Here is a 115,343-nt window from a genome sequence, read left to right as displayed (position 1 = left end):
CGGGCTGAGCGCTCATCCCATTCGCCAGTGCTTCCGTCAGCTGCCCCATGCGAGCTGCCTTCCACGACGTCGGGTGGCCGACGACCAGCGCCTGGGCGTCGCTATTGGTTGAGCAGCTGATCGCGTGAATTTCGGTGCCGAGAGCGCTTGCAATCTGACGGCTTGCATGGGTTTTTCCTGTCCCCGGCGGACCGTGCAGCATCAGCGGAGGCACGGCGATCGGCGTGCCCGTGCGCATCGATAGGACCGCCGAGCGGATGATCAGGTCGACTACGGGCTCGAATCCGGGGCACCGCGTCCTCACCAGGCCCAGGGCGGTGACGTGCTCTTGGGCTGCGATTAGGAGCGGACGCTGCCCGGCGCTGGCGTCATGGTACAGCGCGAGGAGGCGGTCATAGCGGCTCTGGTCCGCCTCGTTGAACGCCGTCGGGGAGCCGTGGAATTCCTCGAGATGTCCATAGTAAGGCCGGCCGAGGAGCATCTCCATTTCGCGGAGTACCGCGTCGCGGTCATAGACCGCTCTCGTCGGCGGCAGCGGAACGTCGCCAGGCGTTTCGTCCTGGGTCATGGGCGTACCCGAGCCTGTCTTCTTCCCTCCCCTTGTCTTAGGGGCAGCGGCGGCCGGCTCGGAGGAGGCGGGGCGACGACGCGCAGTCTTCATGGGTTGATCCGATTATTCGAGGCCGCGGAGCGGACCTCGTCCCGCGGGGTGGCCTTGATGACCTCCACAAGCCCGGCTCGAACGGAAACAGGCGACGCCTCGCGGGCGCCGCCTGATCCAGATTGACGTTCTGAACTTCAAGCTCCGACCAGAACGGTGTTCTGATTTGTGAGCGGCCTTGGCGGCTTGATAAGCTGCCTCAACCTGTGCCTTGGCCAGAACGCTGTTCGCCGGGCTAGAACACCGTTCTGATTGCCGAAATCTGCGTAGAACAACGTTTTTGGAGAGCCTGATCGATTTTCCAGAACACCGTTCTGACTCGACGACCCGGCCCGGACGACGTTGAACCCGCGCGTTGTAGGGGCGATCCGCGGGCTCGGTCAGCGACTTGGCGCTTTGCCAGGTCAGAACGCTGTTCGACCGGCGAGAACGATGTTCTGATCGCCTAATCGGGTCAGAACATCGTTCTGAGATTTGCCTGAGCGACCATTTACAGAACAACGTTCTGACTCGAAGCCCAGTTCGAAGACGCTGACAGGATGGTGGGTAGCCCAGGTCCAGAGATTACCAATCCGACGGCACGGCCGACTGAGTCCGATCCGGACCAGAGGGCCGTGTTAGGGCCGTGGGAAGGCCCTGTTGGCAGACTGCCAACCGGACAGGACGGCCCTCTAAGCGCGCTCTGGACCCAAATCCCGTCGTGGCGCCGTGGGAAGCCGGTGTTGACCGATCGCAAACAGGACAGGAAGGCCCTCTAAGCGCGCTCTGGACCAGAGGGCCGTGTTGAGGCCGTAGGAAGGCCATGTTGTCGGATTCTCTTCGTGTCTGCCTGAGATCCCGGGGGTGTGATCCCCTTCGTCTCATTGACCGGTCTTTTCCTCGTGCATGGCCCTCGTCGTCCGCTCGCCACGAAAAAGGACGCGGACCTCACGGCCAGCGCCCTTCCCTCGATAGGTACGCCGCTCGTTTGGCCGGCCGGAAGCCGGCATCGATCTCGCCACCCTAGCCCGATGATGGTTGGGCCGGGCGGACCATCTCAGCAAGGCGGCCCTCCAGCCATCGACAGATCACGTCGATCCGGGCAAGGCGCTCCGGGTCGACTGTTTCGCGCCGCAACTCGGCGCAACGGGCGATTGCGGCCGGCAGGGTAAGCCACGGCACCGGATCGGTCGTCGTCAGCCGGTTTTGCAGCCACTCGCGCCCCTCTCGCCACTGCTCCGGTGTCATCGTCTCCGGCGCATGCTCGAACACGAGCCGTCGCGAGAAGGCCCGGAGGCGATCGTCCTGAAAGTGCCGTTCGCCAAAGGCGTATCGAGCGGACCAGTCCAGTTCGTGCCACCGGGCGGCACGTCCAACGTCTTCCTTGGAGGGGAAGCCATCGTAGAGCCTCTGCTCCGGGTATGGGCTAGGCTGGCGATCGGCAAAGCGGTTGGCCAGGGCGGCGGTCAGGTTGCGCCAAAACCCATCGTCGGCGTGGATCTGGCGGAGGCGGTTGTTGTAGACCGCCTCGTCCTCTGGTCGGCAGGTCGCCGCCATGCTGACCTCGGGCGTCCACGGCAGGAGCATGGGCTGCGAATTTGCTTTCACCGTCCGGATTGGCCGCTCGCCCTTGGCGCCCATCAGACCAATCAGGTCGGGTGCCGATAAGCCCAGATAGGTGGAAGGATCGATCGACAGATCCGCCACCGCCCAGCTCGCCCCATTGTTTGGGGCCGGCATGAGAGCGGTCACCGGAACGATCCTGCCGAAATCGGCGTGCCCGACAATGCCGCCCGCCGAGAGCCGCCGGATGGCCCCGGACTTGTGCGCGTTCTCCATCATGCTCGCGATGAGGTCGGGAGCGCGCTCGCGCATCAGCCTGAACAGCGCGATAGTCGCGCGCACGTCGTTGAGGGCGTCATGCTGGTCGTGCTCGGCGAGCCCGATGCCGTTGAACCTGCAGACATCGCCGAGGCGATAGACCGGCTTGCCGTCCACCTTTGGGATAGAGATCACCGATGGCCGGATTTGTGCCAGCGTCCTCAGCATCGGCAGGACGTCCGCGCGGCGGAAGCCTTTGCCAGACGTTAGGTAGGGAGGGAGGAGCGTCTGATGGAAGAAATTTCGAAGGAGCTCCTCGTCATACCTCAGGGAATTGAAGCCCACGACGGTAGCCGGCGCCCATGACGCCAGCAGTCGCGCGATGGATGTTGCCAGTTCGAGATGGCTGAGCCGGGGCGCTTCGAGTTGTTCCGGCGTGAGCGACGTGACCAGCATCGCGTCGGGCGCGGGCACGATGTGCTGGGGCACCCGGCCAAAGAGTACTACCTCGTCCTGGACGACGAGATCATCGTCCGTCAGGATCAAAGCGGCCTGGGTGGGCAGATTGACGGCCGTGTCGAGTCCGGTCGACTCAAAATCTATAAAAATCAATGACATAGATGTCAATGCCCCCGGCCACGGGGATGCGCCAAAGGCAGGAATCCGACGCCCAGGCGCTCGGCATCGGCCTTGATTGCCGCCCCGATCATGTGGACGGCATTCGAGGCCGTCGTCTCGCTTTCGAGAACGGACATGGCCTCATGGAGGTGAATGCGAAGCGCCAGGACCTCACGAAGGCCAGTAGGCATTTCTGACAGCAGCAGCGCCATGCGGCGCGCGGCAATGAGGGCGCCCTGGCTCAGTTGATGCCCTGTCAGACGGTGCTCGGGATAGGACCGGTCCGGGTCTCGGCCAATGAGCAGGGAATGAGCGAGGTAGGTTTCCGCCCGCAAGAACAGCTCGTCGGCGGTCATCGCTCCGGACCAGGCCCGGGCATAGAGCCGGAGGTCCGCATCCTGCGGCGCGTCGTCGCCGCTACCAAAACTCTCATTCTTCATATCAACGTCCACGGAGCGCGGGGCCAGAGGACCCGCTCCGGCAGGCCTTTTTCTCTGGGGTGACCCATTTCCGGGCCTCCGCGGAAGACTCGCTGAATCTGAAGGGGCCGATCGGGCCAAATCTCCTACGAGGTACCTCGCTCGCGGGACGTTTTGGTGGTCGTCTACCGCTCGCGGCCACGTCCGATCATAATCACGCGCCGCCTCTCCTTCTTGCGTTCCCTATCCTTGCGCTTGGCCTTCGCCGGCTCGTTGGTAGCCTCGTCCGAGGGCGGTGGGTTTGGCGGGACGTGCTTAGCCTCGTCCGCCGGCGCAGTCGATCTCAACGGCGTAGCGAGCGGCGTAATCGGCTCGAGCGGGGTCAGGTCGTAAGGGAAGGGCTGTACCTCGCCGGGCGCCGCGCCGGGCATCCTGGCGCGCTGCTTGAACACCGGCGGCGCGTCCTCGATCGGCCCTTGCGCCCCCGTTGGGCGGGTGGGGCCGTCGGAGAAGGCGCCGGGCTGGGGCACTTGGCGTCCGTTCTGGTACGACATGATCAGCTCCTCGGCCTTGGCCGGGTGCTGCTTGACGGCCTCGATCAGCTTCGCCGCGAGCTCGAGCGGCGTGCGTCCGGGGACGTCGTTGTCGGCGTTCTCCAGGATGAAGTTGGTGTAGCGCTTGTTGACGCCCCACATGTACTTCTGGAAGCCCGTCTTGAAGACGTCGTCGACGATGTCGTCGTAGGAGGCCCACATGGGGTGTTCCTTGGGCTTGGGCATCGCCGGCGCCTCGGTGGTGCGCGCCGCCGCGTTGACGGCGATTCCGCCCGTCCGGATCGCCGTCTGCGGGGCCGTCGGCGTCAGGTCCGGCTTGGCGCCCAGCGCGGCGGCGCGCCAGTCGCGCATCGCCTGGCGCACGCGCGCCATCCTCGAGGCGCCGGCGCGCTCGTTGCGGGCCTTGAGGATCTCCACCTCCGACTTGGCGACGCCGTGCAGGAGCGCAGCGAGCGCGGTCTTCGGCACGACCGCCATCTCCTTCTTGAGCCGGGCGACCTCCTTCTTGTTGCCCTTGGCGCGGGCATCGAGCAGGCTGCGCGCGAGCCTGGCCCGCAACAGGGCGATGACCTCAGGCTTGGTTGCCTCGACGACGCGCTCGACCGAGCGGATCTCCTGCGCGGCCTCGATCGAGCGCTCGACGTGCAACGCCCGCGTGCGGGCGTAGTCGAGCGCCTTGCTCTTGACGTAGGTCTTCACCCCGTGCGCCCCGCGCCGCAGTATCGGCTTCTTCTTGAGGAAGGACCCCTCCTTCTCCAGTTGGCGCAGCTGCCTGTGGCCCGTCCTGACGGCGGCGCGGATCCTCGAGACCTCGGCGTACTCGGGCGCGCGCTCCTGGGCGAGGCGCCGGACCTCGGCCTCGATGTCGCGCTTGGTGCGGCCCTCGTCGAGGATGACGCGCTTGGAGTCCTTGGCCTTGTCGGCGACGATCCGCGAGATCGAGCGCATGGCCTCGACCTCGATGCCCATCGCCTTGTAGCTGCGCGGGTCGTAGCGCACGGGGTTGCCGGCCTCGGCCATGACGGCGTTGACGATCTCGGCGAGGCGCTTGCGCTCGTTGGGGATGAACTTCTTCGATCGGGTCTCGGGATCGACCGTTTGGCGGTGGAAGTACCGCGTGCGCGTGACCCTGAACTCGTCTTTGATCTTCGTGACGGCCGCGAAGTCCCAGACCTTCGCCTTCGGCTTGTCCGTGCCGTCGTCGAGGCCGTCGAACGCGAAGTCGACCTTCTCGGCCGGCCTCGCCATGTAGATGATGTGGGCGTGGTAGTTGCGCGGGTCGTTCTTGTCGGTCGGCGCGTGCAGGGCGCCGTGGTAGCGCAGTCCGCGCTCCTCGAGGCCCTTGACGTACTCCTTGACGATCTTCACGCGCTGCGCCGGCGTGGACTCGACCGGCAGCTCGAGGATGACGCGGCTCTGGAGCCGCGCGTTGCCGCGCTCGGGATGGTCCTCGACGAGCTGCCAGAAGGCGCGGCGCTCCTCCTTGGTGTCGCCGATGTTGCCGAAGGTGAAGGCGAGCGGCTGGGGCGCCTGGCCCGCTTGCGCCGCCTTGGCGGCCTCGACCTTCTCGGCGTCCTCGATGTAGCCCTGCATTCGCTCGGCCGGATCGCGGCCGAAGGCCTCTTCGTAGATCTCGCGCGACGAGAGCGACAGGTCGACGCCCTCCTCCAGCATGGCCTGCTCGACGGCGGACTCGCGGTCGATGTAGCTCATGTGGGCGGCCGTCGTGCCGGGCCTGTAGGTCTTGGACGCGCCGCTTGCGTTGACGGTCGTGTGCGAGAAGTGGAAGGGCCTCCCGCCGGTGTCGGGGGCCGTCATCTTGATGGACGGGCGCGGACCGGAGTTGTTGGCGTGGAAGTTCAGCGCGCCCTTGAGGGCGTTGGTCAGGGCCTTCTCGATCCCGCCCATGCGGGCGTTGGCGTTCCGCGAGAAGGGGTTGCGGCCTGCGCTCTTCCACTTGCGCTTGGCTTGTTTGGCGGCCTGGTCGGCGGACTTCTTGAGCAGGCGCTCGACCTGCTTCTGGTTGCCGGCGTTGAGGACCGACTTGCCCTCAGCGGGCTCTATTCCCCTGTCCGCTGCTTTGGCCAAACCGCATCCATCCTGCAACGGGCGCAACTCGGCCCTTTTTTGGAGTATGGATGCGATCGGTGAACCGTCAATTGCCACTGCCGTCGCTCAAAACTGGGTTCATGGTATGGATTGCCGCTGGAGTTGGGCTTACTCTCGTTTTTTGATGCCTTGCGTCGACAAGATTGCCTCGACCACGGGTGCGAGGCCGGCCGAGGCGGCGGTAGCGATGAGGCATAGCAGCTCACTAGCGGTGATCTGCGCGTCGGGATGGCTGACTGCGACGTCGCGGCCCTTGCCGGTCGGCCCCATTGTGGCGACCGGGCCAGCGATCGCCCGAGGAGGCCCTTCTGCCGCCTCCGAGGGAGTGATTCATGGGACGGGCGCGATTGAGTGCCCTGCCATGTAGACGGGTTTCCCGTCGCCGTCGATGTGGGAGACGACGCGCGCCAGGTTGATCCGGACCGGAGGGAGCCAGTGGTAGGGCGAGACCGGGCGGCCGTTCTCGTCGTGGGTTCTATGGACGTAGCCATGGGCGTCGATGACGTAGCCGACGCGCGCCTGCTCCATGGCGATCGCGTTCGACTTCTGGATGGGATCGCTGCAGAGGTCCGACAGCGCGCGCTCGAAGTAGGCCCTGAAGATCGCGGCCACGCGCGTCCTCACGGCCTTCGGTGCCCCGCGCGCCTCCAGCAGGCCAAGCAGTGCGCCGGCCTGTGGCGCGTTCAGGAGGTGGTCTGGCGCGGCGCCCCGCTTGCGGCCCGCCCCCCATTTCGACGTGATCCAGACCTTTCCGTGCTTCTCGAAGAGGGGGAGGTTGGACCTGACGATGTCTCCGACGATCAGGGCCTCCTCTGGCCCCGCCAGCTTGCCGATGTCCGAAGCGGTCATGCACGGCGTCGTCCCGACCACGTGCAGCGTGACGCCGTCGTCGGTCGTCGCGGCGCGCGGGACGTCGATGTTTTGGATCTTCTGCTTGTCCTTGACCGAGAAGGACCACGCCCAGGCGTTCACCTCGGGCACGGGTGCCAGTCCCTTCGACAGGTCGAAGGGCAGGGCCGGTCCTGTTGGGCCGGCGAGTGCCACGTGGCCATTCTGGTCGCGGTCGGAGGCGATCGATAGATCGTCTCGGTAGACGAGGCGTCCTTCACGCAGCGCCGTCACCAGTTTGACGATCGTCTTGCGGAACGCGACGCCCTTGGGCGTCCGGGACTGCATCGCCAGAATCATCATCTGGTCGGCGTTGAGCCAGTGGGCCTTCGTCGGCATTCTGACGCCGTTCCCGCCGATCGCGAACGCATCAAGTACTACTTGAAGTGTTCCGTACGCCTCGAGCTCAGCCCGATTTTCCTCGATCGTCAGGGAGATCATGTTCTCCTGGCGCCCGATCTTTCGGGCGTACGACCGGTCGAGGAAATGCTCGACGCCGTCGATCTTGGTCGCGATCATGCCGAGGCGTTCGAAGGTCTCATGGCCTTCGATGATGATGGTCGGCTGCGCATTCTTGGCCGACCTCTTCGTCGGCAGGTTCGTCTTGGCCTTGGTCACGACGCAACTCCTATGGGCCCGAATCAGACCATTTCACGGGCTGATCCTGCCCGTTTCCGGAGAACATCGCCAGAACGAGAGGGATGGCGTGGTTACCGGGAACGGTCGAGGATGGCGGTTTCCGACCGCCTCCGAGACGCTCTTCGAACGACCCGCAGCCGCCCGAGAGGGCGGCGCGATCCATGTCAATGGAGCGCGCGGGACGAGGCCGACCAGGCCGGATTCGAAGAGCCAACGCAGGCCGCCGAGAGGCGTGCCGGAGCCCGTCGGGAGACCCCTCGGAGAGCACGGAGTCGAGCGGAAGCGAGGCTCAGCGAAGATGCCTGCTGGACCCGAGAGGGGGCTGCAGCAACTTTGCGGTATCGTGCCCTCCTTCTCCCTCTTTCTGGGCCTGTAGCGTTGTAGCACTTCCCCTTGTCAGGCCCATTTAGTTAACCCATTGAAATGCATGTCGTAATGCCTCTGCGCAGCCTAATTCGAATGGGTGAGAGGAACCTGCCCACGGCTCGTCGTAGAGCCGCCTTTGGCCGTCGTAGGCCCGTATGGCGAAGCCTAAGAAGCGCCCTTTTTCGAGAATCTTCGCATGTCCGACATGCCTTTTGAAGAATCACCGAGAAAACGCGCAAATCCCGGTAATTTTAGTGGCTCAGGCCATTAACGAGCATGTCTCGAGCGAAAGATTCCCTACAATCATACCGATTCCCGAGAATCCGCTCGATTCCGGGGAATCTGGGCGATTCTCGGGAATCTCGTCCCGGCGGGGGAATCTTTCAGCGCGGCGTTCCGCGTCGCTTTAGAACCGGCTGTGACGTCCGGCTGCCGTCGCGCAGGAGCTCCGTAGCGCCGTGACCTCCGGGTGGTGCGCGTCGGCCTCAGGGTGTCGTGGATAGAGATCCAGCAGCAGGATGGTATCGTCGCGCGACCAGTGCCCGTTGCGTTCCGTGGCGGGCGCCAACGTCCCGTCAGCCTTCGGCCACGATGGCGGCGACGACGCCCTCAATGAAGGCCTCGCTGGCGAATGGCGCCTGCGAGTACACAAGAGCGCTTTCGCCCTCCAGGCGCGCGAGCAAGTGCCCTCGACCCAGCAGTCTCTCGGCGCCCTTCTCGCCGAGCGAGATCTCGGACGTGCCTTCTGAATCGACTTTGAGGATGAGCCGGTTGCCAAGCTGGGACCTCAGCTGGACCGGCACGACGTTGGCGTCGGGCCGCTGCGCCGCGAACAGCAGGTATATGCCGGCTGCCCGCGCCTTCACACCGAGCCGTCCGACCGTTGAGGTGACGGCGGACTTATACTCATCCGTAAGCATCCACTCCGCAAACTCGTCGTGGATTACCCAGTAGGTGGGAAGCCTCTCGGCGGCGGTTGCCGCTTTCGAGTTGTATGCTGCCAGGTTTGCGACGCGCGCAACCTCTCGCGATCATCGAGAGCGCGCTCCTGAACGTGAGAACGTATCAGGAATATCGGAGCGACGGAGGAGTCAAGGTTGGATCTGTGACGGGGAGTGGCAAAGGGCTTCCCAAGGCGCTGCGCGGCGTCGAAACAGGGCTTCAATGACAAGGATTGGGTGCCCGTGACATCGGCAGCAGGCCAGACCCGCAAGCTCGCTCCCAAGCCAACCTCGGCGTCGTCAATCTCAAGTGGCTCTACGGTTTATCCATGTGGATAAGCAGCGCACGCAAGGCCGTCATGATCAGTGTCATGCGCCGAATCGAGCCCAAGCGCCTAAATGGTTGCGCCGCTCGCACAACCTTTAGGAGGAGCGGTTGGCCCACGGATTTTTCGAAGTTTCTTTCCCTCGTGACCTTAGCAAGCCCGATGATTTCGCGTTCAAATGGCATGGTCATTCAGTGGAGCGAGGCCGCGGCGGTGCTTATGGCTTGCGAGCTGCGACCGCTGCCTGGCATTCGATGTCCGCTGCGGCTGGAATGCTGAACGCCCCCGTACCGAAATTTATTTCGGCAAAGCATCGGGTAATTCGGCCAGGAAACTCGATGCTAGGTTCCTACTGGCTGATTGATTTAGACCAATTTTCTCCCGATTGGCATAATAACCTCACATCTGGATGCCCCTCATCAGATAATTCTAGATTTTATGATTTTTTGTTGCGTAATCTTGACTGTTCATGCGACAATCTAATTCCCGCTACGATGGAAACACAATGGAATGTTATTGTATCTGACGATTTTGAAGGAAAAAATTTAATAAAACTAAATCATAACATATACACGCATACTTATATTCGCTGTACGTATCGGAATAATTTTATTAAAAATGCCATGTCCGCACTGATGATAGAGGAGTTTTTTGGTAGAATGAACTTAGAGGTTAGATGCATTCGGTCGTATTCATTTTCTGACACTACTCATTCTGCGACTTTGAAAGCAGCAATGCTGGGCCGCCGCAGGCAGGTAGGCTCGCAGCTGGCGATGCACTTTCGATCCCGAGGAAATGAGAAGTATGCTGGACTGCTGGAACGGGCGGCAGCCAGGTCCGCATGATTTCGGTTCTGGTCAGCGTTGGATTTTGGGAGAGTTCCATTGGACTATCGATCGATGGTAGTCATTGCGATTACGGCTCCCGCCCATCGGTGATTCCTCCAGCCGCGCCGTGTATCGCGGCGACCGAGTCTTGCGGTGAGCTAGGACTTCTTCTGCGAGACAAACTCTTTTCAAAGGCAAGACAGTCTGACAGAGCTGGATTGGTCCACTGCGCCTTCCTGGAATGCAGCTGAAGCCCAGCCTTCGCGAACTGGTGATTTATACTCAGTATCGCCCACCTATTAAATGGAACGCTTCCAAACCATGACGCAGGCTCGGGCCGATGAGCCAAGCATGGCCGTAGAGGATGAACCAGACGTAGATGGCGGCAGACGCGGCCGCGGCGACGGCCAGAACGCGGCCGGCACCGGGTACGGTCGGGCCGGTCAGCATGGCGGCGAAGGGCAGGACCGAGGTCTTGCCTGCGGCCTCTGACCAGCGCTCCGGCCCCATTCTGAGCCTCGCCTTGGCGTCGAGCCGGTGGAAGCCCATGGCGGCGAGCGCCGCCATCGCACCGAAGAGCAGGACCGGGATCAGCCGGCCATTCGGCGGCAGATGCGCGAGAGCCCACAGCAACAGCCCCCACAGCACCGGATGGCGCGTGACGGCTGCGATAGCGGGAATGTCGGCGCCGCTCCGCAGGCTCAGTGAGAGCGGATTGGGCTGAATAAGTCCAGCGATGATGAGGAAGAGCGCGAAGGGCATCACGACGAAGGGCGTCAGGTAATGCCAGCGTCCGGTATCCCACAGGATGACGTCGTCAGCTTGGCGCGCCGCCACAACGACCCAGGCCAGCAGAACGAGCGAGAGGATGGAATAGGTCGTGAGGTAGCCGCTGCGGCCCATCTTCGCGACGAGTCGACCGCGGATCGCCGGGGCGGCCGGCAAGAGATGGAACAGCAGGAAGGCCGAGAGCGCGGTCAGAAACGAAGGCATGGCAACCCGCCCCTTGTGGCGTCGGCCACGCGCTGCCGGCGACCTGGACGGGCTCACCCTAGGCGATCCGGACGACAGGTCCTTGTCCCGGCGCAAAGACGCGCCTCGCCCAAGGCCTTAGTTGGAAGCGAGGAGGCTTTCTCCCCATGGCGACCATCCAGCCCCACTGTCCGGTCGACGACGTCATGCGGACGTGGCCCGAGACGATCCGCATCTTCCTCGAGCACGGCTTTCTCTGCGTGGGATGTCCGGTCGGCGCTTTCCATTCGGTCGAGGACGCCTGCCGGGAGCACAGCCACGACCTGGCGTCGTTCATGACATGCCTCGAAAAGGCGGCGGTCGGACAAGCGGATGCCGATCGAGAGATGAGATGAGCGACTACGCCTTGGGGGTTTCGGCAATGGCGAAGAGCCCGTGCGGATCGCGCACCACGATGCGCTGGCGTCCACCTTCGACAAGACCCCGGGCTTCCCAGGCGCTCAGGATCCTGCTGACCGTGTGCAACGTCGTGCCGGTCATCTGTGCGACGTCCTCTCGCGTGATCGGGAATGCCACTTCGATGCCGTCATCGACCTTTCGGCCCGCCTGCTTGAGAAGCCGCAAGAGGGCGTGCGCCACGCGGCGTTCGACCTCTTCGGTGGCCAACTCGACCACCCGGACATGGGCCTCGTCCAATCGCGTGCCAACTATGTGCAACGCGCTCTCCGCCAGGGCAGGGTAGCGGGCGACGAGGGTCGGCCAGGCCGAGGACGGCCAGACGAGCGCGAGGCTGTCCATTATCGCTTGGGCCGTGGCCGGATAGCTCCGACGTCCCATCTGGACGGCGATGCCGAACATCTCCCCTGGCACGACATAGCGGATAACGACCTGCTGGCCGGCAGGGGTGAGCTTCACGACCTGGAGATGGCCGTGCAACAGCACGAAGAAGCTGTCCGCCGCTCCCCCCTGCTCGAACACCGTGCTGCCTTTTGGATACCGCAGCGACCTCGCATGCGCGAGCACGAGGTCGATCTCCTCGCCCGTCAGCGCCGCGAAGGCGGGGACCGCGTCGAGGATGGACCGATCAAGCGCGTTCATGGATGCCTTTCGCCGGCAGGCCGCTTAAAGGCCTCGCCGTTACGCGGTGCTAACGCAATCCCGCCGAACCCGCCATCGGGAAGCCGTGCGCTCCCTGTTTGCGATCCGACAAACAGCCCCCTCCCAGAGGGAGCTATGACGAGTCTGCGACCCCGAGGGCCGCGACAGGGAGGCTCGCGTGATCCGGTTCGATATCGCCGCAGGCTGCCGCCGTTTCGTGGACAATCTCTCGGGGGAATTGGGTCAAGCAGCCGCTGGCGAGGCGCGCAGCACCCGTGTCGGAGGCGGACGAGCGGATCGACGCCCTGTTGAGGATTTCCCATGGCTCCGATAGCCCGGCTGCGCGACGCGAGCGGACACCCCTTCTGGTCTTATGGCTTTCGCCCATTCTTCCTGCTCGGCTCGCTGTTTGCGACCGCAGCCATGCTCGTCTGGCTCCCTGCATATTATGGCGAGATCACGATCCCGACGGCGATGGCGCCGCGGGACTGGCATGCCCATGAGATGATCTTCGGCTTCCTGCCGGCTGTGGTGACCGGGTTCCTACTGACCGCCATCCCCAACTGGACCGGCCGATTGCCGCTGCAGGGGAGGCCCCTCATCGGCCTCGTGCTCGTCTGGCTCGCCGGGCGTTTGGCGATCTCAACTTCGGCGGCGACCTCCCTGACATTTGCGGCGGTCGTCGACCTCGCCTTCCTGGCGCTGGTCGCTGCCGTGACAATCCGTGAGGTGGTCGCCGGCAAGAACTGGCGCAATCTGAGGATCATCGCCGTCGCCGGGCTGCTGCTGGCGGGGAATGTCGTCTTTCACGCTGAGGTTCTTCACAGCGGCGCCGCGGACATCGGGAGCCGCCTCGGAATCGCCGCCACGATCTTCCTGATCGCCCTCGTCGGCGGGCGCGTGGTCCCGAGCTTCACACGTAACTGGCTGGCCCGGGAGAATCCGGGGCGCCTGCCCTCGCCTTTCGACAGGTTTGACATCGCGACCCTCGTCGTCAGCGCATGCGCCCTGCTGCTGTGGACGGCCATCCCGGAAGGTGCCGCCACGGGCCTGCTCCTGACCCTGGCCGGAGGCCTTCAGACAGTCCGGCTGCTCCGCTGGGCAGGTTACAGGACATGGCGTGACCGTCTCGTGCTGGTTCTGCACATCGCCTACGCTTTCATCCCACTGGGCTTCTTCCTCGCGGCCGCCGCCGCTTTCGGCTGGCTCGCGGCTTCGACCGGCAACCACGCCTGGGCCGCCGGCGCGGCTGGTCTCATGGTCCTCGCCATCATGTCGCGTGCGAGCCTCGGGCATACGGGTCGGCCCCTGGTCGCTTCGCGTTGGGTCCAGTCCGTCTACGGGATGCTGATCGGAGCTGCGATCCTGCGCATATGCGCAGCTCTCGACCCCAGCCTCACGGCTCTTCTTCCGCTGGCGTGGCTCGGCTGGATTGGGGCCTTCGCCCTGTTCGCAGCCTCGTATTGGCGCGTCCTGACTGGACCTCGGCAGCAGGCGTAGACGAGTGTCCCAACCTCAGACGCGCGAGTTGGCCCCATGCCAGTGTCAACGGTGCATTCAGCCAGCACGGCCAGCAAAATCGCACCTCGACTTCACGGGATAGGGCGGCAAAGCAGTTCATGGTCTGCGAAATTGACCTTGAACAACGGCAGCTCCACGAGTCGCAGCTCAGATCTCAACGGATTTGGAAATGACCGCTTTGGACGCACCGAAGTGACCGACAGGGCGCTGGGCCAGTGGCCTAACGATGTGTCATTCCAGACGACGCGCGGCCGCGAGGATAACGGCCAGCGCATCAATGGTGCCGTCTGCCTCGCCCTTCTCGAAATCGCCCTCCTGGCCCATCTGGTTGGTGACGTGGGCGAAGCAGACGACGCGCTTGCCGCACGCCTGCGCGAAGGCATAGAGCGCGGCGGCTTCCATCTCGACGGCGAGCAGGCCGCGTGCGGTCATGGCGGCAATGGCGCGCTCCGTCTCCCGGAAAGGCGCGTCGGTCGTCCAAGTCGCGCCGCGCAGCACCGGCTCGCGCAATTCATCGAAGGCGCCCTCCAGCGCCGCTATTACACCGGTGTCGGCCTGGGCGAAGTCCGATGGCGAAAGGTAGTGGTAGCTCGTGCCCTCGTCGCGCAGGGCCTGTTCGATCAGGATGAAATAAGGAGGCTGCCGCACCGGCTGCAGTTGCCCGGACGAGGTCATGCTGATCAGGAGCCTGCAGCCGGCGGCGAAGAGCTGTTCCGCCACCAGCACGGCATAGGAGGCGCCAACGACGCAGCCGACGATTCCAAAATCGACGTCGCCTTCGACGAAGCGATCGAGCTCGCTGTGATAGCAGGCCCAGTCTCGATCAGCCGTTGCGCGTCCGTCCCGGCGCAAGCGTCGGACGAGATCGCCGTCGGGGTCGAGCACGCAGATCGCCGGAACGTCGCTCGCGGCCAGCCCTTTCTGGCGACGCGCTTCGCGCAGCAGGTTTCCCGGCTGGAAGGCGGATTCTTCGGCGTAGTGCTTGTTGGCCAGAATGGGCGCCGAGCGGTCGCGGGGTTCGGTCATGGTTCCGCTGCCGCCGACGTCGGCGTCTTTCTGAACAGACACCAGATGAAGTTCTGATGGTTCCCGGTTGGCGTCACATGAGTCTGCACCTGCTGATCGATCAGGTGATAAGCCGGTCCAAGCTCCGCCTGAAGCATGTCCGCCGAGTAGCGCCTGACGGGGAGCCCGCTGCATCGTTCGGGGCCGCTGAGTGCGAAGGGCGCGAGGATGACGTAGCCGCCGACGCTGACGCCTCGATCAAGCGCGCGAACATAGGCCACCCGGTCGGCCTCCTCGACGAGGAAGTGGAACACGGCGCGATCATGCCAGATCGAGAAGGCGTCCTTCGGAGGCTGCCAGGCGGTGACGTCCTGCGCGATCCAACTCACAAGCGCGGCGCGCTCGCCCAGGCGTTTACGTGCGACGGCGAGGCCGGCGTCGGCGATGTCGAGCACGGTCACGGCCGAATGGCCGCGATCCAGCAACCGGTCGATCAGCACCGAGGCGCCGCCACCTATGTCGACGATGGGGTCGTCCGTGCTCAGACCGGTCTGCGCGATCATGTCGAGTGACGGCGTCGGGTCGTCTTGGAACCAACTGACCGTGTCGGCCGGCTTGGTCGTGTAGACGTCGTCCCAGTGGCTTCGTCGTGGGCTGGTCATCGCCGGCTCCCTGTCTTGCGGAGACCATAGGGTGGCCCGCCGGATTAATCGATCCGGCTGGCCGCTTCGTGAGACGCCGTCAGCCGCGCGGGCGATCCACGCACAGAGCCCGAGGGCGTTGATAGAACCGATCGGCCGCGCGGCAATGCTGGCGCTCACTATGCGCGACCACCCGATATCGCATCCATTAGGAGCGGTGCGAGCGACGTCATCACGCTCGCGATGAAACCACCTCGACGATCCGGCCATCGCGCAGATGGACCATGCGGTCGAGGCGCGAGAAGATTTTCTCGTCATGCGTCACGACGATGACCGCAGCGTTACGCTCGATCGCGACCTGCTTCATCAGATCGATGACGATGGCCGCCCTTTCTGAGTCGAGCGCTGCGGTCGGCTCATCAGCGAGGATGATGCGGGGCTCGTTGGCGAGCGCGCGTGCGATGGCCACGCGCTGGGCTTCGCCGCCCGACAGCTTGGAGGGAAGCGCATCGGCGCGGTGGTCGACCTGCAGATAGCCGAGCAGTTCCATGGCGCGCGCCTTGGCCCGCTCGGGGCTCTCGCCCATCAGGGTGCGAACGATCGCCACGTTCTCCCAGGCCGAGAGGAACGGCAGCAGGTTGTGGAACTGGAAGATGAAACCGATCGTCTCCAGCCTCAGCCGCCTGAGATCGCCGATCAGCCATTTGCCGTCGAAGATCGCGCGACCATCGAGACGGATGGCGCCGGAATCGGGCTCCGTGATGCAGCCGATGCAGTTGAGCAGCGTGCTCTTGCCGGACCCGGAGGGGCCTATCAGGCCCACCACCTCGCCGGTCCCGATCGTCAGATCGATGTCGATCAGTGCTGGCACCTTCGTCGCCCCAGTGCCGAAGGTCTTCGAGAGGCGGGCGATTTCGACGACAGGTCTCGGCGCGACGGCGGGTGTTGGCGCGGTGGTCATATCAGCCTCCGAGCGCCGAGGCTGGATCGATCTTCAGCGCCGAGCGCACCCCGAAGATGCTGGCGATGAGACAAACCATGATGATGATGCCGAGCAGGATCGCCGTGTCGGAGGTCTCCAGCACCACGCGTCGCGGGAAGTAGTCCTTGGCCAGGCGGATCAGGGTCGCGCCGATGGCGAAGCCCACCAGCCCCATCGCCAGCGCCTGCTGCAGGATCAGCGAGACGATGACGCGATCGGGCGCACCGATGAGCTTGAGCGTCGCGATCGCCTTCTTCTTGTCCATGGTCATCGTGTAGACGATCAGTCCGATCACCACCGTCGAGACGATCAGCAGGATCACTGCGAACAGGCCGAGTTGCCGCCTTGCGCGCTCGATCACCGAGCGCGTCAGAATCTCCTCCTGCTGGGCGGCCGTCATCGCGGTCAGATGTTTCCAGCGGGCGATCGAGCCGATGACGCCGTCCGACGAGGCATCGGGGCGCATGCGCACGATGATGGCGCTGACCAGGTCGCTCGAACCACCGGCCGGCGCGTCGCGGGCCGTCTCCCGCCTGACCGCCGAGGGATCGAACTGCCACTGGACGATCTGGGCGTCGCGCAGGGTCATCATCAGCACCGGATCGCCTCCCGAACTGGTGGCGTTCGCGGTCAGGCCGACGACGGTGAAATCGTCGCGGCCGATGCGGATGCGTTCGCCGAGTGCGAGGCCGGTCTTGCGATCGGCCACCACTTCGGAGCGCGACTTCAGGATGGCGCGGCCTTCCTCGATTGCGACCTCGCTGCCGGGCCGCCCGATCTGGGCGCCGACGATGAAGACGCGCAGGTTCGTGCCGCGATAGGGAAACTCGACGGTCTGGTAGACGACCGCGCCAGCCGCCGCCACGCCGGCATGGACGGCGATGGCATCGCGCGTGTCGCGCGGCAGGCGCGAACTCTCGGCGAAAGGGCCCCGCTTGCCCGCTTCGACGACCCAGGCATCGGCCCCGGCACTCCGGACCAGGCCGAGCGCCTCGGCAACCAGCCCGCGATAGATGCCGACCATGCCCATGACGACGCCCAGCAACAGGCTGAGGCCGACGCAGGTGAGGATGAACCGTCCAAGACCATGCTGGACATCGCGCCAGGCGAGGTTCATCGGGGGCTCTCGGTGGCCACCGCCCTGCGCCCGACCGTGAATCCGTCCGCCGGCACAGAGACCACCGCGCGCGCGCCGGTGGGAAGGCCCCCGGCGATCAGCACGCGGCCGTCGAGCAGCCGGTCTCCGAGAGCGACGAGACGCCGATGGAGCTTGCCATCCTCGACCGTCCAGATCATGCCCGCACGACCATCGAAGCCGCTTACGGCACGTAAGGGAACGAACAGACCCTCCGGGACGACCCGCTTGATGATCTCGATCTCGGCCTGCTCGCCGAGATAGCGGCCCTGATGTTCCGGCTCGCAGGTCAGGCAGCGCACATAGACCCGGCGCTCCTCGGTGACGCGGTCGTTCTCCTGGTCGATCCGGACGATCTGCGCCTCGACGACGGTGTTCATCTCGGAGCGCAGCCGGACCAGCGCCTTTTGCCCGATCGCGAGTCCGCCGGATACGGCCTCGTCGATGAAGGCACGGACCCAGACCGAATGGGGTTCGATGATCGTGAAGACGACCTCCCCGACACCGGCGACAGCGCCGGCCTCCTTCAGGCGGGACAGAATGCGCGCGCGATAAGGCGCGACGAGCCGGTGCTGGTCGAGCAGCACCTGTTCGATCGTCAGCGCCGCGGCGACGTCATCACGGGCCGCTTCGGCCACGCGGACCTCCGCCTTGGCGACGGCGAGATCGGCCTGGGCGAGCGTCTCGTTGGTCTGGGCTTCGTCGGCCTGCTCGCGCGAGACGCTGCCGCGATCGACGAGCGACTGGCGGCGCTGGTTCACCAGCACCCGCTGCTGAAGATTGGCCTCCGACCGCTGCAGCAGTGCCTGCGCCTTGGCGAGAGCCGCCTGCGCCTGGAGCTTCGCCACCTCCGCCTTGGCGACACGGGCGCGCTGGGAACTGTCCTCGAGAGTCGCCAGCACCGTGCCCGCCGGAACGATCTCGCCCTGGTCGGCCGAGAGCTGCACGATCCTGCCCCCGACCTGGAAGCCGATCCGGGACAGCACCTGCGCTTCGACGCTGCCCAGTCCGAAGACCCGGATTTCGACATCACGCTCGACCCGCGCGACGTCGACGGTGACGGGGCTCAACGTGCGGACATAGAGAATGCCGGCCATCGCCATCGCGACGAGGATCAGAACGGCCGGCAGCGCGATGCGCTTGGACATGGACAGATCCGATCTCGGAAGGGCGCGACGATCCGCAAGGCCTCGTTCAGCCAGCATCCATCACTGCAGCCTCACCTGCATTGCGCAGCGTCAATGACCGGACAGACAGAAGCACTTTGGTCTCGATTGTCAGTGACGCGTCGAGATCGCCAGAAGCGGCTGGATCGCAGGCTCCCGCGTCTCGTCAGAGCGTAGGTCAAGGCCTAGCGCGTCGGACAAGCTGGCCCCATCGACCGTGAGTTGATCCAAGTCGATCTCTCGCGCCATCGTGCCGCAGAAGAGGCGCCAACTCTCGATGTTGCGCCAGGGTACAGCGATCAGAAGCGGCAGGCCGGCCTCGATCGCCTCGGCGATCAGGGGGCGGAACCCCGCGCCCTCCGCTTCGGTCTTGCCGAACTTGTTCAGGATGACAACGTCCGGCCCCGTGTCTAGCGCCGCCCGCACGATCTGCATCGCACCCAGCAGTTGACCGACGTCCAAAGCGCAGCCGCGAGCCAGCGGGCCGCGATCCTGCGAAATCCCGATCAGCTCGCCGCTCGCGAGCTCCTCCAGGATCATATCGCAGCGCGATCGTCCCGGGCGCGCCGTGTTGTGCTGGACCAGTCCGGCAAGCCTGAAGCCTCGCTCCATCAGCGTCATGGCGACTTCGCGCAGGGCGCGGTCCGCCGCATCGCTGTCGGTATAGATCAGGGCGGTGATGGTGATGACATCTGACATCGGGGTCGCTCTTGTCTCTGGTTCAGCCATGACCGGGAGGGTGGAGACCGGTCGCCCTGCAGCAGGGCGCATCCGCGTGCTCGACCGCGGCGAGGTTTGCGAAGGCGTCGAAGGCCTGGCGCCTCAGCGCGCTCACGGCCTCGACGGGATGAAGGACGCGATGGTCGATCGACGGCAGCGCATCGCGTTGCTCGATCGATGACAAATGCGGGCCGAGGTCGCGCAGCAAGCCGTCCTTGATCGCGTAAATCCAGCCATGGAGGTTCAGCTCCTGGCCGCGCGCCCATGCATTCTCGACGATCGGTGTCTGTGCGAGCCGGCGGACCTGCATCTCGACGTTGATCTCGCACATCCGGTCAAGGCGGCATGCGTCATCCGGGATGAGCGCGAAGGTCTGACGGTGCTTGCGGTGGAGCATCGAGATCGGCTGGAGCCAGTGGTCCAGCATGGAGCCGCGTTCCGTCACCAGCGCCCGCTGAACGCCGCCGCAGCCATAGTGGCCGCAGACGATGATGTGCTCGACCCTCAATTGCTCGACGGCATATTCGATCACCGAGAGGATGTTCATGTCGCTGGTGTGGACGACATTGGCGATGTTGCGATGGACGAAGACCTCGCCGGGATCGAGGCCGAGGACGTCGTTGGCCGTGATGCGGCTGTCCGAGCAGCCGATCCAGAGATAGCGCGGCGTCTGCTGCTCGGCCATGCGGCGGAAGAAATGTGGATCGGCCCGGGTCTTGGACTGAGCCCAGGTGACGTTGCGATCGAAGAGATGATCGAGCGTGCGCGACATCAGGCGGCCGCCCCATGCCGGTCCTTCATGGTCGCGCTCATCGCCGAGAGGTCGCCCCGCGTGAGCCGAACGCGCGCGATCGCCAACACGATCCCGTTCTCGGCGGCCAGGTGATGATGTTCGCTGGCCGCATAGGCGAGCAGGAGCTTGCGTGCCGCTGCTCCAAGCCTGATGGGCCCCGGGCCCGCCCGCTTGGTCAAAATTGTGTTGATCGCCTCGATCATCGTCCGTGACTGGCGATGATCCGCGACGAGCCGCGCCAGCGTCGCTGCCAGATCGTCTTCCAGCGGAGCGCGGCGAAGCAGGGAGGGAAACAGGTCTTCCTCCTCGTCACGGTGATGCAGATCGACATCGTGACGAAGGTATCTCACGACCGCGTCGGCCTCTTCGCGATCGACATAACCCTGTTGGGTGAAGCGGCGAAACGCGGCGCAGAGGCTGCGCTGGCGAACGTGATCGACGAGGATGTACTCCAGCGGCACATTCAGCAGCGCCGACGGGATCGCTTCGGCAAAGGTCTTGCCCGTGCCCGCATCGCCAGGGAAAGCGATGTCATCGGTGGTCATCGCAGCCCCCGGAGCCGCATGAGCAGCCACCAGCGACAATCTGGCCCTGAGCCTGGGGAGGAGCCGCATCGCGCTCCAGCGCCCAGCGCAGCATCTTGCCGAGGACGACCCGAGCGGGATCGTCGGCGCGCTCGATGGCGGTCATCAGCGCCAACCAGTCCTCGTCGCCGGCCTGCGCCGCGTAGCGGCGCGAGGCGTTGGCGACGTATTCGCCCGGCGTCTCGTAATGCTGCTCGCCCATCTCCTGGATCTGCGCGAGCAGCACGACATCGCCTAGGGCATCGAGCGCCGCGGCCGCATCGCTTTCGTCCGACAGCCGCGTCAGAAGGGCTCCGAGCTGCATGGCAAGCTCCTATTGAACGAGGGGGGATGGGCTCGCCGCGATCTCGACGCCGGTGATCTCGGCGCGTCCGGCAAGGATCGTGATGTATTGCTGGATCGCCATGCGGCGGACCTTTTCGTCGAGCCAGGCGGCGATCCGCGGCCGAACGGCTTCGAAGGGCAGCGGCTGGCCGGGAATGCGGCGCTCGACTGAGACGATGTGGAAGCCGTAGCGGGTCTCGACGGGATCCTCACCGACTGAGCCGATCGGAAGCCGGCCCAGCGCGGTTTCGAACTCCGGCACCGTTTGCCCTGGGCCGATCTGGCCGAGATGGCCGCCGGTCTGGCCCGAGGGACAGGCGGAAACGGCCGCCGCCAGCGCGGCGAAGCAGCCGGGATCCTGCTGGATCTGCAGGATCAGCAGCGAGGCCTGGCGGCTCGCCTCCATCCGGGCCGGCGCGTCGCCCGGCGCCGCCGGCAGCAGGATGTGGCGCGCCTCGATGATCGCAGGCGACTGGAAGCGGATGCGGTTGGCATCGAAATAGCGCCGGCAGCTGGCCTCGTCGGCCTGTGGCGTCACCACCTCGTCTTCAACGAGCTGGCGGATCAGCGCCTCCTCCTCGGTCTCTCGCCTGCCCTCCCCGTCCTGCGCCGGCGCGGGAGACAATCCGATCCGGCGCGCCTCCTGCAGCAGCAGTTCACGCACGACCAGGGCATGGGCGGCAGCCTGCCAGGCCTCGATCGGCTTTGCGGCCGGATGGTTTTGCGTCTCCTGCGCGATGGCGGCGCGGGCGATGGCGACGCCATTGACGCTGACGGTCTTCGGCTTGTGCGAGACGGCCGGCTTGACGGCGCAGGCGGAGGCTGTGGCGTCGGTCATGATCTCACTCCGCCGGCTGGTTGGGGGAGCGGGCCGACGGTCCAGCCGTCAGCACGCGGCGGGTCCGGACGACTTGGTAGCCCTTGCGACCGAGATACCAGACCGGGGCGGACCAGATGTGGACCAGCCGCGAGAATGGGAAGATCAGGAAGATCGTCATGCCGAGGACGAGATGGACCAGATAGGGCCAGTTCAGGCCCTGAAGGGTCTGCGCATCAACCGGCTGGACCGTCAGGATGCCCTGCGCCCAATGCGACAGCACCAGCATGACCGAGGCATCGTGATGGCTGAAGGAATAGGGCAGCGTCACCAGACCGAGCACGAGCTGGACCCAGAGGATCCCCAAAACGCCGAGGTCCATATAGGTCGAGGTCTGGCGGATGCGCGCGTCGAACAGCCGCCGGTGCAGGAGCAGCGACAGGCCGACGAAGCAGATCACCCCCGCCACGCCACCGGCCACGATCGCGATGAACTGCTTCTGCTCGGGCGTGATCACCAGCGTGTAGAGCGCGGTGGGCGTCAGAAGCCCGACCGTGTGACCCATCAGCAGGAAGAGAATGCCGATGTGGAAGAGGTTGGAGCCCAGCGAGAGCTGCTTCTTGCGCAGCATCTGGCTGGACGACGCCTTCCACGTGTACTGCTCGCGGTCGAACCGGATGATCGAGCCGAAGATGAAGGCCGACAGGCAGACGTAAGGGTACCAGACGAAGAGGATGTGAAAGATCGTGTCGCGCATGGTCTTCAGGCTCCCGTGCGGGTCGTGATGCCGGAATGGGTGACGGTCATACGGGGGCCGGCTCCGGGAACGGGCTCAAGCCCGGGCGCGGGCCGGCGCGCCTGGCGCAGCTTCGCCGACAGCGTGTCCTTTCCGCAGTCCTCGGCGGCGGCGCCTGGGCCGAACAGAACCTCCTCCTCGGCCCAGGCCGCATCCAGCGCTTCGAGATCGTCGGGCTCCGGATCGGGCTCGGCCAGCAGCCGTTCGATCATCGCCGCGTCGGGCCGGGCCTGGCTCAGCCGGGCGAGCGCGGAGAAGACCGCCTCATAGGGCGAGCTGCGCTTGCGCAGGCGCTCGCGCAGCGCCGCAAAGACATGCCCCGGCTGGCCGATCAGTTCGATCGCCTCGGCGGCCGTCCGTGTCGCAGCGAATTCGAGGAAGAGCGGCAGGAAGTCCGGGAGTTCCGTCACCGTCGGCGTGTAGCCGCCGTCCTCGTAGACCTTGATCAGATCGACCATGGCCTGACCGCGGTCGCGGCTTTCGCCATGGACATGCTCGAACAGATGCAGCGAGAGCGCCCGCGTCCGATCAAACAGCAGGATATAGCGTTCCTGCATGTCCATCAGGTCGCCAGCGGCGATGTCGTCGATCAGGAGCGCCAAGGCACGGCGCTCCGCACGCGGCAGCACGGCCTCGCGCTCGAGCACGCCGATCAGCTCGTCGCGGGCGGCAAGGAGCTCCTCGGTCGGGTAGGACAGGAGGGCGGAGAGGACCTTCAGCGTCTTCATCTCAGAGCGCTCCCATCTTGGGCTTGTCGTTCTTGAGCTTGATGCCGCCGAACAGGTTGACCTTGTCGTCGCTCGGCAGGCAGCCATCGCCGAAGGAGAAGCCGCAACTTCCGCGAAGCTCGTAGGCGTCCTGCGTCACCTCCCGATGGGTCGTCGGAATGACGAAGCGGTCCTCGTAATTGGCGATCGCCATGATGTGGTACATCTGCTCGATCTGCGCGCCGGTGAGGCCGACGCGCCGGGCGATGGCCTCGTCGAGGACGCCGTCCACCGTCTTGGCGCGCATGTAGGCGCGCATCGCCAGCATCCGCTCCAGCCCGGTCGCTATCGGGGCCTCGTCGCCCGCCGTCAGCAGATTGGCGAGGTATTTGAGCGGAATGCGCAGCGATTTGACGTCGGGCATGCCGCCATCGATGCCCATCTTGCCGGCTTCCGCCGCCGCCGTGATCGGGGAGAGCGGCGGCACGTACCAGACCATCGGCAGGGTGCGGTATTCCGGGTGCAGCGGGAAGGCGACCTTCCATTCCATCGCCATCTTCCAGATCGGCGACTGGCGCGCTGCCTCCAACCAGGCTTCGGAGATGCCGTCGGCGCGCGCCTGGGCGATCACCGCGGGATCATTGGGATCCATGAAGATCTTGAGCTGCGCCTCGTAGAGGTCCTGGTCGGACGCCGTCGAGGCCGCCTCTTCTATCCCGTCGGCGTCATAGAGCATCACGCCGAGATAGCGGATGCGACCGACGCAGGTTTCCGAGCAGACCGTCGGCTGGCCGGCCTCGATGCGGGGGTAGCAGAAGATGCACTTCTCAGACTTGCCCGACGACCAGTTGAAATAGATCTTCTTGTAGGGGCAGCCCGAGACGCACATGCGCCAGCCACGGCACTTGTCCTGGTCGATCAGGACAATGCCGTCCTCCTCGCGCTTATAGATCGCGCCCGAGGGGCAGGCGGCGGCGCAAGTCGGGTTGAGGCAGTGCTCGCACAGCCTCGGCAGGTACATCATGAAGGTGTTTTCGAACTGGCCGTACATCTCCTTCTGGATGCCCTCGAAATTGGCATCCTTGGAGCGCTTGGCGAATTCGCCGCCCAGGATCTCCTCCCAGTTCGGCCCCCATTCGATCTTCTCCATGCGCTCGCCGGTGATCAGCGAACGCGGGCGCGCCGTGGGGAAGGCTTCCAGCTCGGGCGCCTTCTGGAGATGCTCGTAATCGAAGGTGAACGGCTCATAGTAGTCGTCGATCTCGGGCATGTTCGGATTGGCGAAGATGTTCGCCAGGATCCGCCATTTGCCGCCGATCTTCGGTTCGATCTTGCCGTTCGCCTTGCGGCGCCAGCCGCCCTTCCACTTGTCCTGGTTTTCCCAGTCCTTCGGGTAGCCGATGCCGGGCTTGGTCTCGACGTTATTGAACCAGGCGTATTCCATGCCCTCCCGGTTAGTCCAAACGTTCTTGCAGGTCACCGAACAGGTGTGGCAGCCGATGCATTTGTCGAGATTCAGCACCATGCCGATCTGAGCGCGGATTTTCATCGTCGTGATCCTTTTCACTCTGCGGCTTGGGCGGGGACAGGGGCGCGCGACGCGTCGGCATGGGGCCGTTCGAGCCAGTCGACGGTCTTGAGCTTGCGGATCACCACGAACTCGTCGCGGTTGGTGCCGATCGTGCCGTAGTAGTTGAAGTCGTAGGCGAGCTGCGCGTAGCCGCCGATCATGTGCGTCGGGTTGATGACGATGCGCGTGACCGAGTTGTGGATGCCGCCGCGATTGCCGGTCATCTCCGAGCCCGGCACGTTCACGATCTTCTCCTGTGCGTGGTACATGAAGAGCGTGCCGTCCTTCATGCGCTGGGAGACCACGGCACGGGCGACGAGCGCGCCGTTGCTGTTGAAGGCCTCGACCCAGTCGTTGTCGACGATGCCGGCACGTTTCGCGTCGGTCTCGCTGAGCCACACGATCGGCCCGCCGCGCGAGAGCGTCAGCATCATCAGGTTGTCGGTGTAGGTGGAGTGGATGCCCCATTTCTGGTGCGGCGTGATGAAGTTGAGGACGATCTGCTTCTCGCCATTGGGCTTCTGGTCGATCACCGGCGCAGTGGCGCGCAGGTCGAGCGGCGGGCGGTAGACGCACAAGCCAGCTCCGAAAGCGCGCATCCAGAGATGGTCTTGGTAGAGCTGCTGGCGGCCGGTCAGGGTGCGCCACGGGATCAGCTCGTGGACGTTGGTGTAGCCGGCGTTGTAGCAGACCTTCTCGCTCTCGAGCCCCGACCAGGTCGGGGCCGAGATGATCTTGCGCGGCTGGGCGACGACGTCGCGGAAGCGGATCTTCTCGTCTTCCTTGGGCAGTGCCAGATGGGTGTGTTCGCGGCCCGTCGCCTTGCCGAGAGCGGCCCAGGCCTTGACCGCGACCTCGCCATTGGTCTCTGGCGCCAGCATCAGGATCATCTCTGCGGCGTCGATGTCGGTGACGATCTTGGCCAGCCCCTTATTGGCTCCTTCCAGATGCACGCCGTTCAGAGCCTTGAGATGCTCGACCTCATGGCCGGTCTTCCAGGCCATGCCCTTGATGCCGTTTCCGATCGTGTCCATCAGGGGACCGAGCGCGGTGAAGCGGGCATAGAGGTTGGGGTAGTCGCGCTCGACCACCGTCACCACCGGCATGGTCTTGCCGGGGATAGGCTCGCACTCGCCCTTCTTCCAGTCCTTGGGGTCGAAAGCCTGGGCGATCTCGTTGGGGCTGTCGTGCTTGATCGGGTTGAGGACCACGTCCTTCTCGACGCCAAGCACTTCGGGCGCGACCTTGGAGAAGGCCTTGGCCAGACCCTTGTAGATCTCCCAGTCCGAGCGCGCTTCCCAGGCCGGGTCCACCGCGCCGGTCAGCGGATGGATGAAGGGGTGCATGTCTGAGGTGTTGAGGTCGTTCTTCTCGTACCAGGTGGCGGTCGGCAGGACGATGTCGGAGTAGACGCAGGTGGTCGACATCCTGAAGTCGAGCGTGACCAAGAGGTCGAGCTTTCCCTCCGGCGCCTGCTCGTGCCAGACGGCTTCGGTCGAGCGCGCCCGCCCCTCGGGGCCCAGGTCCTTTCCCAGTACGCCATGGGTCGTCCCAAGCAGGTGCTTGAGGAAGTACTCGTGGCCCTTACCCGACGAACCCAGCAGATTGGAGCGCCAGACGAACAGGTTGCGCGGCCAGTTGACCGGGTTGTCGGGGTCCTCGCAGGACAGCTTCAGCGAGCCGTCCTTCAGCGATTTCGCGACGTAGTCCTTGGGCTCCATACCGGCGGCCGCGGCGTCCTTGGCGACCTGCAGCGGGTTGGTTTCGAGCTGCGGCGCGGATGGCAGCCAGCCCATCCGCTCGGCGCGGATGTTGTAGTCGATCAGCGTGCCGTCCCAGGGACCCGCGGGCGCCGTGGGCGAGACGAGATCGGCGACGCGCACGGTCTCGTAGCGCCACTGGTCGGTGTGGGCGTAGAAGGCCGAGGTCGAGTTCTGCTGGCGCGGCGGACGGCCCCAGTCGAGAGCAAAGGCGAGCGGCGCCCAGCCGGCCTGCGGGCGCAGTTTTTCCTGCCCGACATAATGAGCCCAGCCACCGCCCGACTGTCCGACGCAGCCGCACATCACCAGCATGTTGATGACGCCGCGGTAGTTCATGTCGGCGTGGTACCAGTGGTTCATCGCGGCCCCGATGATGATCATCGAGCGGCCCTTGGTCTTCTCGGCATTGGTGGCGAATTCCCGCGCGACACGGACGATCTTGTCGCGCGAGACCCCGGTGATCTTTTCGGCCCAGGCTGGGGTGTAGGGCGTGTCGTCATCAAGCGAGGACGCGACATTGTCCCCGCCATAGCCGCAGTCGACGCCGTAGTTGGCGAGGAAGAGGTCGTGGACAGAAGCGACGAGCGTCTCGCCCTCCGCGAGCGCCAGGCGCTTCACCGGGACGCGACGCTTCAGCACGCTGCCATGGTCGGTCGAGGCGAAGTGCTCGTGCTCGATGTTGCCGAAATAGGGGAAGGCGACCTCGGCGAGATCATCTCTGATCTCGGCCAGCGACAGCCGCAGCTGCGTCGGAGTACCAGAGGCGTCCTTTTCCTCGAGATTCCATTTGCCGCTCTCGCCCCAGCGGAAGCCGATCGTGCCGCCGGGCGCGACGATCTTGCCGGTGGTCTCGTCGAAGGCCACGGTCTTCCATTCGGGGTTGTTGGCCTCGCCGAGGCCGGCGTCGAAGTCCGAGGCCCGGATGAAGCGGTCGGGGACGAGGTTGTCCCCCTGCTTCACCAGCTTTACCAGCATCGGCATGTCGCTGTACTGGCGGACATAGTCCCGGAAATACGGCACCTGTCGGTCGATATGGTATTCCTTCAGGATGACGTGGCCCATCGCCATCGCCAGCGCTGAGTCTGTGCCCTGCTTCACGCTCAGCCAGATGTCGCCAAACTTGGCGGCTTCCGAATAGTCGGGGCAGATCACCGCGCTCTTCATGCCCTTGTAGCGGGCTTCCGTATAGAAATGCGCGTCTGGCGTGCGGGTCTGGGGGACGTTGGAGCCCCAAAGGATGATGAAGCCGGCATTGTACCAGTCGGCGGATTCCGGCACGTCGGTCTGCTCGCCCCAGGTCTGGGGCGAGGCCGGCGGCAGGTCGCAGTACCAGTCGTAGAAGGACATGCAGACGCCGCCCATCAGCGACAGGTAGCGCGAGCCCGCCGCATAGGAGACCATCGACATGGCCGGGATCGGCGAGAAGCCGAACACCCGGTCGGGTCCGTAGGTCTTGGCCGTATAGGCGTTGGCGGTGGCGATGATCTCGGTCGCTTCATCCCAGCCGGCCCGCACGAAGCCGCCATGGCCGCGCTTGCTGGTATAGGCGGCGCGCTTCTCCGGGTTCTCGACGATGCTCCTCCAGGCTGCGACCGGCGGGAGATTCTTGCGCGCCTCGCGCCAGAGCTTGAGCAGCCGGGCCCGGATCAGCGGGTACTTCACCCGGTTGCCGGAGTAGAGGTACCAGCTATAGGACGCCCCGCGTGAGCAGCCGCGCGGCTCATGGTTGGGCAGATCGGGCCGCGTGCGGGGGTAGTCCGTCTGCTGGGTTTCCCAGGTGACGATGCCGCCCTTTACATAGATCTTCCAGGAGCAGGAGCCGGTGCAGTTGGCGCCGTGGGTGGAGCGCACGATCTTGTCGTGCTGCCAGCGCTTCCGGTAGCCGTCCTCCCAGCTCCGGTCTTCGCTGGTCATGACGCCATGGCCGTTTGAGAAGGGCTCAGAGACCTTGTTGAAGAAGGTCAGTCGGTCGAGAAAGTGGCTCATTGCGGTCCCCTCGAGGGAAGTCGGAATCGGAGGGCGAAGATCATTCAGCCGGTGTCGGGAGCGGCCTGGCGGACCCAGCCGGCACGCCATGCTCGGTGTCGAAGAGGAGGCCGCCGCGGCGGGTGTAGAACCACCAGGTGATGGCGATGCAGCTGAGGTAGAAGCCGAGGAAGCCGTAGAGCGCGGCCCCTGCCCCGCCCGTCATCGCGATTGAGGTGCCGAAGCTCTTGGGGATGAAGAAGGCGCCGTAGGCGGCGATCGCCGAGGTGAAGCCGATGATGGCGGCGGCTTCCTTGTCCGACTGCTTGACGCGCTCGGGCTGGCTCATCTGGGGTTCGAGGCGCGCCACCTCGAGCCGCATGATCGCCGGGATCATCTGGAAGGTGGAGGCGTTGCCGACCCCGGTCGCCGCGAAGAGGAACAGGAAGCTCGCGAAGAAGACGGGGAAAGCGCTCGCGTCGCCCTTCATGCCGATGGCGTAGAGCACGCCGCCGACCCCCAGGCTCATCGCGATGAACACCCAGAAGGTGATCCGTCCGCCGCCGATCCGGTCGCACGGCTTGCCAGCGCCAGCGCGGGCCAGAGCACCGACGAGCGGGCCGAGGAAAGCGTATTGGAGCGCGTTAATCTCGGGAAAGAGGATCTTTGACAGCAAGGGGAAGGCCGCCGAGAACCCGATGAAGGAGCCGAAGGTGCCGGTGTAGAGCCAGCACATGATCCAGTTGTGGGTACGCCGGAAGATCACCGCCTGATCGGCGAAGGAGGCCTTCATCGTCGCGATGTCGTTCATGCCGAACCAGGCCGCGAAGGCCGAGGCGATGATGAAAGGCACGAAGACGAAGCCGGCGTTCTGCAGCCAGAGCGTCGAGGTGACGCCGGCCACGGTCGCCGTCTGCGGTGCCCCCCCGAGCGCCCCGAAGACGCTCGCCGTGATGGCGAGCGGCACCACGAACTGGACGACACTGACGCCGAGATTGCCTAGGCCCGCATTGATCGCCAGGGCGTTGCCCTTCTCCGCCTTGGGGAAGAAGAAGGAGATGTTGGCCATCGACGAGGCGAAGTTGCCTCCGCCGAAACCGCAGAGCAGCGCCAGGCCGAGGAAGATCCAGTAGGGCGTCTCAGGATTCTGGACGGCGAAACCCATGCCGAGCGCGGGGATCAGCAGCGACCATGTCGCGAGCGTCGTCCAGAGGCGGCCGCCGAAGATCGCGGGCATGAAGCTGTAGAATATGCGCAGCGTGGCCCCCGACAGCCCCGGCAGCGAGGCAAGCCAGAAGAGCTGTTCGTTGGTGAAGGCGAAGCCGACGCTCGGCAGTTTGGCGACGACGACCGACCAGACCATCCAGACCGCGAAGGACAAGAGCAGGCACGGCACCGAGATCCAGAGGTTCCGCCGGGCGATGGCCTTGCCCGTCTGGTCCCAGAACGCCTTGTTCTCGGGACGCCAGTCCTGGATCGCGCCCGTGGCGGCGAGCGCACCCGCCTGGGCCACGCCGTGGATGGGCTGCATCTCAGGCAGTTCCGGCAGGTTCTGAACCGGCACGCCAGCCACCGCCGCGGCCTTTTCCATCTGGCGGACAGCCAGATGCATCCAGATCAGCGAGACTGCGGCGATCACGAACAGCAGCCAGAAGCAGCTCTGCCAGACGCCTGTGAGGTCGTTCAGCGCGCCGAAGGCGATCGGCAGGACGAAGCCGCCGAGGCCACCAACGAGGCCGACAACGCCGCCGACCGCACCGACCCGGTCGGGATAGTAGACCGGGATGTGCTTGTAGACCGCGGCCTTGCCCAGGCTCATGAAGAAGCCGAGGACGAAGGCGACCGCCATGAAGCCCAGCAGGCCCATTCGCGTGGAGAACGCGATCGGGCCGCGGATGCCCTCGACCACGTACTGCGTCGGTGGGTAGGCGAGGATGAAGGTGCAGACGACCGCGACCAGGAAGGTCCAGTACATCACCGTGCGGGCGCCGTATTTGTCCGAGAGATGCCCGCCATAGGCGCGGAAAATCGAGGCCGGGATCGAGTACATCGCGCCGACCATGCCGGCGGTGGCGATGTCGAGGCCGTAGACGCCGATCAGGTAGCGCGGCAGCCACAGCGCCAATGCGACGAAGCCGCCGAAGACGAAGAAGTAGTAGAGCGAGAAGCGCCAGACCTGGATGTTCTTCAGGGGCTCCATCATCGCCGAGAGCGGCTCGGGCTTCTGACCGGAGGCGCGGCGCCGGGCGAGGTCGGGATCGTCCTTGGTGAACAGGAAGAAGATCACGGCGGTGATCGCGAGCGCGATGGCCCAAACCAGAGCCACCGTCTTCCAGCCATAGGCGATCATGATGACGGGGGCTGCGAATTTGGTGACAGCCGCACCAACATTGCCGGCGCCGAAGATGCCGAGCGCCGTGCCCTGCTTCTCCTTGGGATACCACTTCACCACATAGGCGACGCCGACCGAGAAGGATCCGCCGGCGATGCCGACGCCAAGCGCTGCGATCAGGAACGTCGTGTAGTCATAGGCGAAGGTGAGCAGTCCGGTCATCACGGCCGCGGACAGCATGGTGATTGTGTAGACGACCCGGCCGCCATACTGGTCGGACCAGATGCCCAGAAGCAGGCGAATGAGCGAGCCGGTCAGGATCGGAGTGCCGACCAACAGGCCGAACTGGGTCTCGGAAAGCCCGAGGTCCTTTTTGATCTGGATGCCGATGATCGCGAAGATCGTCCAGACAGCGAAGCAGACTGTGAAAGCAATGGTCGAAAGCCAGAGCGCCCGGCCCTGCTCCGATGGTGAGACCGCTACACCGCTCATGTCTACCCCCGCGTTCAATCAAGACGGGGCAGGTGTCATTCTCACAGAGTCTTTTCTCTTTGATGCAAATCAAGCATGGAGACGGTCTATAGTCTTTCAAGATCGTCACATATATTTATCATTCCAGAGCCCGCCGATCCTCAAGAATTGCGACGGGACTTCGCATGATTGCGCTTGACAAAAATCAAGAAAATAATTGCGTTGACGGCTATAGAGTGCGTGCGAGGGGGGATCATGCGTCACGACGAAATCGAGGAAATGCGAACGCTTCCGCTGTTCGTCGGCGTCGCCTCGACGCATGTCGAATCGATGCTCCGCGCTTCGTTTCTGCAGCGGTTTCCCGCCCATGTGGAACTGGCTCGGGAAGGCGATCCAGCCGATTTCCTGCACGTCATCATCGATGGCCAAATCGAGATGTACTCGGCCTACCGCGATCGCGAGACGACGATCTCGGTGATCGGACCCGGCCACAGCTTCATCGTGGCCGCCGTCATACTTGATCGCGTCTATCTGAAATCGGCCCGTGCGCTGCTTCCATCGCGCGTCTTGCTGATCCCGGCTGAGGCGGTGCGACGCTCGTTCGGCGAAGACGCCGCATTCTCCCGCGCGCTCGCACTTGAACTGGCTGGTGCCTATCGCGGCGTCGTCAGAGAGCTGAAGAACCAGAAACTGAGATCGAGCCTGGAGCGCCTCGCGAACTGGGTTCTGACGCATCATGGCGAGAGCGGTGGGACGGGACGCTTCGAGTTGCCATTCGACAAGAAGGTCCTGGCCTCGCGCCTAGGAATGGCGCCCGAGGTTCTGTCCCGCTCAATCGCGGCCCTGGTCCCCTACGGCGTGAAGGTCTCGGGACGGGTCGTTGAGATCGGCGACATGGTTGCCTTGAACGGTCTCGCCCATCCATCCCCCACCATCGACGGCACGGTCAGCTGACGATCGGCCCTGACCGGCCTGGTCGGTCTTCAGCCGCCGGTGACGCTCATATGCCGCCCGACGGCCGGCTTTTCGCGACGCCGGTCGATGACGAAGTCATGGCCCTTGGGCTTGCGCGAGATCGCCTCGTCCATGGCGCGGTGCAGCGCCGCATCGTCGGCCGAGGCCCGGATCGGTGCGCGCAGATCGGCGGCATCCTCCTGGCCGAGGCACATATAGAGTGTGCCGGTGCAGGTCAGGCGGACGCGGTTGCAGCTCTCGCAGAAGTTGTGCGTCATCGGCGTGATGAAGCCGATCAGCCCACCTGTCTCCTTCACCCGGACATAGCGCGCCGGCCCGCCCGTCCGGTAGGGATCCTCGACGAGGTTGTAATTGTCCATCAGCCGCGCCCTGACCACCGAGAGCGGCAGGAACTGGTCGATCCGGCCTGGCTCGATCTCGCCCAGCGGCATCACCTCGATCAGGGTCAAATCCATGCCCAGCCCATGCGACCAGGTCATCAGGCTCTCGATCTCGTCCTCGTTCACGCCCTTCAGCGCGACCGCGTTGATCTTGACCCGCATACCGGCCTTGCGCGCCGCCTCGATGCCGCCCAGCACCTTGTCGAGATCGCCCCAGCGCGTGATCTGGCGGAACTTGTCGGGGTCGAGCGTGTCGAGCGAGACATTGATCCGCCGCACGCCGTAATCGGCCATTTCCTGCGCGTAGCGGTCGAGCAGCGAGCCGTTCGTGGTCAACGTCAGCTCCTCGAGCGCGCCCGAGGCCAGGTGCCGCGAGAGCGAGCGGAACAGGCTCATCACGTCGCGCCGCACCAGCGGCTCGCCGCCGGTCAGGCGCAGCTTGCGCGTGCCGCGCGCGATGAAGGCGGTGGCGAGGCGGTCGATCTCTTCCAGCGTCAGCAGATCGCGCTTGGGCAGGAAGGTCATGTCCTCCGACATGCAGTAGACGCAGCGGAAGTCGCAGCGATCCGTCACCGAAATCCGCAGATAGGAGATGTCGCGGCCGAACGGGTCGGTCAGCACCGGCCGCGACAGGGGCGCGATTGGGTCAAACCGCATGGCTTGGGGAATCCTCAGCCCTGAAAAGCACCAGAGAACGGGTGAAACCGGATCAGATCGCCGGGACGAAGGTCTCCGCATTCGGCGGCGATCTCGGCGAGCCCGTCCGCGAGGGCGAGTGGGCGAAGCTGTGCTGCACCGCCCTTGCCGATGATCTCCGCCCTGACCTCCTGTCCCTTGTTGGACACGAGCCGCGCAGGGACAAACTCCGTACGACCCGGGCGCCGCGCAAACCCCGCCGCGATGGGCAACGGATAGCCAATGTGCGGACGATGAGGCCGTCCCTGCAGAGCGCCCACCATGGCGTGTCCCAGGATGAGCCAGGACACGAGGCTTGCAACCGGATTCCCGGGGAGCCCCAGATACGCAGCCTGGCCGATCCTGCCCACGATCGCCGGTTTGGCTGGTTTGAGGGCGATCTTCAGCACCCGGCCGCTTCCTCCGGCATGTCTCAAGGCAACAAGGCTATGGTCTTCTTCGCCGACCGAAGCCCCTCCCGTGCTGATCACAAGATCAGAACGCTCCGAGAGCATCCTCAGCCGTTCTGCGATCTCCGAACGCGAATCCGCTGCCCGGCCGCCGTCGATCGCGTCGTGCCCCGCTTGGCCGATCAGCGACAGCAGCATGGGGCGGTTCGAGTCATAGACCGCTGCGCCCCTCAGCATGGCGCCCACATCCTGCAACTCATCACCGGTGGAAAAAACGGCTATGCGCAGCCTGGACCTGACGGCGACGATTTCCGCGCCCTGAGCGGCGAGCATGGCGACATGGCGAGGATCAAGCCTGATGCCGGGCTTCAGGAGCGGTTCGAGCGGCTCGATATCCTCGCCCTGATGCCGGACGTTGTCGCCGGCAGTCATTCGGCGCGTCAGGACGATCGATGTATCGTCTCGTTCGACATGCTCCTGCATCACGACGGCGTCCGCGCCCTCCGGCATCGGAGCGCCCGTGAAAATCCGGGCAGCTTCCCCGGCCGATAATCGCTGGCCGCAGCTCCCAGCGGGCACACGATCCACGATCTTGAGTCGCGTGCCTTCAGACATGCCTGAAGCCGCGACCAAGGCATAGCCGTCCATCGCCGATTGAGTGAAGGGAGGCGAAGCCATGCGCGCCACGAAGGTCTCGGCGAGAATCCGTCCAGCGGACTCGACCAGCCTTACGGTTTCGCCCGGCAAAAGCGGCGGGGCGCACGCGATCGCCGCGGCGCAGGCCTCAGCGATGGACATGGGCTGGTTGTGGGATACCTGGTCGACGACGGCGTCCATGAGGTCTCCCTTCGCACGAGCGGCTTCATCGATGCACCGCTCATAGGCACGTTGGTCCGGGGCAGTTCCCGGATCGTCACGAGTGCCCCGGCAGTCGCTTGACATCGATACCGCTGATTGGTCCCGCTGCGGCCGACGCATTGGACCTGAGGCTAAAATTCCCGAGTTCGCTGCGAGCGTCGTTGATGGAAGTCAAACTCCAGAGATATGCTTGACGAGTACGGCCACGTCGAGGTTGTGCTCAGGCATGGCGACATGTTGGCATCCATCATCAGCGCTTTCCATGAGGACGAGGCCGGCGAGCCTCCGATCCACACAGGCGCGGACGGCAGCTTCCTGGTCGCGAGCTTGATGCAGGTCGATGACTTCTGCCGTGAGCTCGGGATATCCGGTGGTGCTCTCCGAGATGAAACGACTTCCTGCTGTGGGGAAAATCTTTCGTAAAGGCCCAGTGGCGCTACGAGGTGGTCGATCGCGACGGCCGCCGCATCGACAAGGTGCTCGTCAGCAGGATCGCCTGGCGGGAATTCGCCGACAGGCTTGGTACCTGCCGGCGGTCCGATGTCACATCATCCGCTTGATCTCGCCGTAAGTCCCCATCGTTTTCAGCGTGATCGTTACGTCCTGCTTGCCGCGGTTGCGCCAGAACCAGCCATGCGAGCCGTCGAACTCGGCTGTGAGGACACCCTGCTCGCCGGCCGAGCCGCGCCCGGTCTTGTAGCTCTTCTCCTTGCCGCCCGCGCCGGGAGTTCCGTGCATGTCGTAGTTCACGACGCCGTCTTTGGCGGTCCACGCGAAGTCGACTTTCGCGCCGGCCTTCATGGTCAGCTTGTATTCGACGCCCTCGGTGGGTTTCAGCGTGAACACGGTCTCGTCGCTGCGCGAAGGCGCGGTCTGGGCGAGCTGGACCCGCTCGCCAGCCTCAGCCGACGAGACGAACAGGCCGGCGAGCACCGTGCCGAGCACCGAGGAGCGCTTGTCCGCCGCAGGCGCCGCCGGCGCGGGCTGGGCCGGTGGCGTCTGGCTGTCCTTGATCCGGTCGGCTTCCGCTTCGGCGGCGAGCTGAATCTTGATCTCGCCCATCTCGGTCAGCTTCAGCATGCGGCCGATGCCGGTGGGGTCGATCGCATATTCGGCCGGCAGGACGATGGTCACGAGGATCGCGACGGCGGAGACGGCGGCGATGGCGGTGGAGCGCAGGAGCTGGGCCGTGGTCGGCAGCTCGGCGCGGGTCGGGAGGTCGGTGTTGTACATGAGGTGAGGTCCTTGAGATGAGGTCGTTGGGATTTCAGGAAACGAAGTAGCCGGTGAGCTGGTAGCCGACGAGGACGAAGCCCGCGGTGAGCATCCAGACATTGGCGGTGTAGGCGTGGCGCCAGAAGCCGGCCGTGCGGCGCCAGAAGCCCATGGCGATCAGGATCATGCCGAGCGCGGTCAGCTGGCCGAGCTCGACGCCGACATTGAAGGCCAGCAGGTTGGGGATCAGCCCGTCCGGCGAGATCTCGTATTCCAGGATCTTGGTCGAGAGACCGAAGCCGTGGAACAGGCCGAAGATCAGCGTCGCTGCCTTCGTGTTCGGCTGGTAGCCGAGCCAGCGCTGGAAGGCGCCCATGTTGTCGAGCGCTTTGTAGGCGACCGACAGGCCGATGATGGCATCGATGAGGTAGCTGTTGATCCCGACGTTGAAATAGACGCCGAGCAGCATCGTCGTCGAATGGCCGAGCGCGAACAGGCTGACATAGATCGCAATGTGCTTGGCCCGGTAGAGGAAGAAGATCACCCCGAACAGGAACAGGATGTGGTCGTAGCCCGTCACCATGTGCTTGGCGCCGAGATAGACGAAGGGGAGCAGGTGCACCCCCGTGATCTCCTTGATGTAGCCCTTGTCGCCTTCGGCGACGGCGTGGGCGAATGCGCTCTCGATGCCCGGCAGCAGGAGCAGGAGGGCGAGCGCGAGAGGAAGGAGCCGGCGCAAGGCTGCGTGATGCAGCAGGCGCCGCCCTCCGGTTAGAGGTCGTTGCATGAAGGATCCGATGGTTCGTCGTTGAAGTCTGCCGCGTGTGCGGCGCCGAGTTCAGGCGAAGACGGATCGAGGCGGACGTTCCAGGCCCGTGGGCTGGCCGGAGGCCGAGCGCTGATGCTCGTGCCGGATCGCCGTGCGTGCAAAGCGCGGCGTGCCGAGCTGGGTCAGCGCGACAACGTTGGCCGTCTCGTGAACATGATCGGCGGTGTTATGCCCATGGACATGGCCAGGGTGCTGTTCGTCAGCCTCGCCATCCTCATGGGCATGTCCATGCGCTGCGATCTCGGCGGCGAGTTCCGCGTGCCGGACAGCTTCGGCCTGCGCGATGGCGTGGGCGTTGTGGCCGGCCGAGACGTGCACGGCCGACAGCGTCATGCCCAGCGCCATCGCGAGCGCGATGACGAGGCAGGAGAGCGCTTTGATGCGGCGATGCAGCATGATGAACAGATAGGAACTGAGATCTTAACGGAAGTTTGACGGGGCCGGTCAGGTCGGACGCTTCCCTTATCCCCCCTCGGGGGTTATGGGAAGCCATGAGCGATCACGTCCATGCCAGCCATCCCGCCATCGCCAAGCGCCTTAAGCGCGCCGGCGGGCATCTCGCCAAGGTCGTGGCGATGATCGAGGGCGGCAGCCCCTGCCTCGACATCGCCACCCAGTTGCAGGCGGTCGAGAGCGCAATTGTCCAGGCCAAGCGCACCCTGATCCAGGACCATCTCGATCACTGCCTTGACCATGTCGTCGCCGACGTCCCGCCCGAGCGCCGCCGGCCCATCGATGAGTTCAAGGCGATCGCCAAGTTCCTCTAGAAGGATCAGTCCATGCTCGCCGTCCTCGCCAACCGAACCTATGGACGGCTCTTTCTTGCGCAGATCATCGCGCTGCTCGGCACCGGCCTGCTGACGGTCGCGCTGGGATTGCTTGCCTTCAATCTCGCCGGCGACCGGGCCGGCACGGTTCTCGGCACGGCGCTGGCGGTCAAGATGATCGCTTACGTCACCATTGCGCCTGTCGTCGGCGCCTTCGCGGCGCAGTTGCCGCGCAGGGGATTCCTCATCGCGATGGATCTGGTCAGGGCCGCAATCGCGCTGCTTTTGCCCTTCGTCAGCGAGATCTGGCAGATCTACGTCCTGATCTTCCTGCTGCAATCCGCCTCGGCCGCCTTCACCCCGACCTTCCAGGCGACAATCCCCGACGTGCTGCCGGACGAGGCGGACTACACGAAGGCCCTCTCGCTCTCGCGGCTGGCCTATGATCTGGAGAGCCTGGCCAGTCCGATGCTGGCCGCCGCGCTGCTGATGCTGATCAGCTATCACTGGCTGTTCTCCGGCACAGTCGCAGGCTTCCTCGTCTCCGCCGCTCTCGTGCTCTCGGTGACGCTTCCGGTCTCGCCTGCCGTCGCGCGGACGGGCGGAATCTATGATCGGACCACGCGGGGGATGCGGATCTACCTCGCGACGCCCCGGCTGCGCGGCCTGCTCGCGCTCAACATGGCGGCAGCAGCCGGCGGCGCGATGGTGATCGTCAATACGGTCGTCTTCGTGAAAGGCCGGCTAAGGCTCGGCGACGGCGAGGTCGCGCTCGCACTGGCCTGCTTCGGTGGCGGCTCGATGATCGCCGCGCTCGCCTTACCGCGGCTGCTGGAGCGGCTGCCCGACCGGCGCGTCATGTTCGCGGCCGCGATCTCTCTCGGTGGCGTGCTCGCGGTCGCGGCCGCGCTCCTGTCCGGGAGCGCGGAAAGCCCTGTCTCGACCTTGTGGCCGGGCCTGCTGGCGACCTGGCTGCTGCTCGGCCTGGGCTATTCTGCCGTTCAGACGCCATCGGGGCGGCTGCTGCGTCGCTCGGCCCATGCCGAGGATCGACCGGCCGTGTTCGCCGCGCAGTTCGCTCTGTCGCATGCCTGCTGGCTGATCACCTACCCTCTGGCCGGATGGCTGGGCGCGGCCTTGCCCATGTCGCTCACCTTCGCCGCCTTCGCGCTGCTGACGCTTGCCTCCGTCCTCGTCGCGGTGCGCGTCTGGCCGTCCGACGAGTTGGGCGACGTCGTCCACGGTCATGACGATCTGCCGGCAGATCATCCCCACCTCGCAGGCGTCGACGGGAACCGTCATGCCCATGCCTTCGTCATCGACGACCTGCATCGGGAGTGGCCCGAACGGGTCGGCTGAACACGAGTGCGGCCCTGATGATGGATTGGGCGATCGGCTTCCAACGCGGCCTTCACACGCAAGCCCTGGCGGCATTGAAGGCCCTCCCGGACGCTGGCTTGGCGGGCATGCCGGCGCTGGTCGTCGCGGCATTCAGTTTTGGGATGCTGCATGCGCTGCTGCCCGGTCATGGCAAGTCGCTGCTCGCCGCCCACTACGCCGGTGATGGCCACTGTCGTGGCGCGATGCTTTCCAGCGCCATCCTGATCCTGACCCATGTCGGATCGGCCATCGTCATCGTCCTGACGGGCGCCGCCGTCATCCAACGCACCTTGGTCGGCGCCGGGCGGGCGCCCATCCTGGAGCGCTCCAGCCAGATCCTGATCGTGCTGGTCGGCCTGTGGCTGCTCTGGCGGGCCTTTCGACCGCATCGGCACGACTATGGCCGATCGGGTCCCGCGCTCGCCTTCGTCGGCGGCCTTGTCCCCTGTCCGCTCACCACCTTCATCATGGCCTATGCGGTGGCAAACGGTCTCGTCCTCGCCGGAGTGCTCCTGTCGGCGACCTTCGCCTCCGGCATGATCGTGACGGTCGTCGCGTTTCCGCTGGCGGCGATCCTACTCCGCGGCCGCCTCGTTGCCATCCTCGATCGAAGCTATGCCCTGCAGCGCCGCATCGGGTTCGGCTTGGAGGTCGCAGCCGCCATGGCGGTGACGGCGCTCGGCCTCTGGCCGTTGATCGCGAGGTAAGCCTCCACAACGATCCTGTTGCAAGCCACCGCGCCTTGTGGTTCAAGCTCGACCCAAGGGGTTCTTCGCGACGACCCCGTGAGGCGTCAGCCCAATGTTCGCGTCCACTTTCCTCTCTTCAGGGATGGACGCCCATGTCTTCCAACATCCAGATCACCGCTGCCCAATTGTCCCGGCTCGTCGGCCTACCGGACGCGCCGACCATCGTCGACGTCCGCATCCCCGACGACGTCGCGCTCGATACGCGCATCCTGCCCGCCGCCGATCATCGCTCGCACAAGAACGTCGCGGACTGGGCGCGCGACTACGCCGGTAAACGCGTCGTCGTGGTCTGCCAGCGCGGCCAGAAGCTGAGCGAAGGCGTCGCCGCCTGGCTCAGGCATGAAGGCGTCGAGGCCGAGAACCTCGCAGGAGGCTTCGAGGCGTGGCGCGATGCCGGCGGCCTGCTGGCCTCGACGGCCAAGCTGCCGCCCCGCGACGGACAGGGTCGCACCCTGTGGGTCACACGCTCGCGTCCGAAGGTCGACCGCATCGCCTGCCCCTGGCTAATCCGCCGCTTCATCGACCCCAAGGCGGTCTTCCTGTTCGTCACCGCGGCCGAGGTGACCGATGTCGCCAGCCGCTTCGGCGCCACGCCCTTCGACATCGACGGCGTCTTCTGGAGCCACCGCGGCGAGCGCTGCACCTTCGACGTCATGATCGAGGAGTTCGGCCTGGCCTCGCCTGCGCTTGACCGGCTAGCCACGATCGTGCGCGCCGCCGACACCGCGCGCCCGGATCTGGCCCCCGAGGCTCCCGGGTTCCTGGCGGCCTCGCTCGGCCTCTCGCGCATGTACCGGGACGACCTCGAACAGCTCGATGCCGGCATGCTGCTCTACGATGCCTTCTACCGCTGGTGCCGGGACGCGACGGAGGAGACGCACAACTGGCCGTCCGGGCCGAAGGCCTGAGCGAGGGAGTGCCATGACCCTCGCAACCCCTACCGACGCCGCCATCGCCGCCCCCACCACACCCAGCTTCGCCCAGGCCGTCAGGGTTTGGGCGAGGATCGGCTGCCTCTCATTCGGCGGCCCCGCCGGCCAGATTGCCATGATGCACAAGGAGCTGGTTGAGGACCGCCGCTGGATCGGCGAGCAGCGGTTCCTGCATGCCCTGAACTACTGCATGCTGCTTCCGGGCCCCGAGGCCCAGCAGCTTGCGATCTATATCGGCTGGCTGATGCATCGCACGATCGGCGGCCTCGTCGCCGGCTTGCTCTTCATCGTCCCCGGCGCGCTGGTTATGCTGGGCCTCAGCCTCCTGTACGTCCTCTATCGCCACGTGCCGCTGGTCGACGCCGTCTTCTTCGGCGTCAAGGCGGCCGTTCTTGCGGTGGTCGTCGAGGCGGGTCTCCGCATAAGCCGCCGCGCCTTGAAGAACCGGGCGATGGTCGTCATCGCAATCGCGGCCTTCATCAGCATCTACCTGTTCAAGATCCCGTTCCCGATCATCATCCTGGCGGCAGGCCTCGTCGGCTGGCTCGGGCAGCGCTACGCGCCGGCGACCTTCGCTGGCGGCGGCCATGGTGGGAAGGTCGGCGCGCCCGAGTTCAAGGGCGTCGTCGACCTGATGTTCGAGCGGGGAGAGCTCGGCCACGCCACCCCGTCGGGTGCCAAGGCCATCAAGACCTGCGCGATCTGGCTGCCGATTTGGCTCGGGCCCGTGCTGGCGCTCTGGCTCCTGACGGGCGGCGCGAGCGTCTGGACGCAGATCGGCGGCTTCTTCAGCACGATGGCGGTCGTCACCTTCGGTGGCGCCTATGCGGTTCTGGCCTATGTCGCGCAGGCCGCGGTCGAGACTTTCGGGTGGCTTCAGGCGGGCGAGATGGTGGACGGGCTCGGCCTGGCCGAGACCACGCCGGGACCGCTGATCCTCGTCCTCCAGTTCGTCGGCTTCCTCGCCGCCTACCGCGCGCCAGGCGGTCTCGATCCGCTGCTGGTGGGGGGCCTCGGCGCGCTCCTGACGCTCTGGGTCACGTTTGCACCGTGCTTCTTCTGGATTTTCCTTGGTGCGCCCTATGTCGAGGCTCTGCGCGGCAACAAGGCACTCTCGGCCGCGCTGACGGCGATCACGGCGGCGGTCGTCGGCGTGGTCATGAACCTAGCGCTCTGGTTCGCTCTTCACGTCGTCTTCCGGCAAGTTCGCTCGGTCGAGTTCCTCGGCTTGGCTCCCGACCTACCGGTCCTGTCCTCGCTCGACTGGCGCGCCGCCGTGCTATCGGCTGCCGCCATGATCGCGATGCTGCGTTTCAAGGTCGGCATGATCCCGACGCTCGCGGCCTCGGCCCTTGCCGGCGTCCTGATCATCCACGTGATCGGAGCGTGACATGCGCGAGCGGAAACTGGCAGCGGCCTTCCTTGCGCTCTGCGCCATGGGCATGGCGTTACCCGTCAGCGCCGAGAAGGGTTCGGCAACAGATGGGTTCAAGCGCATCCGCGGCGGCGCGATCCAGCGGTTGATCTCCGGCAGGGAGTTCAGCGACGGCGTCCATTGGCGCTACAGCTTCCAACCGGGTGGCGCGCTCACGGAATATGCCATGAGCCGCCGGCAGGACCTTCGCTGGCAGACGAAGGACGACGCCCTGTGCTGGCGATCGGCGCGGGGCGAGGAATGCTTCGAGGTCTGGACTTCGAGCACGACGCTCCGTCTTCAACCCGTCGCGCTGGGCAGCCCCTTCGAGGGAAGCCTGTCGCGGTTGGTGCCTTAGCCCAGAAAGGCTGCGACATGTCCCTACAGTCATCGGGAAGGGTCGCCATCCTCTGGCGCGGCGACCGCGAGGCGCGCGAACGGGCGACCCCGCAGAACTCGCGCTTCCACCGGATCTTCGAGGAACTCGCGGCGCTCGGCATCGCCGCCGAACCGGCTGTGTACGACGAGGAGACGCACGACGAGGTTCGCGCGCAACTCCTCCACGTTGACGGCGTGCTCGTCTGGGTCAACCCGCTCCAAGACGGGCGCGACCGCCTCTGGCTGAACGAACTACTTCGCGAGGTCGCGACCGGGTCCCGCTGGGTCAGCGCACATCCGGACGTCATCGCCAAGCTGGGCGTCAAGGAAGTCCTCTTCCACACGCGCGGGATGGGATGGTCCGTAGGCGCGGAGCTCTACGCGTCATATGACGATTTCCGGCTGCGGTTTCCGGAGCGGCTTGAGCATGGTCGGACGCGCGTCCTCAAGCGCAGCCGCGGCAACGACGGCCAGGGCGTCTGGAAGGTCGAAAGGGTGGCCTCGGCAGCGGGCGCCGACGAGGTGTGCGTCCGCGAGGCCCACGCCCCGAGCGAGCCCAGGACGATGCCGCTCGACCGGTTCCTCGAATCCTGCCGAGGCTATTTCGACGGCGGCGAAGCCATCGTCGACCAACCCTTCCAGCCCCGGCTCCGGGACGGCATGATCCGGTGCTACGTCAGCGAGGACCGGGTCGTCGGCTTCGGGCACCAGCATCCGCAAGGGCTGATGGACCCCGCCGACATGCATCCGGACGCGGCGCTCGGCAAGGTCATGTTCCCCGCCGACGAACCGCGGTTCGAACCCCTCAGGGAGCGGATGGAGGCGGCCTGGATACCCGAGCTGATGGAGCTGCTCGATATCGCCAGGAGCGACATGCCCGTGATTTGGGACGCCGATTTCCTCTACGGCCCGGTCGACGAAGGCGGCGCTGACACGTACGTGCTGTGCGAGATCAACGTCAGCTCGGTTTTCGCCATCCCAGATCAAGCTGCAAGCGCGATCGGAGCGTGCGCGCTCAGGCGGATGGGCGATGTCCCTATCATTGCAGCTTGATGTCAGTGTCGCGATGACCGGAAAGTGGAAGGTCCTTGTGGGCGGGCCGAAAGATGCTAGCATCCTTGCCAGAGCACCTCACTCTTCAATCCCAGTCAACGCTGAGGCGCTCGGCGGGATTTCCCTTGTTTTTCAAGGAATCCAGGACTGGCCGGTAGGTTCGAGTCCTGTCCTGGGCACCACTCTTTTTCCTCAGCAGGTCAAAGAGTTACGGTTTTGTAAGGGCTTATCGGTATCCGCTTTCACACAGCGGTTTCGCCCTTGCGATGCCCCGTCCCTTCGCTACCAGGCTGGGATACTACCACCTCAACATTCGGGTTCCCAACGAGCTCCGGGAGGTCGCGCGCGGCCGTGCCATGACGCTGCCGGTCGCGAACGAATCGGTCACCGTGACCGTGTCCGACAAGGTCTACGTCTCCCTGCGAACCAAGAGCGCGCGCGAGGTCACGGACAGTTTCCGGCCCGCCCTGTAACAGCTTGCCGGCCGCGTCCTCGCAGGGCGAGGGGTCGACCCTGATCCGCGACCATCCGGGGCTCTCGACTGGGCGAAGCGCCCCTGCGGACAGCATTTCCGTAGCTGCCCGCAGAGGCGGCCTTCGCTTACGATACGCCCGTTTTCGCCTGTGCCTCGTCGTCGATTCCGGCGATCCTGATGCCCGGATCGACCGGCTGCAGATCCTTCTTCATGTGCTTGTGCGTGGCGCCGTTGAACAGCGTGCCGAGGAAGCCCCGATCGAGATCGCTGGTGCCGAAGAGCCAGTCGCAGATCGGGAAGGTCAGGTTGAAGTTCCGCGTCTGCATGAATCCGAGGACATGATGGACGTAGTGCATCCGACGGACCGTGTTGACCAGGGGGATGTATTTCAGGAACGGATAGCGCTCGTCGTCGAGATGCGAGAGCGTGTGCAGGCCTTCATAGAGCAGGTAGTAGCCAGCCATCGTGATGACCACGAGGTAGCCGGCGTTCGGTGAGATCAGCCAGCCGGCGAGCAAGGCTGGCGGGACCGACAGCGCGACGAAGCCGATCGGCGCAAACGGCGGAAAGAGGAGCGCCCGCCATTCCTTGTGGCCCTCATAGCCGAGGTCGTGATGGGTGAAGAACTGGTGGTGGACGGTGCAGTGGCGCTTGTAGACCGCCTCCAGCCCGGGCACTGGCCGGTGCAGGACGTAGCGATGCGCGGCCCACTCGACCCAGTTGCCGAAAAGAGCGATCGCCGGCACCAGCATCCAGTCCCAGAAGCCGGGGTTGTCGAGTTGCGTCGCGCAGTACCAGATCGTGCCCAGCGTCACGATCAGCATGAAGCCGAGATGCATCGCGCCATGGTACCAGGGCGGCGTCTCCTCGACGAACTTGACCTTGAACCTGGCCTGCCGCTCCTGCTCGCGCCGGTCGCGTTTCGGATCCTGGACGATGGCTTCCATGGCGTGTCCTCCGTTGTTTTGTGTGGATGAGGACATCGACCATGGCGGCTGCCGGAACACCCTCTCAGCGCGGACCGCGATTTATCATCGGGAACTATTTTTGGCGGCGCGGGAGCCCTGAACGCCCTTGTCTGGCGTGGTCCGACACTTGCCGGCGGGGCCTGTCGAACCTACGCTGGCGCATGGATCGCGAATTCTTTTCGGACAGGCCATGACCAAGGGACTTGGCATCGTCACAGGACGTTTCGGCCGTGTCGCCCTGCTCGACATGGACACCTCGCTGACGACCCATGCCCACGCCCATTGCCATGTCGTCCTCAAGGTCGCCGGCCCCGACCAGCATTTCACCGTCAATGGCGCCGTGCTGCCGCTGAAGGCCGACACCGCCGTCCTGGTGAACGCCTGGCAGGAGCACCATTACGCCCATGGAGACGACCGGGAGCGCAGCGTCTTTCTCGCGCTGTATCTCGAGACCGACTGGCTGGCGCGGGCCGACCGGCTGTTCTCGAGCTGCGGCCGGCCGGCCTTCTTCGCGAGGCCCGGAATCGCAATCTCGGCCGAGTCGGAGCGCTGGCGAGACAGGCTGATCGAGATGATCGAGACAGGTCACGACGATGCCGGCGCCGTCGAGGACGCGATCCTGCAACTCACCTGGACGATCGGCCAGAGCGCCGCCAACCCGGCCTCGCCGCCAGCCCGTGCGCCCGATTACCGCGTGCGACGTGCGTTGCGATCGATGCGCGAGCACACCGCCGAGCCATACGACTACGATGCGCTGGCCGGCCTCGCCGGGCTCTCGCGCTCGCGCTTCAACACGCTGTTCCGGGACTGCACCGGCGTCACGCCGGCGGTCTATGGCAACGCCATCCGCATCGAGGCCTCGGTCTGCGCGCTGGGGGACGGCGCCATCGGAATCGGCCAGGTCTCCGACGATCTCGGCTTCAGCGCCGCCAGCAATTTCTGCCGCTTCTTCCAGCAGCATACCGGGTTGACGCCGAGCGATTACCGCCGGGCGATGGCGCCCCTGGCGGGTTGAGCCTCGTCCTCGCGGTTCAGTGCATCACCGAGCCGCCATCGACCACGATGGTCTGGCCGGTGAGGAAGTCGCTGTCGGGGGCGCTGAGATAGATCAGCGTGCCGATCAGGTCGTCGGGCTGCGCTTCGCGTTTGATCGCGCGGCTGGCGACATTGTTGGCGACGACATCGGCCGCCCAAGCCGGGTTGACCCTGACGTTGTCGCTCATCACCAGACCCGGCGCGATGCAGTTGACGCGGATGCCGTCGCCGCCGAGCTCGCGGGCCAGCGCGCGGGTGAAGCCGACGATCGCCGCCTTCGAGGTCACGTAATGCAGCATCATCGGCGAGCCCTTGAAGACGGTTCCCGAGGCGATGTTGACGATCTTGCCATGGCCCTGGCTACGCATCTGCGGAACGACCGCCCTGGCGCATTCGAACGTGCCGCGGACATTGACGGCCATGACCGCATCCCATTCCGACGAGGCGATCTGGTCGAAGGGCTTCAGCGTCAGGTTGCCGAACATCCCGGCATTGTTGACCAGAATATCGGCCGAGCCGAAGCGCAGCACCGTCTCCGCCACCATGGTCGCGACGGATTGCGGCGAGGTCACGTCGGCCGCGACGGCGAGCGCCTGCCCGCCGGCCGCGACGATGGCGTCGCGCGTCGTCTCGGGCAGGCGGATGTCGGAGACGCAGACGGCCGCCCCCTCCTTGGCCAGCGCCATCGCATAGGCTGCTCCGATGCCTTGCGCCGCGCCGGTGACCAGCGCCACCTTGCCTGTCAGACGTGCCATGAACGATCTCTCCGGAAATAATAGTGAGCCGGCGAACGGCCTATTCCAGCCCGAGGAACTTCGTGCCGAATTCGGGGTCGCCGAGCAGGCTCTCGCGCGTGCCGTCGAGCGCGCTGCGGCCGTTCTCGATGACATAGGCGCGATCGACGAAATCGAGCGCGCGATGGATGTTCTGCTCGACCAGAAGGATGGTGACGCCGGTGTCGGCCACCCGCCTCAGCGCGTCCATGACATCGTAGATGACGAGCGGCGCGACCCCGAGAAAGGGCTCGTCCAGCAACAGCAGCCTCGGCTTCGACATCAGCGCCCGGCCGATCGCGACCATCTGCTGCTGACCGCCGGAGAGCTCGCCGGCATTCTGGCGCGCCTTGTCGCGCAGGATCGGAAACAGGGCGAAGACGGAGTCCAGTGTCTGGCACAGGCTCGCCCGAGACGCCCGCAGATAGGCCCCCATTTCGAGGTTTTCCTGAACGCTCATCTCGGCGAAGAGCCGCCGGCCCTCCGGCACGAGCGCGATGCCGCGCGCGACGTTATCGGCCGGCGGCCGGGCGGCGATCGAAGCGCCATCGAAGACGATGTCGCCTGATTGCGGCGGATAGAGCCCCATGATCGCGCCCAGCGTCGTGCTCTTGCCGGCTCCGTTGGCGCCGAGCAGGCCGATTTTTTCGCCGGCGCGGACGGTCAGGCTGACATCCCATAAGGCGCGCAGCTTGCCATGGTCGACGACGAGATTGGCGAGGCTCAGCATCAGTGCCCTTCCTTCGTCGCGGCCTGGCCGAGATAGGCGGCGAGCACGCGCTCGTCCTTCACGGCTTCCGCCAGAGGCGCGTCGGCGATGACCTGGCCCTGTTCGAGCACGATCAGCCGGTCCACGACCTGAGCCAGCGCCGAGAAGATGTGCTCGACCCAGATCACCGTGATGCCGTAGACGTCGCGAATCTCGCGGATATGGCCGACGAACCGCCTGATCTCGGAAGGCGTCAGGCCCGATGCGACCTCGTCGACGAGCAGCAGCCTGGGGTGCAGCGCCAGCGCGCGCGCCAGCTCCAGGCTCTTCTTTTCCTGCAGGCTCAGTCCGTCGGCGCGCTCGCCGAGGCGGTCGCCGAGGCCGACGAAGGCGGCGTAGGCGGCGGCCTCCGCAAGCGCGTCCGGCAGGGCCGGTCCGTTCCGGCGGAAGGTCGCGGCGATCGCGATGTTTTCCGCCACCGTCAGGTCGCCGAAGGGACGCGGGTTCTGGAAGGAGCGTCCGACGCCCACCGCCGCGACCTCGTCGCGCCTCAGGCCGGCCAGGTTCCGGCCGTCGACGATCAGCTCGCCGGTCGGCTCATAGACCTTCGAGATGCAGTTGAAGAGGGTCGTCTTGCCGGAGCCGTTGGCGCCGACGAGCCCGACGACCTCGCCCTGCCGGATGACGATATCGACCGCGTTGACGGCGATGTTGCCGCCGAAGGCCTTGGTCAGCTTGCGGCAGACCAGCAGCTCGCGGTCAGGATCGGGCACGCGGATCGGCATCGGCAGGCGCTCATGGCCTCCCGCCACGGCCGCCCCGGTCGGCGCGAGATGCTGCTCGCGCGACAGGAAGCGCAAGGCGGGGATGGCTTTAGCGAGCCGCGAGCGCAGCAGGCCGCCGGGCATGAAGCGGCCGATCAGCAGGATGATCAAGCCATAGACGGTGGCGTGCAGGATGCTCATGTTGACGAGCAGGAACTGCTGCACGGTGAACAGCAGGGCGACGCCGATCATCGGCCCCCAGAGCAGGCCCGAGCCGCCAAACAGCGCCATGGCGACGGGCACCAGCGCGACGCTGAGGCCAAACACAGTCGGTGGGTCGATATAGCTCAGCTGCCAGGCATGGACGGCCCCGCCTAGCGCGGCGAAGGCGCCCGACAGCACCATCACGCCAAGCTTGGCCGGAAAGATGCGGATGCCGACCACCTCGGCCGCCTGTTCGTCGTTGCGGATGCTCTTCAGCGCATAGCCGAAGCGCGAGCGCGACAGCGCGATGGTCAGCGCGAAGGTCGCGATCGCAAAGCCGAGCGCGGTGTAGAAGGCCGGCAAGAGCACATAGTTCGGCGGCAGCACGATGCCGTCCGCGCCGCCGGTTAGTTTCGAGAGGTTGAAGGCGAGCAGTTCGGCCAAGGGCAGGATGGCGAGCGTCGCGAAGGCGAAATAGTCGCCCTTGAGCCGGAATAGCGGGAACGACAGGATCGCCGCCGCCAGCGCCACCACCGCCATCGCGACGACGAAGCAGAGCGGCACGGGAACCCCGGCGTTCAGGCTGATCGCGAAGGCATAGGCCCCGACGCCATACCAGGCGAAATGGCCGAGATTGACGTAGCCGGCGAGCCCGCCGATCCAGTCCCAGCTCTGCGCCAGGATGAACGAGACCAGCAGCGTGAAGACGAGGCTGGTCGCATAGGGCACGCCGAGCTGCGGAACGAGCAGCAGGAGCCCGATCAGGACCGCGCCGCCCAGAAAGGGCAGGAGGGACCGCGCCGGCGTCGCGGCGCGCGCATCCTCGGTCAGCGCCGTGGTGGCGAGAGAGACGTCATGACGCGTCATCACGCCCTCCGTACCGAACCGAAGCCTTGCGGGAAGGCGACGAGGATGACGAGCAGCAGCGTGATCGATAGCGCCGGCGCCCATTCAGGCGCCCAGAAGAAGGCGGTGAAGGCTTCCGCCATGCCGAGGAACAGCCCGGCCGCGAGCGCCCCGACGAGATTGCCGACGCCGCCCAGCACGATGATCGTGAAGGCCTTCACCGTCAGGTTGAAGCCGGCATAGGGATCGACCGGGAAGACCATCGCGTAGAGCACGCCGGCGATGGCCGCCAATGCGGCGCCCAGCCCGAAGGTGATGCCGTGGATGGCGCGCGGGCGCACGCCGCAGATCGTCGCGCCGACATGATCCTGCGTTACCGCGCGCACGGCGCGGCCATACCAGGACCGGCTCAGCACCAGTTGCAGCACGATCGTCAGCACCGTGATGCCGGCCAGCATCCAGGCCTGCGAGACCGGGATAAGAACGTTGCCGATCTCGATCACGTCCGAGCGCAGGGGAATATTGCGCGGGCGCGGGCCGGCCAACGTCGCCGCGACGTCGCCGATGATGATCAGCGCTCCGACCGTGGTCAGCACCGTGCCGACCGAGGCCTCGAAATGGTTGCGGCGCTTCAGAGGCGCGAGCAACACGTCGTGGAAGCCCCAGCCGAACAGGAAGAACCCGGCCGCCAGTCCAATGATGATGGCGACCAGAGCGATCGGATTGGAGCCGAGCGCGGTGTAGAGGATGCTGGCCAGCACGCCGGCGATCGCCAGCAGCGTGCCATGCGAGAAATTCAGGATGCGTGCGACGCCGTAGATCAGCGAAAGGCCGAAGGCGAAGAGTGCATAAAGCCCTCCGATGAGGATGCCGCCAATGGCGATCTGGGCGAGAATGTCGATCGGCATCGCCGCGCTCCGTCAGCCGCTGCCTACTGCCAGCTCGGCGAGGGCCAGGCGATCTTGCCGGCCTCCGGCGGCCACACGACTGCGACCTTGCCGCCCTGGATCTGGATCGTGAAGGCGCCGTTGGTGGTGGCGAAGCCCTTCTCGTCAAAGACGATCGGCCCGGGCGGCGCCTCGAACGTGCCCTTGGTCAGCGCCGCGCGAACCTTTTCCCGATCGACCGCGCCTGCCTTCTCGATCGCCTGAACCATCGTCAGATAGGCGCTGATCCGGCCCATGGTGAAGATCGACTCGAACATGTCGACCTTGGAACGCTGTAGCACCCGCGTGACCAGTTCGCTGTGCTTGCCGCCGACCGCCGGATACCAGGCCAGTTCGCCGGTCATGCCCTCGATGTCCTTGCCGGTCTGGCGGGCGAGCGCGCCGGTCAGCATGGTGTGGTGGACATCCATCGCCTTGATGCGCTGCTGGCGCATCTGCTGCACCAGCGGGCCGGAAACGTTGTCGAAGGACGAGATATAGACGATGTCGGGCCGGGCGGCCCTGATCTTCAGGATGATCGCGGAGAAGTCCTTGGCGTCGGCCGGGAAGGTCTCCTTGCCGATCACCTTGATGCCTTGCGCTTCGGCCTTGGGCGCCCAGAACTCGGTGATGCCCTTCATCACCGGGTTGTCATGGGTGACGAAGAAGATCGTCTTGGGCTGCGGCTGGACCTTGGTCAGCATCTCGAAATAGCGCTGCGACCACAAAGGCACCACGGGATAGGGCGTACCCCACATGTATTTCAGGCCGCGCGAATAGGCCGAGGGCGTCGCCACATTCGCCATCACGATCGGAATCTGGTGGCGTTCGGCGACGGTCGGCACGGGCAGGCCGAGCGAGGTCCAGTCGGGACCGACGAAGAAATCGACATTGTCGACCGAGGCCATCTTCTCGAACAGCGAGACGGCGGTCGAGGGGTTGGACTGGTCGTCGTAGATGACGATCCTGACCGGCAGCTTCTTGCCGCAGGACGAGACGTCGATCCCGCCCATCTTGTTGATCTCGTCGAAGAAGGCCTCGGTCATCGCCTTCCAGTTGTCGGTCAGCGTCGAGAACGGACCGGTCTCCGAGATGGTGGTGCCGAGCAGGATCGGCTCGTCGCAGGAGCCGATCTTGGCCTGGGCCACGGCGCCGCTAGCGACGAGGCCGACGAGCGCGGCCGTGGTAAGCAAAACTGTCCTGATCATGTCCGTCCCCTCCAGAATATCGCGGCTTTCCGCGTTATTGCGCCGAGTAAACGAGGCTCAGGGTATCAAGGCAAATAATGAGTGTTGATGCCGCTATCGTATTCAATGATTGCTTCGCGGCATGCATCCATGATCTGCTGGAGAGCCGCGCCCGCCGCGGCGTCCGGCGCGGCAGGCAGGCACAGAGGCAGGTTGGTTGCGACGAGATCGGCGGCAGGCGCGCCTGTCTGCGGCCAGCGCGAGGCAGCCCAGCCGACCAGCAGGCCGAGCTCGATGCGCTCGGCGGCGAGTTCGTCGGCCTTGATGCGCTCGCGCAGGGCCGCTGCCTCCGGCCGCCCCATCAGCGGCGATGACTTCATCGTCACGCGGATCGCGCGCAGCGGCCGAACCACTGCCTCGCGCCAGGGGCCGACGAGCGCGGTTGCCTCATGCGCCGCGTCCTGCGACAGCGCGATGCCACATCGCGCCAGCCAGCCGCCGAACAGCAGCACGACGATGTCGGCCTGCACCCGCTCCTGCAGGAGCAGGCAGGATTGCTGGACACCCGGCCGCGCATAGACGGCGCCGATGAGGCGCCAGCAGGCCACCTCGGCGTTCACGTCACGGGGGCGGCCGCGGCCGCGCCGTGGCGTGGCCGCGGCCCGACGCTCTCGCCCCAGCGCTTGACCGTACCGGTCTCTATGCCGAAGAGGTCGAGCATGCGGCCGACCGTATGGTCGACCAGATCGTCGATGCTTCGTGGTCTTGCGTAGAAGGCCGGCACGGGCGGGGCAATGATCGCGCCCATCTCGGAGAGTTGCGTCATCGCGCGCAGATGGCCGGTGTGGAGCGGCGTTTCACGCACCATCAGCACGAGCCGGCGGCGCTCCTTCAACACGACATCGGCAGCCCGGCTGAGCAGGCCGGAGGTCACGCCGGTCGCGATTTCCGACATCGAGCGGATCGAGCATGGCGCGACGAGCATGCCGAGCGTTTTGAACGAGCCCGACGAGACCGCCGCTCCGATATCCGCCTGCGAGTGGGTCACGTCAGCCAGCGCCCGCACCTCGGCGACCTTGAGGTCGGTCTCGTGCGCGAGCGTGATTTCTGCCGAGCGCGACATCACCAGATGCGTCTCGATCCCGGCCTCGCGCAGCAACTGGAGCGCGCGGATGCCGTAGACGACCCCAGACGCGCCGGAAATGCCGACGATCAACCGTGGCCGGCCGCCGGTCATGCGCGCGCCGAGGCCGGCACGACGCCGGCATTGAGATAGATGTGCTTCAGCTCGGTGAAATCGGCGAGGCCGTCGAAGCCGTGCAGGCGACCAAGCCCACTCTGGCGATAGCCGCCGGTCTCGGCCTCCGCGAACAGCCTGTTGTGGTCGTTGATCCAGACCGTGCCGTTCCGCAGCGCCCGCGCGATACGCATGGCCCGGCCGACATCATGCGTCCAGACGCTGGCCGAAAGTCCGAAGACGGTGTCGTTGGTCCTCGCGACGGCCTCCGCCTCGCTCTCGAACCGCTCGAGCACGACGAATGGACCGAAAATCTCCTCCTGCGTGAAGAACGCCCTAGTGTCGGCATGGGCAACGATCGAAGGAGTCAGGAAGGCGCCGCCGGACAGCGCGCCATTGGGCGCCGACCCGCGCAGGACGACCTCGTCGGCGAGATCAAAGGCCTCCTCGATGCGCGCGTGGATGCGGTTACGCGTGGCATGGTCGATCAGCGGCCCGAGATGGGTTGTCGGATCGAGGCCGGGCCCGACCCTGAGCGCCGACAGCGCACCCGCCAGCGCCACCTTCATCTCGTCGTAGCGCGAGGCCTGGACGAGGATCCGCCGCGCCGCCGTGCATTGCTGGCCCGAAATGATGGTCGCGGCAGCCGCGAGCTGCGGCGCAATGCGCGCAACATCGACGTCCTCGAAGACGACGCAGCAGGATTTGCCGCCGAGTTCGAGCGAGAGCTTTTTCATGGTCGGCGCCGCGGCCGCCATGATCGCCCTGCCGGTCTGCGTCGAGCCGGTGAAGCTCAGCACCTCTACATCGGCCGAAAGCGTCAGTTCCTGCGCTGCGGCGTGGCCCGTTTCGCCGACCATGTTGCAGGCCCCGGCCGGCAGCCCACATTGCGCCAGTTCCTGCAGGAACGCGGCGGTGAACAGCGTCGTCTGCGGTGCCGGCTTGACGATAGCGGTGCAGCCGGCCGCGAGCGCCGGCGCAAGCGCGCGCACCAGCAGGACCGCAGGCGCGTTCCAGGGCACGATGATGGCGGCAACGCCGGCGGGCTCACGAAGCATCGTCGAGAACACGCCGGGCTCGACCTCCAGCACATGTCCCGGGATATGGCGCGCGAGCCCCGCGTAATATCGGATCTCGGAGATCGCGCCGCCGATCTCCGCGCGCGACTGAGAGATCGCCTTGCCGTTCTCGAGCGTCATCAGCATGGCGAGATCCTCGCGCCTTGCTTCGAGCCGGGTAGACCAGGCGAGCAGGACTTCCTGGCGCAGGCGTGGATTCTGCGACCAGGCCGGTTCGCTGAAGGCGTGTCTGGCCGCCGCGATCGCTTCCCGCGCCTCATTGCGCCCGCCATCGGCGAAGCGTCCGACCGTCGCGCCCGTCGCGGGGTCGATGCTGTCGGCCAGCGCGCCGTCATGGGATGGGGTCCAGCGCCCGGCGATCCAGTGCGTTTCGGTCTCTACCTGCATGTGTCTCTGATCCGACATGTTGCGCGTCGGGCCGGCGTGGCCCTTTCGCGTCAGAATATCGGGCTTCTGACTATCAGAGATAATAATGATGAATGATGGACGCTATCAGCTGTTCTCCTGGCTATGCAGCACGTTGGCGGCATCGGCGAGTTCACTGCCGAGCGTGTCGATGAACAGGCGCGCGGCCTCCGAGAGCGGCCTGCGCGGGTTATGCACGCAGATCAGCTGGCGGGTCACGCGCGGCGCCACGATGCGGTGCGCCCGCAGGCTGCCATCCGCCAGCCCGCGGTGAACCGCAATCGCCGGCAGCAGAGTGACCCAGTCGGATTGCCGCACCAACTCCTCGATCGCTGCGACGGCATCGACCTCGAGCCGGATCGAGAGCGCGACGTCCTCGTCCTCGGCGATGTCATCGATGATCGTACGAAGCCCGTTATTCTTGGAGGGCAGCACCAACGGCAACCCGACAAGGTCGCGGAACAGTATGGGCGAGGGCAGGCCGCGACCGTTCGCGGCCTTGGTGACGAGCACCATCTCCTCGTGGAGAACGTCCATGAAAGGCAGATCGAGCCGCCGTCTCGTCTTGTTGACGATGGCGAAGTCGAGCATCCCGGAACGAACTTGATCGAGATGCGCGCTCGAATAGCCGTCGCAGGCCGAGACCTCGACCTCCGGATGCTGACGCGCAAAGATGGCAAGCGCGCGCGCCAGCACGCTCGTTGTCACTGAGGCGACGAGCCCGACCGCGATGCGGCCGCTGATCTCGCCCGAGCGGCTGACAACCTGCTGCTTGGCGTCCGAGAGGTCCCGCAGCAGCGGCGAGAACAGCCTATAGGCGAGCTGGCCGGCCGGCGTCGGCGTCATCCCTTGGGAAGAACGTTCGAACAGCTTCTGCCCAAGCTCGTCCTCCAGCTTGGCGATCTGCATCGAAAGCGCCGGCTGGACGACGTTCATGCGGCGCGCGGCGCGCGTCGTCGAACCCTCCTCGCAGAGACTGAGGAAATAGTTGAGTTGGCGAAGGTCCATGTCCCCCGGGATCCTCCAAGGCCTATCACGATAACTGATGCTGATAACCTTGATCATCACATACTATTTGGGTGCGCGCCAGCGCGCGGCCTAGCATCAGACGTGGCGTCGCACTCCTGCGAAGCCGACCTTCGGCCAAGCGCCGTCAATCCAGATGCGAGCCGAGCCATGCCCCACCTTGCCGCCGAAGCCGGACTTGCCGATGACCCGGCTCGTCTCTCGGGACCGGGTTTCGCCGCCAATGGTCCCGTCACCAGCCTGCGCGACTGGCTTGACCGATTGTCCGCCACGGGGCGTCTCGCGGTGATGCGGCCCGGCATCGGCCTGCGCTTCGAACTGGCGGCTGTCTCGAAGCGGCTGGACGGCGAGAAGGCGACGGTCTTTCCGGCGCCCGACGGCCACCCGGTCAGCGTGATTTCCGGCCTCGTTTCGGATCGCGGCTGGATGGCCGAGGCCATGGGCGTCGAACCGTCGCAGGTGCTGAAGCGCTTCCAGGAGGCTGCGCGCAACCCCGTTCCCTGGCGCGAGACCAGCGCCGCGCCCGCCCAGGAGGTCGTGCATCGCGAGGTCGACCTGATAACGCTGCTGCCTTCGCCGACGCATAACGAGTTCGACAGCGGCGCCTATATCACCGCCGGTCTGTTGATCAGCCGCAACCCGAAGACCGGCATACAGAATGTCGCGATCCACCGGCTGCAGGTCTCCGGCCCCGACAGGCTCGGCGCCCTGCTGCTTCCGCGCCATACGCTCGCCTATCAGCAGATGGCGGAGGACGAGGAGCAGGACCTGCCCATCGCGATCGTGGTCGGGGTCGATCCGCTGACACTGCTCGCTTCGCAGGCAATCGCGCCGCTCGATCAGGACGAACTGGAGATCGCCGGCGCGCTGCACGGCCAGCCGCTCGACGTGGTGAAATGCATCACCAGCGAGGTCCGCGTGCCCGCGCAGGCCGAGATCGTGATCGAGGGCAGGCTGCTCGCCCGCAAGCGCGAACCGGAGGGGCCGTTCGGCGAGTTTCCGCAATATTACGGCGAACGCGGCGAGCGTCACGTCATCCAGGTCGACGCCGTCACCCATCGCCGCAATCCGCTTTTCCATACCATCGTCGGCGGCGGCCTCGAGCACCTGCTGCTCGGCGGCATCCCGCGCGAGGCGACCATCCTCGACCATCTCCAGCGCAGCTTTCCCAGCGTCGGCGACGTCCATCTCGCGCGCGGCGGCGTCTGCCGCTATCACCTCTACGTCCAGATGAAGAAGCGTTCGGAGGGCGAGGCCAAGAACGTCATCCTCGGGGCGCTCTCCGCGCACTACGACGTCAAGCACGTCGTCGTCGTCGACGAGGATGTCGATGTGCATGACCCCACCGAGGTCGAATGGGCGGTGGCGACGCGCTTCCAGGCCGATCGCGATCTCGTGGTGGTCGCCGGCAGCCAGGGCTCGAAGCTCGACCCGTCGACGCGCGACGGTGTCGGGGCCAAGATGGGACTGGACGCTACCGCGCCGCTCGACGCACTGGAGATGCGTTTCAAGCGCATCCGCGTGCCGGGCGAGGATACGGTGGAGCCGGGGCGTCTGCAGGCCGGGACGGATTGGCGCAGCGGGCGCGCCGAGTAAACCTGAACCCCGCATGCCTGCAACCGACAGGCCCTTGCGGGGGTGGCGAGCCTGCCACTACACTATCGTCTGACGGAGAACGACCTGGAAATCAGGCTTGGTGAGGAAACGGCATGTCGGATGCCTTGCGCATCGCGCACGGAGCCTTCGGACGGGTGGCGCTGCTGGACATGGACCGAAGCCTGGTCCGGCACGCGCACCCCCATTGCCATGTCCTGCTCAAGGTCGATGGCGACGACACCCAGTTCCTCGTCGGCGACCATGTCGCGCCGCTGACGGACGATCTCGCCGTGCTGGTCAACGCCTGGGAGCCGCACGCCTACATCCATGATCCCAGACGCAGGAACGCGCTGATCCTGGCGCTCTATATCGAGCCCGAATGGCTGCGCAGCTTCCGACCGAACTGGGCTTCCAGTGGCGCGCCGGGTTTTTTCGAGCGGTCGGCTGGCGAGGTCAGCGCCCATATCCGCCAGACCGCGCTCGATCTCGCAGCCGAGATGGTGCATGAGCCCGGCGCATCGCGCCGGCAGGAGCATCTGCTTTCCGAACTGATGATCGCCGTGATCGAGCGCTTCACGCCCTGGCGGACGATCGGCGCGTCCCTGCGCGAAATCGCCCGCTCGAATGCGATCGACTGGCGGGTCGGGCGCGCCATCTCCCTGATGCGGACGAACCCGGCCGCTCCGCTCAGCATCGAGAAGCTGGCGAAATCGGCCGGCCTCTCGCGGGCGCATTTCTTCCGCCTCTTCGAGGAATCCACCGGCGTCACGCCGCATGTCTTCCTGAACGTGCTCAAGGTCGAACTCGCCGTCGGCGCGATCGTCGAGGGCGACGAGACCTTCGCGGTGCTGAGCGACCGGCTCGGCTTCAGCGCGCCGGCCCATTTCACCCGCTTCTTCCGCGACCATTGCAGCGTCGCGCCCAGCGAGTTCCGCCAGGTGGCGAGGCTGGGCCGGTAGGACGCGAATGGCGAATGGCGAATGGATTTCGCTGCGCCGCCTTGCCGCGTTTTGCGCGCCAGTCCCATCATTTTTGAGACTTTTCGGTAAGGTGCGAGACCCAGCGGGATCGCGTCCCGCCCCCTGATCGCAGAGCCTCCCGCCCCAGACGCCCGTCAGAGCGCGTCGTCGGGAGCAGGCGTCAGTGAAGATCGAAACCATCTCGTGGACGGGACAATCGCTGGAGCGCGTCGAGGACGCGGCCCTGCTGACCGGTCGCGGGCGGTTCATCGACGATCTCGGCGTCAGGCCCGGCACGCTGCAGGCGGCCATCTTGCGCTCGCCGCATGCCCATGCCGACATTCTGGCCATCGACGTTTCGGCGGCTGCCGCCATGCCGGGCGTCGCGGCGGTCATCACCGGCCGTGACCTCGCCAGGCTGACGACGCCGATGGTCGCGGGCCTCAAGGTCGCGGTCGAGAACTGGCCGATGGCGGTCGAGCGGGTGCGCTATGTCGGCGAGCCCGTCGCCATCGTCGTGGCGCGGGACCGCTACCTCGCCGAGGACGCGCTCGACGCGATCGAGGTCGAATACGGCCCGCGCGCTTGCGTCGTCGATCCGCTGGTGAGCCTGAAATCCGATGCGCCGGTGCTGCACGACAGGGCAGGCGGCAACCTCGTCAGCGACCGCCGCTTTCGCTACGGCGAGCCGGAGGCCGCCTTCGCGGAGGCCGCGCACCGCATCGAAGTCTCCATCGCCTATCCGCGCAACACCGGCGCCCCGATGGAAACCTTCGGCGTCGTCGCCGACTACGATCCCCATGAGGACGCCTACGACATCCTCGCCAATTTCCAGGGGCCGTTCAGCATCCATGCGGTGCTGGCGCGTTGCCTGAAGGTGCCCGGCAATCGCCTGCGGCTTCGCATGCCGCCGGAATCGGGCGGCAGCTTCGGCGTCAAGCAGGGCGTCGCGCCCTATGCGGTCCTGATCGGCGTCGCCGCGCGCATCGCCGGCGCGCCGGTCAAATGGATCGAGGACCGGCTCGAGCATCTGGGCGCGGCGGTGGCCGCCACCAACCGGGTCACCACGCTCAAGGCCGCGGTGACGGCGGACGGCCGCATCACCGCGTTGGACTGGGACCAGGTCGAGGATTGCGGCGCCTACCCGCGCGCGCCGGAGCCCGCCACGCTCTACCGCATGCATGGCAACATGACCGGAGCCTACGACGTCGCGAATGTCGCGATCCGCAATCGCGTCGTGCTGACCAACAAGGCCCCGACGGGTCTGGTGCGCGGCTTCGGCGGCCCGCAGGTCTATTACGCGCTCGAAAGGCTGTTGCAGCGCATCGCGGTCGAACTCGGGCTCGATCCGTTGGCGGTGATCCGGACCAACCTGATTCCGAGCGGAGCATTTCCCTACCGCACCGCCTCGGGCGCGCTCTACGATTCCGGCGATTACATCAAGGCCTTCGATCTGGCTCTGGCCGAGGGCCGGCTCGCCGATCTTGAAGCCCGCCGCGATGCCGCCCGCGCTGCGGGCAGACGCTACGGGATCGGCTTTGCAGCCGCCGTCGAGCCGAGCGTCTCCAATATGGGCTACATCACGACGGTCCTGACCGCTGCGGAACGCAAGAAGGCCGGACCCAAGAACGGAGCGCAGGCGACCGCCACCGTCACGCTCGATCCGGTCGGATCGGTCAGCGTCCATGTCGCCTCGGTGCCGCAGGGCCAGGGCCACCGCACCGTGCTGGGGCAGGTCGTCGCCGATGTCTTTGGCCTGCCGCGCGAGGCGATCAGCGTCGTCGCCGATCTCGATACCGGCAAGGACGCCTGGTCGATCGCCTCGGGCAACTATTCGAGCCGCTTCGCCGCCGCCGTCGCCGGCACGGCGCATCTGGCAGCGACGCGCCTGCGCGACAAGCTGGCGGCGATCGCAGCCAGCCAGCTCGCCGTCGAGCCCGCACAGATCGGCTTTGCCGGCGGTTCGGTCTTCGCCAAGGGCGACGCGGCCAGGACGCTGCCCTTCGGCCGGGTGGCGGCGCTGTCGCACTGGTCGCCGGCCCTGCTGCCGGCTGGCGTCGATCAGGCGATCCGCGAGACCGCCTTCTGGACGCCGCCCGAACTGTCCGCGCCCGGCGAGGACGACCAGGTCAACTCCTCGCTCTGCCACGGCTTCATCTTCGACATGGCCGGCGTCGAGGTCGATGTCGAAACCGGCAAGGTCCGGATCGACCGCTACGTCACCATGCATGATTGCGGTCGCGTGCTGCATCCCGGCATGGTCGAGGGTCAGATCCGGGGCGGCTTCGCGCAAGCGCTGGGCGCGACCTTCTTCGAGGAACTCGCCTATGCCGATGACGGCGCCTTCCTGACCGGAACCTTCGCCGACTACCTGCTGCCGACGGCGACAGAGACGCCCGATATCGAGATCCTGCACATCGAGACGCCGTCGCCCTTCACGCCGCTTGGGGCCAAGGGCGTCGGCGAAGGCAACTGCATGTCGACGCCGGTCTGTCTCGCCAACGCGGTCGCAGACGCGCTCGGGGTGGCGAAGCTCGACCTGCCGCTGACCCCGGCCCGCATCGCCGCTCTCGTCGCCGCGCCCGAGCCGGCTTTTCCTGAGTCCGATCGCGAACGCGCAACTGGGCTGGGCGCGGCCAAACCCGGCGACCGCACGCTGCGGGGCGAAGGGCAGGCCAGCGTCGCCGCCGCGCCGGAGGCGGTCTGGGCCATGCTACTCGATGCCGATCAGCTCGCCTCGATCATCCCCGGCTGCCATGGCGTCAGCAAGCTGTCGGAGACGCATTTCAAAGCCGATGTGACGCTCGGCGTCGGCCCGGTGAAGGGCCGCTACAAGGCGCAGATCAGGCTGTCTGATCTCGATGCGCCGCGCGCCGCGACCCTGTCGGGTTCCGTCTCGGGGGCACTCGGCACGGGCGGCGGCTCCGGCCGCGTAACGCTGACGCCGGCCGAGGACGGCGGCACGCTCATCGCCTACACCTACGAGGCAGCCATCGGCGGCAAGGTCGCGGCGATCGGCGGACGCCTGCTCGACGGCGCGGCCAAGGCCATTATCGGACAGTTCTTCGCGGCGCTGGCGCGCAGGGCCTCGCCCACGCGGCCCGGCTTCTTCGCCCGCCTGTTGCGGAGGCGGCCATGAAGCCCGCCGCCTTCGACTATGTCCGCGCCGGCGACATCTCCGAGGCGCTCGAAGCGCTGGCCCGGCATGGCGCGGAAGCCCGCATCATCGCCGGCGGCCAGTCGCTGCTGCCGATGCTCAACATGCGGCTGGCGAAGCCGGCGGTGCTGATCGACATCATGGGCATTGCGGGGCTCGACCGGGTCGGGCGGGAGGGCGATCTGATCGTCGTGCCGGCCGGCGTACGCCAGGCGGCGCTGATGAAGCGGCCGGGCCTTGACGGCGAACAGCCGCTGCTGGCGGCGGCTCTGCCCTGGCTCGGCCATTACCAGACGCGTGCGCGCGGAACCGTCTGCGGCTCGGCGGCCCATGCCGATCCGAGCGCCGAAATCCCGCTCTGCCTCGTCGCGCTCGACGGCGAGATCCGGCTGCGTTCGCGCCGCAAGCGGCGCAACGTCAGGGCCGGCGACTTCTTCAGCGGCATGATGGTCACGGACAAGCGTGATGACGAGATGATCGAGGCCGTCGCCTTTCCAGCCGCCATGGCCGGAACCGGCTACGCCTTCCGCGAGGTCGCGCGTCGCCATGGCGACTTCGCCATCGTCGGCTGCGCGGCGGTCGTGACGCGCGACGCCATGCACCTCGCGGTCGCCGGCGTCGCCGACAGGCCGCAGCGCCGCAGCTTCCCGCTGCTGGAAGGCTCGGCCCTGACGGATGCGCTCAACGCCTTCGCCTGGGAGCTCGACGCCCGCGACGATTTTCACGCGACCGCCCGGCTGCGCCGCGATCTCGTGCGCTCACTTGGCCTGTCCACGATCGGGGAGGCGAAGCGATGCCGCGCCTGAGCGCCGCGACGCAGCACCGCGTCGCCTTCATCCTGAACGGCAGGCCGGTCTCGCTGGATGCAGAGCCACGCCTGCTCGCCACTGACGCGCTGCGCCATGGGCTCGGCGCGACCGGAACCCATGTCGGCTGCGAGCATGGCGTCTGCGGCGCCTGCACGATCCAGATCGACGGCCAGCCGGCGCGCGCCTGCCTGACGCTCGCCGTCCAGCTCGAGGGCAGGGACGTCACCACGGTCGAGGGTCTCGCGCCGGAGCGCGACCGGCTCTCGGTGATGCAGGCCGCCTTCCGGCGTCATCACGCGCTGCAATGCGGCTTCTGCACTGCCGGCATCCTGGTCTCGCTCGACGCCTATCTCCGCGAGGAGCCCGCGCCGAGCGAGCAGGAACTGCGTGAGGTCGTCGGCGGGCATCTCTGCCGCTGCACCGGCTACACGCCGATCATCAGGGCGGCGCTCGAAGCCGCGGCCTGTCTGCGGGGCGAGCCTGCGCCGCAGCCGCTCGAGCGGGAGCCCGCCGATGTTTGACCTTGGCACCAGCTTCATCGCCAGCGTGGCGCGCGACCCCGATGCGCTCGCCATCGTCGATGGCGACATCCGCCTGACCTATCGCCAATGGCTGGACCGGATATCGTCGCTCGTCGCCGCCTTCGACGGCATGGGTCTGAAGGCCGGGGACCATCTCGTCACCGTGCTGCAGAATCGCTGGGAAGCCGCGAGCCTGCACTGGGCCTGCCAGCTCGCCGGCCTGACGATCGTGCCTATCAACTGGCGCGCCAAACCCGACGAGATCGATTTCGTTGTCAGTGACTGCGAAGCAAAGGCGATCGCCTTCGAGCAAGTCGCAGGCCAGGCGATCGCCGAGAGCGAACTGGCGCCGACGATCCCGCGCATCGCGGTCGGTCCCGATGCGGGCGCGGCCGAACTCACATTCGCAGAAATGGTGGCGACGCCGGCACCGGTCGCGACGCCGCGCGCGGCAGCCGACGCCTGGTCCCTGATGCTCTACACCTCGGGCACCACGGCCAAGCCCAAGGGCGTGCCGCGTAGGCACCGGGCGGAGCGCATGGCCGCGCTCGCCCATCTCGCGCAGAACCTCTACGGCCAAGGCGAGCGCACGCTGGGCGTGATGCCGCTCTATCACACCATGGGCGTGCGCTCGCTGCTGTCGATGTCGCTGATCGGCGGAGCCTTCATCTGCCTGCCCCGCTTCGATGTGGCGCGCGCGCTCCAGCTGATCGCGGAGGAGAAGGTCAGCAACCTCTATCTGGTGCCGACGCTCTATCACGACGTCGTCCGTCACCCGGATTTCGAGGCGACGGATGTCTCCAGCGTGCGAAAGCTCGGCTTCGCCGGCGCGCCAATGACCGATGGGCTCCTCGGCAAGCTGACCGAGGCCTTTTTGCCTGACCTCTTCGTCAACCACTACGGCTCGTCGGAAATCTACACCTTCACGATCAACCAGAAGGCCGCGCAAAAGCCGGGCTGCGCCGGAAAGGCCGGGCTGAACCAGCTGATCCGCGTCGTCAAGCTCGGCGCGACCTCGGCGCATGAGCTCGCCGCACCCGAAGAGGAAGGCGAGATCATCGCGCTGGCCTCAAGCGACGAGGCCTTCGAGGGCTACTGGAAGCGTCCGGAGGCCGACGCCAAATCGCTGCGCGACGGCTGGTACTTCACCGGAGACACCGGCTATTTCGATACAGAGGGCGACCTCTTCGTCTCCGGCCGCGTCGACGACATGATCATCACCGGCGGCGAGAACGTCTCGCCGGTCGAGATCGAGAGCTGCCTGTCCCTGCATCCCGGCGTCCTCGAGGTCGCCGTCGTCGGCCTGCCCGACGAGCGCTGGGGCAAGATCGTCGTCGCCTTCGTGCAGCGCGCCGGCGCGGTCTCGGCCGAAGAGCTCGACGCCCATTGCAAGGCGACGGGCCTCGCCAATTTCAAGCGCCCGCGCCGCTTCGAATTCGTGCACGCCATCCCGAAATCGCCCGTCGGCAAGCTGCTGCGCCGCCAGCTCGTGGCCGGCGACTACGAGCCCGAACGGCCCGATATCGCGGCCGAATGACCAACCGCACCGCCCAGCACGATTGAAAGGCCAGAGCCGATGAACGCCATCACCCCGATCCACCCCGCGCTCACCGGGCTCGACGGTTTCAGCGTCGAGATCGACGCCGCCCGCGAGCGCGCCGACATCATCCTGAACCGGCCGCCGATGAACGTCATCTCGATGCCGCAGCGCGACCAGTTGCGGAAGGTCTTCGAGGCGCTCGACGAGGACGAACGGGTCCGCGTCATCGTGCTGCGCGCCATCGGCGAGCATTTCTCCTCCGGCGGCTACATCAAGGGCTTCCTCGAGGCCTCGCCCGAGCATGTCTCGAAGCTCGCCTGGAACATCGCTGCGCCTGCGCGCTGCGCCAAGCCGGTCGTCGTCGCCAATCGCGGCTACGCCTTCGGCGTCGGCTTCGAGATCTCGCTCGCGTGCGACTTCCGCATCGTCTCGGAGACGGCCCAATACGCGCTGCCCGAGCAGAAGCTCGGCCAGATCCCGGGCTCGGGCGGCTCGGCGCGCCTGCAGAAGATCGTCGGCATCACCCGGACCAAGGACATCGTGATGCGCTCGAAGCGCATCCCGGGTCGCCAAGCGCTGGACTGGGGCATCGCCACCGAATGCGTGCCCGATTCCGAGCTGGAGGCCGCAACCGACCGGCTCGTGGAGGAGTTGCGCGGCTTCTCGCCAATGGCGCAGCGCACCGCCAAGAAACTGCTCAACGACACCGAGGACGCCTCGCTGTCGATCGCGATCGAGCTGGAGGGGCATTGCTACAGCCGCCTGCGCCAGTCCGACGATTTCCGCGAGGGCGTCGAGGCCTTCCACGCCAAGCGCGCGCCAAAATTCGTCGGGAGCTAGGCCGATGCCGCACCTCCCCGACACTCACCGCGAGAACGCCTGCCGCGAGAACGCCTGCTGGAAGAACGCCTGGTCGCTCGACGATCTGGCGAGGCTGACGCGCGGGAGCTTCATCGAACAGCTCGGCATCCGCTTCGTCGAGATCGGGGCGGACTGGCTGACGGCCGAACTGACCATCCGTCCCGCCACGGCGCATGCGGGCGTCGCGCTTGCGCTAGCCGAAGCCATCGGCACGCTGGCGAGCCGGATGGCGGTCGAAGCCGGGACGCACGCCGTCAGCGGGCTCGACATCAAGGCCAATCATTGCAGGCCGGTGGGTGTCGGCGAGACGGTGCGCGCCACGGCGCGGCCGCTCAACCTCGGCCGCCAGACCCATGAGTGGGAGATCCGCATCCAGGCCGCCGGCGACGAGCGGCTGGTCTGCGTCGCCCGGCTGACCACGGCCATCAAGACCCGCGCGGGAGAAGGCGTCCGCGCGGCAGCCTGAGCCTTCCAAAGCACAACAAATCATCAAAAGAGGGAAACGACCATGACATCCGCGTTCATCAAGACACTCATTGGCGGCCTGCTTGCCGCAACGGCCCTGTCGGGCGGCGCGCTCGCCCAGACCGGACCGATCAAGGTCGGCGTCGTCACGCCGCTCTCGGGCACGTACACGCCCATCGGCCAGCAGGTTCGCTGGGGCCTCGAACTGGCCGCCAAGGAGATCAACGCGGCCGGCGGCGTCGCAGGCCGCCAGGTCGCGCTCGTCTTCGAGGACGAAGAGGCCAACCCCGCCGTCGCCGTGCAGAAGGCCGAGAAGCTGTTCCAGGTCGAGAAGGTCGATTTCCTGACCGGAACCGTGAATTCCGGCTCCACGCTCGCCGTCGCCCAGCTCGCCGAGCGCAACAACAAGCTGGCGGCGACGACGGTCTCCTTCGCCGACTCGATCACCGGCGACAAATGCTCGCCCAACATGTTCCGCGTGAACGCGCGCGCCGAGCAGCAGTCGGTGGCTCTCGCGGCCTGGCTCGCCAAGGAGAAGCCCAAGGCCAAGGTCTACTATCTCGGGCCCGACTACGAGATGGGCCGCTCCACCGTCGCGGCGTTCAAGAGCAGCGCCGAGAAGACCGGCTCGGCGACCGGCGGCGAGGTCTTCGCGCCGCTCGATTCCAAGGACTATACCCAGTATTTCGGCCAGATCCGCGCGACCCGCCCGCAGGTGCTCTACACCTCGGTCGCCGGCAACGACACCGTGCGGCTGCTGACGCAGCTCCAGGATTTCGGCCTGCTCTCGGGCCTCACCGTGGTCGGCGCGTCCGGCACCGTGACCTCGCAGAACATCACCGCGATCGGCGCGGCGGCTGAGGGCTTCGCCACCGGCGTCGGCTATTCGCCGCAGATCGACCGCCCCGAGAACAAGAAGTTCGTGACGGACTTCCGCGCCGCCAACAAGGCTGATCCCGATCTCTACGGCGCCGACAGCTACGGCCTGCTCTTCGCCTACAAGGCGGCCGTCGAAAAGGCCGGCTCGACCGAGACCGACAAGGTGCGCGAGGCGCTGCGCGGCCTGACCTGGCAGACCCCGCAAGGGGCCAAGACGATCCGCGCCGGCGACCACCAGGCGATGCAGCCGATGTATGTGGTGCGCGTCACCAAGGGCAAGTTCGACATCATCGACAACGTCTCCGCCGAGAACGCGATCGGCCCCGACGCCTGCACGCGCTTCTGAGCGCCGCGACCCGTCCCCCTCTCCCTCGCGGAGAGGGGGATTTAGCGCAGCGAGCCGCGGAGTGGCGCCGCCATGACCCCGATCGACTATCTTCAATTCGTCCTCGCCCCGCAGGTCGTGAACGGGCTCGCGCTCGGGGTCGCGGTCGTGCTGGTGGCGTTGGGGCTGACCATCATCTTCGGCATGCTCGACGTCATCAACATGAGCCATGGCGAGTTCTACGCGATTGGGGCCTATGCGGCGCTGGCGTTGGCTGCGGCCGGCATCGGCTTCTGGTTCCTGCTCGTGCTGGTGCCGGTCCTGATGATCCCGCTCGGCATGGCGGCGGAGCGGCTGCTGATCCGGCCGGTCTTCGGCAGCAAGGACCGTCACGTCACGACGCTGCTCGTGACCTTCGGCCTCGGGCTCATCGTCGAGGACGTGCTCAAGATCGTCTTCGGCGCCAACACGCAGCGTCCGCCGACGCCGATTTCGGGCGCCAGCGAGATCTTCGGCATCATCCTGCCGAATTACCGGCTCTTCCTGATCCTGGTCGGCGCGGCGATCGTGCTGGCGGTGGCCTATGTCGTCTACAGGACGCGGCTGGGCGCCATGGTCCGGGCGGCGGCCTTCGACCGCAACATGGCGGCATCGCTCGGCGTGCCGGTCTCGCTGGTCTATGCCGGCACCTTCGCCTTCGGCGTCGGGCTGGCCGGTCTCGCCGGCGTGCTGCTCGCGCCGATCTATTCGGTGTTCCCGACCATGGGGCGCGATTTCATCCTGCTCGCCTTCACCGTCGTCATCGTCGGCGGCATGGGCTCGATCTGGGGCGCGGTCGTCGCAGGGCTCCTGCTGACGCAGGTGCAGGCGCTGGCGAGCCTCGTGATCTCGCCGGTCTGGACCGACCCGATCGTCTTCGGGACCATGGTCGCCTTTCTGGTTTTCCGCCCGCAGGGCCTGTTCGGGAGGCTCGGCCATGCATGACCGTCTCACTCAATCGATGCGGGCGAGCCATCTGCTCGCGCTGCTCTTCGTCATCGCCTCGCTGGGCCTCGCCGCCATCGGCGCAGCCACCGGCGACACCTTCTATCTGCGGCTCGGCACCGAGGCGCTGATCTTCGCCGGTCTCGCGCTCTCGGTCGATCTGCTGCTGGGCTATTCCGGCGCGCTTTCGCTGGGGCAGGCGCTGTATTTCGGCATCGGCGCCTATGTCTCGGCGCTGACGCTGATGAAAATCCCGTCCTTCTGGCTCGCCATGGGCGCGGCCTTCGCGGCCTCGCTGATCGCCGCCATCATCGGCGGATTGATCGCCAACCGGGTGCGCGGCGTCTATTTCGCGCTGATCACTTTCGGCCTCGCGCAGGTCTTCGCCAAGGTCGTCTACAACACCCGCGAACTGGGTGCCTCCGACGGCATGATCGGCATTCCGGTCATCGAGATCGGGTTCGGGCCATTCTCGGTCTCGGCCGGCAGTCCGGTCGGCTTCTTCCTCGTGGTGCTTTCCATCATCATGGGGCTCTACGCGCTGACCGCCTATCTGCTCGACACGCCGTTCGGGCGCGTGCTGACGGCGCTGAAGGCCAATGAGAAGCGCGTGCCCTTCCTCGGCTATTCGGTCTGGCGCGCCCGCATGGCGGCCTACGTCCTGGCCGGGGTGATCGCGGGGCTATCGGGCGCGCTCTACCCGATGCTGCGCGGCTTTGTCTCGCCGGAACTGATGTTCTTTGCGACCTCGGGCAACGCCGTGATCTCGGTCATCCTCGGCGGCGTCGGCACGCTGATCGGCGCGATCTACGGCTCGGTTCTTCTGGTGATCCTGAAATCGATCATCGGGAGCTGGACGGAGCACCATCTCATCGTGATCGGTGCGCTTTTCATGGTCTGCGTGATGTTCCTGCCCAAGGGACTGGTGGGCTTCGTACGCCCGCGCATCGAGGCGCTTCTGATGCGGCATCCCCACGCCGGGCCTGCCCTCGCCGAGCCTGCGACCCTGACGCCCGCCGCCGTCAAATCCGGGAGCGCATCGTGATGACGCCCGTCCTCGACATCCGCGATCTCGGTATCGCCTTCGGCGGCCTGAAAGCCGTCGACCAGGTCAGCTTCCAGGCCCAGCGTCACCGGATCACGACCGTCATCGGTCCCAACGGCGCCGGCAAATCGACGCTGTTCAACCTGATCAGCGGAGCGCTGAAACCGCATCGCGGTCAGGTCCTGATCGACGGCGTCGACATGACCGGGGCCGCCCCCGAGCGCACCAAGGCGGCCGGCCTCTCGCGCTCCTTCCAGATCACCAGCCTGTTTCCGGACCTCACCGTCGCGGAGAATCTTCGGCTCGCCGCGCAGGTGCTGGAGCCGGCCGGGCGCGCCTTCCTGCCGATCCGCCGGTCGCAGCGCGCCATGGCCAAGACCGACCAGATGATGGAGCGCTTTCAGCTTGCCCACAAGCGCGACGAACTGGCCGGAAACCTCTCCCATGGCGACCAGCGCCGCCTCGAGATCGCGGTTTGCCTCGCCTCGGAGCCCAAGATCCTGCTGCTCGACGAACCGACTCAAGGGATGAGCCATGGCGACACCGCCGATACGGCCAGGCTCGTCCGCAGCCTGACGCAGGATGTCACCGTGCTCCTGATCGAGCACGATATCGGCCTCGTCATGAGCCTGTCCGACCATGTCGTCGTGATGCATCAGGGCCGCAAGCTGGCCGAGGGCCCGCCCGACATCGTGCGCGCCGATCCGGCCGTGCAGGCCGCCTATTTCGGACATCACTGACATGCTCGAGATCAGCGGACTGCACAGCCATTACGGCCTGAGCCACGTCATCCAGGGCATCGACCTCAGCGCCGGGCCGGGCGAGGTCATCGGCATCTTCGGGCGCAACGGCGTCGGCAAGACGACGTTGCTGAAGACGATCGCCGGCTGGGTGAAGCCCAGCCAGGGCGCGATCCGGCTCGGCGGGGAGGCGCTCGACGGCCTGACGCCCGACCGCATCTGCCATGCCGGCGTCGGCTTCGTGCCGGAGGACCGGCGCATCTTTCCGGGATTGACCGTCGAGGAGAACCTCTCGCTCGGCCTGCTGCAGGTGAAGGGCCGCTCCTCCCGGGACGAAAAGCGTGTGGTCGAGGGGATCTACGACCGCTTCCACAGGCTTGGCGAACGCCGCCACCAGCTCGGCACCACCCTGTCGGGCGGCGAGCAGCAGATGCTCGCCATGGCCCGCGTCATGGTCGGCAAGCCGCGCCTGGTCCTCATCGACGAGCCCAGCGAGGGCCTCGCGCCCATGATCGTCGCCGAGATTTTCGCGATCGTGCGCGAACTGCGCGACCAGGGCGCGATCATCCTGCTGGTCGAGCAGAACATCCATTAGGCGCTCTCGGTCGCCGATCGTTTCCACGTGGTCGAGCGCGGCCAGATCGTCTTCAGCGGCGAGGCCGAAAGCGAGATCGACCGCGAACGCCTGCTGAAGCTGATCGCCGTCTGAGCCCGATGCCAAGGCGATTCATCCTGGGAGGCTGGCTCCACTACCGGCTCTTTGGCGAGGTGGGGGCCGGGATCCCTCCGATCATCCTGCTGCATCACGGTTTCGGCCATGCCGATGGCTGGGAGCATTTTTCTGACGCGCTCCGGAAGGCGACCGGGCGCGCCGTGCTGGCCTATTCGCGCGCCGGTTGCGGTCGCTCGGAGCCCGGCCAGGAGGCGAGGAGCGTCGATTATCTGGAGCGCGAGGCCTGCGACACGCTACCGGCGCTGATGGCTTCATTCGGGCTCGAACGGGCCTGCCTCTACGGCCACAGCGACGGGGCGACGATCGCCCTGATCGCGGCTGCGCGCCGGCCCGGTCTGGTCGAGGCCGTCATCGCCGAGGCGCCTCATGTCCTGGTCGAGCCGCGTACATTGGAGGGCGCGCGCGCCCTGACGCAGCGTTTCGAGACCGACCCCGCCTTTCGCCGCAAGCTCGCCCGCAGCCATGACGATCCGCGCGGCGCATTCCGGGCCTGGAGCGACATCTGGCTCTCGCCGGCCTTCGCGGACTGGACGATCGCGCCGCTGCTGCCGGCGATCCGCGCGCCGCTCCTGCTGCTGCAGGGCGACGCCGATCCCTTCGGCAGCGAGTTGCACGTCAGGCTGGCGCATGATGCGGCGACAGGCCCGGTGACGACATATCTCCTGGCCGGCTGCGGGCATGCGCCTCACCGGGCAGAGCCCCGCATTCCCGGCTGGGTCGCGGCGCTGCTGGAGCGGCAGAAGGACCAGGTCGGCAAAAGCTGGCTGGTCGAGCCCAGCGTCGCCGAAGCGCCGGCGACGACGGTCAGTTGGAGGTGATTCCGGCTTCCTTGATGATGCCCGACCATTTCGCGAGCTCGGACGCGACGAAGGCCTTGAACTCGGCCGGCGACGAGCTGAAGGGCTCCACCCCGATATCGATGAGCCGTTTCTGGACCGCGGCGTCCGCCACCGCCGTCCGGACCTCCCTGCTCAGCCTCTCCAGCACCGTCGCGGGCGTGCCCTTGGGCGCGGCCAGTCCGAACCAGGCATAGGATTCGTAGTTGGCGACCCCGGCCTCCGCCATGGTCGGCACGTCGGGTAGGGCCTTGCTGCGCGTCGTGGTGGTGACGGCCAGCGGTTTGACCTGCCCGGCCTGCAGTTGCGCGACGACGTTGGGGATCAGCTGGAAGCTCACCGGCACGTCGCCGGAGACGAGATCCAGCGCGATCTGGCTGCCCGAGCGATAGGGCACATGCACCATCTTCGTCCCGGCGACGATGTCGAAATAGGCCGCCGCCAGATGCTGCGACGAGCCAAGACCGACCGAGGAATAGCTGATCGCGCCCGGCTGCTTCTTCACATGCGCGATGAACTCCCGGACGTTCGCCACCGGCACCTTGGCCGGGTTGACGACAAGCACGTTGACCAGCGTCGCCACCGGCGAGATCAGCTCGAAATCCTTCTCGGGATCGTAGGGCACGCCGCCAAGCGAGGGGTTGAGCACGAAGGGCCCCGGCGCGGCGAAGATCAGCGTGTAGCCGTCCGGCTCCGCCTTGGCGACGGCCTGGGTCCCGATGTTCCCGCCGGCGCCGGCCCGGTTCTCGACCAGGACGCGCTGGCCGAGCTGTTCGCCGAGCCTGTCTGCGACGATGCGCGCGATCGTGTCGCTGGCGCTGCCGGGGCCGAAAGGCATGACGAGCTTGATCGGCCGGTCCGGATAGCTTTGCGCGCCCGCGCCAGACGCCAGCCCGAGCCAGAAGGCTCCAAGCAGTCCGATGACAATCCGAACCGACCTTTGCGCCATCCGAACCTCCCAAGCGTGGCCGGCTTCGGGCCGTACCTTGGACATCAGGCTAGGGAAGGTGGCGCTGCGGCGGAAATAGGATCGACTGATAGGCGTATCAGAGGCCGGATAGAGCCGGCATCGGCAAGCATGTCTGATTTGCGGCGAAGAAGACCGGTCCCCCTCCGTTGGTGTGGAGGAGGCGTATAGCGCTGCGGGAAGATCGTGCGGCCGTGACGGTTCGGCGACCTCTGTCGCTGCCGCAAGGCCCGCGCGGCTAGCCCAATCAGATGTCGGTTTAAACCAACATATAACTTGAATTTGTCGATTGAAACCGACATGATCCAGGCCCTTGGAGGAGCCTATATGCGTCGCGGTCATCTGTTGAGCACCCCGCCCTACGAGGTGGAGACGGCTTTGAAGCGCCTGGGCGCGACCCTGCGCACCGCGCGCCTGCGCCGGAACATCACGCTCGCCGAGGTCGCCCAGCGCATAGGCGCGAGTCGCGAGGTGGTCGGCGAGGCTGAGCACGGCAAGCCGTCCACCAGCATCGCCATATATACCGCACTTCTATGGTCCTACGGCCTGCTCGATCGCCTGGCATCGCTCGCCGACCCCGCCACGGATGACGAAGGCCTTCGCCTGGCGAGCCTGCGCGAGCGACGCCACGCCAGCACGCCCCAGCCCCTCGATGACGACTTCTGAGGCCGCCCATGCCACAGGCCTATGTCTACATCACGCTCCCGGGCGCCACGGCGGCGATCACCGCCGGTCGCTTCGAGCATGCGATCGACCGGAATGGCGTCGTTGCGGGCCGTTTCGTCTATGGCCGGCGCTATCGCGCGCGCGCGGACGCCGTCGAGATCGATCCGGTCGAGTTGCGCCTCGGTCGCGCCGGCTATGAGACGGTCCGTCTGAACGGTGTCTTCGGCGCGCTGCGGGACGCCGGGCCGGACTACTGGGGTCGCCGGGTGATCGAGAAGCACGCCGGGCTCGGGCCTATGGGCGAGCTCGACTACCTGTTGCACTCGCCGGATGATCGCGCTGGCGCCTTGGGTTTTGGCCTCGGCGTCGAGCCGCCCGCGCCTGCGCGCGAATTCAACAAGACCTGGGACCTGGAAAAGCTGCAGGCGCTCGCCGACGCGCTGCTCGCTGACGAGGCCCCTCGCGACGCCGCGCAGGTCGAGGAACTGCTGCTGCTCGGCACCTCGATGGGCGGCGCCCGGCCCAAGGTCGTGGTCGAGAGCGAGGACGCGCTCTGGCTCGCCAAGTTCAACCGCGTGGACGACCGCTGGAACATGGCGCGGGTCGAGCACGCCACGCTCCGGCTTGCCCGCCAATGTGGCCTGCAGACGGCCGAGTCGCAGATCACCAGGATCGGCGGCCGCGACGTGCTGCTCGTCAAGCGCTTCGACCGCACGCGCGTCGAGGACGGCTACGCCCGGGCCCGGATGGTCAGCGCCTTGACCCTACTCGAGACCGACGAGACGCCCGAGGGACGGGCGCGCTGGTCCTATGTGCTGCTGGTCGAGACCCTCCGCCGGATCAGCGAGCGCCCCGCCGCCGACGCCCGCGAGCTGTTCCGTCGCATGGTGTTCAACGCGCTCGTCTCCAACATCGACGATCACCCGCGCAACCACGCGGCCATCGCGCCGGATTCAGGTTGGCGCCTTTCGCCGGCCTACGACCTGACGCCGACGCCTTCGATCGGAGAGGAACGGCGCGACCTCGCCATGGCCTGCGGCGCCCAAGGCCGGTTCGCCAACGCGGCCAACCTGCTGAGCGAATGCCGCCGGTTTCTGCTCACCCCGGACGAGGCGAAAGCGCTGGTCGATGAGATGACCACGGTCGTGGCCCACGAATGGTACGCAACGGCCCGCGCTTGCGGTGTCAGCGAGGCCGACTGCGAGGCAATCCATCGCGCCTATGTCTATCCGGGCTTTTCTCTTAAGGCTCAGCCGGGCGGCCAAGCAGCCTTATAAAACGGACAATCCGACGACGCGCGGGCTCGATTGGTCACCGCGCCGGCAACGAGCCTTTTTCTGGTCGATAGAGCAGTAGTTGACGCCGGGGTGGATGCCGAATTGTCTGGATTTCGGGTGCCATGGCGCTATGATCGACAGCCTCGGCAGTTCACATTTTCCTTTCACACAGCAACCAAAGCGGAAGTCGAAAAAGTCTTTATAATTCGGTAGTTAGGTAGCCCTACTGGAGGTTCGAGTCCTCTCCTGGGCACCATCTTTCTTTGAGGACTACCAACCTCAAGAACTTAGCGAAAATCAGCGACTTGCGGACACCCGAGTGATACAATCGGGTGATCCATATGGTCCTATCGATGGCGCGACCGTTCAAGCATCCCAAGACTGGCGTCTACTGGTTTCGGAAGGCGGTTCCCAAGGACCTCCGGGCAGTCCTTGGTAAGCGGGAAGAGCTTCGCACGCTCCGTACCAAAGACCCCGCCGAGGCCCGGACATTGCACGCCAAGGTCGCCGCTGAGGTCGAAAGGCATTGGCAAGCCCTGCGCTCACCGGCAGTGGCTCTCACGCAAAAGGAAGTGATCGCGCTCGCGGGCGTGTTCTACCGCGAGTTGACGACGCAGTTGGCGGACGAGCCCGGAGAGCCGACCATCTGGGATCACTGGCTGCGTCTCGACAGAGAGGCACGGGAGGCCGGGAAGATGGAGCAGTGGTTTGGCCCCTCCGTCGATCTTCTGTTAGCGCAGCATGGCCTCAACATCGACGCCCCCTCGCGGGCCCGGCTCCTCGTCGCAGTCAGCGAAGCCTCTCGGCAGGCCGGCGAGCAACTGAAGCGCAACGCTGAGGGGGATTACAGCCCCGACCCGAAGGCTTCCCGCTTCCCCGAGTGGAAACCGAACGAAGTCCCGAAATCCACAGGTGGGACCGGCGGTAAGGCCAGCTTGACCGGCATCCTCGCGGACTGGTGGCGGGAGGCGCAGGCGACAGGCCGCAAGCCCAGCACATATGAGAGCTACAGCAACACGGTGGACAACTTCGTCGCCTTCCTCGGCCACGACGATGCTACGCGGGTGACATCAGAGGATGTCGTCGGCTTCAAGGATCACCGGCTGGCCTCAGTCAATCCGAGAACTGGCAAGCCGATCTCCGCGAAGACCGTGAAGGACAGCGACCTTTCCGGGCTCAAGACCCTGTTCGGCTGGGCTGTTACCAACAAGCGCCTTGCGAGCAACCCTGCCGAGGGCATCACAATCAAGCTCGGGAAGCGGAAAGTGACGCGACCGAAGGGCTTCACCGATGACGAAGCCGAGGCGCTGCTGAAGGCGGCTGACGCGCACGAGCAGGGGAGTGAGCGCCCAAAGACCTTCGCCGCCAAGAAGTGGGTGCCGTGGCTGTGCGCCTATACGGGGGCCCGCGTCGGGGAAGTGGCGCAGCTCCGCAAGGAGGATGTGCGGCAGGTCTCCGGCCATTGGGTGATCCACATCAGCCCGGAAGCAGGGACCGTGAAGACGGATCAGGCGAGGGATGTCGTCTTGCACGAGCACCTTGTAGCCAAGGGGTTCCCGGAGTTCGCGCAGGACAGCAGGGACGGGCACCTGTTCCTTACCCCGGCGAAGGATGGCGACGTGCTTGGCCCGCTTCAGGGCGTTAAGAACCGCCTTGCGGAGGCCGCACGGGAAACCGTGACCGACCCCAGAGTTCAGCCGAACCACGGCTGGCGACATCGGTTCAAGACGGTCGCCCGTTCTGTCGGCATGGACGGCCGGGTGGTCGATGCCATCCAAGGCCACGCCCCGAGGACCGCAGGGGACGACTATGGAGACGTGACGGTGGCCGCTATGGCGCTGGCAATGGCGAAGTTCCCGAGGCAGGTCTGAGGGCGACGGCCTATGCAGAATGCACATCAAGGGGATGCAGAGGGGCCACCTCAGAAGTCATCCACTTCGTCGTCATCCCGCTGCCCAATGTATCCCTCCAGTTCCCGAACGACCTCCCCCAGCTTGTCACCGAAGTGCAGCGCCAAGGCCCGAGCGGCGATCTCCGGGTTATTCGTGAGCTTGTTGTAGAAGGCTTTGGAGAGGCGCTCAGCGTACTCCTGCGCCTGCGCCTCTTTCCTGGCCTCGATCTCGTCCGGCTCCCACGTCATGGGCGCGATGCCCTTGGATGCTTGGAGGGCCGCCATCCACCGCTCATGGTCGAACGCCCCGGCTCCCAGCGCCTTCGCCACTTTCCGCATAATCGCAACCTGCCGCTCGGAGATGTTTGCCGCAGTAGCTGTCTGCTTGATCGAGTGACGGCCGAGCTTCACGAGCTTCCATGCGTAGTCATTGCGCTCCCGAAGGGGCATCGGCAGCTTGGCCCGCGAGTTGGCCCTGCCGCTCTCCGCAACGGCGCCCTCAACGGTGCCCGTGAAGTAGACGACGGGGATGCCTTCGGTGATGCCTGCCCGCCGATACGCCTCCATGCGGTGGTGGCCTTCGATCAGCACCGCTTGTGGACCGATCTGGATCACCTCGACTGGGTCAAGCATTCCTTCCCGTCCTATGGCGCTCGCAAGATCACTCAGATGCGGCTCGTAGAGTTGCCCGCCCCGCGCCTGAAACAGGTCGGGCTCCTGCCGGATGTCACTCCACGCCAGCTTGTCGGGCAGCACGGCAGGGGTCGGTTGACGGGCCTGCGCCTCCAGCCTCGTCAACAACTCCAGTGGCTCGAACTCCGGCCCTTCGTCCGTCGTGGCTTTGACCGCTCGCACCGTCTCATTCATGTCAAATCCGCCAACGCCTTGTGAAACTCAGCCCGCTCCTGTTGGGACCTCTCCGCGTCCCGTAGTTCCAGCTTGGCAAGGTGCAGCCCCGTAGGCCCCAGCGCCTCCGCCAGCCATCCCGCGATAATGCTCGCAGCCCCCGGAGAAAAATCCCGGTAGGTCCGCCTGACGCGACCTGTATTGGGGTCCGGCCATGCGTCCGCGCTGACCTCGCTGAGGCGCATGACGCGGCGGACGAGCTGGACCCGGAACGCTTCATCGGAACGGAACCGGCGCGGCTCCTGATCCTGCATGAGATACATGCCGAGCACGGCTTCCACGACCTCCCGCGCCTTGACATGATCCGCGAGTTTCACCACGGCGGATGCCGCCACGCGCTCACTCCGGCTCCCTGGAACGCCCCGCTGAGCTTCCCCGAGGATGCCCCGAGCGTGGTCAACGATGGCGTGCCAACGGGCATCGCAGGCGGCCCATGTAGGGTTCCCTGCGTTCTTCGTGATGCGAGCCCGCACCAGCGCCACGTAGGGCCTCAGAGCCTCTTTCGTGACGCCCTGCTGGGCTACGTCGCCATGCCGCCTCCAGCGGCTCTTATGGGTCGTGCAGAAGTGTCCGTAGCGGGTCGACAGTTTCCCGCAACCCGGAGCACGGCATAGGCCAGCCATCCGATAGTCCGATTATCTGCGTCCCTCCCCACAGAGACAGGCGCAGAAATAAAAGCGCGAAGCGCCGGCGGCAAGGTCGAAGTCTGTCCAACAATCCCTGAGAGCATAAGTGCAGTGACTCTACTTTTGATTGACGTCTTGCTGGACGACAGCGGCGTCGCTACGGTCCCGTGGGATTGGGGGGCGATCGTGGGTCATCTCGTCGGGCAGTTCATCGGCGGTATTCTCGTCGCAACCATTCTCACGCTCATTATGTCGGCCGTCGTTCGGGCCTTTACCACGCCGATCAACAGGGTTTGGATTGCCAACGCCCTGTCGTTGATTGCTCTGACCGTTCTTGGTGCCATGGGTGCTGCTGACAGCGGCAGCCTCGACTTCGGCAAAGCTTTTGGCACGTATGCGCTGCCTCAGCTCGCGGTCTTTCTTGTAGACCTACTGCGAACACGGGGCGCTGCCGTTCGAGGGACGGCCAAGCCAGCCACTGCTCTGGACCGCGTCGAACCTACAATGGGCAATCCTATTGAGCCCGAACGCGCAGTAGCAGATGCGACAACTGCCACGGAAAGCGACTGGCATGATCGTAACCTGAGCCTCAAAACACCGCCCACAGGCGGCATGGGAAAAAGCTCCGGCAACTTCATCGTTCAGCATTGGCGCGGCGAGCTCCGCCTTGGCTGGTCATACTGGGGCATCGCCTTCCTGGGTAACATATTCGCCCTGGTCGCAATCGTCGCCCTCAACCTGATCTTCACCACCGAAAAGGGGTACGATCCGGCCCCTCTCTTCTGGCTCAACGTGCTGACATGGGTGGTCTTGACGATCATCGTGATCTGGCAGGTCGTCGGCACTTGGCGGTCGGCAACGCACCACGCCGAGCGCCGCATGAAACTCGGCAAAGGAACTGGGTGGGCGACCGCAGCCAAGCTCGCGCTCATTTTGGGTGTTCTACGCTTCGTGGGCGATTTCGCGCAGACTGGGGCACTTCAGCTCGGTGAATATTACGATATGGCTTGGCGAGGCGATCCAAGGCTGCCCGCATATTCAATGCGCGTCATGCGCGACGGGACCGAGATCGAGATTGCTGGAGGCATAAAGTTCGGCTTGGTAGCCGACTTTCAACGTGTGCTCATGGCATCGCCCCGGATCAGGGTGGTCCACCTTCACAGTATCGGCGGCCGGGTGGGTGAGGCCGAGAAGCTGCGGAAAGAAATCTCCAGTCGCGGTCTAATCACGTACGTGTCTGCCCGATGCGAGTCAGCCTGCACGCTTGCATATGCCGGCGGGCGGGAGCGCTGGATCTCAACATCGGGAGGGTTGGGCTATCACGGCCCCGCGTTCCCGGGCCTGACGCCAGAAGAAAAATCGGCGGCGGTCGCGGGGTGGAAGGCACTGTACGCTGGGACCGGCATATCGGCCGGCCTCCTCGATCGCGGGCTTGCGGTGCCGAGCACCGAAATGTGGCGCCCGACTGTTCAGGAGCTTGTGGCCGCTCGGGCAGTCACCAACGTTTCGGCCGGAAGTGAGTTCGCGGTTTCCGGATACGGGACAAACCCAACAGCCGACGACCTCATAGCTGTGTTTCAGAAATCGCTGCCAGTCCTCGCCGCCATCCAGTCGCGGCTTCCTGGTGACTATGAAAAGATCAAGCGTGTCATTTTCGAAGGGTTCACGTCCGGAGCCACCGAGACGAAGGTCATCGCCGACTTCCGTGCTCAGCTCCTGCCTTTAATCGAGTCTCACAAGGCAAGGGCGGACGATCAGGTTCTCATCGAATACGCCCGGGTGATGATCGACCAGTATCAGACCCTCGGACGATCGAACCCGACCCTCTGCTATCAATACGCTGCGTTCGGGTCCAAGGTCAGCCTTTCCAATGCGATCCCGGCCGCCATCACCCAGCGCGAGATTGCTCTCCAAGAACGCGTGATTTTGACCTCTGCTGAACGCCCTCCCATCCCAGAGTCAGTCACCAATGCATTGCTCACAAGAGTCCAGCAGGCCATGATAAGGCGCTTCGGCGCTGCTCGAATGGCCATGTTTCAGTTGGAGCAGGTCGAGCCGTCCCAGCACGCTGACTACTGCGCGATCACCGGAGCATTCTATCAGGAGATCGTCGGCATGCGACCCGTGGAAGCTGGGGCCATCTTGAGGGCTATTCACGCTCGGTGATCAGTGCCGCCGAGGGTCACATGCCCCACTTCATAAGCGCCGCCTCGGCCTCCGCCGGATCGTCCTTGATCCGATAGGCTGCCTGTCGGGACAGCCCCGTCGCCTGGGCGATGGCGCTGACCCCTGCACCCTGCGCCAGCATGTCCCGCACGGTTCCCATCTGCGCCCGCGTGAAGCTCGGCTTGCGGCCCCGGTAGGCGTTCCCCTCGTTAGCCTTCGCGTGTTCGATACCGGCCGCTTGCGCTGCCTTGGTCGCTTCCGCTTGGGCCTGTGCCGACGCCGCCATGAAGGCAATCAGGGCGTCCCTCACGGCTTGCTGCATGGGGTCCGTTGTGGCCCCGTCGAAGGTCATCCGGTTGATGATTGTCTTGATGACGACGCCCCGGCGCATGAACTCGCGAATGGTCTCTGTGACGTCGGCATAGTTTCGCCCAAGGCGATCTACCCACCGGACAACGAGCACGTCTCCCGAGCGGAGAATGTCGAAGAGGCGCCGGCCCTCCGGTCTGTCCACAAGCCGGGTGGTGACGCCGGAGACCCCATCGTCTGAAATCACGCGATCGAGCGTGAAGCCCGCGTCCCTCGCCTGCTTTTCTTGATGGGCGATGGTCTGATCAGTGGTGGAGACGCGGGCGTATAGGATGGTCTGCATGGACGAACCCCGGATGTCCGTTGAGGTATCGTCCACATAGATGCATGTCCGTTGATCGTCGTCAACCCTTACGGACAGAAGCGGCCCCACCTCCCAGACCGTCCGCAGAGGTATACCTTAACGGACGCCTGTCGCCTAAGCCTCCACCTCCAGCAAGTGAGGGTCATGTGAATTCACTCGGCGGCTGGACAGACCACTCAAGGGCATCGAAACTGGCATCGCGTACCATGCGGATGATCAAGGGCTAACTCTGTGACCCCAGAACAGCACGACGTTTTTCCAACAGGTCCAGCCTTCCTCGAATTAATGCAGAGCAGCTCGGACGAGGCCAGTAGTGAAGTCGATCTGTTTTGCCGGAAGTCCGGAGAGAAATTACCTGCGACTTACGGCAGCCTTGGCACTGTGCTTTCGCTTCTCTACCGCATGGCCTGCTGCGCGTGGGGCTGCCGAGGTGGTGATCACCAAATTGAGTGGCTGACCGGCCGTGTCGTAAATCACGCAAGTAGCGCTCACCGTCTAATTCGGGCCGGCTGCTACGACGAAGCGCTCGTGTTAATCCGCGGCATCGGCGAAATCGCGAACTTGCTTTGGCTGTTCGATGTCGATTCAACAGCGATGGCACGATGGCAAACAGCAGACCGTCGCCAACGACTGAAGCAGTTCGCACCGGTCCAGGTTCGCTCGATGCTGGAGGTGGCCAGTCAATTGGGAGCGCCTATCGATGATGAAAGGTATCGAGCCCTTTGCGAGATAGGGACGCATCCAGTACCTGCATTTGCTCCTGGTCACTATAACGGTACGGGTCGCCCGGTACTCGGCGTCGCAATCCAGCCAGCTGGAGTGTACATGTCGATGACGGAACTGGGCTTTGCGGTCGCGATGGCCGCCGTACCGCTAAGCAAACTGCTTGACCTCGATCTTGCCGTTCGCAGAACTCTGAACGAGCAGGCTGTCTTGCTTGTTCGTTCGCTCGGTTCGTTCACTGTTCTAAACTACGAGGAACTGCTGCAGAGCGCGATGGAAAAGCACGCTGCAGATGAGTGCAGCGAAGGGAAAATGGAAAACCACTGATCCCAGCCGTTTTCGTTAGCGTTCGTCCTGCACGTCCGGCCAGCGCCTCGCATGGTCCCTGCCCAAGCCGGCTCACGTTGCCCACGGCATTGTTCCAGGTGCCCCGGCGCAGGGGGAGTTCCGGTTTCGCTTATGCGTAGGAGCCGTCTCAGATTTTTTCGTCAGACATTTTGACGCTTGCCGCGCACGCGAAGCTGTCCGGCGGGCGCTTTGGGGGGCGAGCACAACTGCTTCGGCCTTGCGGAGCGGGCTCGACAAATGCTCCAACGCGGTGATACAGCGGAGAGCAAGCGGGATGTCTCCTGTCACTGATTTGATTGATCTTTTCGCGCTAAGCGCCCGGTCCTCTCCTGGGCACCACTCTTTTTCCTCAGCAGGACAAAGAGATACGGTTTTGTAAGGGCTTGCCGTGCATCCGCTTTGATACAGCGGCTGCAGACTTGCCCATCGCGGGACCCCATCCCTTCACTACCAAGTCGGGATCCTAATACCTCAACGTTCGGGTGCCGAACGAGCTCCGGGAGGTCGCGCGTGGCCGTCCCGTGACCCTGCCGGTCAACGGCGGTCCGAGCGACCTCGGCGCTAATCGGTCGTCTTGCCCGTAAAGGTCTCCGTCGCGCTCAGCGCCTCACGCTTTGAGGTCTGGACCAGCTTGTCGACATGGTTGGGTGGCCCGTAGAGCGTGTACAGCCTCAAGGGCTTGTCGCCGATATTGATCAGGTTGTGCCGGGCGCCCGCAGGTACGAGGAAGGCGTCGTCGCCCTTCACCTTGTGCGACACGCCGTCGATCATGACGTTCCCCTTGCCCTTCTCGATGCGGAAGAACTGGTCACGATCGGCATGGATTTCCTCGCCGATGTCTTCTCCGGGGCTAAGGGACATCAAGACCAGCTGAAGGTGCTTGCCGGTGTAGAGGACCCGCCGAAAATCGGCATTGTTCTCCGTGAGTTCCTCGATGTCGTCGACGAAGCCCTTCATGATGTTCTCCTTGCACGCAGGTCGAGCGGATGGCCCGTCGACGGGGTGAACGGCCCGGGACGGTCCCGAGCGGGACGTCACACGGGCATGGTCGGCGCGGTGCGAACAGGGTCGGAAAACACCCATCAGGCTCTGCTCCACCCGGCGCGCACCTCGCCACGGCGACGTTGCCGGGACGGGCGCTGAGGGCTGGCACGATCCGCGCGAGGAGGCCGCATGCCCCCTCCGCCCGCTCGCTGCGACAACGGAGCCGGTGAACCCGTTCAGGCTGACGCGCCGTCAGTTCTCCCATGACGTGCTGGCCTGCGTGACGCAGGCCTTGCCCGCGAGGGGGCCTCGATCCGCCCGACCGCATCACGGCCAGGGCCGAGGGCGGCGAGACGGCGACAGGGCTGTCCCGCGCGTCACCCGGCGCGAGAACACCACCGGCATCGCCTGGGTGCGGGACCGGTGTCCGGCCAGTGGGGGCTCAAACGACCGGTTGCGTAGATTCCGAGGGTGGCGGACCGGGCCGGGCAGCCCTGTAGATGGGCGACGCAGGTCTCCTCCACAGGGCGATCCCAATTCTGGAGCACGCCATGACGGATGCCGCCGGTCGCCAAGGTCGCAGGAGCGTTCTGGATTCGATCAGGCGCCTGGGCCGGCATTGTCGCGGGGCCGATGAAGCGGGCCCCGGACGACGCCCAGCCACGAGGTTATCTTGAGCGAAACGGCCGCAGCACAGACGCAAGCGCAGACACCGCCCGGCTCTGCCACCCTCGCCATCGGGCGGCGGCTATGGGCCCGCAAGGGCTCGATCGCCGTCCTGCTCCTCGTCGCTGTCGCCTGCCTGCTGGGCGGGCTGCGCTGGTTCTATGGCCCCGAGGTGGCGGTCTATCCGGTCGTTCGCACCGACCTCGTCAAGACTGTCGTCGCGAGCGGGCATGTCGAGACGCCGTTCCGGGTCGAGATCGCCAGCCAGATCATCGCGACGGTGGCCGACGTCCTCGTCGAGGAGGGCCAGTCCGTCACGGCCGGTCAGCCGCTCGTCGCCCTGGCGCCGCGCGAGCTGGAGGCCGCCGTCGTCCAGGCGCTGGCCACCTCGGCGCAAGCGGCCGCGCGGCTGCGCCAGATGAGGGAGCTGACGCTGCCGGCCGCCGACCAGACCCTGAAGCAGGCCAGGGCGACCCTGGCCAACGCCGAGGCCGCCTTCCAGCGTGCGGAGGGTCTGGCGACCTCGGGCTACGGCACGCGCGCCGTGCTCGATGCCGCCACGAAGGACCTCGACATCGCCCGGACCCTGGTCAGGACGGCCGAGCTGCAGGTCTTCACGGCGACGGCCGGCGGTGCCGATTTCGTGATGGCTCAGACCCAGCTCGACCAGGCCCAGGCGGCCCTGACCGAGACCCGGGCCCGGCTCGGCTATGCCACGATCGCAGCCCCGCGCGACGGCATCCTGATCACGCGCAGCGTCGAGCGCGGCATGGTCGTCGCGCCCGGCAAGGCCCTGCTGGTGCTGGCGCCCGCGGGCGCGGTGCAACTCGTCCTGCAGATCGACGAGAAGAACATCGGGCTTCTGGCGCTGGGGCAAGGTGCGGTCGCCTCGGCCGACGCCTATGGCGCCCAGCGCTTTCCGGCGACCCTGTCCTACATCAACCCATCCGTCGACATCAGCCGCGCCTCGGTCGAAGTCAAACTGACGACGCCAAATCCGCCCGCCTATCTGCGGCAGGACATGACCGTCTCGGTCGATATCCAGGTCGAGCGGCGCAACGGCGTGATGGTGGTGCCGGCGCGCACCGTTCACGATCCGCTCAGTGCCAAACCCTGGGTCCTCGTCGTCAGGGATGGGCGCGCCCGGATGCAGGCCGTGCGCCTGGGCCTGCGCGCGGCCGACAGTATCGAGATCCTCGAGGGCGTCGTCTCCGGCGAGCGGCTGGTTCCGGTCGCTGCGGGCGTGCGCGCCGGTCAGCGGCTCCGGCCGGTGGCGTCTTGAAGAACTGGGTTCCGATCGAATGGACGATCGGCCTGCGCTTCCTCACCGAGGGGATCATGCAGACCGTCTTCATCCTCACCGGCATCGCCATGGGCGTCGGCGTGATCGTCTTCATGTCGGCCATGCTGGCGGGCCTGCAGGCCAATTTCATCAAGCGTGTCCTGACCTCCCAAGCCCATATCCAGATCATTCCTCCCGACGAGGTCGCCCGCCCGCTCCGGAGCGGGCCGGGCCTGCTCGAGGGGGCGATCGTCCAGCGGCCGTCCCAGCGCATCCTGTCGATCGACCAGTGGCAGACGGTGCGCACCGCCATGAAGGCGCGCCCGGATGTGGTGACCGTCTCACCAACGGCGTCCGGCTCGGCCCTGGCCATTCGGGGCGACGCTGCGCGCAGCATCACGCTCACCGGCATGGAACCGGAGCTCTATTTCCAGATCGTGCGGATCCCCGACTACATCGTCGCCGGCACGTCGAATCTCGAAAGCGACGACATTCTCGTCGGGACCGAACTCGCCAAGGACCTCGGCGCCACACTTGGAGACAAGCTCAACCTGAGCACGGCGAACGGCGCCACGCGGGTTTTGACCATCACGGGCATCTTCGATCTCGGCAACAAGGGCGCCAATGCGCGCAACACCTTCGTCGCGCTGCGGACGGCGCAAAGCCTGCTCAGGCTGATCGGCGGCGTGACGACGCTGGATGTCACGGTCACCGACATCTATGCCGCCGAGACGATCGCGCAGGACATCTCGGCCACGCTGCCCATCCAGGCCGACAGCTGGATCAAGACCAACGCCCAGTTCTTTACCGCGGTCAGGGCGCAGCAATCCTCCAACACGCTGATTCGCTCCTTCGTCGGCCTCTCCGTCGCCTTCGGCATCGCGGCCGTGCTGATCGTCTCGGTGATCCAGCGCTCGAAGGACATCGGCATCCTGCGGGCGATGGGGACACGGCGGAGCCAGGTGCTGGGCATCTTCCTGATCCAGGGCGGCGTGCTCGGTTTCATCGGCTCGCTGGTGGGCTCCAGCCTCGGCGCCGGCGCGCTCGTGCTCTGGCACAGCGTCGCCCGGCAGGCCGACGGCACCGAACTCTTCCCGCTGCTGCTGGAGCCGAGCCTGTTCATCTCGGCGGCGGCTGTCGCCACCGTCACCGGCGTTGCCGCCGGCATGGCCCCTGCGCTGCGGGCGGCCCGTCTCGACCCCGTGGAGGCGATCCGTGGCTGACGTCCTGGTGCTCCAACAGATCCGCAAATCCTACAATGTCGGCACGCCGGTGGAGACCGAGATTCTGCACGGCATCGACCTGACGCTCGCCGCCGGCGAGTTCGTCGCCCTGATGGGGCCGTCCGGCTCCGGCAAGAGCACGCTGTTGAACATCATCGGCCTGCTCGACCAGCCGACGTCGGGAACGGTCTCGATCAACGGCCAGGCCACGGCCGGTCTGCCCGATTCCGCGCTGACCGCGCTGCGGGGCCATGCCATCGGCTTCGTCTTTCAGTATCACTATCTGATCTCGGCATTCACGGCGGCCGAGAACGTGATGATGCCGATGCTGGTCGATCGGGGGCGGCGCAGCGACGCGATGCAGGATGTCGCCTATGGTCTGCTGGCCGATGTCGGGCTGACGCGCTGGCGCGACAACCGGGCCAACAACATGTCGGGCGGGCAGCAGCAGCGCGTGGCGATCGCGCGCTCGCTGGCGATGAACCCCTCGCTGGTTCTGGCCGACGAGCCGACGGGCAATCTCGACAGCGTCTCCGCGGACGCCGTCTTCGACCTGATGCGCCGCATCAACAAGGAACGCGCGACGACCTTCCTGATCGTCACGCACAATCTCGAACTCGCGCGGCGCTGCGACCGGATCCTCGATGTCGTCGATGGACGGATCGCGGGGCCGTAAGGCCGGGAATACGCGGTCGTTGGCGGGCGACCGGGTCAGGGACAGCGCGAGACCGCCGCCATGGTGCTGTCGCAGCCGGCCGCGCCGGTCATTCCGCCTGAAAGTCCTCGCAGGTCTCGCCAAACAGCGAGAGGCCCTCCTCGAGATAGTCGGAGAGCAGCGGCAGGCCCATCAAATAAGCCGCCGTGCGGGTGTTGTGGGCATATCTCGCATCGGACTGGAGCGTGCTCCAATCCGCGATCGTGCCATCGCCGCGGCCGAGCCAGGCCAGCGCGACCAGATCGACCTGCTCGTCGATGTCGAGATCGTGGATGAAACTCTTCAGTTCGTGCTCGACCGGATCGCTGCGGTCGTCCTCGAGGACGTCCACCATGCCGTCATCGCTGGCATTGGAGCCGGATGCGGGGTCGGTCACCCCCTCCTTGGCATCGAACTGTCGCGCCTTGGACAGGATGAAGCAGACCTTCCGGGTCGCAATGCCCCGTTCCGGCAATTCAGTCATGGTGCTCTCCGTCGAAGGTGCATTGATTTCGGGCGGCGCCATCCCGGCAACGGCCGGTTCCGGCAGACTCCAACCATTTTGGTTCTCCATCGCATCCGTGCCGAGCCCCAGACCCTTGCCTGCCTCGGTCTGGCCGGTCGATCCGCCGAAATCGAAGCCGCCCCGGTCGACGGGCATGTCGTCCGTTGCCTGCGCGCCAGCAATCGCCTGCGTCGCGACCGGTGACGGCGCGCCATCGTCGCGCGAGGGCCGATGATTGGACGGGTTGTCGATGTACTCGTCGATCTGCACGCCCTTGCCGCCGAGCCCCTGGCCGGGACGTCGCTGGGCCTTGTCGCGATTGCTGAGGATCGCGTCTTTCCTCACGGTCTCGTCGGCGAGCTCGGTCATCGCGCCGGTTCCGCTGCTCTGTCCTGCGGGCATGTGATCGCTCTCTTGCTGGTGCGACCGGCAGGGCCCGGATGGCGGAGCCCTGCCGGCGACGGGCTCAGTAGGTGTAGGAGTAGTTCGGCAGGGCCTTCAGCGAGTCCTTGCTGGCGCCACGCAGCATCATGCGGCCATCGACGACGTCGAGCGCCGATGCCGGCACGACGATGTGATGCGCGCCCATGCCGAGAAAGCCGCCCACCGACAGGACGGCGTAGGGAACGCTGTCCTTGGAGGTGACGATCAGGTCGTCGATCTTGCCGATGTCTTCCTTGGCCTCGTTGTAGACCGTGCTGCCGACCACCTTCGACGACCGGTAGCCGGTGGCGAGCGTCAGCGGGTTGACCTCCATCAGGGAGACCGTCTGCTTGGCACCCTGGGCGAGGGCCGGCAGGGCGTGCACCGAAACGAACATCAGAGCGGTCGCAGCTAGGAATGCTGTTGAACGTGTCATGGGAAGTCCTTCATCAGTGTGGGGTTACGGGGCCGCGCCTGCTTGCGGGTCAAATCGACCCCATGCCGGCGCTCACTCCCCTGAACGCACCGAAATCCGGACGGGCTATCAAAGACATCGCATCGTCAGGATTGACCGGCACTTCACCAACACCATGAAGCCTCCGCGCAACCGCTGGATAGGATCGGGAATTACTCAGGCGGCGCCGCGGGAGATCGGTTCGCGTGGATTCCGAACCTCGCCCGTGCGGTGGTTCAGCCTTGCGACCGGCGAAGCCGATCAGAGCTGCGATGCCGCCGCGATCCGCGCCAAGCCCCGGCGCCCTCCCCGGCCCGCGCGGCGCTATCGCGCCACGCCGCCCTCAGCTGCGGCCTCGGCCTCGGCCTTTAGCGCGTCGCGAAAGGCGTCGAGCCTGGCGCGGTAGCCTTCGGCGTCGCCATATTCGAGAAAGTCGTGGTAGCGGCTATGGGGATCGCTGATCTTCAGCGCGTGCTTGATCGGGCACCAGTACTGCTCCGTCCGGCCGCCGATCTCCCTGACATAGGCCACGACGCCATTGGCATAGCCGCAATAGAGACAGTTCAGCACCTCGATCCAGTTGAGGTAGCTGAGATGGCGCCTGTCGAAATTGATATACTCGCGCCGGCTGACGCGCGGAATGCCGTAAACCCGGAAGCAGACAGCCTGGTAGAGGCTCGCCCAGGCATCGAGGACGACCATCGGCAGGATGAGCGAGTAGATCACCGGTGCGCTCAGGATGGTCGCCAGGGGCGATTTGCCCAGGAAGCTCCTGACCGTCATGCGCAGACGCCTGTTTTCTCGCGCGATGCCGTGCTCGAAGGCGACGAGGCGCTTCTTGACGCTCCAGCCGAGCACCTTCCGGCGCGTCTCGATCTCCCGGTCCAACTCAGTCTGCAGGCGCACGATCTCGCTCGCCAGTTCTCGCATGCGGTCCGTCATGGCCGTGTGGCTCCCGTGCCTGGCGTGAGGGCCCTTATCGCATGGATCGAGCGGCGCCGGGCGGGAATGACGGGTGGACCAACGATACGGCGCGCCTTGGCGCGACTGCGGGTTTCCCAACCCCGTCGGCGCATGCGCGACGACGCTGGGTCAGATCTGCGGCCGATGCTGAGCCTCGCCGAGCGCTTGGCTGATGGCGCGCAGCAGATCGGCTTCCTGAAACGGCTTCTGGAGCACGATCGCCTCGGGACCCAGCGCCGTCTTCGTCAGTCGGTCGCCGCTCATGAACACATGCGGAATGAAGCCCTGCGCGAGGATTTCGGAGACGGCCGTCAAACCGCTGCCCTGCCGCAGGCGGCCATCGACCAGCATGATGTCGGGTCGATGGCGGGCAGCCTCCCGGATCGCCTCTTCCTCGGTCGAGGCGATGTCGGCGACATCGTAACCCTGCTCGGTGAGAACCTCGGCTAGCAGCATGGCGATGATCGGTTCATCCTCGATGATGAGAACCCGAAGCTTGGTCATGACAGAGGGCATTCCCATCGAAATCGCGACGCCGAGCCCGTGACCGGCCGGCATCCGACGCCCGTGGCGGCCCCTTTTCGCCAAGCCGGCGATGGGCCGCGGCCGCGACGGCCGCCTTCAGCGTGGGCAAGCGACGGCGGGCCAAAGCATAGATATGAGTAAAAATTCACCCGACTATCAGCTTGATGTGGATCAACCACGAAATTGCGTTCCATGATAGCGTGTTTTCGACCTTGTAATTCATTCTAACCGCATCACTTTGATATCGTAAGGGTCGGAATTTACTTAGGCACAGCCGCTCGCAACACGGGCGTCAGCGCCACGCATTTTCGACCAGCCGGCCCGACTGCGTCACCGCCCCTGCAACGGGACGGCTGCCCTCCATGGCATGGCTTCCGGGCATGCCGGAAAGCATTATCGCCATGCCGACCGTCGCGCCTCCCGATCGACAGGCGCAGGGACGCTCTTCCGACGACGCGACGGCCGCGCCCGGCTTGGCCGCCCGGTCGCAGGGGCCGATCGTCGTCGCCATTGGCGCTTCGGCCGGCGGGCTCGAGGCCTGCCGCAGACTGCTCGACGCGATGCCCGACACCGACGGGCTGGCCTTCATTCTGGTTCAGCATCTCGACCCCCATCATCCGAGCCTGATTGCGGAATTGCTGTCGTCGCATACGTCGCTGACGGTCCAGGAGGCGCGCGAGGGGGTTCGGCTGGAGCGCGGCCATCTCTACGTCATCGCGCCGGGCACCTCGCTTGCGGTCGTCGCCGGCGCGCTCAGCGTCTCGCCACCGCTTCAGCGCCATGGCGCGCGGCTGCCCTTCGATGGTCTGCTCCAATCTCTGGCCAGCGAGTATGGCGCGCGCTGCATCGCCATCGTTCTCTCGGGGACAGGCGGCGATGGCAGCATCGGGCTGCAGGCGGTCAAGGCGGCTGGTGGCGTCGTCTTCGCGCAGGATCCGCAGGAAGCCGCCTATGACGGCATGCCCCGCAGCGCCATCGCGACAGGCAGTGTCGACCGTACCCTGCCGGTCGCCGAGATGCCGGAGGCGCTGCTGGAGACCGCCAGACAGATCCATGACGACCCCGCCATGATGGAGCGTCTGGCGACCGATCAGGAACAGGGCTGGCTCTCGGATGTCGTCGCCCTCCTCAAGGCCCATACGCGGCACGATTTCACGTTCTACAAGCCCGGCACGCTGCTGCGCCGGATCGAACGCCGCCGCGGGTTGGCGGGAACCGCCGATGGTGAGATGCCCGCCTATCTCGAACGCCTCGGCCATGATGCGGCGGAGCGCGATCGGCTCGCCTCGGATCTCCTGATCAACGTCACCAGTTTCTTCCGCGACGCCAAGACGTTCGCGCTGCTGGCCGAGACGACCATCCCCGAGATGATCGGCAAGCAGCCCGTGGACAGGCCTCTGCGGATCTGGGTCGCGGGGTGCAGCAGCGGCGAGGAGGCCTATTCGCTGGCCATGCTGTTTCGCGAGCAGGTCACAGCCGCCAAGAGCAACGTCAAGCTGCAGCTCTTCGCCTCCGACGTCGATGCCGAGGCGGTCCTGGCCGCCCAGGAAGGGCTCTATCCGAACACCATCGCCGACACCGTCTCGCCTGAGCGCCTGGCGCGGTTCTTCCAGAAGGAAGGGCAGAACTACCGGGTTTCGCCCGAGCTGCGCGCCATGGTCGTCTTCACGGTCCAGGACCTGCTGGCCGATCCGCCCTTCTCGCGGCTGGACCTGATTTCATGCCGGAACGTGCTGATCTATCTGCAGGTCGAAGCCCAGGCCAAGATCCTCTCGCTGTTTCACTTTTCACTGCGCGAGGGGGGGCGTCTGCTGCTCGGCAGCGCGGAGACCGTCAGCCCTGCGGAGGGCCGCTTTGCGGTCATCGCCAAGGCCCAGCGCCTCTATCGCCATATCGGCCGCAGCCATCCGGGCGATGCGCGCTTTGCGGGTGCGACGGGCGACGCCATCCGCATCCCGCCCCGGATCGGCCAGGGTTCCGCGGCGACTCGCCAGAGCGCACTGGCCGAATTGTGCAAGCGCGCCGTGATCGAGGCCTACGCGCCTGCGGCGGTCCTCATCGACGGCGCCCAAGAGTGCCTCTACAGCCTGGGCCCGACGGAGCGCTATCTCCATGTCGTTCCCGGCCATCCCAGCCACGATCTGCTGGCGATGGTCCCCGAGGGTGTCCGGGTCCGGCTGCGGGCCGCGATCCACAAGGCCATGCATGACGGCGCCGTGGTGACGCTCGACGGCGTCCGGCCCCGGCGCGGCGATCGCGGCGACCGCTTCGACATCGTCGTGCGGCCCCTGCGGCACGAAGGCGAAGCGGTCTTCCTGGTCTCCTTCGTGGACGCGCCCCGCCCAGACGAGCTCACGCCAGCGCTCGCGCCTTCGACCGAGGCCTCGCGCCTGGGCGATCTCGAACAGGAGCTCGACGCGACGCGGGCGGAACTCAAGGACGCCATCCGCAATCTCGAAATCTCGAGCGAGGAGCTGCGCGCCATCAACGAGGAGGCGCTCTCGGTCAACGAGGAGTTCCAGTCGACCAACGAGGAACTGCTGACCTCGAAGGAGGAGCTGCAGTCCCTGAACGAGGAACTGACGGCCCTGAATGGCCAGCTTCAGGAAACCCTCGAGCGCCAGCGCACGACCTCGGACGACCTGCAGAACGTGCTCTACAGCACCGACGTCGCCACCGTCTTCCTCGACCGCGATCTGAGGATCCGGTTCTTCACGCCGGCGACCAAGGCGCTCTTCAAGATCATTCCCGGAGATGTCGGCCGCCCCCTCGACGATCTCAATTCGCTCGCAGACGACGGTTCTCTGCCAGTCGACGCCCGCACCGTGCTGCAGACGCTGGCTCCGCTGGAGCGGCGCATCGAGGCCCGCGACGGCGTCTGGTTCGTCCGCCGCATCATGCCCTACCGCGCTCACGACAACAGCGTCGAGGGCGTCGTCATCACCTTCACCGACATCACCGAGCAGAAGAACACGGCGCGTGCGCTCGATAATGCGCGCAAGCAGGCGGAGCTCGCCAACGTCGCCAAGTCGCGCTTCCTCGCCGCGGCGAGCCATGATCTGCGCCAGCCCCTGCAGGGCCTGGCGTTGCTGCAGGGGCTGCTCGCGAAGATCGTCGAGGGCGACAAGGCCAAGACGCTGGTCGCCCGGTTGAGCGATACGGTGGATGCCATGTCCGGCATGCTGAACACGCTGCTCGACATCAACCAGATCGAGGCCGGAACCGTCCATGCCGAGATCGTCGAGTTCCCGCTCGAGGACCTGCTCGACCGCCTGAGGCACGAGTTCGCCTTCCAGGCCCAGGCGCAGGGGCTGGTCCTCAAGGTGGTGTCGTCCAGCCTCTGGGTTCGCAGCGATGCCCATCTGCTCGAGCAGATGATCAGGAACCTGCTCTCCAACGCGCTGAAATACACCAAGACCGGCAAGATCCTGCTCGGCTGCAAGCGGCGACACGGCCAGCTCAGCATCGAGATCTGGGACACCGGCATCGGCATTCCCGAGCACGAGCTGGGCGCGATCTTCGAAGCGTATCACCAGCTCGACAACGCCGCACGGCAACGCAGCCTCGGTCTCGGCCTCGGCCTGTCGATCGTCCAGCGGCTGGGCGATCTGCTCGGTCACATGGTCAGCGTGCGCTCCCAGCATGGCAGGGGATCGGTGTTTGCCATCGAGCTGGCCCTGCTTCGCCGGGCCGCCCGACCGGACGCGGATACGACGAGCGAGCCCCATGCCGACGCCGACGCCGCCAGCCGCCATCGCACCGGGACCGTGCTGCTGATCGAGGACGACCCCGAACTGCGCGACCTGCTCGCATTGCTGTTGAAGAGCGAGGGCCATCAGGTTCTGGCGGCCAGCGATGGCACGGCTGCGCTCGCCCTGATGACCAGCGGCGCTACGCGCCCTGATGTGATCCTGTCAGATTTCAATCTGCCGCAAGGCCTGGACGGCCTGGAGACCGCCGCCAGGCTGCGCGCGCGCGATCACCGCGAAACGCCGGTGATCATCCTCACCGGCGACATTTCGACGGAGACCCTGCGGGCAATCCACCAGCAGAACTGCACGCACCTGAACAAGCCCGTCAAAGCGGACGAGGTGACCCGAGCGATCCAGACCATCCTGGCGACCGTCAACCTGCCGGCGGCCCCGCCAAGGGCGGCCTCTGAGATGAACTGTGACAGCCCCGACGTGTTCATCGTCGATGACGACGAACGGATTCGGGAGACGCTGCGCCTCGTTCTCGAAGACGCAGGGCTTCGCGTCTCGGCCTATGCCAGCTGCGAGGGGTTCCTGTCGGCGTATCGGCCCGGCGCGGGCGGCTGCCTCCTGGTCGATGCCTATCTCCCGGGCATGACCGGGCTGCAACTGCTGGCCCATCTCAACGAGCAGGGACATCACCTGCCCGCGATCATGATCACCGGCAGCAGCGACGTCGCCATGGCCGTGGAGGCGATGAAGACCGGCGCTTCGGACTTCATCGAGAAGCCGGTGAGCGGAGACGAACTCCTGGCCAGCGTCACGCGCGCGATGGAGCAGTCGCGCGATTCCAGCCAGCGGGCGGCCTGGAAGGCGGACGCCGCCAGGAGCCTGGCCAGCCTGACCACGCGCCAGCGCGAGATCATGGAACTCGTTCTGGCAGGCCATCCCAACAAGAACATCGCGGCGGATCTCGGCATCAGCCAGCGCACGGTCGAGAACCACCGCGCCTCGATCATGCACAAGACGGCGTCGAAATCCCTGCCCGCCCTGGCCCGACTGGCCCTCGCGGCGAGCTGAGCGACCCGACGGCGAAGGCTCGGCCGCGGCTGCGTCCGAAGGCGGACGGGCCTGCCCCCGACTGCGTAGTTTCCGACGCTGGCGCCGACCGTGCCCGTCCCTCACCGTCCCCGGACATCGGCCTGTCGTCTTGAGAACGGGCCCTGATCGAGGACGACACCATGCGCTTCATCGCCGCCGCCATACTGCTGGCAACAGGCCTCGCGGGCTGCCAGACCCTGGAGCAGTCGCGCCAGACCGCGCAGGAGATCTGCAGTGAATCCGGCCTGCGGCCGGGCACGAAGGCCTTCAGGGCCTGCGTCACATCCCATTATCGCCAGGAGCGCCGCCAGGCCGACGCCGCGGCCGGCGCCCTCGTCGTGGGTGCGACGGCCGGGTTGGTCGGCGCGGCCCTCGTCGCCGAGGAACGCTCGGCCCGCTACGACCGGCGCGGCTATTATGGCGGGTCCGGCTATTATGGCACCGGGGGCTACGGCTACGGACCTGCCTATTATGGCAGCCCGCAGCCCTATCTCCGTGGCAACTGCGGCGTCTGGGGCTGCTAGCCGGATCTCCTGCGAAAGCCGGCGGCCGTCCCGGCAGTGGCCTGATGCAGCGGCTGGCTGGCCCATTCGATCGTGCGAATCGATCGGGACGAACCTGACCGCGCTGTCGCCCCCAGCTTCAGTCCTGCGCCGGGGAGGACGCAGCCACCTCGTCGAACGGGCCCGACAGGGCAGCCAGCACCGCGCCGCGGATCTCGTCGGGGGCGTCGTTTGCGAGCGCGTTGCGCACGCGCAGCAATCCCCGGCGGGCATCGTAGAGCTGGTCGAGCAGATGCAGCACGACCGGCAGCGCGCGCTCGTCCAGCCCGAGATCGTCGCGCAACTCGCCGATGAGGCGCATGCGGGCGATGTCGATGTCGTCGAACAGCCAGCTCCCGGTTTGCTGCGCCGGGCGGATCCAGTCCCGCGCAATCCAGTGCTCCACGATCCCGCGCTCGAACTCGGGCATGGTCATCAGCAACACGTCGAACGAGATCATCAGGTCGCCACCAGCCCCGAACGGGGGTCCCAGTCCACCGCATCGGTCCGTTCGCGCAGGAAGGTCGCGAGCGCCTCGTCCGGCGGCCCCACCGCGATGCGCAGATGCGGGAAGGCGTCGCCCGCGGTCTGACTGCCGCTGGCCGGCACGCCCTTGCCTCTCAGCCGCAACCTGGTGCGGGAATCCGACCCCGGCGGCAAGGTCATGGTCACCGGCCCGCTGATGGTCGGCACGGTAACGGGCCCGCCCAGCACGGCCTCGCGGATCGTGATCGGCAGATCGAGATGGATGTCGCGCCCCTCGCGGCGAAACAGCGGGTGGAGCCCGACCTCGACTTCGATCAGCGCATCGCCGGCCGGCTCGCCCGCGCCCCCCTTGCCCCGCAGGCGCAGGATCTTCCCGCTCTCCAGGCCCGGCGGAATGGTGACGTCGAGGCTGCCGCCATCCGGCAGGTTCAGGCGTTGCGTGGTGCCGCGGATGGCGTCGAGAAACGGGACGGCCAGGGTGTAGTGCCGGTCTTGGCCGCGCCGCCGTCGGGCCGATCCGGCGCAGGTCGCGCCGTGCGCTCCGAACATCTCCGAAAAAATGTCGCCCAGATCGTCATCCGCGCCGAAGCCGGCCCGGTGGCGCGCGCCTGCCGCCCCTTCCGCCTGGTCCCTGTAGGAGCGCTGCCCCGGTGACGGCCCGGGCCGCGCCCGCTCATGGCCGGCACCATCGATCTCGCCGCGGTCGAAGCGGGCGCGCCGGTCCTTGTCGGAGAGAAGATCGTTGGCGGCGTTGATCGCCTTGAAGCGCTCCTCGGCCGAGCGGTCACCCGGGTTGAGATCGGGATGGCTGGTCTTGGCGAGCTTGAGGTAGGCGCTACGGATCTGCTTGTCCGACGCGTCGCGGGCGACACCGAGAACGGCATAGGGGTCGTCTGCCATGGTGTCAGCCCTGGCTCAGGCGCGCACGCCACCCGGCACGGCGGCGAACGGCGGAGACGCCCATCACCAGCCGTAACCGCTCCAGCCGTAATGGCTATGCAGACGCTTCTCGTAGATCTCGCTGACGATGGCGGCGGGGTCCCATGTCGGGCTCGATTGGACGCGCGCGCGCGTGACGTCGAGGTAGACCTTCTCCTGGGACCAGCTGATGTCGGTGACCGCATAGGGGGACATCAGGACCTGCTTGCCCGCCCACCAGTTGCTGGTGTTGAGGACGAGATAGCGGATGCCCCAGTTGCCATCGTCGATCATGAGGTTGTCGACATGGCCAATGTCGCCGTCGGTGGCATGAACGTGATAGCCATCGATTTCCGCGATGCTGCGCAGATGAGGGTCGCCACTGTCGCCGTGGTTGCCCAGGCCGAGATCGTCATAGAGCTCCTTGTTTCCGAAGAAGCGGGGAGGTCCGAAGCTTGCGCCCGCGATCTCCGGGCCATAAAGGGCGCCGCCCCAGACCGGGCTCCAGTCGTAATGGCTGTAAAGGTCTGCTTCGTGCTGCCGCGAGACGGGCAGATCCGTACTCAGGCTCGGGCTGTCCTGAACCCGCAGCTTCGTCAGAGCGACCTGAACCGTCCGTCGTCCGTAATCGATGGGGCCGATCGTCGACGGGTGGACGAGAACCTTGCGCTCGCTCAGCCAGCCCCCCGTGTCGATGACGAGCCACCGGATCTGCCAGGTCCTGTCATCGAAGAGCAGGTCCTTGACGGTGCCCATCGTCCCGTCTTGCGCCTCGACAGCGTAATTCTTCAGTGCGGATGCAGCTAAAAGCATGGCAGACCCCTTGGACACCGGTGCCGCCGACACCAGGACAATCGGCTTGCCCGCGCTGTTGATGCGATGGCCCCAGGCGGGCCGAGGACCGCAACAGCACGCGCTGCCCATTGGCGACTTCGGCGGCCCTTACGATGAAGGGCCTACAGCGCCGACCTCGCTGACCGATAGCGTCGGAAACTACGCATGGTCGGCCTTTTGCCGTGCCGGGATTGTCGGAGCTGCGTCACCTGTGACGTGGCCCCTGCGGGGCACCATGTCTTCGCTACCAGGTGGGGATCCTCCTGACTCAACGCTCGGCTGCCGAACGAGCTGCGCGCCGTGACCCTGCCAGCCGCTGGCGAACCAGCCACGGTCACCATCTCGGACACGGTCCACGTCTCCGCTTGTACCAAGAGCGTGCGCGAGGCTCAGGACCGGTTCGCTCGGTCCGAGACTGGGCCCAGGCGGCTGGCATCAAGACGGAGGCGGCGCAGGGGGTTCTCGACGCGGCGCCGGCCAGACTACCGACGCCCGTCCTCGTCATCTTCAGGCGCGGTGGTCCAAGACCGTTGCCGCTGCGCGGCCGTCAGCATCTCCACGAAGGCCGTGACCTTGGGTGGCCGGAACCGCGCCGCGGGGTAGACCGTGTGGATGCCGCCTGACGGCAGCTGCCAGTCAGGCAGGGCCTGGATGAGCCGGCCAGCCGCCAGGTCCCGTTCCACCAGAAAGTCCGGCAACACCGACAGCCCCGCGCCCATCCGCACCGCTGCGCGCACGCCAGGCGTCGTGTCGATGGCGATGCACGCCTGCAGGCGCACGGTGCGCCGGTCGAGATCACGGCGGGAGAACGTCCAGGCCAGGGGCTCGCGCAACGCCAGATTGGCGACGAAGGGAAGCTGTCCCAGGTCGGCGGGCTCCCGCAGCTTCGCGATGGCGTCGGCGAAGGCCGGGGCGCCGACGAGCAACTGCCGAAACGAGCCGATCCTGCGCGCCTGAAGGCTGGAATCGGCCAGCCAGCCGACCCGGATCGCCAGGTCCACCTGGCCCGAGGAAAGGTCCATCGTCTGGTCGCCCAGCGTCTGTTCGACCCGGCACGCGGGGTAGCGCGCGACAAAGGCTGTGATGGCCGGAATGACGACGGCGATGCCGTAATCGTTGGGCGCCGTGATGCGCAACGTGCCCGTCGGCTCAGCCGAGGACAGGGCCAGTTCCCCGAAGGCATCCTCGGCCTCGCGCAGGATCATCACGCAGCGCGTATGGAACAGGCGGCCCGCCTCGGTGGGGTGGACGCGCCGCGTGGTGCGGATCAGGAGCGTCGTGCGCAACTCCTCTTCGAGCTGCGCCACCTGCTGGCTGACCACGGATTTGGTGATGCCGAGCCGCTCGGACGCCTTGGTAAAGGAGCCGGTGTCGACGACCGCCACAAAATAGGTCAGCCGGTTCAAGTTCATCGCCGCATCCCCGGCTCGCCGATCATTGTCAGGTTTTTACATACAGATTGTCCGTATCGTTTGTCTTCTTCAATCGTCCGGGGCATGGCACAGCTCGTCGCAAGGAGACCGACATGGCCCCAACGACACGCGTCACCTATCTCTTCGATCCGCTCTGCGGCTGGTGCTACGGCGCCTCCCCGATGCTCGATCAATTGGTCGGCCGCCCGGACCTCGCGCTCGAACCCCTCGCCACCGGCCTCTTCGCCGGAGCGGGCGCCCGCCCGATGGATGCCGGCTTCGCCGCCTTTGCCTGGACCAACGACCAGCGGATCGCCCGTCTGACCGGACAGGTCTTCAGCGAGGCCTATCGCCGCACCATCCTCGGCGACCACACCCGCCTCTTCGACTCCGGCCCGGCGACTCTGGCCCTGACGGCGGTTGCCCTCACTGCGCCGGATCGCGTCTTCGACGCCCTCAAGGCGATCCAGAACGCGCGCTATATCGACGGGCTCGACAACACCGACAGCACCGTTCTGGCGCAGATCCTGCGCAGCCTGGGCCTGGCGGACAGCGCCGGCCGCCTGGTTGATCCCGACGACGCCCTGATCGCCGCCTACCGGGCGCGCCTCGACTCCGCACGGGCGGAGATGGATCGGTTCGGTGCCGGCGGCGTCCCCGCCCTGGTCGCGGGAAGCGGCGATACCCGCCGCCTGATCCCGTCGGGCGCCCTGTTCGGCGGCCTCGAGACGCTGGTCGCGAAGCTGCAGGCCGCTTGAGACCACGCATCCGCCGCCACCCTTTCGCGAACGCTTCTCATCTGCAAAAAGGAAGAGACGACCATGATCACCCGACGAATCGCCCTCAAGGCCGCGCTCGGCGGCGGTGCCGCTGCCGTCCTCGCTCCAGCGGGCTCAAGCCATGCGACCGGCGGCCTGTCCTGGAAGCACCTGCCGGCCGGGGAGAAGGGCTTCTATCGCGCGCCCGTGCTGCTCACCGGCGCCTCCGAGGCGCTGCTGATCGATGGCGGCTTCACCTTTTCCGACGGTCGTGCGGTCGTCGAGGCGATCAAGGCCTCAGGCAAGAGGCTCGGCACGATCTACATCAGCCAGTCGGACCCGGACTACTACTTCAGCCTCAAGCCGATCCGGGAGGCTTTTCCCGGCGCCCGCGTGATCGCCGCGTCCGAGACCGTCGCCGCGATCAAGGCGAACGTCGAGAAGAAGCTCGCGGTCTGGGGGCCTCAGCTGAAGGCGAACGGCCCGCAGACGCTCGCCGACATCATCATGCCCGACGCGTTCGACGGCAAGACGCTGACCGTCGATGGCGAGCCCGTCGAGATCGTGCCGGCCGAAGGCCTTGCCAACCGGCGCCATCTCTTCGTGCCGTCGCTGAACGCGGTGTTCGGTGGGGTCATGGTCTTTTCGGGCGTCCATGTCTGGACCGCCGACACCCCGACCAAGGAGCAGCGCGCGGCCTGGATCGCGGCGCTCGACACGATCGCCGCCCGCAAGCCCGCGGTCGTGGTGCCCGGCCACCTGTCGCCGAACGCTCCGACCGATCTCTCGGGCGTGGCGCACACCAGGGCCTATATCGCAGCCTTCGAGGACGAACTGGCCAGGGCCAAGGATTCCGCCGCGCTCAAGGCGGCGATGCTGGCCCGCTTCCCCGATCTCGGCATGGGTGTGGCGCTCGACATCGGCGCCAAGGTCGCGACCGGCGAGATGAAATGGGGCTGACCGCCACAGGCATGACGCTTGCCAGCGATGCTCCCGGCCCGGGCTATGGCTGCGGCACGCGTCCGATCGGGGCGAAGATGCGCAGCGGTTGCCGCCTGGCCATGTCCTCCGCCAGTTGACGGAGGACCTCGTCGGAGGCCGCATAGGCGTTGTGGCCGGAGGGATCGTCCGTCTTCGTGTTGGTGGCGTCGATCACCTCGATGCCGAGCGTCTTGAGGAACGGAATGTGGCGGCGCAGATCGGCCCCGCCCAACCGGTCGACATCGCCCGCGATCCAGCGCGAGAGCCGCAAGGCGAGGTCGTTGCGCGAGGTCACGACGATGAAGCGCGGCCTGGTCTTGCCCATCTCGATGACCTGGCGCTTGAAGACATCGACATCGATGTCGGGCGAGGCCAGCACGACGGTGCGGATCTTCGGCGAGACCGCACCGTGCTTCAGGCCGAGATCGCGCAGTGCCTCCGCCGTCAGCCAGGCCCCCATCGAATGGGCGACGATCGTGATTTCTGCCACATCGGGGCTCTCGATCGCCTTCTCCAGCCCGAGCAGCAGCCCGAAGCGCGAATAGGTCGCGCTCTCGCGGTCATAGGGATAGTCGAGGGCGCTGGCGCGCGAGGGCCAGGTGAAGAGGATCGGCGCCGCCTTGAACTTCAGGTCATGGGCCACCTGGGCGAAGCGGTAGATCGCATCCGCATAGCCGTTGTTGAAGCCGTGAACGAAGAACAGGACGCGGCGGGTGTCGCCGGCATTGCGCCGGAACCAGGGCCTGATCGCGCTCTCCGTGATCGGCTGCGCCTTCAGCGTCAGGAAACTGGCGCGCGGGTCGGCACGGCCGGGCGACGGCCACTGGATCGTGCCCTTCTGGCGGGCGTCGTCGGGCGGAATCGAGACGACGACGTTCGAGAGGGAGAGATCGTCGCCCCGCTCGCCGGTGAACATCAGGGCCGGATCCGACGCGGGCGCCCGCGTGGTCGCGACCATCATGTCGACGGTTCCGGCTCCCCCCGTGCCGGCCGCGAGCGCGACCGGCGTCATCACGTCCTGCCGGGAGGCGCAGCCGGCCAGCGGAAGGGCGAGCAGGGCCAAGGCCAGCAGCCCGGAGCGAGGATCGAAGGCCATGACGCTTTGTCCCTGCTTGCCAGCAGACACGCGGTTGCGGCGCCGTATCAGGCCGTCGCCGGCGCCAGCCGGCTGGGCTCGCCCTCCGGCGCGGCCGCGGGCGGCGGCGGCTCCTTCAGCCGGAACCAGGCGACGTAGAGCGCCGGCAGGAAGAGCAGCGTCAGCACCGTGCCGACGATGATGCCGCCCATCATCGCGAAGGCCATCGGCCCCCAGAACACCTCGAAGGCGATCGGGATCAGGGCGAGGCTCGCCGCCGCGGCGGTCAGCATGATCGGACGCATGCGGTGGCGGCTGGCCTCCAGCACGGCGGTCCAGCCATCCATCCCCTCCTCGCGCAGTTCCTCGATCTGGTGCACGAGGATCACCGAGTTGCGGATCAGAATGCCGATCAGCGCGAGCACGCCGAGGATGGCGACGAAGCCCAGTGGCGCGCCGCTCGGCAACAGCGCCGCGACGACACCGATGAGGCCCAGCGGCGCCACCACCACCACCATCACCAGGCGCTGGAAGCTCTGCAGCTGGATCATCAGGATCGTCAGCATGGTCAGCAGCATGAAGGGCACGACCTTGATGATCGGCGCCTGACCCTTGCCACTTTCCTCGACCGCGCCGCCGACCTCGATTCTGTAGCCCGGCGGCAGGCCGTTCATGACCTCCGCCATCTTCGGCGCGAGCTGCTCGACGACCGTCGCCGGCTGGACGGCACCGAGCGGGGCGGCCTTGAGCGTGATCGTCGCCGCCCGTGCGCGACGCCAGACCGCGGGCTGTTCCAGCGTGTAGGAGAGCGCGGCCACCGCGGCGAGCGGCACGGTCTTGCCGTCCTTGGTCTGGATCTGAAGGTTCTGCAGCGATTCAACAGAATTGCGGTCGATGTCGCGGGCCCGGCCGATGACGTCGATCAGATAGATCGAGTCGCGGATCTGCGTCGCCGTGACGCCGCCGACGACGGTGTTGAGCACGGTCGCGATCGATTCCGAGGTGACGCCGAGCTGGGCCGCCTTGTCCTGGAGGACATCGACCTTCACCACCCGGGCCGGCTCGTTCCAGTCGCTGATGATCCGGCCGACCTGGTGGTTGCCGGCCATGACCTGCGCCACGCGCTGCGCCTGGTCGCGCACGCCCTGCAGGTCCGGCCCGCTGATGCGGTACTGGATGGCGCGGCCGACCGGCGGGCCGATCTCGAGCAGATGCACGAAGACATCGGAGCCGAGATAGTCCTTCTCGACCACCTTGTTCAGACGGGCAAGGACACGGTCGCGCGCCTTCAGGTCCCTGGTGATGATGACGATCTGGCCGAAATTCGGACTGGCGGGCTGCACGTCGAAGGACAGCATGAAGCGCACCGCGCCCTGGCCGACATAGGAGCTCCAGCGCTCGATGTCGGGATCGCCCGCGAGGACGGTCTTCTCGAAATGGTCCATCTCCGCCTTGGTGGTCGTGATCGAGGCGTTCTGACGCGCCGACCAGTCGACGACGACCTCGACGCGGTCCGAGAGCGGGAAGAACTGCTGCTGCACGAACTGCATCCCGAAGACCGAGAGGCCGAAGACGGCGACGGTGACGACGATCGTCGCCCAGCGCCGGCGCATGCAACCCAGCAGCAGCCGGTCGAAGAGCCGCCCGAAGAAGCCGCCCTGCGTGTCGTGCTTCGGCAGGCGCTCCGGCAGCATGGTCACGCCGAGCAGTGGCACGAACAGCACCGCGACCACCCAGGAGACGATCAGCGCCACCGCGATGACGACGAAGAGGGTGAAGGTGAATTCGCCGGCCGAGCCGTTGTTGAACGCGACGGGGAAGAAGCTCGCCACCGTCACAAGCGTGCCGGTCAGCATCGGGAAGGCGGTGTGGGTGTAGACATAGCTCGCGGCCGTCGGCAGCGGATCGCCCGCCTCGAGCCTGGCCACCATCATCTCGACCGCGATCATGGCGTCGTCGACCAGCAGCCCGAGCGCGATGATCAGCGCGCCCAGAGAGATGCGCTGGAGCGAGACGCCGTAGAGCTCCATGGCAAGGAAGGTGATGGCGAGCACGAGCGGGATCGTCACCGCCACGACCAGGCCGGCCCGGAAGCCGAGGCTGAGAAAGCTGACGGCGAGCACGATGACCACGGCCTCGATCAGCGCCTTGACGAAGCCGCCGACCGCCTCCTCGACGATCTTCGGCTGGTCGGCGACGAGATGGACATCGATGCCGATCGGAAGGTCGCGCTCGATCGCGGCCAGCATCGTCTCCAGCTCCGCGCCAAAGGCGTTCAGGTTGGCGCCGGGCTTCATGCCGACGGACAGCCCGATCGCCGGCTCGCCCTTGTAGCGGAACAGCGCCGTCGGCGGGTCCTGGTAGCCGCGCGTGATCGTGGCGACGTCCGAGAGCCGGAAGAAGCGGTCGTTGATCCGCAGGTTGATGTCCCGGAGCGTCTGCTCGGAGGCGAGCTGGCCGCTGACACGCACGCTGACGCGCTCGCCGGCCGCCTCCAGAACGCCGGAGGGGGTGATCGCATTCTGCCCGCGCAGCGCGTCCACGACCATCGTCTGGGTGAGGCCCAGCGCCGCGATCTCGCGTGTCGAGAATTCGAGATAGATGACCTCGTCCTGGGCGCCGACGAGTTCGACCTTGCCGGCATCGGGCAGCGTCAGGATGCGGGCACGGGCGCGCTCGACATGGTCTCGCACCTGCCGCGGCGTGAAACCGTCCGCGGTGAAGGCGTAGATGTTGCCGAAGACGTCGCCGAAATCATCGTTGAAGAACGGACCCTGCACGCCCGTCGGCAGTTGCGGCTGGAGATCGGCCATGATCTCGCGGACGCGCGTCCAGGTCGCCTTCACCTGCGGACCCTGCGTCGTGTCCTTCAGGTTGACGAAGATCGTGGTCTGGCCGGGCCGGTTGAGGCTGCGGGCATAGTCGAAGGCCGGGAGGGCCTCGAGCTTCTTCTCGATCCGGTCGGTGACCTGGTTGACCGTGTCCTCCAGCGTGGCCCCGGGCCAGTTCGCCTGGATGATCATGGTCTTGATCGTGAAGTCGGGGTCCTCGGCGCGGCCCAGGTTGAAGTAGGAGGCCAGCCCCGCCACCGCGCAGACGATCATGAAGTACCAGACGAGCGAGCGGTGGCCCAGCGCCCAGCCGGAGAGGTTGAAGCGGGCGCGCTGATGCGGCGCCTCGTGCCCAGACGTGGTCATCGGCTGGTCTCCCCGCCCTTTACAATTTGTCCTTCAGCGAGCCGGTTGGCGCCGGCGACGACGACCCTGTCGCCCTCCGCCACGCCCTCTGCGACACGCACCGTCTTCTCGTCGCGCTCGGCGACCCTGACCGGAACCGACCGGACCGCGGGGCCCTGCCCGCCGACGATCCAGACGCGCTCCTCTTCGCCACGGCGGAACACCGCGGCGGCCGGCAGCTCGATCAGGCCGGCGCTGCGCGCCTCCACCGGCCGGGCCCGGATGGTCGAGCCCAGACGCATCGCCTCCGGCGGCGACTCGAGCGCGACCTTGACGCGGCGCAGCCGGGTGACGGCGTCCGCCGCGGGGGCGATCTCGCGCACCGTGCCATCGGCCGTGACGCGCGGATCGGCCTGGAGCTGCACGCGGAAACGCACGCCGACCGTGATCAGCGCCACCACCGGATCGGGCAGGTCGATGACCGCCTCGCGGATGTCGGTGCGCGCCAATGTCACCACCGTGTTCCCCGGCACCGTCATCTGGCCGACCTCGGCACTGACGGCCGTGACGACGCCGTCGGCATCGGCGCGCAACGTCGCATAGCTCAGCTGGTCACGGGCCTTGGCGAGGCCCGCCTGCGCCTGCTCCACGGAGGCGACCGCCGCCTTCTGGCTTTGTTCCGCCTGGTCGAGCTCGGATTGCGACGAGATCTTGTTGGCGAAGAGGGTCTCGATGCGGCCGCGCGCGGCGACGGCACGCTCCTGCTGCGCCTGCGCCGAGGCCAGGGTGGCTTCAGCCGAGACCACGGCCAGCGCCAGCGCGGTCGGGTCGCTCTGCGCCAGGCGCTGCCCGGCGCGGACGACGTCGCCGACATTGACGTCGCGCGTGATGATGCGGCCGAGCACCAGGAAGGCGCGGTCGACCGTATAGCGCGCCGCGATCACCCCGGCGAAGTCGTTGTCGGCCTGCACCATCCGGCGGGCCAGGACCGTTTCGACCGGGCGCGGCGGCTTGGGCGCCTCGGCCGCTTCCTTGCAGGCGGTGAGCGCCAGCCCGAGCGCGGCCAGCCCGGCCATCATGCGGCGATTCATCGGGAAGCCCTCCCCGCCACGGGCGCGACGACCTCGCCCTGCCTGAGAAACTGGACGCCCGCGGAGACCACGAGCTCGCCAGGCTCGATGCCACCTCCGACGACGATCTCGCCGGTGCGGTAGCTGTCGACCTCGATCGGCCGCAGCGAGACGGCGCGGGTGGCGCGGTCGACGATCCAGACCGCGGGCTTCGTTCCGCTGGAGAAGAAGGCCTGCCAGGGCAGGACGACGACCGGTCTGGGCGTCAGCCGGGCCCGGCCGATCACCGGCGCGCCGAGCCGCATCGCGGGCGGCGTTTCGTCGAGCGCGACCTTGACCCTGACCGTGCCCCTCGCGAGATCGATCGCGGGCGAGATCTCGCGAACGCGACCCTGGGCCGTGACGCTGCGGTCAGACACCAGCACGATCTCGATCTCGCCGGGCGCCGCGCCCTGCGGCGACTGAGCAATCACACTCTCGGGCACATCGAAGATGGCGTCGCGCGGACCGTCCTGTGCCACGGTGAAGACCGATTGCGCGACCGCGACCACTTGCCCGACCTCGGCGCCCCGGGCGGTGACGATGCCGTCGGCGTCGGCCTTGAGATCGGTGAAGGAGAGCGCATCCTCGGCCGTCTGCAGCGCCGCCCTGGCACCCGACAGGGCAGAGCGCGCGCTCTCATAAGCCTGCCTGGAGCTGTCGAAGCTGCTCTGCGTGGTGAAGCCCTGCGCCAGCAGTGACTTCTGGCGGTCGAAGGTCGCCGTGGCGTTCTTCAGAGTCGCCTCCGCGGCCGCCACCCCCGCCTGTTGCGAGGCGACCTCGGCAAGCTGCTGCGCGTTCTCCTGCCGGGCCAGAATCTGCCCCGCCGCGACACGGTCGCCGACCTCGACGCTGCGCTCGGCGACGCGCCCCTGGATGCGGAAGCCGAGATCGCTCTGGACCCGGGCCGCGAGTTCGCCGGTCAGGGCGACGACCGGCGCCTGCGAGCTGCGCGCAGCCTCGACGATTTCAACCGCGCGCGGTCCCAGGCCGCCCTCCTGGGCGGCGAGCGGCGCAGCCGCCGTGAGGGCAAATGCGAGGGCCGAGAGCAGTCTCGCGGCGGGGGGGACACCGTTGATGACCATGGGGGAGATTTCCGACTGAACCGTTCAGTTCAGTTGACGCAGTCGCCGCTGGCTGTCAAGATCAAACTGTACTGTTCAGTTCAAATCATCGATCCAAGGCGTTGCATGCCGTTGCCCAACCCTGCCCTCGCGCTTCACCACACCCCGACCAGCGCGGCACCGCCGCCACCGCCGAGCCGCAAGGCGCTGCAGATTCTCGACGCCGCGACCGAGCTGTTCCTCGGCGAGGGCTTCGACGGCGTGTCGATGGATCGGGTGACGCAGGCGGCCGGCGTCTCGAAGGCGACGCTCTACGTCCATTTCCGGACCAAGCAGGAGCTCTTCACCGGCGTGATCCTGCGCGAGGTCGAGGCGGTGCGGCGGCTGACCACGATCCGGCTGACTGATGCCACCGACATCGCCTCGGCGCTGCGCGCGATCGCCCATCACCTCGCGGCCTTCTTCGTCAGCGAGCGGATGGTCAAGCTCAAGCGGGCCGCCATCGGCGCGATCGCGCATTTTCCCGAGCTGGCCGCGGTGATCTTCCGCGCCGGGCCGGGCGAGACCATCATCACGCTGGCGCAGCATCTGGCGGAGCATGGCGCCGCGCAGGGTCTGACCATACCTGATCCGAACCTCGCCGCACGGCAGTTCCTCAACCTCGTCTGCGGCGATTTCGAGTTCGGCGGCGTCCTGCCCGCGCCGCCCCTCTCCGAAGCGGACGTCAATCATGTCATCGAGGAGGCGATCGCCATGTTCTTCGCGCGCTATCGCTCGACCGAGGTGGCTCGCTGAAGCGAAGGCGCTCGGCCCAACCGTCGGCGCCTTCGACAATCCGCGACGGTGACGCTCCAATCGGCGATGTCCCGCCCGGTGTCCGCCTCTCCCTTGCCGGTGCGGTGGGACGACACCTCCGCGCCACCACCGCCATTCATGCGGCTGTCATCTCGCGTTCATGCGGCCAACAGGCGACGCTCAGATTGGGGTGCCATCTCTGTCTCAGCGGCCAATCCGGCCCCTGGGAGATGATGATGTCCTTGCATTCGACGAAGCGTTCGATCCTTTTTGGCGCGCTTGCCCTGTCCCTGCTGTCCGGCCACGCCGGCGCCTTCGATCTGCAGAACGGCGTGATCAGCGAGCAGGAGGTGCTGGGAGCTCAGAAGGCCTGGGGCGATGCGGTCGTCGCGATCAGCCGTGACCACGAGACGGGCGGCGTCGCGGCCGCGAAGGCCAAGGCCGAGGCGGCGCTCGACGGCGCCTATGGCTACCAGTTCGGCCCGGTGCTGTTCAAGCCGACCCTGACCAAGCAGCCCCACACCTTCCGCACGACGCGCGAGGGCGCGCTGTCCTATTTCGTCGGCGGCAATCCCAAGTTCCCGGAAGACACCGGCTTCGCCCTGAAGGGCTGGCGCAAGGTCGAGATCCGCAACGTCGCGATCCAGCTTCACGGCCAGACGGCGACCACGCTCGGCAACGTGATGTTCACCGACAAGGACGGCAAGGTGACGACGGTCGACAAGTCCTGGACCTTCCGCAAGGACGACCGGGGCGTGGTGCGGATCGTCCAGCACCATTCCTCGCTGCCCTTTACCGGCAACTGAGCCAGCGCCGCCAAGGGGGCGGGCTGTCAGCTCTCGAGCCGATAGCCCAGCCCCCGGAGCGTGCTGATCAGCGAGGTCTCCGCGGCGCGATCGAGCTTGCTGCGGAGCCGGCGGACATAGACGTCGACGACATTGGTCAGGGGGTCCTCGTCGACCCCCCAGACATTGGCGAGGATCCGTTCGCGGCTGAGCACGCGGCCGGGCGCCGACATGAACAGCTCCAGCAGGGCCAGTTCCCGCGCCGTGAGCGATATCTCCTCGCCGTCGCGGAACACCCGCATCGTCGCCCGGTCGAGTTCAAGACATCCAACCACGAGGTTGCGGTCGGCCACGGGCCTGATGTCGCGCGAACGGCGCATCAGCGCCTCGATCCGGGCCAGCAGTTCGTCGAAGGCGAACGGCTTGACCATGTAGTCGTCGGCGCCCATGCGCAGGCCGGAAATCCTGTCGCTGACGGCGCCGAGCGCGGTCAGCATCAGGATCGGTGTCGCGATGCCCCCGGCCCGCAAGGTCTGGCAGACCTCGATGCCGTTGATGAAGGGCAGCATCAGATCGAGCAGGATCACGCCGCTCTGCTCGAGCTGGCGCCAGCTCGCCGCGAGTTCGCGCGCCTGCTCGATCCCCGAGGGGCCGTCGCGGGCGACATGGACGCGATAGCCTTCGCCCCGCAGCCCCCGCTCCAGGAAATCCGACACGCGCGGGTCGTCTTCGACGATCAGGATGTTCACGCCGGTTGCTCCACGGGAAAAGCCTGCCCCTCGCCGACCAGCGGGAACCGGAGCGTGACCATGGTCCCTTCGCCGAGGCGGCTGTCCAGAACGATCGTGCCCTCCTGGCGTTCGGCGAGATGCCGCGCGATGGCGAGCCCGAGGCCCATGCCGTTGGGCCGATGGCCGCGTGCATTGCCGGCACGGTAGGTTCGCTCGAAAACCCTGTCGAGTTCGTCGGGCGCAATCCCGATGCCTTGATCGACGATGTCGAGGCGCCAGTGCCCCGCCCCGGCGCCACTGTCGTCTGCCTGGGCCTTGACCCGCACGGTGCCTCCCGGATGCGAGTAGCGGACCGCGTTGTCGAGAAGCAGCGTGATGATCTGCTGCAGCCGGACGGGATCGCAGAACAGGGTGGCCGGCGCGTCGACGTCGGTCTCGAGCCGGATCTGCCGCTGCTGCGCCGCCGAGGTCAGCGTCACGAGCGCCTCCTCCAGCGGCAGCCGCGCATCGACGGGCTGCCGGTCGAGCGGAAGCGTCTCGCCGTCGCTGCGGGCCATCATGATCAGGTCGTCGATCAGCGCCGCGAGTTGCTGCGATGCCTGCCCGACGCGTGTCAGGGCGGCGCGATACTCCGCCTCGCTGCGTGCGCCGCGCAGCGTCACCTCCGCTTCCCCGCGGATTGCGGCCATGGGCGTGCGCAGCTCGTGGCTGATCTCGCCGAGCAGCTGCCGGCGCCGGCGCTCGGACTGGCGCAGCCCGTCGAGGGCCTCCTCGAGCGCCGCCGTGCGCTCGGCCACGAGCCCTTCCAGCTCGCCGCGGATCCGGGCCTCTTGGTCGCGGCGCAGGCTCAGCTCCTGCGCCATCCGGTTGATGCTGGTGGCCGCTCCGGCGAATTCATCGCGGCCGCGCACGGGGATGCGGTGGCCGAGTTCGGCCCTCGCGAAGGCCTCGGCCCCGCGCACGAGGTCATGCAGGGGCCTGCGCAGGGCGCGGGCGAAATAGACGGCGAGTCCGAGCGCCGCAAGGCCGAGAAGCACCGTCGTCGCCAGCGACAGTAGATTGAGCCTGACCAGCGCCCTGTCCGCATCCGCCCGCCGGCTGGCGAGCAGGTCTGTCTCGGTGCGGATGCTCTCGTTGAGCACCTGGCGCAGGTCGCGACCGGCCCCCTCGTCGAAGACCGCCTCGATGGCGGCCCAGGCGGCGAGGATGTTGCCCGAGCTGCCCTGGGCGCTGATCGTGGCGATGGCGGGCTGGAGCGCGACGACGCTGGCGGCCAGGAGCTTGAGCGCCTCGTCGCGGTGCTTGTCGTCCTGCGACGAGCGGGCGGCCGAGCCGTCCAGACGCTCCGCCTCGCGGCTCAGCTGCTGGAGCCGGACGATGGTCTCGGCCATCCGCATCCGCAGGATCTCGCCATCGCCGGCTTCGTATTCCGCGCCGATCAGCACCCGCAACGACCAGGCCCGCAGCCGCTGCTTCGTGGCCGAAAGGTCGAGGAACCCCGACTGAAGGTCGCCCGCAATCCGCCCGCGAAGCACCTGCAGCTCCGCTGTGCTGGCGATCCAGGCATTGAGGCCGCCCTGGGCCAGAGCGAGAAGGGCCATCGCGGCGAAGGCAGCGAGTAGTCGTGCTCTGAACGGCATGCTCGAGGCCTCTCGCCGGAATGTCCCTGTCGAGAAGGCCTTGGAACGCCTCCTCCTCTCGCTGAAACCGGGCGCACCGGAGGCACCGTGTTCGATCGCGGCGACGCGTCCGGGGCCGATGGCTCGACTTCACCGCGCGCTTCTACATGACGATCGGCAGGTCATCGACCCCGGGCTGACCTCGTGCCGACGGAATGTCCGCCGGCACGGACGGCGATTGAGACGTGGTGGAGCGGCGCCCCTCCCCCATCCCGGCGTAGGCGCCGCCGCTTGGCACATTTCCTGAATGGCACGTACCGAAGCCCAACCCAGTGCGCAGCGGCATGGTGCCCAATCTACGGATCCTGATCGTCGACGCCAACAATCTGCGCGCCACGATCATCGAGGAAGGGCTCCGCGAGGCTGGCTATCGCGAGCTCGTTCGCGTCTCCGCGACGACCGGGCTCGTCGCCGCCATCGAGCAACACGACCCCGACGTCGTCGTCATCGATCTCGAGGATCCCAGCCGCGACGCCCTCGCCGACATGTTCCTGGTCAGCCGCCATATCCGGCGGCCGATCACCATGTTCGTCGACCAGTCGGATTCCGCCTCGATCGAGGCCGCGGTCGAGGCCGGCGTCTCCGCCTACATCGTCGACGGGCTGAAGAAAGAGCGCATGCAGCCGATCCTGCAGACCTGCATCAGCCGCTTCAACGCCTTCCGCAAGCTGCGCGAGGAGCTCGACGAGGCCCGCTCCCAGCTCGAGGAGCGCAAGCTGGTCGACAAGGCCAAGGGCATCGTCATGCGCATGAAGAACCTGCCGGAGGAGGAGGCCTATGCCCTGCTCCGGCGCACCGCCATGAACGACAAGCGCAAGCTCGTCGACATCGCGCGCTCGATCATCACGGCCGCCGAGGTGTTCAAATGACCAAGGTGCTGACATGACGCTGCATCTGCGGGTCGGCTTCATGCCGCTGGTCGATTGCGCGCTGGTCGTGCTGGCGAAGGACGAGGGCTTCGCGGAGGCCGAGGGGCTGAACCTCGAACTCGTGCGCGAGGTGTCCTGGTCGAATCTGCGCGACAAGCTGAACATCCGCCTGTTCGACGCGGCCCATATGCTCGGCCCCGCCGCCATCGCCGCGACGCTCGGCGTCGGCGGCGTCCGGGCGCCCATGGCGGTGCCGCTCGCGCTCAATCTCGATGGCGCCGCGATCACCGTGACCCTGCGCCGCTATGACGAGCTCGCCCGCCTCGCCGAGGGCGACATGGCCGACACCGCCGTCTCCGCCCGCGCGCTCGCGGCGCTGGTCGCGCGCCGCAAGGCCTCGGGCCTCCCGCCCCTGACGCTGGCAGCCGTCTTCGGCTTCTCCAGCCACACCTATCTGCTCTGCGAATGGCTGGCTAAGGCCGGGCTTTCGCTGGGCACGGACATCCGCTTCGAGGTCGTGCCGCCGCCGCAGACGGTCGAAGCCTTGCGCAGCGGCCGCGTCGACGGCTTCTGCGCCGGAGCGCCCTGGAATGCCGCGGCGGTTGCCGCCGGAGTCGGCGCGATGGTCCACACCAGCACGGACCTGCGGCGCGACTGCCCCGACAAGGTCCTCGCCTGGCAGGCCGACGACCTGGAGCGGCGCCCCGCCGCCGTCCAGAAGCTGACCGCGGCGATCCTGCGCGCCAGCGACTGGGCCTGCGACCCTGCCAATGTCACGCGCTTCGCGGCGCATCTCTCGGCACCCGACCGGCTCGCCCTGCCGGTCGAGATTCTCGAGCCGGTGCTTCGCTTCAACCTGCTGCAGGGTGCGGGCCGCCCCCCGCGCCAGGTCGAGCGTTTCATCCGCTTCGATCGCGACGCCTTGCGGCCCGTGCCGGAGCATGCCGCCTGGATCCTGGCGGGGATGGAGAAAGCAGGACAGATCGTCCAGACACCCACCATGCTGGAGCAGGCGAAGGCGGTCTTTCGGCCGGCCGCTTTTCCGGGCGAGACCGCCTGATCCGCACGGATGGCGCGCAAATGGGCAAGCGTGCCCGATTTGTGCATCGCATCCGTGCTGACGCGGCCGACCGCCGAACACCGCGCGTGTCCGCCAAGTTGTTGTAATTCCAGAAAGCGGCGGCTCCGGCGCCGGCTGGCACGATCCTTGTTAGGAACGGTTCAACGCGGCCAACGCTGCCCGCGCCATCCTCCGAACCGGAATTGCACAGCAACGCCGCTGTCGAACGTGCCCACGGGTGCATTCGCGCGGCGTTTTTCGTGTTCGGGGGCCGGCAGGCCTTCCTTCGCAAACCGAGAGGCGATCGATGACGAACACAGTCGAGACCAGCACAAAGCCCGCATCCGTCAATGCCGGCCGTCGACGGCTGCTGAAGCTGTCGGGCGCCGCCGCGCTGCTGAGCGCCGCGCGCCTCGCGCTGCCGTCGGGCGCCTTCGCGCAGGGTGCGGGACCCGAGGTCAAGGGCACGCGGCTGGGCTACATCGCCCTGACCGACGCCTCGCCCCTGATCATCGCCAAGGAGAAGGGTCTCTACGCCAAATACGGCCTGCCCGACATGGACATCGCCAAGCAGGCGAGCTGGGGCGCCACGCGCGACAACATGGCGCTCGGCTTCAAGAACAACGGCATCGACGGCGGCCATATCCTGCGCCCGAAGACGCATCTCTATTCGACCGGCAAGGTCATGCAGAACGGCCAGCCCTTGCCGATGTACACGCTTTTGAACCTCAACGAGGACGGCCAGGCGATCTCGGTCTCCAACGAATACAAGGACCTCAACGTCCAGAAAGATGCCTCGCCGCTGAAGCTGGCCTTCGAGCGCAAGAAGGCGGCGGGCAAGGAGCTGACCGCCGCCATGACCTTCCCGGGCGGCACCCACGACCTCTGGATCCGCTACTGGCTCGCCGCCGGCGGCATCGACCCCGACACCGACATCAAGGTCATCACCGTGCCGCCGCCGCAGATGGTGGCGAACATGAAGGTCGGCACGATGGACTGCTTCTGCGTCGGCGAGCCGTGGAACGAGCAGCTCGTCAACCAGAACATCGGCTACACCGCGCTGACCACCGGCGAACTCTGGGCGCGCCATCCCGAGAAGATCCTGGGCATGCGCGCCGATTTCGTCGACGCCAACCCGAAGGCGACGCAGGCGATCCTGATGGCGGTGATGGAGGCCCAGCAATGGGCCGACAAGCGCGAGAACCGCCAGGAGCTCTCGGAAATCGTCGGCCGGCGGCAATGGTTCAACGTGCCGGTCAACGACATCAACAAGCGCCTGCTCGGCGACATCAATTACGGCAATGGCCGCGAGGTGAAGGGCACCAATCTCCAGATGAAGTTCTGGGGCGAAGGCGGCTCGACTTCCTACCCCTGGAAGAGCCTCGACACCTGGTTCGTCACCGAGAACATCCGCTGGGGCAAATTCGAGCCGACGATCGACATCAAGGCCCTCGTCGACAAGACGAACCGCTCGGACCTGTGGCGCGAGGCGGCCAAGACGCTCGGCGTCGCCGGCGCCCCGACCGGCGATTCCCGCGGCATCGAGACCTTCTTCGACGGGGTGAAGTTCGATCCGGCAGCGCCGATGGACTACCTCAAGACGCTGAAGATCAAGCGGATCGCCTGATCGATGGCCGAGCCCCTGATCATCGTCGGGAAGGGCATGGCGGCAACGCGGCTGGTCGAGGAACTCGGCCAGCGCGCGCTCGGCCGCCATGCCATCGCGGTGATCGGGGCCGAGGACCGCCTGGCCTATAACCGGGTGCTGCTCTCGCCCCTGCTGGCCGGGGAGATCGCGGAACGCGAGATCGAGCTGAAACCGGCCGGCTGGTGGCAGGCGCGTGGCGTCTCGACGCTCTATGGCCGCGCCGTCGCGTCGATCGACCGGGCGGCCAGGAGCGTGACGCTGGAGGACGGGCTGACGCTGCCTTACGGCAAGCTCGTTCTGGCGACGGGCTCGACCCCGGTGAAGCCGCCGCTTCCGGGCAGCGATCTGCCGGGTGTCGTGACCTTCCGCGACACCGCCGATGTCGAGACGATGCGGGCCTACGCCGCGCGTGGCGCGCGGATCGTGGTGATCGGCGGCGGCCTGCTCGGGATCGAGGCGGCCTATGGCCTGTCCAGGGCCGGCGGGCGGGTGACGCTGCTGCATCTGGTCGACCGGCTGATGGAGCGCCAGCTCGACGCCGAGGGGGCCGCCCTGCTGGCGGAGGCGATCACGGCGCGCGGCATCACGGTCAGGCTCGGTGCCGCCAGCACGGGCTTCGTCGGCACCGACAAGGTCGAGGGCGTGGCCTTGCAGGACGGCACGGTCGTTCCCGCCGATCTCGTGGTCGTCGCCATCGGCGTGCGGCCGAATGCCGGCCTCGCCAGGGCCGCCGGTCTCGCCGTCAACCGCGGCATTCTCGTGGATGACGGGCTGGCGACCGACGACGACAGCATCTTCGCGATCGGCGAATGCGCCGAGCATCGCGGCAGCGTCTATGGGCTGGTCGAGCCCGCCCATGAGCAGGCGCGCGTGCTGGCCCTGCGCCTCGCCGGGCAGAGGGCCGCCTATGAGGGTTCGCTGCTGGCGACCAACCTCAAGGTCAGCGGCGTCGGGGTGTTCTCGGCGGGCGCGTTCGAGGCGGCGGAGGGCGCCGAGACGGTGGTGCTGCGCGACCGCAACGCCGGCCTCTATCGCAAATTCGTCCTGCGCGAGGGCCGCCTGGTCGGCTGCGTCCTCGTCGGCGATACGCAGGGCGCGCTGTTCTATCTCGGCCTGATCCGCTCGGGACAGGACATCTCCGCCATCCGCGCCGATCTGCCCTTCGGCGAGCACTATTGCGCCGCGAGGGCGGCCTGAGATGAGCATCGCGGCGCCCCGTCCCGAAGCCGGCCCGGCCGATCGCGCGGTCCGCACCGCCTGCCCCTATTGCGGCGTCGGCTGCGGCGTCCTCGCGACGCCCGACGGCCGGGGTGAAGCGACGATCGCGGGCGACCCCGCCCATCCCGCCAATCTCGGCCGGCTGTGCTCCAAGGGCGCGGCGCTGGGCGAAACGCTCGGCCTGGGCTCGCGCGTGCTGCATCCGCTGCGCCGCAACGCCGCCGGCGGCTACGACCGCGTCGGCTGGGACGATGCGCTTGATGCGGTGGCGGATGGTCTGCGGGCGATCATCGAGCGCGACGGCCCCGAGGCGGTCGCCTTCTATCTCTCGGGCCAGCTCCTGACCGAGGACTACTACGTCGCCAACAAGCTGATGAAGGGCTTCATCGGCTCCCCGCATGTCGACACGAACTCGCGGCTCTGCATGTCCTCGACGGTGGCCGGGCACAGGCGCGTGTTCGGCTCGGACACGGTTCCGGGCCGGTACGAGGATCTCGACGTCGCCGACCTGATCGTGCTCGTCGGGTCCAACACCGCCTGGTGCCATCCAGTGCTGTTCCAGCGCCTCCAGCGGAACCGGGCGGCGCGCGGGGCCCGTGTCGTGGTGATCGACCCGCGCGTCACGGCGACCGCGGACGGGGCCGACATGGTGCTCGCGATCAAGCCGGGCTCGGATGCCGTGCTGTTTGCCGGCCTGCTCGTGCATCTGGCGGCGAACGGGCTGACGGACGCCCACTATCTCGCCGACCATGTCTCGGGCTACGAGGCGGCGCTGGAGAATGCGCGCCAGATCGCGCCGAACATCGCCAGCGTCGCCAGCCGGACCGGGCTGACGCCGGCCG

Annotated in this window: 101 protein-coding genes and 1 pseudogene (2 of these 102 running past the window's edge); 46 read left to right on the top strand and 56 right to left on the bottom strand. The window is 66.5% G+C overall.

Going from position 1 to position 115,343, the window contains the following annotated elements:
• The 6 genes from BSY19_RS09070 to BSY19_RS09045 all read right to left on the bottom strand — a co-directional run.
• On the bottom strand, positions 1–568 hold the 5' portion of the coding sequence (locus BSY19_RS09070; RefSeq protein WP_069053883.1) for an AAA family ATPase. 524 nt of this gene lie to the left of the window's left edge; 568 of the gene's 1,092 nt are visible here — the first part of the coding sequence; it begins with the start codon at positions 566–568; the stop codon falls past the left edge of the window.
• Positions 569–1,663: 1,095 nt separating this feature from the next.
• Entirely contained in the window at positions 1,664–3,079 is a 1,416-nt protein-coding gene (locus tag BSY19_RS09065; protein WP_069053882.1) for an exonuclease domain-containing protein, read from the bottom strand.
• Positions 3,080–3,084: 5 nt separating this feature from the next.
• Positions 3,085–3,519, bottom strand: a complete 435-nt coding sequence (locus BSY19_RS09060; RefSeq protein ID WP_069053881.1) for a hypothetical protein — start codon at positions 3,517–3,519, stop codon at positions 3,085–3,087.
• Between the two features lie 164 nt (positions 3,520–3,683).
• Positions 3,684–6,140, bottom strand: coding sequence for a MobA/MobL family protein (locus BSY19_RS09055; protein ID WP_069053880.1), 2,457 nt, complete (start codon positions 6,138–6,140; stop codon positions 3,684–3,686).
• A gap of 351 nt (positions 6,141–6,491) precedes the next feature.
• Entirely contained in the window at positions 6,492–7,667 is a 1,176-nt protein-coding gene (locus BSY19_RS09050; RefSeq protein WP_069053879.1) for a hypothetical protein, read from the bottom strand.
• Between the two features lie 962 nt (positions 7,668–8,629).
• Positions 8,630–9,058 (bottom strand): FtsK/SpoIIIE domain-containing protein, encoded by a 429-nt coding sequence (locus BSY19_RS09045; RefSeq protein WP_150129549.1) that lies wholly within the window; start codon positions 9,056–9,058, stop codon positions 8,630–8,632.
• 373 nt (positions 9,059–9,431) lie between these two features.
• Here BSY19_RS09045 and BSY19_RS27490 point away from each other — a divergent pair, with 373 nt between their 5' ends.
• A complete protein-coding gene (locus BSY19_RS27490; RefSeq protein WP_150129548.1) occupies positions 9,432–10,166 on the top strand; it encodes a hypothetical protein in 735 nt (244 codons plus the stop codon).
• A 264-nt stretch (positions 10,167–10,430) separates the two neighbouring features.
• On the opposite strand, the gene BSY19_RS09040 is transcribed toward BSY19_RS27490, so the two are convergent.
• Positions 10,431–11,141 carry an NnrU family protein gene (locus BSY19_RS09040; protein ID WP_069053877.1) on the bottom strand — a complete coding sequence of 237 codons (711 nt, stop codon included), beginning with the start codon at positions 11,139–11,141 and terminating at the stop codon, positions 10,431–10,433.
• A gap of 146 nt (positions 11,142–11,287) precedes the next feature.
• Here BSY19_RS09040 and BSY19_RS09035 point away from each other — a divergent pair, with 146 nt between their 5' ends.
• Positions 11,288–11,515: a DUF1858 domain-containing protein gene (locus BSY19_RS09035; protein ID WP_069053876.1), complete on the top strand. Its 228-nt coding sequence runs from the start codon at positions 11,288–11,290 to the stop codon at positions 11,513–11,515.
• 4 nt (positions 11,516–11,519) lie between these two features.
• On the opposite strand, the gene BSY19_RS09030 is transcribed toward BSY19_RS09035, so the two are convergent.
• Positions 11,520–12,218 (bottom strand): Crp/Fnr family transcriptional regulator, encoded by a 699-nt coding sequence (locus BSY19_RS09030; protein WP_069053875.1) that lies wholly within the window; start codon positions 12,216–12,218, stop codon positions 11,520–11,522.
• Positions 12,219–12,539: 321 nt separating this feature from the next.
• Between BSY19_RS09030 and BSY19_RS09025 the strand changes: the two genes are divergently transcribed.
• A complete protein-coding gene (locus BSY19_RS09025) occupies positions 12,540–13,718 on the top strand; it encodes an NnrS family protein (protein WP_069053874.1) in 1,179 nt (392 codons plus the stop codon).
• Between the two features lie 252 nt (positions 13,719–13,970).
• On the opposite strand, the gene BSY19_RS09020 is transcribed toward BSY19_RS09025, so the two are convergent.
• The 15 genes and pseudogenes from BSY19_RS09020 to BSY19_RS08950 form a co-directional block, all read right to left on the bottom strand.
• On the bottom strand, positions 13,971–14,765 hold the full coding sequence (locus BSY19_RS09020; protein ID WP_069053873.1) for a nucleoside phosphorylase: 795 nt from the start codon (positions 14,763–14,765) through the stop codon (positions 13,971–13,973).
• Complete coding sequence (locus BSY19_RS09015; RefSeq protein WP_069053872.1) at positions 14,762–15,406, bottom strand: class I SAM-dependent methyltransferase; 645 nt, start codon at positions 15,404–15,406, stop codon at positions 14,762–14,764. Before BSY19_RS09015 ends, BSY19_RS09020 begins: the two co-directional genes overlap by 4 nt.
• A gap of 211 nt (positions 15,407–15,617) precedes the next feature.
• Positions 15,618–16,346, bottom strand: a complete 729-nt coding sequence (locus BSY19_RS09010; RefSeq protein ID WP_069053871.1) for an ABC transporter ATP-binding protein — start codon at positions 16,344–16,346, stop codon at positions 15,618–15,620.
• A gap of 1 nt (position 16,347) precedes the next feature.
• Entirely contained in the window at positions 16,348–17,484 is a 1,137-nt protein-coding gene (locus BSY19_RS09005; RefSeq protein ID WP_069053870.1) for an ABC transporter permease, read from the bottom strand.
• The gene (locus tag BSY19_RS09000; RefSeq protein ID WP_069053869.1) at positions 17,481–18,650 is read right to left on the bottom strand and encodes an efflux RND transporter periplasmic adaptor subunit; all 1,170 of its coding nucleotides are present in this window, start codon (positions 18,648–18,650) and stop codon (positions 17,481–17,483) included. Before BSY19_RS09000 ends, BSY19_RS09005 begins: the two co-directional genes overlap by 4 nt.
• 129 nt (positions 18,651–18,779) lie before the next feature.
• Positions 18,780–19,439, bottom strand: coding sequence for a DUF2478 domain-containing protein (locus tag BSY19_RS08995; RefSeq protein WP_083247499.1), 660 nt, complete (start codon positions 19,437–19,439; stop codon positions 18,780–18,782).
• A gap of 139 nt (positions 19,440–19,578) precedes the next feature.
• Positions 19,579–20,160, bottom strand: a pseudogene (locus BSY19_RS08990) (carbonic anhydrase); the annotation flags it as partial.
• Positions 20,160–20,726 (bottom strand): hemerythrin domain-containing protein, encoded by a 567-nt coding sequence (locus BSY19_RS08985; protein WP_069053866.1) that lies wholly within the window; start codon positions 20,724–20,726, stop codon positions 20,160–20,162. The gene BSY19_RS08985 and the pseudogene BSY19_RS08990, both read right to left, overlap by 1 nt.
• Positions 20,713–21,069: a hypothetical protein gene (locus tag BSY19_RS08980; RefSeq protein ID WP_069053865.1), complete on the bottom strand. Its 357-nt coding sequence runs from the start codon at positions 21,067–21,069 to the stop codon at positions 20,713–20,715. Before BSY19_RS08980 ends, BSY19_RS08985 begins: the two co-directional genes overlap by 14 nt.
• A gap of 9 nt (positions 21,070–21,078) precedes the next feature.
• Positions 21,079–21,927: a peptidylprolyl isomerase gene (locus tag BSY19_RS08975; RefSeq protein ID WP_069053864.1), complete on the bottom strand. Its 849-nt coding sequence runs from the start codon at positions 21,925–21,927 to the stop codon at positions 21,079–21,081.
• A 4-nt stretch (positions 21,928–21,931) separates the two neighbouring features.
• Positions 21,932–22,663 carry a respiratory nitrate reductase subunit gamma gene (gene narI / locus BSY19_RS08970; RefSeq protein ID WP_069053863.1) on the bottom strand — a complete coding sequence of 244 codons (732 nt, stop codon included), beginning with the start codon at positions 22,661–22,663 and terminating at the stop codon, positions 21,932–21,934.
• 5 nt (positions 22,664–22,668) lie between these two features.
• The gene (gene narJ / locus BSY19_RS08965; protein WP_066723653.1) at positions 22,669–23,430 is read right to left on the bottom strand and encodes a nitrate reductase molybdenum cofactor assembly chaperone; all 762 of its coding nucleotides are present in this window, start codon (positions 23,428–23,430) and stop codon (positions 22,669–22,671) included.
• Between the two features lies 1 nt (position 23,431).
• The gene (gene narH / locus BSY19_RS08960) at positions 23,432–24,958 is read right to left on the bottom strand and encodes a nitrate reductase subunit beta (RefSeq protein WP_069053862.1); all 1,527 of its coding nucleotides are present in this window, start codon (positions 24,956–24,958) and stop codon (positions 23,432–23,434) included.
• A 14-nt stretch (positions 24,959–24,972) separates the two neighbouring features.
• Entirely contained in the window at positions 24,973–28,725 is a 3,753-nt protein-coding gene (locus BSY19_RS08955) for a nitrate reductase subunit alpha (RefSeq protein ID WP_069053861.1), read from the bottom strand.
• Between the two features lie 40 nt (positions 28,726–28,765).
• Positions 28,766–31,528, bottom strand: coding sequence for a nitrate/nitrite transporter (locus tag BSY19_RS08950; protein WP_069053860.1), 2,763 nt, complete (start codon positions 31,526–31,528; stop codon positions 28,766–28,768).
• Positions 31,529–31,762: 234 nt separating this feature from the next.
• Here BSY19_RS08950 and BSY19_RS08945 point away from each other — a divergent pair, with 234 nt between their 5' ends.
• A complete protein-coding gene (locus tag BSY19_RS08945; protein WP_069053859.1) occupies positions 31,763–32,461 on the top strand; it encodes a cyclic nucleotide-binding domain-containing protein in 699 nt (232 codons plus the stop codon).
• Between the two features lie 29 nt (positions 32,462–32,490).
• Here the strand turns inward: BSY19_RS08945 and moaA are convergent, their stop codons facing one another.
• The 4 genes from moaA to BSY19_RS08920 all read right to left on the bottom strand — a co-directional run bounded on the left by moaA (position 32,491) and on the right by BSY19_RS08920 (position 36,807).
• Entirely contained in the window at positions 32,491–33,519 is a 1,029-nt protein-coding gene (gene moaA, locus BSY19_RS08940) for a GTP 3',8-cyclase MoaA (RefSeq protein ID WP_171905111.1), read from the bottom strand.
• A 14-nt stretch (positions 33,520–33,533) separates the two neighbouring features.
• Positions 33,534–34,784 (bottom strand): molybdopterin molybdotransferase MoeA, encoded by a 1,251-nt coding sequence (locus tag BSY19_RS08935; protein WP_069053858.1) that lies wholly within the window; start codon positions 34,782–34,784, stop codon positions 33,534–33,536.
• Between the two features lie 564 nt (positions 34,785–35,348).
• The gene (locus tag BSY19_RS08925; protein WP_069053856.1) at positions 35,349–36,038 is read right to left on the bottom strand and encodes a transmembrane anchor protein; all 690 of its coding nucleotides are present in this window, start codon (positions 36,036–36,038) and stop codon (positions 35,349–35,351) included.
• Between the two features lie 34 nt (positions 36,039–36,072).
• A complete protein-coding gene (locus BSY19_RS08920; RefSeq protein ID WP_069053855.1) occupies positions 36,073–36,807 on the bottom strand; it encodes a HupE/UreJ family protein in 735 nt (244 codons plus the stop codon).
• A gap of 114 nt (positions 36,808–36,921) precedes the next feature.
• Here BSY19_RS08920 and BSY19_RS27485 point away from each other — a divergent pair, with 114 nt between their 5' ends.
• The 8 genes from BSY19_RS27485 (at position 36,922) to BSY19_RS08880 (ending at position 43,522) form a co-directional block, all read left to right on the top strand.
• Positions 36,922–37,284 (top strand): hypothetical protein, encoded by a 363-nt coding sequence (locus BSY19_RS27485; protein ID WP_150129546.1) that lies wholly within the window; start codon positions 36,922–36,924, stop codon positions 37,282–37,284.
• Between the two features lie 56 nt (positions 37,285–37,340).
• Entirely contained in the window at positions 37,341–37,616 is a 276-nt protein-coding gene (locus BSY19_RS08910) for a metal-sensing transcriptional repressor (RefSeq protein ID WP_069053853.1), read from the top strand.
• Between the two features lie 12 nt (positions 37,617–37,628).
• Complete coding sequence (locus BSY19_RS08905) at positions 37,629–38,975, top strand: MFS transporter (RefSeq protein ID WP_069053852.1); 1,347 nt, start codon at positions 37,629–37,631, stop codon at positions 38,973–38,975.
• Positions 38,976–39,073: 98 nt separating this feature from the next.
• Positions 39,074–39,703 carry a hypothetical protein gene (locus BSY19_RS08900; protein ID WP_171905110.1) on the top strand — a complete coding sequence of 210 codons (630 nt, stop codon included), beginning with the start codon at positions 39,074–39,076 and terminating at the stop codon, positions 39,701–39,703.
• Positions 39,704–39,837: 134 nt separating this feature from the next.
• A complete protein-coding gene (locus tag BSY19_RS08895) occupies positions 39,838–40,653 on the top strand; it encodes a chromate resistance protein ChrB domain-containing protein (protein WP_069053850.1) in 816 nt (271 codons plus the stop codon).
• A gap of 13 nt (positions 40,654–40,666) precedes the next feature.
• Positions 40,667–42,067: a chromate efflux transporter gene (gene chrA / locus BSY19_RS08890; RefSeq protein WP_069053849.1), complete on the top strand. Its 1,401-nt coding sequence runs from the start codon at positions 40,667–40,669 to the stop codon at positions 42,065–42,067.
• Between the two features lies 1 nt (position 42,068).
• A complete protein-coding gene (locus BSY19_RS08885; RefSeq protein ID WP_069053848.1) occupies positions 42,069–42,449 on the top strand; it encodes a hypothetical protein in 381 nt (126 codons plus the stop codon).
• A 17-nt stretch (positions 42,450–42,466) separates the two neighbouring features.
• Entirely contained in the window at positions 42,467–43,522 is a 1,056-nt protein-coding gene (locus BSY19_RS08880) for a Cj0069 family protein (RefSeq protein WP_069053847.1), read from the top strand.
• Between the two features lie 600 nt (positions 43,523–44,122).
• On the opposite strand, the gene BSY19_RS08875 is transcribed toward BSY19_RS08880, so the two are convergent.
• The gene (locus tag BSY19_RS08875) at positions 44,123–44,944 is read right to left on the bottom strand and encodes a sterol desaturase family protein (protein WP_069053846.1); all 822 of its coding nucleotides are present in this window, start codon (positions 44,942–44,944) and stop codon (positions 44,123–44,125) included.
• A 211-nt stretch (positions 44,945–45,155) separates the two neighbouring features.
• On the opposite strand from BSY19_RS08875, the gene BSY19_RS08870 reads away from it, so the two are divergent.
• The gene (locus BSY19_RS08870) at positions 45,156–45,980 is read left to right on the top strand and encodes an AraC family transcriptional regulator (protein ID WP_069053845.1); all 825 of its coding nucleotides are present in this window, start codon (positions 45,156–45,158) and stop codon (positions 45,978–45,980) included.
• Between the two features lie 16 nt (positions 45,981–45,996).
• Here the strand turns inward: BSY19_RS08870 and BSY19_RS08865 are convergent, their stop codons facing one another.
• The 9 genes from BSY19_RS08865 to BSY19_RS08825 form a co-directional block, all read right to left on the bottom strand.
• Positions 45,997–46,755, bottom strand: coding sequence for an SDR family NAD(P)-dependent oxidoreductase (locus tag BSY19_RS08865; RefSeq protein ID WP_069053844.1), 759 nt, complete (start codon positions 46,753–46,755; stop codon positions 45,997–45,999).
• 40 nt (positions 46,756–46,795) lie between these two features.
• Positions 46,796–47,503, bottom strand: a complete 708-nt coding sequence (locus BSY19_RS08860) for an ABC transporter ATP-binding protein (RefSeq protein ID WP_069053843.1) — start codon at positions 47,501–47,503, stop codon at positions 46,796–46,798.
• Positions 47,503–49,317: a branched-chain amino acid ABC transporter ATP-binding protein/permease gene (locus tag BSY19_RS08855; RefSeq protein ID WP_069053842.1), complete on the bottom strand. Its 1,815-nt coding sequence runs from the start codon at positions 49,315–49,317 to the stop codon at positions 47,503–47,505. The genes BSY19_RS08860 and BSY19_RS08855 overlap by 1 nt, the downstream gene beginning before the upstream one ends.
• Positions 49,317–50,204, bottom strand: coding sequence for a branched-chain amino acid ABC transporter permease (locus BSY19_RS08850; protein WP_069053841.1), 888 nt, complete (start codon positions 50,202–50,204; stop codon positions 49,317–49,319). The genes BSY19_RS08855 and BSY19_RS08850 overlap by 1 nt, the downstream gene beginning before the upstream one ends.
• Before the next feature lie 23 nt (positions 50,205–50,227).
• Positions 50,228–51,430, bottom strand: coding sequence for an amino acid ABC transporter substrate-binding protein (locus tag BSY19_RS08845; protein WP_083247496.1), 1,203 nt, complete (start codon positions 51,428–51,430; stop codon positions 50,228–50,230).
• Positions 51,431–51,495: 65 nt separating this feature from the next.
• Positions 51,496–52,017: a TIGR02444 family protein gene (locus BSY19_RS08840; protein WP_069053839.1), complete on the bottom strand. Its 522-nt coding sequence runs from the start codon at positions 52,015–52,017 to the stop codon at positions 51,496–51,498.
• Between the two features lie 8 nt (positions 52,018–52,025).
• Positions 52,026–52,646, bottom strand: a complete 621-nt coding sequence (locus tag BSY19_RS08835; RefSeq protein ID WP_069053838.1) for a UbiX family flavin prenyltransferase — start codon at positions 52,644–52,646, stop codon at positions 52,026–52,028.
• Complete coding sequence (locus BSY19_RS08830; RefSeq protein WP_069053837.1) at positions 52,643–54,112, bottom strand: aldehyde dehydrogenase family protein; 1,470 nt, start codon at positions 54,110–54,112, stop codon at positions 52,643–52,645. The genes BSY19_RS08835 and BSY19_RS08830 overlap by 4 nt, the downstream gene beginning before the upstream one ends.
• A 105-nt stretch (positions 54,113–54,217) precedes the next feature.
• Positions 54,218–55,138 carry a LysR family transcriptional regulator gene (locus BSY19_RS08825; RefSeq protein ID WP_069053836.1) on the bottom strand — a complete coding sequence of 307 codons (921 nt, stop codon included), beginning with the start codon at positions 55,136–55,138 and terminating at the stop codon, positions 54,218–54,220.
• A 168-nt stretch (positions 55,139–55,306) separates the two neighbouring features.
• On the opposite strand from BSY19_RS08825, the gene BSY19_RS08820 reads away from it, so the two are divergent.
• From BSY19_RS08820 to BSY19_RS08755, 14 genes are all read left to right on the top strand, one after another.
• On the top strand, positions 55,307–56,752 hold the full coding sequence (locus BSY19_RS08820; RefSeq protein ID WP_083247494.1) for a UbiD family decarboxylase: 1,446 nt from the start codon (positions 55,307–55,309) through the stop codon (positions 56,750–56,752).
• Positions 56,753–56,865: 113 nt separating this feature from the next.
• Entirely contained in the window at positions 56,866–57,711 is an 846-nt protein-coding gene (locus BSY19_RS08815; RefSeq protein ID WP_069053835.1) for a helix-turn-helix domain-containing protein, read from the top strand.
• 184 nt (positions 57,712–57,895) lie between these two features.
• Complete coding sequence (locus BSY19_RS08810) at positions 57,896–60,850, top strand: xanthine dehydrogenase family protein molybdopterin-binding subunit (RefSeq protein ID WP_069053834.1); 2,955 nt, start codon at positions 57,896–57,898, stop codon at positions 60,848–60,850.
• On the top strand, positions 60,847–61,674 hold the full coding sequence (locus BSY19_RS08805) for an FAD binding domain-containing protein (protein WP_069053833.1): 828 nt from the start codon (positions 60,847–60,849) through the stop codon (positions 61,672–61,674). Before BSY19_RS08810 ends, BSY19_RS08805 begins: the two co-directional genes overlap by 4 nt.
• Complete coding sequence (locus BSY19_RS08800) at positions 61,662–62,198, top strand: (2Fe-2S)-binding protein (RefSeq protein ID WP_069053832.1); 537 nt, start codon at positions 61,662–61,664, stop codon at positions 62,196–62,198. The genes BSY19_RS08805 and BSY19_RS08800 overlap by 13 nt, the downstream gene beginning before the upstream one ends.
• Positions 62,191–63,735 carry an AMP-binding protein gene (locus BSY19_RS08795; RefSeq protein ID WP_069053831.1) on the top strand — a complete coding sequence of 515 codons (1,545 nt, stop codon included), beginning with the start codon at positions 62,191–62,193 and terminating at the stop codon, positions 63,733–63,735. Before BSY19_RS08800 ends, BSY19_RS08795 begins: the two co-directional genes overlap by 8 nt.
• 39 nt (positions 63,736–63,774) lie before the next feature.
• Positions 63,775–64,578 carry an enoyl-CoA hydratase/isomerase family protein gene (locus BSY19_RS08790; protein ID WP_069053830.1) on the top strand — a complete coding sequence of 268 codons (804 nt, stop codon included), beginning with the start codon at positions 63,775–63,777 and terminating at the stop codon, positions 64,576–64,578.
• A 4-nt stretch (positions 64,579–64,582) separates the two neighbouring features.
• Positions 64,583–65,065 (top strand): PaaI family thioesterase, encoded by a 483-nt coding sequence (locus BSY19_RS08785; RefSeq protein WP_069053829.1) that lies wholly within the window; start codon positions 64,583–64,585, stop codon positions 65,063–65,065.
• A gap of 42 nt (positions 65,066–65,107) precedes the next feature.
• Positions 65,108–66,289 (top strand): ABC transporter substrate-binding protein, encoded by a 1,182-nt coding sequence (locus tag BSY19_RS08780; protein ID WP_069053828.1) that lies wholly within the window; start codon positions 65,108–65,110, stop codon positions 66,287–66,289.
• A gap of 72 nt (positions 66,290–66,361) precedes the next feature.
• Positions 66,362–67,252 carry a branched-chain amino acid ABC transporter permease gene (locus tag BSY19_RS08775; RefSeq protein WP_069053827.1) on the top strand — a complete coding sequence of 297 codons (891 nt, stop codon included), beginning with the start codon at positions 66,362–66,364 and terminating at the stop codon, positions 67,250–67,252.
• Entirely contained in the window at positions 67,245–68,297 is a 1,053-nt protein-coding gene (locus BSY19_RS08770; RefSeq protein WP_083247493.1) for a branched-chain amino acid ABC transporter permease, read from the top strand. Before BSY19_RS08775 ends, BSY19_RS08770 begins: the two co-directional genes overlap by 8 nt.
• Positions 68,297–69,037, top strand: a complete 741-nt coding sequence (locus BSY19_RS08765) for an ABC transporter ATP-binding protein (RefSeq protein ID WP_069053825.1) — start codon at positions 68,297–68,299, stop codon at positions 69,035–69,037. The genes BSY19_RS08770 and BSY19_RS08765 overlap by 1 nt, the downstream gene beginning before the upstream one ends.
• A 1-nt stretch (position 69,038) precedes the next feature.
• Positions 69,039–69,632, top strand: a complete 594-nt coding sequence (locus BSY19_RS08760) for an ABC transporter ATP-binding protein (RefSeq protein ID WP_236840496.1) — start codon at positions 69,039–69,041, stop codon at positions 69,630–69,632.
• A gap of 119 nt (positions 69,633–69,751) precedes the next feature.
• Positions 69,752–70,588: an alpha/beta fold hydrolase gene (locus BSY19_RS08755; RefSeq protein WP_069053824.1), complete on the top strand. Its 837-nt coding sequence runs from the start codon at positions 69,752–69,754 to the stop codon at positions 70,586–70,588.
• Here BSY19_RS08755 and BSY19_RS08750 read toward each other — a convergent pair.
• A complete protein-coding gene (locus BSY19_RS08750) occupies positions 70,575–71,555 on the bottom strand; it encodes a Bug family tripartite tricarboxylate transporter substrate binding protein (protein ID WP_171905108.1) in 981 nt (326 codons plus the stop codon). The two genes, BSY19_RS08755 and BSY19_RS08750, sit on opposite strands and share 14 nt — an antisense overlap.
• 318 nt (positions 71,556–71,873) lie before the next feature.
• On the opposite strand from BSY19_RS08750, the gene BSY19_RS08745 reads away from it, so the two are divergent.
• The 3 genes from BSY19_RS08745 to BSY19_RS08735 all read left to right on the top strand — a co-directional run bounded on the left by BSY19_RS08745 (position 71,874) and on the right by BSY19_RS08735 (position 75,387).
• Complete coding sequence (locus BSY19_RS08745) at positions 71,874–72,239, top strand: helix-turn-helix domain-containing protein (RefSeq protein ID WP_236840495.1); 366 nt, start codon at positions 71,874–71,876, stop codon at positions 72,237–72,239.
• An 8-nt stretch (positions 72,240–72,247) separates the two neighbouring features.
• A complete protein-coding gene (locus tag BSY19_RS08740) occupies positions 72,248–73,516 on the top strand; it encodes a type II toxin-antitoxin system HipA family toxin (protein WP_069053823.1) in 1,269 nt (422 codons plus the stop codon).
• A 341-nt stretch (positions 73,517–73,857) separates the two neighbouring features.
• Positions 73,858–75,387 (top strand): DUF6538 domain-containing protein, encoded by a 1,530-nt coding sequence (locus tag BSY19_RS08735; RefSeq protein ID WP_069053822.1) that lies wholly within the window; start codon positions 73,858–73,860, stop codon positions 75,385–75,387.
• Positions 75,388–75,437: 50 nt separating this feature from the next.
• On the opposite strand, the gene BSY19_RS08730 is transcribed toward BSY19_RS08735, so the two are convergent.
• Positions 75,438–76,274 carry a ParB/Srx family N-terminal domain-containing protein gene (locus tag BSY19_RS08730; RefSeq protein ID WP_069053821.1) on the bottom strand — a complete coding sequence of 279 codons (837 nt, stop codon included), beginning with the start codon at positions 76,272–76,274 and terminating at the stop codon, positions 75,438–75,440.
• Positions 76,271–76,648, bottom strand: coding sequence for a hypothetical protein (locus BSY19_RS28305; protein ID WP_236840494.1), 378 nt, complete (start codon positions 76,646–76,648; stop codon positions 76,271–76,273). The genes BSY19_RS08730 and BSY19_RS28305 overlap by 4 nt, the downstream gene beginning before the upstream one ends.
• A 426-nt stretch (positions 76,649–77,074) precedes the next feature.
• Between BSY19_RS28305 and BSY19_RS08720 the strand changes: the two genes are divergently transcribed.
• Positions 77,075–79,105, top strand: coding sequence for a COG3904 family protein (locus BSY19_RS08720; RefSeq protein WP_150129544.1), 2,031 nt, complete (start codon positions 77,075–77,077; stop codon positions 79,103–79,105).
• A gap of 16 nt (positions 79,106–79,121) precedes the next feature.
• Here the strand turns inward: BSY19_RS08720 and BSY19_RS08715 are convergent, their stop codons facing one another.
• On the bottom strand, positions 79,122–79,757 hold the full coding sequence (locus BSY19_RS08715) for a recombinase family protein (RefSeq protein ID WP_069053818.1): 636 nt from the start codon (positions 79,755–79,757) through the stop codon (positions 79,122–79,124).
• Positions 79,758–80,009: 252 nt separating this feature from the next.
• Between BSY19_RS08715 and BSY19_RS27480 the strand changes: the two genes are divergently transcribed.
• Complete coding sequence (locus BSY19_RS27480) at positions 80,010–80,828, top strand: hypothetical protein (RefSeq protein WP_150129543.1); 819 nt, start codon at positions 80,010–80,012, stop codon at positions 80,826–80,828.
• Between the two features lie 582 nt (positions 80,829–81,410).
• Here the strand turns inward: BSY19_RS27480 and BSY19_RS08705 are convergent.
• On the bottom strand, positions 81,411–81,806 hold the full coding sequence (locus BSY19_RS08705; protein ID WP_069053816.1) for a cupin domain-containing protein: 396 nt from the start codon (positions 81,804–81,806) through the stop codon (positions 81,411–81,413).
• Between the two features lie 700 nt (positions 81,807–82,506).
• On the opposite strand from BSY19_RS08705, the gene BSY19_RS08700 reads away from it, so the two are divergent.
• From BSY19_RS08700 to BSY19_RS08690, 3 genes are read left to right on the top strand one after another with little or no spacing between them, the layout of a single operon-like run.
• Positions 82,507–83,781, top strand: a complete 1,275-nt coding sequence (locus BSY19_RS08700) for an efflux RND transporter periplasmic adaptor subunit (RefSeq protein ID WP_442856692.1) — start codon at positions 82,507–82,509, stop codon at positions 83,779–83,781.
• A complete protein-coding gene (locus BSY19_RS08695) occupies positions 83,778–85,004 on the top strand; it encodes an ABC transporter permease (protein ID WP_150129542.1) in 1,227 nt (408 codons plus the stop codon). The genes BSY19_RS08700 and BSY19_RS08695 overlap by 4 nt, the downstream gene beginning before the upstream one ends.
• The gene (locus BSY19_RS08690) at positions 84,997–85,680 is read left to right on the top strand and encodes an ABC transporter ATP-binding protein (protein WP_069053814.1); all 684 of its coding nucleotides are present in this window, start codon (positions 84,997–84,999) and stop codon (positions 85,678–85,680) included. Before BSY19_RS08695 ends, BSY19_RS08690 begins: the two co-directional genes overlap by 8 nt.
• An 88-nt stretch (positions 85,681–85,768) precedes the next feature.
• Here BSY19_RS08690 and BSY19_RS08685 read toward each other — a convergent pair whose 3' ends face one another.
• From BSY19_RS08685 to BSY19_RS08670, 4 genes are all read right to left on the bottom strand, one after another.
• Positions 85,769–86,182, bottom strand: coding sequence for a DUF3775 domain-containing protein (locus tag BSY19_RS08685; RefSeq protein ID WP_069056953.1), 414 nt, complete (start codon positions 86,180–86,182; stop codon positions 85,769–85,771).
• A gap of 487 nt (positions 86,183–86,669) precedes the next feature.
• Positions 86,670–87,062: a PRC-barrel domain-containing protein gene (locus tag BSY19_RS08680; protein ID WP_069053813.1), complete on the bottom strand. Its 393-nt coding sequence runs from the start codon at positions 87,060–87,062 to the stop codon at positions 86,670–86,672.
• A 342-nt stretch (positions 87,063–87,404) separates the two neighbouring features.
• Positions 87,405–88,022 carry a hypothetical protein gene (locus BSY19_RS08675; RefSeq protein WP_069053812.1) on the bottom strand — a complete coding sequence of 206 codons (618 nt, stop codon included), beginning with the start codon at positions 88,020–88,022 and terminating at the stop codon, positions 87,405–87,407.
• Between the two features lie 150 nt (positions 88,023–88,172).
• The gene (locus BSY19_RS08670; protein ID WP_083247887.1) at positions 88,173–88,547 is read right to left on the bottom strand and encodes a response regulator; all 375 of its coding nucleotides are present in this window, start codon (positions 88,545–88,547) and stop codon (positions 88,173–88,175) included.
• Between the two features lie 401 nt (positions 88,548–88,948).
• On the opposite strand from BSY19_RS08670, the gene BSY19_RS08665 reads away from it, so the two are divergent.
• Together BSY19_RS08665 and BSY19_RS27475 are read left to right on the top strand one after the other, a co-directional pair.
• Positions 88,949–93,340 carry a chemotaxis protein CheB gene (locus BSY19_RS08665; RefSeq protein ID WP_236840493.1) on the top strand — a complete coding sequence of 1,464 codons (4,392 nt, stop codon included), beginning with the start codon at positions 88,949–88,951 and terminating at the stop codon, positions 93,338–93,340.
• 161 nt (positions 93,341–93,501) lie between these two features.
• Positions 93,502–93,885, top strand: a complete 384-nt coding sequence (locus BSY19_RS27475; protein WP_069053809.1) for a hypothetical protein — start codon at positions 93,502–93,504, stop codon at positions 93,883–93,885.
• A gap of 118 nt (positions 93,886–94,003) precedes the next feature.
• On the opposite strand, the gene BSY19_RS08655 is transcribed toward BSY19_RS27475, so the two are convergent.
• From BSY19_RS08655 to BSY19_RS08640, 4 genes are all read right to left on the bottom strand, one after another.
• Positions 94,004–94,363 (bottom strand): chaperone modulator CbpM, encoded by a 360-nt coding sequence (locus tag BSY19_RS08655; protein ID WP_069053808.1) that lies wholly within the window; start codon positions 94,361–94,363, stop codon positions 94,004–94,006.
• Entirely contained in the window at positions 94,363–95,289 is a 927-nt protein-coding gene (locus BSY19_RS08650) for a DnaJ C-terminal domain-containing protein (RefSeq protein ID WP_069053807.1), read from the bottom strand. The genes BSY19_RS08655 and BSY19_RS08650 overlap by 1 nt, the downstream gene beginning before the upstream one ends.
• Before the next feature lie 63 nt (positions 95,290–95,352).
• Positions 95,353–96,153, bottom strand: a complete 801-nt coding sequence (locus tag BSY19_RS08645; protein ID WP_210184416.1) for a PRC-barrel domain-containing protein — start codon at positions 96,151–96,153, stop codon at positions 95,353–95,355.
• A 470-nt stretch (positions 96,154–96,623) separates the two neighbouring features.
• Entirely contained in the window at positions 96,624–97,553 is a 930-nt protein-coding gene (locus tag BSY19_RS08640) for a LysR family transcriptional regulator (protein WP_069053805.1), read from the bottom strand.
• Positions 97,554–97,666: 113 nt separating this feature from the next.
• Between BSY19_RS08640 and BSY19_RS08635 the strand changes: the two genes are divergently transcribed.
• Complete coding sequence (locus BSY19_RS08635; protein WP_069053804.1) at positions 97,667–98,311, top strand: DsbA family protein; 645 nt, start codon at positions 97,667–97,669, stop codon at positions 98,309–98,311.
• 63 nt (positions 98,312–98,374) lie between these two features.
• Positions 98,375–99,271: an MBL fold metallo-hydrolase gene (locus tag BSY19_RS08630; protein WP_069053803.1), complete on the top strand. Its 897-nt coding sequence runs from the start codon at positions 98,375–98,377 to the stop codon at positions 99,269–99,271.
• Between the two features lie 43 nt (positions 99,272–99,314).
• On the opposite strand, the gene BSY19_RS08625 is transcribed toward BSY19_RS08630, so the two are convergent.
• From BSY19_RS08625 to BSY19_RS08610, 4 genes are read right to left on the bottom strand one after another with little or no spacing between them, the layout of a single operon-like run.
• Positions 99,315–100,388, bottom strand: coding sequence for an alpha/beta hydrolase (locus tag BSY19_RS08625; protein WP_069053802.1), 1,074 nt, complete (start codon positions 100,386–100,388; stop codon positions 99,315–99,317).
• Between the two features lie 47 nt (positions 100,389–100,435).
• Positions 100,436–103,564, bottom strand: a complete 3,129-nt coding sequence (locus BSY19_RS08620) for an efflux RND transporter permease subunit (protein ID WP_069053801.1) — start codon at positions 103,562–103,564, stop codon at positions 100,436–100,438.
• Entirely contained in the window at positions 103,561–104,634 is a 1,074-nt protein-coding gene (locus tag BSY19_RS08615; protein WP_069053800.1) for an efflux RND transporter periplasmic adaptor subunit, read from the bottom strand. Before BSY19_RS08615 ends, BSY19_RS08620 begins: the two co-directional genes overlap by 4 nt.
• Positions 104,631–105,737, bottom strand: coding sequence for an efflux RND transporter periplasmic adaptor subunit (locus BSY19_RS08610; protein ID WP_069053799.1), 1,107 nt, complete (start codon positions 105,735–105,737; stop codon positions 104,631–104,633). Before BSY19_RS08610 ends, BSY19_RS08615 begins: the two co-directional genes overlap by 4 nt.
• Positions 105,738–105,842: 105 nt before the next feature.
• On the opposite strand from BSY19_RS08610, the gene BSY19_RS08605 reads away from it, so the two are divergent.
• Both BSY19_RS08605 and BSY19_RS08600 read left to right on the top strand, forming a co-directional pair.
• A complete protein-coding gene (locus tag BSY19_RS08605; protein WP_083247490.1) occupies positions 105,843–106,511 on the top strand; it encodes a TetR/AcrR family transcriptional regulator in 669 nt (222 codons plus the stop codon).
• Positions 106,512–106,747: 236 nt separating this feature from the next.
• The gene (locus BSY19_RS08600) at positions 106,748–107,317 is read left to right on the top strand and encodes a hypothetical protein (protein ID WP_069053798.1); all 570 of its coding nucleotides are present in this window, start codon (positions 106,748–106,750) and stop codon (positions 107,315–107,317) included.
• Between the two features lie 26 nt (positions 107,318–107,343).
• Here BSY19_RS08600 and BSY19_RS08595 read toward each other — a convergent pair whose 3' ends face one another.
• Entirely contained in the window at positions 107,344–108,045 is a 702-nt protein-coding gene (locus BSY19_RS08595; protein ID WP_069053797.1) for a response regulator transcription factor, read from the bottom strand.
• Positions 108,042–109,667 (bottom strand): sensor histidine kinase, encoded by a 1,626-nt coding sequence (locus tag BSY19_RS08590; protein ID WP_210184415.1) that lies wholly within the window; start codon positions 109,665–109,667, stop codon positions 108,042–108,044. The genes BSY19_RS08595 and BSY19_RS08590 overlap by 4 nt, the downstream gene beginning before the upstream one ends.
• A 323-nt stretch (positions 109,668–109,990) precedes the next feature.
• Here BSY19_RS08590 and BSY19_RS08585 point away from each other — a divergent pair, with 323 nt between their 5' ends.
• The 5 genes from BSY19_RS08585 to BSY19_RS08565 all read left to right on the top strand — a co-directional run.
• Entirely contained in the window at positions 109,991–110,575 is a 585-nt protein-coding gene (locus BSY19_RS08585) for an ANTAR domain-containing response regulator (RefSeq protein ID WP_069053795.1), read from the top strand.
• 13 nt (positions 110,576–110,588) lie between these two features.
• Positions 110,589–111,635, top strand: a complete 1,047-nt coding sequence (locus BSY19_RS08580; protein WP_069053794.1) for an ABC transporter substrate-binding protein — start codon at positions 110,589–110,591, stop codon at positions 111,633–111,635.
• Positions 111,636–111,942: 307 nt separating this feature from the next.
• Positions 111,943–113,262: a CmpA/NrtA family ABC transporter substrate-binding protein gene (locus tag BSY19_RS08575; RefSeq protein WP_069053793.1), complete on the top strand. Its 1,320-nt coding sequence runs from the start codon at positions 111,943–111,945 to the stop codon at positions 113,260–113,262.
• A 3-nt stretch (positions 113,263–113,265) separates the two neighbouring features.
• Entirely contained in the window at positions 113,266–114,480 is a 1,215-nt protein-coding gene (locus tag BSY19_RS08570) for an NAD(P)/FAD-dependent oxidoreductase (protein WP_069053792.1), read from the top strand.
• Position 114,481: 1 nt separating this feature from the next.
• Positions 114,482–115,343: the 5' portion of a nitrate reductase gene (locus tag BSY19_RS08565; RefSeq protein WP_069053791.1), read on the top strand. The gene runs 1,844 nt beyond the window's last position; only the first 862 of its 2,706 coding nucleotides appear in the window; the start codon lies at positions 114,482–114,484; its stop codon lies beyond the right edge, outside the window.

Origin of the sequence: Bosea sp. RAC05, assembly GCF_001713455.1 — a bacterium.
In the GTDB taxonomy this organism is placed as follows: domain Bacteria; phylum Pseudomonadota; class Alphaproteobacteria; order Rhizobiales; family Beijerinckiaceae; genus Allobosea.
This window is presented reverse-complemented; position numbering and strand designations above follow the sequence as displayed.

Bases quoted from the DNA above. Each gene is read 5' to 3' on its own strand.
- BSY19_RS09065 (WP_069053882.1), bottom strand. From the start codon at position 3,079: ATGTCATTGATTTTTATAGATTTTGAGTCGACCGGACTCGACACGGCC.
- BSY19_RS09060 (WP_069053881.1), bottom strand. From the start codon at position 3,519: ATGAAGAATGAGAGTTTTGGTAGCGGCGACGACGCGCCGCAGGATGCG.
- BSY19_RS09040 (WP_069053877.1), bottom strand. From the start codon at position 11,141: ATGCCTTCGTTTCTGACCGCGCTCTCGGCCTTCCTGCTGTTCCATCTC.
- BSY19_RS09035 (WP_069053876.1), top strand. From the start codon at position 11,288: ATGGCGACCATCCAGCCCCACTGTCCGGTCGACGACGTCATGCGGACG.
- BSY19_RS09030 (WP_069053875.1), bottom strand. From the start codon at position 12,218: ATGAACGCGCTTGATCGGTCCATCCTCGACGCGGTCCCCGCCTTCGCG.
- BSY19_RS09025 (WP_069053874.1), top strand. From the start codon at position 12,540: ATGGCTCCGATAGCCCGGCTGCGCGACGCGAGCGGACACCCCTTCTGG.
- BSY19_RS09020 (WP_069053873.1), bottom strand. From the start codon at position 14,765: ATGACCGAACCCCGCGACCGCTCGGCGCCCATTCTGGCCAACAAGCAC.
- BSY19_RS09015 (WP_069053872.1), bottom strand. From the start codon at position 15,406: ATGACCAGCCCACGACGAAGCCACTGGGACGACGTCTACACGACCAAG.
- BSY19_RS09010 (WP_069053871.1), bottom strand. From the start codon at position 16,346: ATGACCACCGCGCCAACACCCGCCGTCGCGCCGAGACCTGTCGTCGAA.
- BSY19_RS09005 (WP_069053870.1), bottom strand. From the start codon at position 17,484: ATGAACCTCGCCTGGCGCGATGTCCAGCATGGTCTTGGACGGTTCATC.
- BSY19_RS09000 (WP_069053869.1), bottom strand. From the start codon at position 18,650: ATGTCCAAGCGCATCGCGCTGCCGGCCGTTCTGATCCTCGTCGCGATG.
- BSY19_RS08995 (WP_083247499.1), bottom strand. From the start codon at position 19,439: ATGCGCCCTGCTGCAGGGCGACCGGTCTCCACCCTCCCGGTCATGGCT.
- BSY19_RS08985 (WP_069053866.1), bottom strand. From the start codon at position 20,726: ATGACCACCGATGACATCGCTTTCCCTGGCGATGCGGGCACGGGCAAG.
- BSY19_RS08980 (WP_069053865.1), bottom strand. From the start codon at position 21,069: ATGCAGCTCGGAGCCCTTCTGACGCGGCTGTCGGACGAAAGCGATGCG.
- BSY19_RS08975 (WP_069053864.1), bottom strand. From the start codon at position 21,927: ATGACCGACGCCACAGCCTCCGCCTGCGCCGTCAAGCCGGCCGTCTCG.
- narI (WP_069053863.1), bottom strand. From the start codon at position 22,663: ATGCGCGACACGATCTTTCACATCCTCTTCGTCTGGTACCCTTACGTC.
- narJ (WP_066723653.1), bottom strand. From the start codon at position 23,430: ATGAAGACGCTGAAGGTCCTCTCCGCCCTCCTGTCCTACCCGACCGAG.
- narH (WP_069053862.1), bottom strand. From the start codon at position 24,958: ATGAAAATCCGCGCTCAGATCGGCATGGTGCTGAATCTCGACAAATGC.
- BSY19_RS08955 (WP_069053861.1), bottom strand. From the start codon at position 28,725: ATGAGCCACTTTCTCGACCGACTGACCTTCTTCAACAAGGTCTCTGAG.
- BSY19_RS08950 (WP_069053860.1), bottom strand. From the start codon at position 31,528: ATGAGCGGTGTAGCGGTCTCACCATCGGAGCAGGGCCGGGCGCTCTGG.
- BSY19_RS08945 (WP_069053859.1), top strand. From the start codon at position 31,763: ATGCGTCACGACGAAATCGAGGAAATGCGAACGCTTCCGCTGTTCGTC.
- moaA (WP_171905111.1), bottom strand. From the start codon at position 33,519: ATGCGGTTTGACCCAATCGCGCCCCTGTCGCGGCCGGTGCTGACCGAC.
- BSY19_RS08935 (WP_069053858.1), bottom strand. From the start codon at position 34,784: ATGGACGCCGTCGTCGACCAGGTATCCCACAACCAGCCCATGTCCATC.
- BSY19_RS08925 (WP_069053856.1), bottom strand. From the start codon at position 36,038: ATGTACAACACCGACCTCCCGACCCGCGCCGAGCTGCCGACCACGGCC.
- BSY19_RS08920 (WP_069053855.1), bottom strand. From the start codon at position 36,807: ATGCAACGACCTCTAACCGGAGGGCGGCGCCTGCTGCATCACGCAGCC.
- BSY19_RS27485 (WP_150129546.1), top strand. From the start codon at position 36,922: ATGCTCGTGCCGGATCGCCGTGCGTGCAAAGCGCGGCGTGCCGAGCTG.
- BSY19_RS08910 (WP_069053853.1), top strand. From the start codon at position 37,341: ATGAGCGATCACGTCCATGCCAGCCATCCCGCCATCGCCAAGCGCCTT.
- BSY19_RS08905 (WP_069053852.1), top strand. From the start codon at position 37,629: ATGCTCGCCGTCCTCGCCAACCGAACCTATGGACGGCTCTTTCTTGCG.
- BSY19_RS08895 (WP_069053850.1), top strand. From the start codon at position 39,838: ATGTCTTCCAACATCCAGATCACCGCTGCCCAATTGTCCCGGCTCGTC.
- chrA (WP_069053849.1), top strand. From the start codon at position 40,667: ATGACCCTCGCAACCCCTACCGACGCCGCCATCGCCGCCCCCACCACA.
- BSY19_RS08885 (WP_069053848.1), top strand. From the start codon at position 42,069: ATGCGCGAGCGGAAACTGGCAGCGGCCTTCCTTGCGCTCTGCGCCATG.
- BSY19_RS08880 (WP_069053847.1), top strand. From the start codon at position 42,467: ATGTCCCTACAGTCATCGGGAAGGGTCGCCATCCTCTGGCGCGGCGAC.
- BSY19_RS08875 (WP_069053846.1), bottom strand. From the start codon at position 44,944: ATGGAAGCCATCGTCCAGGATCCGAAACGCGACCGGCGCGAGCAGGAG.
- BSY19_RS08870 (WP_069053845.1), top strand. From the start codon at position 45,156: ATGACCAAGGGACTTGGCATCGTCACAGGACGTTTCGGCCGTGTCGCC.
- BSY19_RS08865 (WP_069053844.1), bottom strand. From the start codon at position 46,755: ATGGCACGTCTGACAGGCAAGGTGGCGCTGGTCACCGGCGCGGCGCAA.
- BSY19_RS08860 (WP_069053843.1), bottom strand. From the start codon at position 47,503: ATGCTGAGCCTCGCCAATCTCGTCGTCGACCATGGCAAGCTGCGCGCC.
- BSY19_RS08855 (WP_069053842.1), bottom strand. From the start codon at position 49,317: ATGACGCGTCATGACGTCTCTCTCGCCACCACGGCGCTGACCGAGGAT.
- BSY19_RS08850 (WP_069053841.1), bottom strand. From the start codon at position 50,204: ATGCCGATCGACATTCTCGCCCAGATCGCCATTGGCGGCATCCTCATC.
- BSY19_RS08845 (WP_083247496.1), bottom strand. From the start codon at position 51,430: ATGATCAGGACAGTTTTGCTTACCACGGCCGCGCTCGTCGGCCTCGTC.
- BSY19_RS08835 (WP_069053838.1), bottom strand. From the start codon at position 52,646: ATGACCGGCGGCCGGCCACGGTTGATCGTCGGCATTTCCGGCGCGTCT.
- BSY19_RS08830 (WP_069053837.1), bottom strand. From the start codon at position 54,112: ATGCAGGTAGAGACCGAAACGCACTGGATCGCCGGGCGCTGGACCCCA.
- BSY19_RS08825 (WP_069053836.1), bottom strand. From the start codon at position 55,138: ATGGACCTTCGCCAACTCAACTATTTCCTCAGTCTCTGCGAGGAGGGT.
- BSY19_RS08820 (WP_083247494.1), top strand. From the start codon at position 55,307: ATGCCCCACCTTGCCGCCGAAGCCGGACTTGCCGATGACCCGGCTCGT.
- BSY19_RS08815 (WP_069053835.1), top strand. From the start codon at position 56,866: ATGTCGGATGCCTTGCGCATCGCGCACGGAGCCTTCGGACGGGTGGCG.
- BSY19_RS08805 (WP_069053833.1), top strand. From the start codon at position 60,847: ATGAAGCCCGCCGCCTTCGACTATGTCCGCGCCGGCGACATCTCCGAG.
- BSY19_RS08800 (WP_069053832.1), top strand. From the start codon at position 61,662: ATGCCGCGCCTGAGCGCCGCGACGCAGCACCGCGTCGCCTTCATCCTG.
- BSY19_RS08795 (WP_069053831.1), top strand. From the start codon at position 62,191: ATGTTTGACCTTGGCACCAGCTTCATCGCCAGCGTGGCGCGCGACCCC.
- BSY19_RS08790 (WP_069053830.1), top strand. From the start codon at position 63,775: ATGAACGCCATCACCCCGATCCACCCCGCGCTCACCGGGCTCGACGGT.
- BSY19_RS08785 (WP_069053829.1), top strand. From the start codon at position 64,583: ATGCCGCACCTCCCCGACACTCACCGCGAGAACGCCTGCCGCGAGAAC.
- BSY19_RS08780 (WP_069053828.1), top strand. From the start codon at position 65,108: ATGACATCCGCGTTCATCAAGACACTCATTGGCGGCCTGCTTGCCGCA.
- BSY19_RS08775 (WP_069053827.1), top strand. From the start codon at position 66,362: ATGACCCCGATCGACTATCTTCAATTCGTCCTCGCCCCGCAGGTCGTG.
- BSY19_RS08770 (WP_083247493.1), top strand. From the start codon at position 67,245: ATGCATGACCGTCTCACTCAATCGATGCGGGCGAGCCATCTGCTCGCG.
- BSY19_RS08765 (WP_069053825.1), top strand. From the start codon at position 68,297: ATGACGCCCGTCCTCGACATCCGCGATCTCGGTATCGCCTTCGGCGGC.
- BSY19_RS08760 (WP_236840496.1), top strand. From the start codon at position 69,039: ATGCTCGAGATCAGCGGACTGCACAGCCATTACGGCCTGAGCCACGTC.
- BSY19_RS08755 (WP_069053824.1), top strand. From the start codon at position 69,752: ATGCCAAGGCGATTCATCCTGGGAGGCTGGCTCCACTACCGGCTCTTT.
- BSY19_RS08750 (WP_171905108.1), bottom strand. From the start codon at position 71,555: ATGGCGCAAAGGTCGGTTCGGATTGTCATCGGACTGCTTGGAGCCTTC.
- BSY19_RS08745 (WP_236840495.1), top strand. From the start codon at position 71,874: ATGATCCAGGCCCTTGGAGGAGCCTATATGCGTCGCGGTCATCTGTTG.
- BSY19_RS08740 (WP_069053823.1), top strand. From the start codon at position 72,248: ATGCCACAGGCCTATGTCTACATCACGCTCCCGGGCGCCACGGCGGCG.
- BSY19_RS08735 (WP_069053822.1), top strand. From the start codon at position 73,858: ATGGTCCTATCGATGGCGCGACCGTTCAAGCATCCCAAGACTGGCGTC.
- BSY19_RS08730 (WP_069053821.1), bottom strand. From the start codon at position 76,274: ATGAATGAGACGGTGCGAGCGGTCAAAGCCACGACGGACGAAGGGCCG.
- BSY19_RS08715 (WP_069053818.1), bottom strand. From the start codon at position 79,757: ATGCAGACCATCCTATACGCCCGCGTCTCCACCACTGATCAGACCATC.
- BSY19_RS08705 (WP_069053816.1), bottom strand. From the start codon at position 81,806: ATGAAGGGCTTCGTCGACGACATCGAGGAACTCACGGAGAACAATGCC.
- BSY19_RS08685 (WP_069056953.1), bottom strand. From the start codon at position 86,182: ATGACTGAATTGCCGGAACGGGGCATTGCGACCCGGAAGGTCTGCTTC.
- BSY19_RS08680 (WP_069053813.1), bottom strand. From the start codon at position 87,062: ATGACACGTTCAACAGCATTCCTAGCTGCGACCGCTCTGATGTTCGTT.
- BSY19_RS08675 (WP_069053812.1), bottom strand. From the start codon at position 88,022: ATGACGGACCGCATGCGAGAACTGGCGAGCGAGATCGTGCGCCTGCAG.
- BSY19_RS08670 (WP_083247887.1), bottom strand. From the start codon at position 88,547: ATGACCAAGCTTCGGGTTCTCATCATCGAGGATGAACCGATCATCGCC.
- BSY19_RS08665 (WP_236840493.1), top strand. From the start codon at position 88,949: ATGCCGGAAAGCATTATCGCCATGCCGACCGTCGCGCCTCCCGATCGA.
- BSY19_RS27475 (WP_069053809.1), top strand. From the start codon at position 93,502: ATGCGCTTCATCGCCGCCGCCATACTGCTGGCAACAGGCCTCGCGGGC.
- BSY19_RS08655 (WP_069053808.1), bottom strand. From the start codon at position 94,363: ATGATCTCGTTCGACGTGTTGCTGATGACCATGCCCGAGTTCGAGCGC.
- BSY19_RS08650 (WP_069053807.1), bottom strand. From the start codon at position 95,289: ATGGCAGACGACCCCTATGCCGTTCTCGGTGTCGCCCGCGACGCGTCG.
- BSY19_RS08640 (WP_069053805.1), bottom strand. From the start codon at position 97,553: ATGAACTTGAACCGGCTGACCTATTTTGTGGCGGTCGTCGACACCGGC.
- BSY19_RS08635 (WP_069053804.1), top strand. From the start codon at position 97,667: ATGGCCCCAACGACACGCGTCACCTATCTCTTCGATCCGCTCTGCGGC.
- BSY19_RS08630 (WP_069053803.1), top strand. From the start codon at position 98,375: ATGATCACCCGACGAATCGCCCTCAAGGCCGCGCTCGGCGGCGGTGCC.
- BSY19_RS08625 (WP_069053802.1), bottom strand. From the start codon at position 100,388: ATGGCCTTCGATCCTCGCTCCGGGCTGCTGGCCTTGGCCCTGCTCGCC.
- BSY19_RS08620 (WP_069053801.1), bottom strand. From the start codon at position 103,564: ATGACCACGTCTGGGCACGAGGCGCCGCATCAGCGCGCCCGCTTCAAC.
- BSY19_RS08615 (WP_069053800.1), bottom strand. From the start codon at position 104,634: ATGAATCGCCGCATGATGGCCGGGCTGGCCGCGCTCGGGCTGGCGCTC.
- BSY19_RS08610 (WP_069053799.1), bottom strand. From the start codon at position 105,737: ATGGTCATCAACGGTGTCCCCCCCGCCGCGAGACTGCTCTCGGCCCTC.
- BSY19_RS08605 (WP_083247490.1), top strand. From the start codon at position 105,843: ATGCCGTTGCCCAACCCTGCCCTCGCGCTTCACCACACCCCGACCAGC.
- BSY19_RS08600 (WP_069053798.1), top strand. From the start codon at position 106,748: ATGTCCTTGCATTCGACGAAGCGTTCGATCCTTTTTGGCGCGCTTGCC.
- BSY19_RS08590 (WP_210184415.1), bottom strand. From the start codon at position 109,667: ATGCCGTTCAGAGCACGACTACTCGCTGCCTTCGCCGCGATGGCCCTT.
- BSY19_RS08585 (WP_069053795.1), top strand. From the start codon at position 109,991: ATGGTGCCCAATCTACGGATCCTGATCGTCGACGCCAACAATCTGCGC.
- BSY19_RS08580 (WP_069053794.1), top strand. From the start codon at position 110,589: ATGACGCTGCATCTGCGGGTCGGCTTCATGCCGCTGGTCGATTGCGCG.
- BSY19_RS08575 (WP_069053793.1), top strand. From the start codon at position 111,943: ATGACGAACACAGTCGAGACCAGCACAAAGCCCGCATCCGTCAATGCC.
- BSY19_RS08570 (WP_069053792.1), top strand. From the start codon at position 113,266: ATGGCCGAGCCCCTGATCATCGTCGGGAAGGGCATGGCGGCAACGCGG.